General features: G+C 41.7%; 115 protein-coding genes and 1 tRNA gene (2 of these 116 cut by a window edge). 62 read left to right on the forward strand and 54 right to left on the reverse strand.

Annotation, left to right across the window (positions count from 1 at the left end; translation table 11 throughout):
• The 3 genes from FPZ42_RS12255 to FPZ42_RS12265 all read right to left on the reverse strand — a co-directional run.
• Positions 1–23, reverse strand: partial view of a chorismate mutase gene (locus FPZ42_RS12255; RefSeq protein ID WP_146271790.1) — the 5' portion only. Its footprint begins 1,105 nt before the window's first position; only the first 23 of its 1,128 coding nucleotides appear in the window; the start codon lies at positions 21–23; its stop codon lies beyond the left edge, outside the window.
• 132 nt (positions 24–155) lie between these two features.
• The gene (locus tag FPZ42_RS12260; RefSeq protein ID WP_146271792.1) at positions 156–1,055 is read right to left on the reverse strand and encodes a prephenate dehydratase; all 900 of its coding nucleotides are present in this window, start codon (positions 1,053–1,055) and stop codon (positions 156–158) included.
• Positions 1,056–1,333: 278 nt separating this feature from the next.
• On the reverse strand, positions 1,334–1,828 hold the full coding sequence (locus FPZ42_RS12265) for a hypothetical protein (protein WP_146271794.1): 495 nt from the start codon (positions 1,826–1,828) through the stop codon (positions 1,334–1,336).
• Positions 1,829–2,146: 318 nt separating this feature from the next.
• On the opposite strand from FPZ42_RS12265, the gene FPZ42_RS12270 reads away from it, so the two are divergent.
• The 17 genes from FPZ42_RS12270 to FPZ42_RS12350 all read left to right on the forward strand — a co-directional run bounded on the left by FPZ42_RS12270 (position 2,147) and on the right by FPZ42_RS12350 (position 20,983).
• Complete coding sequence (locus FPZ42_RS12270) at positions 2,147–3,436, forward strand: ABC transporter ATP-binding protein (RefSeq protein ID WP_146271796.1); 1,290 nt, start codon at positions 2,147–2,149, stop codon at positions 3,434–3,436.
• Positions 3,423–4,334 (forward strand): FkbM family methyltransferase, encoded by a 912-nt coding sequence (locus tag FPZ42_RS12275; protein ID WP_146271798.1) that lies wholly within the window; start codon positions 3,423–3,425, stop codon positions 4,332–4,334. Before FPZ42_RS12270 ends, FPZ42_RS12275 begins: the two co-directional genes overlap by 14 nt.
• The gene (locus FPZ42_RS12280; protein ID WP_146271800.1) at positions 4,324–6,108 is read left to right on the forward strand and encodes a glycosyltransferase; all 1,785 of its coding nucleotides are present in this window, start codon (positions 4,324–4,326) and stop codon (positions 6,106–6,108) included. Before FPZ42_RS12275 ends, FPZ42_RS12280 begins: the two co-directional genes overlap by 11 nt.
• Positions 6,108–7,058: a glycosyltransferase family 2 protein gene (locus tag FPZ42_RS12285; protein WP_146271802.1), complete on the forward strand. Its 951-nt coding sequence runs from the start codon at positions 6,108–6,110 to the stop codon at positions 7,056–7,058. The genes FPZ42_RS12280 and FPZ42_RS12285 overlap by 1 nt, the downstream gene beginning before the upstream one ends.
• Positions 7,058–8,212, forward strand: coding sequence for a UDP-galactopyranose mutase (glf, locus tag FPZ42_RS12290; RefSeq protein WP_146271804.1), 1,155 nt, complete (start codon positions 7,058–7,060; stop codon positions 8,210–8,212). Before FPZ42_RS12285 ends, glf begins: the two co-directional genes overlap by 1 nt.
• Before the next feature lie 64 nt (positions 8,213–8,276).
• Positions 8,277–9,353, forward strand: coding sequence for a hypothetical protein (locus tag FPZ42_RS12295; protein ID WP_146271806.1), 1,077 nt, complete (start codon positions 8,277–8,279; stop codon positions 9,351–9,353).
• Complete coding sequence (locus FPZ42_RS12300) at positions 9,344–10,561, forward strand: glycosyltransferase family 4 protein (RefSeq protein WP_261382284.1); 1,218 nt, start codon at positions 9,344–9,346, stop codon at positions 10,559–10,561. The genes FPZ42_RS12295 and FPZ42_RS12300 overlap by 10 nt, the downstream gene beginning before the upstream one ends.
• Entirely contained in the window at positions 10,558–11,490 is a 933-nt protein-coding gene (locus tag FPZ42_RS12305) for a glycosyltransferase (protein ID WP_186458755.1), read from the forward strand. Before FPZ42_RS12300 ends, FPZ42_RS12305 begins: the two co-directional genes overlap by 4 nt.
• Positions 11,483–12,487 (forward strand): acyltransferase family protein, encoded by a 1,005-nt coding sequence (locus FPZ42_RS12310; protein WP_146271812.1) that lies wholly within the window; start codon positions 11,483–11,485, stop codon positions 12,485–12,487. The genes FPZ42_RS12305 and FPZ42_RS12310 overlap by 8 nt, the downstream gene beginning before the upstream one ends.
• Complete coding sequence (locus FPZ42_RS12315; RefSeq protein ID WP_146271814.1) at positions 12,462–13,388, forward strand: glycosyl transferase; 927 nt, start codon at positions 12,462–12,464, stop codon at positions 13,386–13,388. The genes FPZ42_RS12310 and FPZ42_RS12315 overlap by 26 nt, the downstream gene beginning before the upstream one ends.
• Positions 13,370–14,347 carry a glycosyltransferase family 2 protein gene (locus FPZ42_RS12320; protein ID WP_186458756.1) on the forward strand — a complete coding sequence of 326 codons (978 nt, stop codon included), beginning with the start codon at positions 13,370–13,372 and terminating at the stop codon, positions 14,345–14,347. Before FPZ42_RS12315 ends, FPZ42_RS12320 begins: the two co-directional genes overlap by 19 nt.
• Entirely contained in the window at positions 14,344–15,375 is a 1,032-nt protein-coding gene (locus FPZ42_RS12325) for a glycosyltransferase family 4 protein (protein ID WP_146271818.1), read from the forward strand. The genes FPZ42_RS12320 and FPZ42_RS12325 overlap by 4 nt, the downstream gene beginning before the upstream one ends.
• Before the next feature lie 39 nt (positions 15,376–15,414).
• The gene (locus FPZ42_RS12330; RefSeq protein WP_146271820.1) at positions 15,415–16,599 is read left to right on the forward strand and encodes a glycosyltransferase family 4 protein; all 1,185 of its coding nucleotides are present in this window, start codon (positions 15,415–15,417) and stop codon (positions 16,597–16,599) included.
• A complete protein-coding gene (locus FPZ42_RS12335) occupies positions 16,586–17,794 on the forward strand; it encodes a glycosyltransferase family protein (protein ID WP_146271822.1) in 1,209 nt (402 codons plus the stop codon). The genes FPZ42_RS12330 and FPZ42_RS12335 overlap by 14 nt, the downstream gene beginning before the upstream one ends.
• Positions 17,791–19,089, forward strand: coding sequence for a glycosyltransferase (locus FPZ42_RS12340; RefSeq protein WP_261382285.1), 1,299 nt, complete (start codon positions 17,791–17,793; stop codon positions 19,087–19,089). Before FPZ42_RS12335 ends, FPZ42_RS12340 begins: the two co-directional genes overlap by 4 nt.
• Positions 19,086–20,255, forward strand: coding sequence for a glycosyltransferase family 4 protein (locus tag FPZ42_RS12345; RefSeq protein ID WP_186458757.1), 1,170 nt, complete (start codon positions 19,086–19,088; stop codon positions 20,253–20,255). Before FPZ42_RS12340 ends, FPZ42_RS12345 begins: the two co-directional genes overlap by 4 nt.
• A gap of 212 nt (positions 20,256–20,467) precedes the next feature.
• Positions 20,468–20,983 carry a hypothetical protein gene (locus tag FPZ42_RS12350; protein WP_146271824.1) on the forward strand — a complete coding sequence of 172 codons (516 nt, stop codon included), beginning with the start codon at positions 20,468–20,470 and terminating at the stop codon, positions 20,981–20,983.
• A gap of 652 nt (positions 20,984–21,635) precedes the next feature.
• On the opposite strand, the gene FPZ42_RS12355 is transcribed toward FPZ42_RS12350, so the two are convergent.
• Positions 21,636–21,815: a hypothetical protein gene (locus FPZ42_RS12355; protein WP_146271826.1), complete on the reverse strand. Its 180-nt coding sequence runs from the start codon at positions 21,813–21,815 to the stop codon at positions 21,636–21,638.
• A 118-nt stretch (positions 21,816–21,933) separates the two neighbouring features.
• Here FPZ42_RS12355 and FPZ42_RS12360 point away from each other — a divergent pair, with 118 nt between their 5' ends.
• Together FPZ42_RS12360 and FPZ42_RS12365 are read left to right on the forward strand one after the other, a co-directional pair.
• Positions 21,934–22,167 carry a hypothetical protein gene (locus tag FPZ42_RS12360; protein ID WP_146271828.1) on the forward strand — a complete coding sequence of 78 codons (234 nt, stop codon included), beginning with the start codon at positions 21,934–21,936 and terminating at the stop codon, positions 22,165–22,167.
• 2 nt (positions 22,168–22,169) lie between these two features.
• Positions 22,170–22,706: a lipocalin family protein gene (locus FPZ42_RS12365; RefSeq protein WP_146271830.1), complete on the forward strand. Its 537-nt coding sequence runs from the start codon at positions 22,170–22,172 to the stop codon at positions 22,704–22,706.
• 23 nt (positions 22,707–22,729) lie between these two features.
• On the opposite strand, the gene FPZ42_RS12370 is transcribed toward FPZ42_RS12365, so the two are convergent.
• From FPZ42_RS12370 to FPZ42_RS12385, 4 genes are all read right to left on the reverse strand, one after another.
• On the reverse strand, positions 22,730–24,574 hold the full coding sequence (locus FPZ42_RS12370; RefSeq protein WP_146271832.1) for a mechanosensitive ion channel family protein: 1,845 nt from the start codon (positions 24,572–24,574) through the stop codon (positions 22,730–22,732).
• A gap of 81 nt (positions 24,575–24,655) precedes the next feature.
• Entirely contained in the window at positions 24,656–26,221 is a 1,566-nt protein-coding gene (locus FPZ42_RS12375) for a DEAD/DEAH box helicase (protein ID WP_261382286.1), read from the reverse strand.
• A complete protein-coding gene (locus FPZ42_RS12380; protein WP_146271834.1) occupies positions 26,218–26,949 on the reverse strand; it encodes a DUF3891 family protein in 732 nt (243 codons plus the stop codon). Before FPZ42_RS12380 ends, FPZ42_RS12375 begins: the two co-directional genes overlap by 4 nt.
• 211 nt (positions 26,950–27,160) lie before the next feature.
• Positions 27,161–27,544 (reverse strand): hypothetical protein, encoded by a 384-nt coding sequence (locus tag FPZ42_RS12385; RefSeq protein WP_146271835.1) that lies wholly within the window; start codon positions 27,542–27,544, stop codon positions 27,161–27,163.
• 376 nt (positions 27,545–27,920) lie between these two features.
• On the opposite strand from FPZ42_RS12385, the gene FPZ42_RS12390 reads away from it, so the two are divergent.
• The 3 genes from FPZ42_RS12390 (at position 27,921) to FPZ42_RS12400 (ending at position 31,621) form a co-directional block, all read left to right on the forward strand.
• Positions 27,921–28,973, forward strand: a complete 1,053-nt coding sequence (locus FPZ42_RS12390; RefSeq protein ID WP_146271837.1) for a sensor histidine kinase — start codon at positions 27,921–27,923, stop codon at positions 28,971–28,973.
• Complete coding sequence (locus FPZ42_RS12395; RefSeq protein ID WP_146271840.1) at positions 28,970–29,722, forward strand: LytR/AlgR family response regulator transcription factor; 753 nt, start codon at positions 28,970–28,972, stop codon at positions 29,720–29,722. Before FPZ42_RS12390 ends, FPZ42_RS12395 begins: the two co-directional genes overlap by 4 nt.
• Before the next feature lie 78 nt (positions 29,723–29,800).
• Positions 29,801–31,621, forward strand: a complete 1,821-nt coding sequence (locus FPZ42_RS12400; RefSeq protein WP_146271842.1) for a DNA topoisomerase 3 — start codon at positions 29,801–29,803, stop codon at positions 31,619–31,621.
• 6 nt (positions 31,622–31,627) lie between these two features.
• On the opposite strand, the gene FPZ42_RS12405 is transcribed toward FPZ42_RS12400, so the two are convergent.
• The 6 genes from FPZ42_RS12405 to FPZ42_RS12430 all read right to left on the reverse strand — a co-directional run bounded on the left by FPZ42_RS12405 (position 31,628) and on the right by FPZ42_RS12430 (position 37,395).
• On the reverse strand, positions 31,628–32,437 hold the full coding sequence (locus FPZ42_RS12405) for a helix-turn-helix domain-containing protein (RefSeq protein ID WP_146271844.1): 810 nt from the start codon (positions 32,435–32,437) through the stop codon (positions 31,628–31,630).
• A gap of 22 nt (positions 32,438–32,459) precedes the next feature.
• Complete coding sequence (locus tag FPZ42_RS12410; protein WP_146271846.1) at positions 32,460–33,431, reverse strand: aldo/keto reductase; 972 nt, start codon at positions 33,429–33,431, stop codon at positions 32,460–32,462.
• Positions 33,432–33,598: 167 nt separating this feature from the next.
• On the reverse strand, positions 33,599–34,735 hold the full coding sequence (locus tag FPZ42_RS12415) for a TIGR03364 family FAD-dependent oxidoreductase (protein ID WP_146271848.1): 1,137 nt from the start codon (positions 34,733–34,735) through the stop codon (positions 33,599–33,601).
• The gene (locus FPZ42_RS12420; RefSeq protein WP_146271850.1) at positions 34,732–36,042 is read right to left on the reverse strand and encodes a DUF5690 family protein; all 1,311 of its coding nucleotides are present in this window, start codon (positions 36,040–36,042) and stop codon (positions 34,732–34,734) included. The genes FPZ42_RS12415 and FPZ42_RS12420 overlap by 4 nt, the downstream gene beginning before the upstream one ends.
• Positions 36,029–36,733, reverse strand: a complete 705-nt coding sequence (locus FPZ42_RS12425; RefSeq protein WP_146271852.1) for an HAD-IA family hydrolase — start codon at positions 36,731–36,733, stop codon at positions 36,029–36,031. The genes FPZ42_RS12420 and FPZ42_RS12425 overlap by 14 nt, the downstream gene beginning before the upstream one ends.
• Before the next feature lie 74 nt (positions 36,734–36,807).
• Positions 36,808–37,395, reverse strand: coding sequence for a helix-turn-helix domain-containing protein (locus FPZ42_RS12430; RefSeq protein WP_146271854.1), 588 nt, complete (start codon positions 37,393–37,395; stop codon positions 36,808–36,810).
• Between the two features lie 159 nt (positions 37,396–37,554).
• Here FPZ42_RS12430 and FPZ42_RS12435 point away from each other — a divergent pair, with 159 nt between their 5' ends.
• From FPZ42_RS12435 to FPZ42_RS12450, 4 genes are all read left to right on the forward strand, one after another.
• Positions 37,555–38,148, forward strand: coding sequence for an HD domain-containing protein (locus FPZ42_RS12435; RefSeq protein WP_146271856.1), 594 nt, complete (start codon positions 37,555–37,557; stop codon positions 38,146–38,148).
• 178 nt (positions 38,149–38,326) lie between these two features.
• Positions 38,327–41,611, forward strand: coding sequence for a SusC/RagA family TonB-linked outer membrane protein (locus FPZ42_RS12440; protein WP_146271857.1), 3,285 nt, complete (start codon positions 38,327–38,329; stop codon positions 41,609–41,611).
• An 18-nt stretch (positions 41,612–41,629) separates the two neighbouring features.
• The gene (locus tag FPZ42_RS12445; RefSeq protein WP_146271859.1) at positions 41,630–43,228 is read left to right on the forward strand and encodes a SusD/RagB family nutrient-binding outer membrane lipoprotein; all 1,599 of its coding nucleotides are present in this window, start codon (positions 41,630–41,632) and stop codon (positions 43,226–43,228) included.
• Between the two features lie 48 nt (positions 43,229–43,276).
• Positions 43,277–44,368, forward strand: coding sequence for an alkaline phosphatase family protein (locus FPZ42_RS12450; RefSeq protein ID WP_146271861.1), 1,092 nt, complete (start codon positions 43,277–43,279; stop codon positions 44,366–44,368).
• A gap of 67 nt (positions 44,369–44,435) precedes the next feature.
• Here the strand turns inward: FPZ42_RS12450 and FPZ42_RS12455 are convergent, their stop codons facing one another.
• The 7 genes from FPZ42_RS12455 to pyrE all read right to left on the reverse strand — a co-directional run bounded on the left by FPZ42_RS12455 (position 44,436) and on the right by pyrE (position 49,305).
• Complete coding sequence (locus tag FPZ42_RS12455) at positions 44,436–44,804, reverse strand: chorismate mutase (RefSeq protein WP_146271863.1); 369 nt, start codon at positions 44,802–44,804, stop codon at positions 44,436–44,438.
• A gap of 10 nt (positions 44,805–44,814) precedes the next feature.
• Positions 44,815–45,114, reverse strand: a complete 300-nt coding sequence (locus FPZ42_RS12460; protein WP_146271865.1) for a hypothetical protein — start codon at positions 45,112–45,114, stop codon at positions 44,815–44,817.
• A gap of 164 nt (positions 45,115–45,278) precedes the next feature.
• A tRNA-Lys gene (locus FPZ42_RS12465) sits at positions 45,279–45,351 on the reverse strand.
• 73 nt (positions 45,352–45,424) lie between these two features.
• On the reverse strand, positions 45,425–46,237 hold the full coding sequence (locus FPZ42_RS12470) for a carboxypeptidase-like regulatory domain-containing protein (protein WP_146271867.1): 813 nt from the start codon (positions 46,235–46,237) through the stop codon (positions 45,425–45,427).
• 31 nt (positions 46,238–46,268) lie between these two features.
• The gene (locus tag FPZ42_RS12475) at positions 46,269–47,897 is read right to left on the reverse strand and encodes an ABC-F family ATP-binding cassette domain-containing protein (RefSeq protein WP_146271868.1); all 1,629 of its coding nucleotides are present in this window, start codon (positions 47,895–47,897) and stop codon (positions 46,269–46,271) included.
• Positions 47,898–48,255: 358 nt separating this feature from the next.
• Positions 48,256–48,651, reverse strand: a complete 396-nt coding sequence (locus FPZ42_RS12480) for an SRPBCC family protein (protein ID WP_146271870.1) — start codon at positions 48,649–48,651, stop codon at positions 48,256–48,258.
• Positions 48,652–48,663: 12 nt separating this feature from the next.
• Positions 48,664–49,305, reverse strand: coding sequence for an orotate phosphoribosyltransferase (pyrE, locus tag FPZ42_RS12485; RefSeq protein WP_146271872.1), 642 nt, complete (start codon positions 49,303–49,305; stop codon positions 48,664–48,666).
• Here pyrE and FPZ42_RS12490 point away from each other — a divergent pair.
• A complete protein-coding gene (locus tag FPZ42_RS12490; protein WP_146271874.1) occupies positions 49,304–49,927 on the forward strand; it encodes an NUDIX hydrolase in 624 nt (207 codons plus the stop codon). The two genes, pyrE and FPZ42_RS12490, sit on opposite strands and share 2 nt — an antisense overlap.
• Here the strand turns inward: FPZ42_RS12490 and coaD are convergent.
• The 4 genes from coaD to FPZ42_RS12510 all read right to left on the reverse strand — a co-directional run bounded on the left by coaD (position 49,908) and on the right by FPZ42_RS12510 (position 52,463).
• Positions 49,908–50,372: a pantetheine-phosphate adenylyltransferase gene (coaD, locus tag FPZ42_RS12495; protein ID WP_146271876.1), complete on the reverse strand. Its 465-nt coding sequence runs from the start codon at positions 50,370–50,372 to the stop codon at positions 49,908–49,910. The two genes, FPZ42_RS12490 and coaD, sit on opposite strands and share 20 nt — an antisense overlap.
• A 180-nt stretch (positions 50,373–50,552) precedes the next feature.
• Positions 50,553–51,137 carry a GDP-mannose pyrophosphatase NudK gene (gene nudK, locus FPZ42_RS12500; protein WP_146271878.1) on the reverse strand — a complete coding sequence of 195 codons (585 nt, stop codon included), beginning with the start codon at positions 51,135–51,137 and terminating at the stop codon, positions 50,553–50,555.
• Complete coding sequence (gene rsmD / locus FPZ42_RS12505) at positions 51,127–51,675, reverse strand: 16S rRNA (guanine(966)-N(2))-methyltransferase RsmD (RefSeq protein WP_146271880.1); 549 nt, start codon at positions 51,673–51,675, stop codon at positions 51,127–51,129. Before rsmD ends, nudK begins: the two co-directional genes overlap by 11 nt.
• Positions 51,666–52,463, reverse strand: a complete 798-nt coding sequence (locus tag FPZ42_RS12510) for a DUF3822 family protein (protein ID WP_146271882.1) — start codon at positions 52,461–52,463, stop codon at positions 51,666–51,668. The genes rsmD and FPZ42_RS12510 overlap by 10 nt, the downstream gene beginning before the upstream one ends.
• 69 nt (positions 52,464–52,532) lie before the next feature.
• Here FPZ42_RS12510 and FPZ42_RS12515 point away from each other — a divergent pair, with 69 nt between their 5' ends.
• Positions 52,533–53,954 (forward strand): ATP-dependent DNA helicase, encoded by a 1,422-nt coding sequence (locus tag FPZ42_RS12515; RefSeq protein WP_146271884.1) that lies wholly within the window; start codon positions 52,533–52,535, stop codon positions 53,952–53,954.
• A gap of 66 nt (positions 53,955–54,020) precedes the next feature.
• Here FPZ42_RS12515 and FPZ42_RS12520 read toward each other — a convergent pair whose 3' ends face one another.
• The gene (locus FPZ42_RS12520) at positions 54,021–55,358 is read right to left on the reverse strand and encodes a sensor histidine kinase (protein ID WP_146271886.1); all 1,338 of its coding nucleotides are present in this window, start codon (positions 55,356–55,358) and stop codon (positions 54,021–54,023) included.
• Between the two features lie 177 nt (positions 55,359–55,535).
• On the opposite strand from FPZ42_RS12520, the gene clpB reads away from it, so the two are divergent.
• From clpB to FPZ42_RS12535, 3 genes are all read left to right on the forward strand, one after another.
• On the forward strand, positions 55,536–58,136 hold the full coding sequence (gene clpB, locus FPZ42_RS12525; RefSeq protein WP_146271888.1) for an ATP-dependent chaperone ClpB: 2,601 nt from the start codon (positions 55,536–55,538) through the stop codon (positions 58,134–58,136).
• Positions 58,137–58,372: 236 nt separating this feature from the next.
• Complete coding sequence (locus tag FPZ42_RS12530; RefSeq protein WP_222431578.1) at positions 58,373–59,992, forward strand: hypothetical protein; 1,620 nt, start codon at positions 58,373–58,375, stop codon at positions 59,990–59,992.
• 158 nt (positions 59,993–60,150) lie between these two features.
• A complete protein-coding gene (locus FPZ42_RS12535) occupies positions 60,151–60,498 on the forward strand; it encodes a phosphoribosylpyrophosphate synthetase (RefSeq protein ID WP_146271890.1) in 348 nt (115 codons plus the stop codon).
• 80 nt (positions 60,499–60,578) lie between these two features.
• Here FPZ42_RS12535 and FPZ42_RS12540 read toward each other — a convergent pair whose 3' ends face one another.
• Complete coding sequence (locus tag FPZ42_RS12540; protein WP_146271892.1) at positions 60,579–61,136, reverse strand: hypothetical protein; 558 nt, start codon at positions 61,134–61,136, stop codon at positions 60,579–60,581.
• A gap of 86 nt (positions 61,137–61,222) precedes the next feature.
• On the opposite strand from FPZ42_RS12540, the gene FPZ42_RS12545 reads away from it, so the two are divergent.
• The 5 genes from FPZ42_RS12545 (at position 61,223) to FPZ42_RS12565 (ending at position 66,551) form a co-directional block, all read left to right on the forward strand.
• Positions 61,223–61,528, forward strand: a complete 306-nt coding sequence (locus FPZ42_RS12545) for a DUF3175 domain-containing protein (RefSeq protein ID WP_146271894.1) — start codon at positions 61,223–61,225, stop codon at positions 61,526–61,528.
• Between the two features lie 81 nt (positions 61,529–61,609).
• The gene (locus FPZ42_RS12550; protein ID WP_146271896.1) at positions 61,610–62,890 is read left to right on the forward strand and encodes a M16 family metallopeptidase; all 1,281 of its coding nucleotides are present in this window, start codon (positions 61,610–61,612) and stop codon (positions 62,888–62,890) included.
• A gap of 40 nt (positions 62,891–62,930) precedes the next feature.
• Positions 62,931–64,214, forward strand: a complete 1,284-nt coding sequence (locus tag FPZ42_RS12555; protein ID WP_146271898.1) for a M16 family metallopeptidase — start codon at positions 62,931–62,933, stop codon at positions 64,212–64,214.
• A gap of 168 nt (positions 64,215–64,382) precedes the next feature.
• Positions 64,383–65,855, forward strand: a complete 1,473-nt coding sequence (gene guaB / locus FPZ42_RS12560; protein ID WP_146271900.1) for an IMP dehydrogenase — start codon at positions 64,383–64,385, stop codon at positions 65,853–65,855.
• A 111-nt stretch (positions 65,856–65,966) separates the two neighbouring features.
• On the forward strand, positions 65,967–66,551 hold the full coding sequence (locus FPZ42_RS12565; RefSeq protein ID WP_146271902.1) for an LOG family protein: 585 nt from the start codon (positions 65,967–65,969) through the stop codon (positions 66,549–66,551).
• A gap of 62 nt (positions 66,552–66,613) precedes the next feature.
• Here the strand turns inward: FPZ42_RS12565 and FPZ42_RS12570 are convergent, their stop codons facing one another.
• Positions 66,614–67,216: a hypothetical protein gene (locus FPZ42_RS12570; protein WP_146271904.1), complete on the reverse strand. Its 603-nt coding sequence runs from the start codon at positions 67,214–67,216 to the stop codon at positions 66,614–66,616.
• 98 nt (positions 67,217–67,314) lie between these two features.
• Between FPZ42_RS12570 and FPZ42_RS12575 the strand changes: the two genes are divergently transcribed.
• From FPZ42_RS12575 to FPZ42_RS12620, 10 genes are all read left to right on the forward strand, one after another.
• Positions 67,315–68,490 (forward strand): dipeptidase, encoded by a 1,176-nt coding sequence (locus tag FPZ42_RS12575; RefSeq protein WP_146271906.1) that lies wholly within the window; start codon positions 67,315–67,317, stop codon positions 68,488–68,490.
• Between the two features lie 102 nt (positions 68,491–68,592).
• Positions 68,593–69,549: a thioredoxin-disulfide reductase gene (gene trxB / locus FPZ42_RS12580; protein ID WP_146271908.1), complete on the forward strand. Its 957-nt coding sequence runs from the start codon at positions 68,593–68,595 to the stop codon at positions 69,547–69,549.
• Positions 69,550–69,807: 258 nt separating this feature from the next.
• Positions 69,808–72,123 (forward strand): family 20 glycosylhydrolase, encoded by a 2,316-nt coding sequence (locus tag FPZ42_RS12585; protein WP_146271910.1) that lies wholly within the window; start codon positions 69,808–69,810, stop codon positions 72,121–72,123.
• Between the two features lie 11 nt (positions 72,124–72,134).
• Positions 72,135–72,872, forward strand: a complete 738-nt coding sequence (locus tag FPZ42_RS12590) for a hypothetical protein (protein ID WP_146271912.1) — start codon at positions 72,135–72,137, stop codon at positions 72,870–72,872.
• 170 nt (positions 72,873–73,042) lie between these two features.
• Complete coding sequence (locus FPZ42_RS12595; protein WP_146271914.1) at positions 73,043–75,100, forward strand: BatA domain-containing protein; 2,058 nt, start codon at positions 73,043–73,045, stop codon at positions 75,098–75,100.
• A 21-nt stretch (positions 75,101–75,121) separates the two neighbouring features.
• Positions 75,122–76,378, forward strand: a complete 1,257-nt coding sequence (locus FPZ42_RS12600; protein ID WP_146271916.1) for a dihydroorotase — start codon at positions 75,122–75,124, stop codon at positions 76,376–76,378.
• A 12-nt stretch (positions 76,379–76,390) separates the two neighbouring features.
• Positions 76,391–77,062 (forward strand): hypothetical protein, encoded by a 672-nt coding sequence (locus tag FPZ42_RS12605; protein WP_146271918.1) that lies wholly within the window; start codon positions 76,391–76,393, stop codon positions 77,060–77,062.
• 11 nt (positions 77,063–77,073) lie between these two features.
• Positions 77,074–77,622 (forward strand): DUF4199 domain-containing protein, encoded by a 549-nt coding sequence (locus tag FPZ42_RS12610; protein ID WP_146271920.1) that lies wholly within the window; start codon positions 77,074–77,076, stop codon positions 77,620–77,622.
• A gap of 259 nt (positions 77,623–77,881) precedes the next feature.
• Positions 77,882–80,296, forward strand: a complete 2,415-nt coding sequence (locus tag FPZ42_RS12615; protein ID WP_146271922.1) for a polysaccharide biosynthesis tyrosine autokinase — start codon at positions 77,882–77,884, stop codon at positions 80,294–80,296.
• Positions 80,297–80,320: 24 nt separating this feature from the next.
• Positions 80,321–81,730 carry an exosortase Y-associated Wzy-like protein gene (locus tag FPZ42_RS12620; protein ID WP_146271924.1) on the forward strand — a complete coding sequence of 470 codons (1,410 nt, stop codon included), beginning with the start codon at positions 80,321–80,323 and terminating at the stop codon, positions 81,728–81,730.
• A gap of 43 nt (positions 81,731–81,773) precedes the next feature.
• Here the strand turns inward: FPZ42_RS12620 and FPZ42_RS12625 are convergent, their stop codons facing one another.
• Positions 81,774–82,184, reverse strand: coding sequence for a nuclear transport factor 2 family protein (locus FPZ42_RS12625; protein WP_146271926.1), 411 nt, complete (start codon positions 82,182–82,184; stop codon positions 81,774–81,776).
• A 200-nt stretch (positions 82,185–82,384) separates the two neighbouring features.
• On the opposite strand from FPZ42_RS12625, the gene FPZ42_RS12630 reads away from it, so the two are divergent.
• The 3 genes from FPZ42_RS12630 to FPZ42_RS12640 all read left to right on the forward strand — a co-directional run bounded on the left by FPZ42_RS12630 (position 82,385) and on the right by FPZ42_RS12640 (position 86,921).
• Positions 82,385–82,963, forward strand: coding sequence for a TetR/AcrR family transcriptional regulator (locus FPZ42_RS12630; protein ID WP_146271928.1), 579 nt, complete (start codon positions 82,385–82,387; stop codon positions 82,961–82,963).
• A 52-nt stretch (positions 82,964–83,015) separates the two neighbouring features.
• Positions 83,016–83,792: an SDR family oxidoreductase gene (locus tag FPZ42_RS12635; protein ID WP_146271930.1), complete on the forward strand. Its 777-nt coding sequence runs from the start codon at positions 83,016–83,018 to the stop codon at positions 83,790–83,792.
• Positions 83,793–84,458: 666 nt separating this feature from the next.
• The gene (locus tag FPZ42_RS12640) at positions 84,459–86,921 is read left to right on the forward strand and encodes a TonB-dependent receptor (protein WP_146271932.1); all 2,463 of its coding nucleotides are present in this window, start codon (positions 84,459–84,461) and stop codon (positions 86,919–86,921) included.
• Positions 86,922–87,636: 715 nt separating this feature from the next.
• Here the strand turns inward: FPZ42_RS12640 and FPZ42_RS12645 are convergent.
• Entirely contained in the window at positions 87,637–88,338 is a 702-nt protein-coding gene (locus FPZ42_RS12645) for a sterol desaturase family protein (RefSeq protein WP_146271934.1), read from the reverse strand.
• Between the two features lie 171 nt (positions 88,339–88,509).
• Between FPZ42_RS12645 and arsM the strand changes: the two genes are divergently transcribed.
• A complete protein-coding gene (gene arsM, locus FPZ42_RS12650) occupies positions 88,510–89,481 on the forward strand; it encodes an arsenosugar biosynthesis arsenite methyltransferase ArsM (protein WP_146271936.1) in 972 nt (323 codons plus the stop codon).
• A gap of 12 nt (positions 89,482–89,493) precedes the next feature.
• Entirely contained in the window at positions 89,494–90,483 is a 990-nt protein-coding gene (locus FPZ42_RS12655; RefSeq protein WP_146271938.1) for an NAD-dependent epimerase/dehydratase family protein, read from the forward strand.
• On the opposite strand, the gene FPZ42_RS12660 is transcribed toward FPZ42_RS12655, so the two are convergent.
• Positions 90,467–90,943 (reverse strand): TlpA disulfide reductase family protein, encoded by a 477-nt coding sequence (locus tag FPZ42_RS12660; RefSeq protein WP_146271940.1) that lies wholly within the window; start codon positions 90,941–90,943, stop codon positions 90,467–90,469. The two genes, FPZ42_RS12655 and FPZ42_RS12660, sit on opposite strands and share 17 nt — an antisense overlap.
• A gap of 72 nt (positions 90,944–91,015) precedes the next feature.
• Here FPZ42_RS12660 and FPZ42_RS12665 point away from each other — a divergent pair, with 72 nt between their 5' ends.
• Complete coding sequence (locus tag FPZ42_RS12665) at positions 91,016–91,708, forward strand: TIGR04283 family arsenosugar biosynthesis glycosyltransferase (RefSeq protein ID WP_146271942.1); 693 nt, start codon at positions 91,016–91,018, stop codon at positions 91,706–91,708.
• Here the strand turns inward: FPZ42_RS12665 and FPZ42_RS12670 are convergent.
• Genes FPZ42_RS12670 through FPZ42_RS12690 form a run of 5 tightly spaced genes read right to left on the reverse strand, consistent with a single transcriptional unit; the run spans position 91,705 to position 95,059 of the window.
• Positions 91,705–92,322 carry a TIGR04282 family arsenosugar biosynthesis glycosyltransferase gene (locus tag FPZ42_RS12670; RefSeq protein WP_222431579.1) on the reverse strand — a complete coding sequence of 206 codons (618 nt, stop codon included), beginning with the start codon at positions 92,320–92,322 and terminating at the stop codon, positions 91,705–91,707. The two genes, FPZ42_RS12665 and FPZ42_RS12670, sit on opposite strands and share 4 nt — an antisense overlap.
• Positions 92,319–92,981 (reverse strand): aquaporin, encoded by a 663-nt coding sequence (locus tag FPZ42_RS12675; protein ID WP_186458758.1) that lies wholly within the window; start codon positions 92,979–92,981, stop codon positions 92,319–92,321. The genes FPZ42_RS12670 and FPZ42_RS12675 overlap by 4 nt, the downstream gene beginning before the upstream one ends.
• Positions 92,982–92,992: 11 nt before the next feature.
• The gene (gene arsS, locus FPZ42_RS12680; protein ID WP_261381132.1) at positions 92,993–94,042 is read right to left on the reverse strand and encodes an arsenosugar biosynthesis radical SAM (seleno)protein ArsS; all 1,050 of its coding nucleotides are present in this window, start codon (positions 94,040–94,042) and stop codon (positions 92,993–92,995) included.
• A complete protein-coding gene (locus tag FPZ42_RS12685; RefSeq protein ID WP_146271946.1) occupies positions 94,042–94,377 on the reverse strand; it encodes an arsenosugar biosynthesis-associated peroxidase-like protein in 336 nt (111 codons plus the stop codon). Before FPZ42_RS12685 ends, arsS begins: the two co-directional genes overlap by 1 nt.
• The gene (locus tag FPZ42_RS12690) at positions 94,370–95,059 is read right to left on the reverse strand and encodes a DUF547 domain-containing protein (RefSeq protein WP_186458759.1); all 690 of its coding nucleotides are present in this window, start codon (positions 95,057–95,059) and stop codon (positions 94,370–94,372) included. Before FPZ42_RS12690 ends, FPZ42_RS12685 begins: the two co-directional genes overlap by 8 nt.
• 207 nt (positions 95,060–95,266) lie before the next feature.
• Between FPZ42_RS12690 and FPZ42_RS12695 the strand changes: the two genes are divergently transcribed.
• Genes FPZ42_RS12695 through FPZ42_RS12725 form a run of 7 tightly spaced genes read left to right on the forward strand, consistent with a single transcriptional unit; the run spans position 95,267 to position 99,684 of the window.
• A complete protein-coding gene (locus FPZ42_RS12695; RefSeq protein WP_146271950.1) occupies positions 95,267–95,596 on the forward strand; it encodes an ArsR/SmtB family transcription factor in 330 nt (109 codons plus the stop codon).
• A gap of 55 nt (positions 95,597–95,651) precedes the next feature.
• Positions 95,652–96,209, forward strand: a complete 558-nt coding sequence (locus tag FPZ42_RS12700) for a DUF6428 family protein (RefSeq protein WP_146271952.1) — start codon at positions 95,652–95,654, stop codon at positions 96,207–96,209.
• An 18-nt stretch (positions 96,210–96,227) separates the two neighbouring features.
• Positions 96,228–96,722, forward strand: a complete 495-nt coding sequence (locus tag FPZ42_RS12705) for a GNAT family N-acetyltransferase (protein ID WP_146271954.1) — start codon at positions 96,228–96,230, stop codon at positions 96,720–96,722.
• Positions 96,723–96,754: 32 nt separating this feature from the next.
• Positions 96,755–97,171, forward strand: a complete 417-nt coding sequence (locus FPZ42_RS12710) for an arsenate reductase ArsC (protein ID WP_146271956.1) — start codon at positions 96,755–96,757, stop codon at positions 97,169–97,171.
• Between the two features lie 22 nt (positions 97,172–97,193).
• Positions 97,194–98,279 carry an ACR3 family arsenite efflux transporter gene (gene arsB, locus FPZ42_RS12715; RefSeq protein ID WP_146271958.1) on the forward strand — a complete coding sequence of 362 codons (1,086 nt, stop codon included), beginning with the start codon at positions 97,194–97,196 and terminating at the stop codon, positions 98,277–98,279.
• 2 nt (positions 98,280–98,281) lie between these two features.
• Positions 98,282–99,040, forward strand: coding sequence for a metallophosphoesterase family protein (locus FPZ42_RS12720; RefSeq protein ID WP_146271960.1), 759 nt, complete (start codon positions 98,282–98,284; stop codon positions 99,038–99,040).
• Positions 99,040–99,684 (forward strand): metallophosphoesterase family protein, encoded by a 645-nt coding sequence (locus FPZ42_RS12725; RefSeq protein WP_146271962.1) that lies wholly within the window; start codon positions 99,040–99,042, stop codon positions 99,682–99,684. Before FPZ42_RS12720 ends, FPZ42_RS12725 begins: the two co-directional genes overlap by 1 nt.
• 211 nt (positions 99,685–99,895) lie before the next feature.
• Here FPZ42_RS12725 and FPZ42_RS12730 read toward each other — a convergent pair whose 3' ends face one another.
• Positions 99,896–100,813 carry a DUF5677 domain-containing protein gene (locus FPZ42_RS12730; RefSeq protein WP_146271964.1) on the reverse strand — a complete coding sequence of 306 codons (918 nt, stop codon included), beginning with the start codon at positions 100,811–100,813 and terminating at the stop codon, positions 99,896–99,898.
• Positions 100,814–100,968: 155 nt separating this feature from the next.
• On the opposite strand from FPZ42_RS12730, the gene FPZ42_RS12735 reads away from it, so the two are divergent.
• Positions 100,969–101,232: a hypothetical protein gene (locus FPZ42_RS12735; protein WP_146271966.1), complete on the forward strand. Its 264-nt coding sequence runs from the start codon at positions 100,969–100,971 to the stop codon at positions 101,230–101,232.
• A 130-nt stretch (positions 101,233–101,362) separates the two neighbouring features.
• Here FPZ42_RS12735 and FPZ42_RS12740 read toward each other — a convergent pair whose 3' ends face one another.
• The 8 genes from FPZ42_RS12740 to FPZ42_RS12765 form a co-directional block, all read right to left on the reverse strand.
• Entirely contained in the window at positions 101,363–102,430 is a 1,068-nt protein-coding gene (locus FPZ42_RS12740; RefSeq protein WP_146271968.1) for a DUF932 domain-containing protein, read from the reverse strand.
• A 4-nt stretch (positions 102,431–102,434) separates the two neighbouring features.
• On the reverse strand, positions 102,435–102,608 hold the full coding sequence (locus tag FPZ42_RS19195) for a hypothetical protein (RefSeq protein ID WP_186458760.1): 174 nt from the start codon (positions 102,606–102,608) through the stop codon (positions 102,435–102,437).
• Between the two features lie 4 nt (positions 102,609–102,612).
• The gene (locus FPZ42_RS19395; protein WP_261381133.1) at positions 102,613–102,741 is read right to left on the reverse strand and encodes a hypothetical protein; all 129 of its coding nucleotides are present in this window, start codon (positions 102,739–102,741) and stop codon (positions 102,613–102,615) included.
• A 63-nt stretch (positions 102,742–102,804) separates the two neighbouring features.
• Positions 102,805–103,422: a hypothetical protein gene (locus FPZ42_RS12745; RefSeq protein WP_146271970.1), complete on the reverse strand. Its 618-nt coding sequence runs from the start codon at positions 103,420–103,422 to the stop codon at positions 102,805–102,807.
• A gap of 542 nt (positions 103,423–103,964) precedes the next feature.
• A complete protein-coding gene (locus FPZ42_RS12750; protein WP_146271972.1) occupies positions 103,965–104,837 on the reverse strand; it encodes a hypothetical protein in 873 nt (290 codons plus the stop codon).
• Between the two features lie 19 nt (positions 104,838–104,856).
• A complete protein-coding gene (locus FPZ42_RS12755; protein ID WP_146271974.1) occupies positions 104,857–105,357 on the reverse strand; it encodes a GNAT family N-acetyltransferase in 501 nt (166 codons plus the stop codon).
• On the reverse strand, positions 105,357–105,656 hold the full coding sequence (locus FPZ42_RS12760; protein ID WP_146271976.1) for a type II toxin-antitoxin system TacA family antitoxin: 300 nt from the start codon (positions 105,654–105,656) through the stop codon (positions 105,357–105,359). The genes FPZ42_RS12755 and FPZ42_RS12760 overlap by 1 nt, the downstream gene beginning before the upstream one ends.
• Before the next feature lie 429 nt (positions 105,657–106,085).
• On the reverse strand, positions 106,086–107,561 hold the full coding sequence (locus FPZ42_RS12765; RefSeq protein WP_186458761.1) for a HEPN domain-containing protein: 1,476 nt from the start codon (positions 107,559–107,561) through the stop codon (positions 106,086–106,088).
• Between the two features lie 179 nt (positions 107,562–107,740).
• On the opposite strand from FPZ42_RS12765, the gene FPZ42_RS12770 reads away from it, so the two are divergent.
• Both FPZ42_RS12770 and FPZ42_RS12775 read left to right on the forward strand, forming a co-directional pair.
• A complete protein-coding gene (locus FPZ42_RS12770; RefSeq protein WP_146271980.1) occupies positions 107,741–108,169 on the forward strand; it encodes a helix-turn-helix transcriptional regulator in 429 nt (142 codons plus the stop codon).
• A 43-nt stretch (positions 108,170–108,212) separates the two neighbouring features.
• The gene (locus FPZ42_RS12775) at positions 108,213–108,449 is read left to right on the forward strand and encodes a hypothetical protein (RefSeq protein ID WP_146271982.1); all 237 of its coding nucleotides are present in this window, start codon (positions 108,213–108,215) and stop codon (positions 108,447–108,449) included.
• On the opposite strand, the gene FPZ42_RS12780 is transcribed toward FPZ42_RS12775, so the two are convergent.
• The 9 genes from FPZ42_RS12780 to FPZ42_RS12820 all read right to left on the reverse strand — a co-directional run.
• Positions 108,427–108,912, reverse strand: a complete 486-nt coding sequence (locus FPZ42_RS12780; protein ID WP_146271984.1) for a hypothetical protein — start codon at positions 108,910–108,912, stop codon at positions 108,427–108,429. The genes FPZ42_RS12775 and FPZ42_RS12780 overlap by 23 nt on opposite strands.
• 56 nt (positions 108,913–108,968) lie before the next feature.
• Entirely contained in the window at positions 108,969–109,739 is a 771-nt protein-coding gene (locus tag FPZ42_RS12785; protein WP_146271986.1) for a hypothetical protein, read from the reverse strand.
• Between the two features lie 35 nt (positions 109,740–109,774).
• On the reverse strand, positions 109,775–110,593 hold the full coding sequence (locus FPZ42_RS12790; RefSeq protein ID WP_146271988.1) for a DUF4138 domain-containing protein: 819 nt from the start codon (positions 110,591–110,593) through the stop codon (positions 109,775–109,777).
• Positions 110,594–110,602: 9 nt separating this feature from the next.
• The gene (gene traM, locus FPZ42_RS12795) at positions 110,603–111,847 is read right to left on the reverse strand and encodes a conjugative transposon protein TraM (protein ID WP_146271990.1); all 1,245 of its coding nucleotides are present in this window, start codon (positions 111,845–111,847) and stop codon (positions 110,603–110,605) included.
• Positions 111,832–112,188: a hypothetical protein gene (locus FPZ42_RS12800; protein ID WP_146271992.1), complete on the reverse strand. Its 357-nt coding sequence runs from the start codon at positions 112,186–112,188 to the stop codon at positions 111,832–111,834. Before FPZ42_RS12800 ends, traM begins: the two co-directional genes overlap by 16 nt.
• A 5-nt stretch (positions 112,189–112,193) precedes the next feature.
• Positions 112,194–112,808 (reverse strand): conjugative transposon protein TraK, encoded by a 615-nt coding sequence (gene traK / locus FPZ42_RS12805; protein ID WP_146271994.1) that lies wholly within the window; start codon positions 112,806–112,808, stop codon positions 112,194–112,196.
• Positions 112,809–112,832: 24 nt separating this feature from the next.
• Positions 112,833–114,035 carry a conjugative transposon protein TraJ gene (gene traJ / locus FPZ42_RS12810; RefSeq protein ID WP_146271996.1) on the reverse strand — a complete coding sequence of 401 codons (1,203 nt, stop codon included), beginning with the start codon at positions 114,033–114,035 and terminating at the stop codon, positions 112,833–112,835.
• A 10-nt stretch (positions 114,036–114,045) separates the two neighbouring features.
• Positions 114,046–114,642 carry a TerB family tellurite resistance protein gene (locus FPZ42_RS12815; protein ID WP_146272246.1) on the reverse strand — a complete coding sequence of 199 codons (597 nt, stop codon included), beginning with the start codon at positions 114,640–114,642 and terminating at the stop codon, positions 114,046–114,048.
• 61 nt (positions 114,643–114,703) lie between these two features.
• A protein-coding gene (locus FPZ42_RS12820) for a hypothetical protein (protein ID WP_146271998.1) crosses the window boundary here: on the reverse strand, positions 114,704–115,343 show its 3' portion. 53 nt of this gene lie beyond the right edge of the window; only the last 640 of its 693 coding nucleotides appear in the window; its start codon lies off the right edge, out of view — the gene reads right to left on this strand; the stop codon is at positions 114,704–114,706.

A 115,343-nucleotide genomic window follows, 5' to 3' on the forward strand; every position in this document is an offset into this window, starting at 1 on the left:
TGTATGTTTAAATTCAGTTTCATATCGTGTTTTTTAATTTTTAGTCCGGAAGTCCGCCAAGTCCGGTTGTTTTAATGTTTATATGTGTTATTAGTTTGTTAGTTCAAATTGTTGTCTTTGGGACTTTCCGACTTTCCGGAATCCCGACTAAAGACCTATGCTCTCTTCTTTACGGTTATGTATCTCTTAACGTTCTTCTCTTTTGGCTTTGGTGTACTATCCTGTTCGTACCGCTGATACTCTCCTAAGATGTTGAAGTTGTGTGTATACTTAAGGATCTGGCGAATGGCGTTATCAAATTGCTTGCTGTCTTCCCATTCAATATCAACATAAAAGTTATACTCGTTACGTTTGCCTAAAACCGGCATGCTTTGTATCTTACTCATGTTCACATTTTCCTGGCTAAAAATGTTAAGCACTTTGGCAAGCGCGCCCACCTCATTGTTTACCTGGAAACATAACGAGGCTTTATTTGCAGGGCCTTTACGCTTGTTGTTCTCATGCGTGGTCAATACCAGGAAACGGGTGAAGTTTAGCTTGTTAGACTCAATCCGGCGCTCTAATACATCCAAGCCATAAAGTTGCGCTGCAAGCGTATTCGCTATAGCAACAGTATCTGTTAGCTGCTCGTCACGGATGCGTTTTGCGCACGCAGCAGTATCATTACTTTCCACAATCTTCAGGTGCGGATATTCGTCAAAAAAATCGATACACTGACGGATCGCGATAGGGTGGGAGGTGACATATTTCACATCTTCAAACTTTACACCCGGCAAAGCCATCAGGTGTAGTTGAATGGGTACGTAAACTTCACCAACTACCGGATAGCTGTAGCTCATCATGAGCGAGTAGTTGGGCAATATGCTGCCGGCAATACTATTTTCTATCGCCATTACCACATAATCAGCCTCCTTATTTTTAAGCGCCTCAAATGTTTGCTTAAAAGAGTTGCATTCTATAGCCTCGATGTTTTCGCCAAAATATCTAAAGGCGGCTTCTTCGTGAAAGGAAGCGCGAATACCTTGTATGGCAACTCTTGGTTTATCAGTTTTCATAATGCCCAGTAAGCAAAAAGTCCCGGCTTGTTGGGCCGGGACTTTTCAGTTTTTTCTTTTATGTTTTTTGTACATATCAGTCCCGGCTCTTACTGCTAAAGTAAAAGTAGAAACCCCAGAAATATGCACGTTGTGTGTTCATTGTATTTGTTATGGCGTAAATGTACAAGTAAAAATTGTTTTGTCAATAGATAATTTTATTTTTTGGAATAAAAATCATCCGAACAAAATTTTATTGGGTAAAACAGCTGCTTTACTTATTCTGATGCTCTTAAATACTATTGCAACACTACATCCACCTCTGCCGTAAGCTTGCTCTTGGCATTTTGCTTGTCAAAAAAGCGGGCTATTACATGGTATGTTTCGCCAACTTTAAATGGCGGCGACATAGATACTGTGGCAGTTAGCGTTACTGCACCGTTAGGATCGAGGCCGTTTTTAGCAGCTTCAGACATCACATCAGGCAATGTACCCATTACTTTACCGCTTTTATCTTTAACGGTTATCTCGCAGCCGGGGTAAGCCTTGCCATCTTTTAAAGTATAGTTGCCAACACCTGTAACAACAATAGAGAAATTGGAATTTAACGGCACTTTATTATTTTCCATGCGTTTGCCGGTAGCATCAACCAAATATGCATCGTCAGCTTTAAATCCATTATAAGATAAAGATAATCCGGTTTTAATGTCCTTCTTAGTGCCAACACTGAACTGGCAGGCAGATAAGAGCAAGATAAAAATACCAAAGCTCGCTAACGATGTGATTTTTTTCATGGTAACATTCAGATTAAAAGTCGTTTAAATTTTTACTAACTGTAACTACTCTTTAATCTGATAAATGTTTGCCCTTTAGATAAGAGTTTTATGAATTTTGATTCCCTTTAAGTGAAGCTACAACAGGATTTTTGGTAGAGGATATTTTATTTTTATAAAAACCCGAATTTATAACTGTAGCAGGATTTTAAAACTATTATCTTCGCAAATCAAAGGAGTGCCCTAACTCTGAGTCTCTATTAAGAGTTGGGGATGCCTATTGTCAACTCTTCCCTGAAAAATGGGACTGAGGCGGCGAAGCTTTAAACAGACATCAGCTTGGGTTCCAAAGCGATCAAGATAGAAAATCTTTCAAAGGCGTATCAGGTAGGCGACTTCAGTAGCGGTACCATTTCCCGTGACCTTGAACGATATTGGGCATTGTTGCGCGGCAAAGAAGATCCTTTTCTGAAAATAGGAGAGACTAACGACCGTACCCAAGCGGGCGAGAGCGATATTGTGTGGAGCTTAAAGGATATTAACCTTGAAATTGAACAAGGTGATGCGGTTGGCATAATAGGAAGAAACGGTGCCGGCAAAAGTACATTGCTAAAAATCCTGAGCAGGGTTACGTCGCCAACAACCGGTAATATAAAAGTAAAAGGCCGTATTGCCAGTTTGCTTGAGGTAGGAACAGGATTCCATCCAGAACTTACAGGCCGGGAAAATATCTTTCTCAACGGTGCTATACTTGGCATGCGCAAAGCAGAAATTAAACGCAAGTTTGACGAGATTGTCAGCTTCGCCGGGATAGAGCGTTATATTGACACCCCTGTTAAACGATACTCGTCAGGAATGTATGTAAGGCTTGCATTTGCTGTTGCCGCGCATTTGGAGTCTGAAATACTCATCGTTGACGAAGTGCTGGCTGTAGGTGATGCCGAATTCCAAAAAAAATGCCTTGGCAAAATGGGAGATGTAAGCAAAGGCGAAGGTAGAACGGTACTTTTTGTTAGTCACAACATGGGGCTTATCAATCAACTTTGCGATACATCGGCCTATTTGAAAAGCGGCCAATTAGTATGCTTTGCAAAAACCAAGTCTGTAATAGATGATTATTTACTTGATAGACAAAATTTTAAAGAAAGGCTAAGCGTTTTTTTTAATGCCCAAGAGAGTGATGACAATGTTTTTTTGCATGGTTTTGAAATAATACCGCATTACCAAAACCAAAGATCTTTTGACTCGGGACGACAAATAGAATTAAAATTTACATTTCATATTAAAAACCCGATTGATGGCCTCAGACTGGGATTTGAGTTAATAAGCCGATCGACAGAACAATGCATTTTCAGGACCTTTCATGATGATAGCTTGTCAGAAAACCAAGCGTTACAAGAAGGAAAATACAGGATGATTGCTCATATACCCGCGTGCTTCTTAAACGAGGGTCAATATATCATTACGCCAACAATCGGAATACACAATATTAAATGGTTGTCATTTAGGGATCATCAGCTTTTAATAGAGATAATTAATATGACTGGTATAAATCAGCTCTATTCAGATTCCCGACCCGGATACCTTGCGATAAATTTAAAATGGGAGATTGAACATGAAAAAAATTGACGTATACATTGTTCAAAAAGTAATTAACGTTTTAGACAAATATAATCGAAGAAGAAAAAAAAACGAACTCTCTGCCTGGGACAAAAATGTTCTGAATGCTGATAAATTTGTATATCAATTGTCTAATTCTTTAAAAATAATTCTTCACAAAGATAGCTTACTTTCAAAACTCATATTTGAGGGATTTGAGCATGATGAAGAACTATTCATTAGTCGCTTCATAAAGCAGGGAGATATATTTTTTGATGTTGGTGCAAACATTGGCATGCATACATTATTTGCTGCTCACACTCTAAACGGAACAGGTAAAGTGTATGCATTTGAGCCCACTCCAGCAACAGTTAAAAGGTTACGCGAAAATGTTGCTTTAAACAAATTGGTGGATTGTGTAAATATAGAGCCTGTAGGGTTATCGAACCAAGCAGGCGAGCTTAATTTAAATTTAGCTGCTAATGGTTATGATGCGTGGAACTCGTTTGCTAATTTAAAACATATCGAAGTAAAAGACTCAATAATTGTACCCGTAGTTACTTTGGATGAATTTATTGAAAGTTATAGTATTGAGATAAGCCATATTTCTCTCATAAAAATTGATGTTGAAGGATGGGAAATAAAGGTATTTGAAGGTATGCGTCGACTATTTGATAACAATTTATTTAAAGCGACATTTCTTATCGAATTTACTGAAGAAAACATGTTTAGAGCTGGCTACAGTTGTAAAGAGTTGTATAATTATTTAGTTGATAAAGGGTATAAGTGGTATGAGTTTGACCCTCAGAGCAACAGCATTAAATTTTCTGAACTTAAAGCCTATTACCCATATCAAAATCTTATAGCAACTAAAAACCCTGAAGCTGTTAATGCACGTTTAAAAGAAGCAAAAAAAGATGGGGCATAACTACCCTAAAATTTCAATCATCACCCCCTCCTTTAATCAAGGCAAATTTCTGGAGGAAACCATACTTTCCGTGATAAACCAGGGTTATCCAAAATTAGAATTTATAATTATTGACGGGGGAAGCACAGATGCATCTGTGGACATAATAAGAAAATATAATAAATACATAAGCTTTTGGAGGAGTGAAAAAGACAACGGCCAGGCCGAGGCGATAAATAAAGGGCTGTTGAGAGCTACCGGAGATGTGGTTACGTGGCTGAATTCAGATGACTTATATGAGGACGGAACCTTACTGTTAATTGGGGAAATATTTGCGGAAAATCCCTCAGTAAATTTCATATTTGGAGACTGCTTGTTTTTCACTGAAAAAAAAAGTTATACAAATCAAATTGATTTAAAAGATTTCGAAGCGAAGCAACTTGGGCAATTCCCCTATTCCCAACCTTCATGCTTTTTCAGGAAAAAACTAATTGATGACCAAGGCTTGTTAAACGAAAAATTTCATTATTGCCTTGATGTGGATCTTTTCATACGCTTTGCACTAAACAGTCAAATGCGTTACATAAAAAAAACGTTATCTCGATTCCGCATGCACGATGACAGCAAAACTATAAATCATTGGAATAAATTTTTAGAGGAATGGATTGTAATTTACAGTAAAACGCTAAGGACTTTAAATAATAAATTACTCATAGAATGTGCCATAGATCTCGGTATTTACGATAAAGGTACCGACGTTTATAACTCGTATGAAAAGCCTTTTAACATTGATGACCAGTATAAATCTTTTTTATATTTTTTTGAAAGGCAATTTAATAGGGCTTTTCCGAGGGGTACTTTTTTTATAAGTAAGAAAAAGCTTAATGCTATCAATAAGATATTAGCTAAAATTGATAGTGCAGACATACAAAAAGAACAATTCCCGATTAAACCTGATAAATATCTACTGGGCATAGATAAAACACTTTTACATCCTGTAAATATGTTAAGGCGAACAATAAAGAAAACAAGCAGTTTTAATGTGATAAGGGATGCTATATTTAACGTAAAAGCAAAAACAAGTGCAACAGTAAAAGCTCAAATCAAAGCCCCTAAGACAATACCCATAATTATTATCAATTATAATCAGTTGCATACGGTTGAGATGCTTATTAATAGCCTTACTATCAGAGGCTATTATAATATTCATATTTTGGACAATAACTCAGACTATGAGCCATTGCTTGCGTTTTACCGTACTACGAATGCTAATGTGATCAGGCTAAATTATAATTACGGCCATATGGCTTTATGGCGCATTTCAACTGTTAATAAAAAATTTTCGGAGGGATATTATGCCGTCACTGATGCCGACATTGTTCCTGATGAAAATTGCCCGGATGATTTTATGTCTAAATTTATAGATATATTAGATCAGCATCCCGGCGTAACTAAAGCTGGCTTCGGTTTGAGAATTGATGATATACCAGAACATTATCAATTGAAACAAAAAGTAATTGACTGGGAAAGGAAATACTGGACCACAGAAATATCCCCGGGTCTTTACGACGCCGATATAGATACAACATTCGCGTTATACAGACCATATAATAATCTTATTCATAGGAATTTTTTATCAGGAATAAGGACAGCAAGCCCCTATTTGGCAAGGCATTTAAGTTGGTATCAATGTACGGATACTTTAACAAATGAGCAGTTGCACTACATTAAAACAGCAAACATTTCAAATAGTTGGTCGCTAAAACTTTCAGAGTCTAATTACCAAGATTTTTAATGCTCGTTTCTATTATTATACCCAATTACAACCATGCTGCCTTTTTAACTCAGCGTATTGAAAGTATACTCAATCAAACATATCAAAATTTCGAGATCATTTTACTTGACGACGCTTCAAAGGATGATAGCGTTGATAATATCGAAAGATATAAGGGCCACCCTAAGATAAGTAAGGTATTATTTAATAGCCAGAACAGTGGCTCTACATTTAAACAGTGGCAAAAAGGAATAAGTTTAGCACAGGGTAAATACATATGGATTGCAGAAAGTGATGATTATGCTGACCCTGAATTTCTAAAAAGGATGTTGCCGCTTTTCGAAAGCAATGAGATGGACATTGGATTGGCCTATTGTAAATCGCTTCCGGTTGACCAAAACGGTGTAGTGTACGACGAGAGCGATTGGTGGATGAAACGTGTAGACCCGATAAAATGGGAAAAAGATTTTTTTAACAAAGGTGAAAAGGAAGTTGCCGAATTTTTGTCAGTACAGTGTACCATACCCAACGCAAGCGCTGTCCTATTCGATAAACGTTGCTTTTCTCAAATTAAATGGGAAGATGTTGATTACAAAATTTGCGGGGATTGGCATATTTATGTTTCTGTCTTAAAAAAATTTGACATTGCCTATTGTTCTTCGCCGTTGAACTATCAGCGTAATCACAATCTAAACGCGAGATCCCGTTTTACTAACAGATTACTTCTGGAACAGATAAAAACTCTATCTCATATTCACAAGAATTTCTCTGTAACCAAAAGTATAGCTTATAACAAAGCACTTGACGAAAGATTGGCTTTACTTATGGCTGCGGTAAAGAACAATGCCATGTCAAAAAAAACCTTTATCAGCACAATTCTTTTAATACGGAAATTTGACCATGGTTTTCTTTCGCGTTTTATTAGGGTCTTCTATGGAAAGTTACGCGGAAAAAACTTTAACTTCAGTTAATGCATAACATTCTGGTTGTTGGCGCGGGTTTTACCGGATCAGTTATTGCGCGGGAATTGGCAGATAGCGGACATTATAATGTTTTGGTGGTTGATGAACGCAATCACATTGCGGGCAATTGTCATACTAAGCGTGATAATGAAACTAACGTTATGGAGCACGTTTATGGCCCTCATATTTTTAACACCAGCAATGAGAAGGTGTGGCAATATGTAAACAAATTTGATGAGTTTATGCCTTACACTAACAGGGTGAAGGCGGTAACAAGAGCTGGTGTGTTTTCACTACCCATAAATCTGTTAACAATTAACCAGTTATTCGGTAAAACTTTCAACCCTCGTGAGGCAGAAGAATTTGTAGCACAATTAGGGGATAAAACCATAGCAGAGCCAAGGAATTTTGAAGAACAGGCCTTAAAAATGCTTGGAAAGAAAATTTATGAAACGTTTTTTCTCGACTATACAATTAAACAATGGGGTTGCCATCCCAGAGAACTTTCTGCTGATGTTTTAAAAAGGCTGCCCATAAGGTTTAACTACGACGATAACTATTATCATACTCATTATCAGGGAATACCAAGAAACGGCTATACTAATTTGATATCAAACATTCTGGATCATCCGGCCATTACCGTTGAATTAAATACGCGTTACGAGCGGGAGTGGAATGGAAAATACCATTACATTTTTTATACAGGCGCCATTGACGCCTATTTTTCATATGCCGAAGGTAGGCTTGGCTATCGTACCATTTATTTTGAGCGTTTCATTTATAATGGAAGCGATTACCAGGGTAACCCTGTTATAAACTATTGCGACAAAAATGTGCCTTACACCAGGGTACATGAGCACAAACATTTTACCCCTTGGGAAGATCATGACAAGAGCCTTTTTTTTAAAGAATTTAGTAAAGAAACCGAAGGTGATGACATTCCTTTTTATCCTAAATCGTTACCTGCCGATAAAGCAATACTTGCCCGTTATAAGCAAAGGGCACAATCTGAGTTTAATACAACCTTTGTTGGCAGGTTGGCTACTTACCGCTATCTGGATATGCATCATGTAATTGATGAGGCATTGACCGTGGCTGAAAGCTTTATCAACTACAAAAATCCTTTGGCAAGTTTTACTCGTTTCCCGGTTAATAATGGGTAACCCAGTTTTTTGCTGGTACAGGCACAATCATGAGAACAGAAACGATCTGCTGAGATATGCTTTAATGGATTTACATATTAAAAAAAAAATAAGATATGTAGAAAGGGATATTAAACAGGCGTTAGTGGCCGGTTACAGTGAGTTTGTAACCAATGGCTCACACAGGCATATTTCTTTTCTAACGCTTAGTTATGGCAATACCTTTAAAAAAATACTGGTTGATAGCGAAGATTCCTTTATTCATTTATCTTATTTGATAAGAGAAGCAGATATTTATTTCACCGCGAGCTACAATACTGAAATACACGTACATAAAAAGTTTCCGGTAGTTTACTCCTGGCAAACTGATAACGATCTAAAGTGGTATCGGCAAAAGATCAAAACAATAATTGATGATCTGGGAGATCAATTTCACAAAATAAAACCTTTTATACCCATTGCTGCCAACTTAAGCACTAATGAAACGATACCGGCTTTAACCACTAAGATCAACAATTTAAGATATCGCATTCAAAAATTTTATGCCGGTACTAACTATTGGCTGCCTGCTTACAAGCTGTTTGAGAACCGCTACAGTCAGCTGTTGGCTTTAAGAGAAAGTACATTAAAATATGATGTTGTATTAAAAGATACGCTGTGGGGCTGGCCGTTACACCGTATAAAATTGCATAAAAAATTAGCCGATCTATCTGAAAAATATAGCATAAGCGCACATCTTAATTGGCATGAGCCTGTAATTGAGGATGGAAGCAGTACACTATTATTAAACGCAACTGATTTTCCATTTACAGTGGGTGGAGAGATAAAAGATTACGAGAGAATGCTGAGCGAAAGCAGGTTGGGGATTTTTGCAGCCGGATTCCATTGGGGTTGGCGCAATATCATGACATTTGGCTTAATGATAGGCATACCGATACTCATTGATAAGCCTCTTTTGGAGCCATATTTTGATCTTTCTGAGTTTAAAGCTTATTACAACCATGATACCGAGTGGGAAAGTATTGAAAGCATCTTAAAAGAAATAACACCCAATGAATGGGAAAAGATAAAAGAGTATAATCAGGCCGTTTATGACCGCTACTTGGCTCCCAAAGCTGTTGCGCAATATTTTTTAAACAATACAATTTCACATTGCGGTTAGGATACATTTCATTTGAACATCCTTTAGGCCAACGCGGAGGCGGTATTGGCACATATGTGGATCAAGTAGCAACTATAATGGCTCAAAGAGGGCATGATATTCATGTTTTTACTGGATTCTCAGGTACAGCTTACTCTACTAAAAGCTTAAAGAACTATGTTTTGCACTTGGTGCCCGCAAAAAGTATCGACGTTTTCAGATTAGCTGTAATACCTTTTTTTGAACAAGCAAATGATGAAAAGCCCTTTGATGCAATAGAAAGTGCTGAATATGGTGCAGATGGCATATCGATTAAGAAAAAGCACTTCAAAATACCGCTTGTGGTTAAGCTTCATACGCCCAGTTTTCTTGTAAAGCAACTCAATTTTACAAGTCCTTCTTTCACTACAAAAGCAAGATTTATAACAGGTGCTATTGTGCGGGGTAGGATGCCAAAATTGTATTGGAAAGAGCAACTTAATCATGATATAGAAAAGGAGATTTACCTTCTTGCCGATAAAGTTAGCAGCCCATCTAAAAGCTTAGCCGAAATTGTAGCCAACAAATGGGGCCATCGTGAAATTACGATTATCCCAAACCCCTATGTACCTCCGGCCGAAATACATAGCTTGAATATTTCTCAAGAAAAAGATGTTTGCAGAGTGCTGTTTTTGGGCCGGCTGGAGAAACGTAAAGGGATTTATTACTTGCTTGCCGCTATTCCTCAGATTATTGAGGTTAACCCTAATATTATATTCCATTTTGTTGGAAGCGACCAACCATCTTACAAAGATAGTTTAACTGTCAGATCGTTAATGGAGAAAAGGCTCCATGGTTATAAAAAGCACCTTAAGTTTGATGGCTTTATAGAAAACCAACAATTACATAACGTATTTTCTGAATCTGATCTTTGCATATTTCCCAGCCTTTGGGAAAACTTTCCTAATGTTTGCCTTGAGGCAATGGCAGCAGGTAGAGCAGTTATAGGCACAAACAATGGCGGTATGGCCGAGATGATAGATCATTTGAAGGACGGATATCTGATTGAACCTAATTCCCCGGCGGCTATTACTAATGCAATCTTAGCTCTTGCTGGCAACCCTTTGCTAAGGCTAAAATTAGGAACAGCCGCAAGAAAAAAAGTGCTTACAAATTATAATGCTGAGGTAATTGGTAGTATGACGGAACAATTTTATTTGCAAGTTCAGCAAAGCCCATCATTAGCTTGAAAATATCAGTTATCATTTGTACTTACAATCCTCGGTTACAATATCTTGAACAGGTATTGCTGGCATTAAGAAATCAAACTTTGGTAAATACCGAATGGGAGTTACTTATCATTGATAATAAAAGCAGTAACCAATTTACACAGGAATTGGATTTAAGTTGGCATGCTAATGCAAAAGTGATGCGAGAAGAACAAGCGGGCTTAGCACACGCGCGCCTTAAAGGTTTTAAAAACTCCATAGCAGAGCTTATTGTGTTTGTTGATGACGATAATGTTTTAGCTGACAACTACCTTGAACTCAGCTGGGATTTTTATCTAAGCAACCCCCAAGTAGGTTGTTTTGGCGGCAAATCCGTCGCTGTATTTGAAACAACACCACCAGCCTGGTTTTGGAAAACAGGTATAAGTTTGGGCTGTAAAGATGATGGTGATGAAATCTATATTTCAGATTACCGTTCAGATAATTACAAGCTTCAAAATTACCCAGACAAAGCTCCGATTGGAACGGGGATGGTAATCACCAAAAAAGCGTTTAAAGCTTACTATCTTGAGGTGTTAAACAACGCGGATAGATTAGCATTAGGGCGCAAAGGCAAGGCGCTTACTTCAGGAGAAGATAACGACATCGTGCTAACGATAATTAAAAACTATTTTGAAATTGCATACATACCAAAACTGGTAGTTAAACATTTGATACCTACAAATAGAATTTCAACAGCTTACCTCAAACAGATGGCTTATGAAAGTAACAAATCATGGATTACACTTTTGCGACATCACGGAATATGCCCTTTTAAAACGATACCGCAATGGACAGTAAGACTCAGGAAGGTGAAAGCATGGTTTAAATACAAGGTTTGGCAATCGCCGGTTAATATTATTAAATGGCATGGAGCCTGTGGCACTTTTGAAAGTTTAGCTGATGGATAAACGAAATCACTTAATAGATCTTTTGAGATTTGTCGCCGCTACCTGGGTGGCTATTTTTCATTTCAACGAACCTATTCCTTACATTGCCAACTGGTATCGCTCTTTTTTAAAAATAGGCTATGTAGGTGTTGCCATCTTTTTTGTAATAAGTGGCTATTGCGTTTACCTTTCAGCACTAAGGTCAAAAACGCCTCGCGATTTTCTGGTACGCCGTATATGCCGAATATTTCCACCATATTGGTTCAGCATACTTTTGGTGGGGCTAAGTGTGATTGTAAGTTTAATAGTCAATAAGGCAAACTCTGTGGCGGTATTGCCAAAGAATATCTCTGGAATTTTAGCTACAATTACCCTTTCGACTACTCCATTGTTTGATGTCCCGATAATGAATTGGGTTTATTGGACACTTACGTATGAAGTTGTCTTTTATTTCTTGGTGTTCATTTCAATGTTTGCTAAACATCAATACCGCATTTACAGTTATTTATTTATATCTATTTCCGGCTTCTTTTTGCCCGTACATGAAATGTGGCCACTATTTTTTGTTAAATATTGGCCTGCTTTTGCTTTGGGGGTAGCGACTTACAGGCTTTTAAATGAAAAAACACAATTATGGCAAACTGCACTTTTATTAGCCATTTCCGTGTCGGGCCTTTTCTACATTCAAATACGACCTTATGAAGCCATAACATGTATTATAACAGCTGTGTTAATTGTTAGCAACAATTTCAAACCCCTAAAAGCAAATCCGATAAGTACCTTAGGAGATTATTCTTATTCAATCTACCTTACCCATGTTCCTTTAGGGATATTTATACTTGGAGTGGTAAAACAACAATCCATCGTACAAAATAATGTCTGGGTAAACATCGTATGGGATTTAACGCTGTACGCAGTTATTGTTTGCCTGGCTAAACTCATGTTTAAATTTATCGAGCTGCCAGCGATAAGTTTTGGTAAAAAAATCACCAATGTCACCCGGAAAGCTGCTGTATAATTTATATTATCGCCCGTTAGGCTTTCTACGGAAGTTGTTTGAAGTAGGGATATTTAATTATGTTGATATCCGCCGTAGCCAAAGTAAAATGATTGCCGGATCTTTAACTATCAACGAAATTGTCAATGGTTTGGACAAAGCGACTTATGAGGTTTATTTCCTTACAGGTAAAAGGTATTGGTATCAAACTGCTTTTTGCCTGTATTCGTTGCAAAAGGTTTGCACTACAATTAGAATAACCGCTAAGTTTATTGATGATGGCTCGATAAATGAGAAGTTAAAAAAACAAATTATTAAGCAATTTCCGTCATCAATTGTTATTACTGCCGCGGATACAGAAGCTTTATTGGATGCCGGTTTGCCTTGGCAGAGCTACCCGCGTATACGTGCCAAGAGAGAGACCTATCCGCATTTGAAGAAATTAACGGATGTACATATACACTCAGGCGACTGGAAGTTAGTGCTTGATTCTGATATGCTCTTCTTTAAATATCCAAAAGAGCTGCTTGATTGGATCAATAATCCATCAAAGCCCTTTTTTCTGAAAGACCCGATAACGTCCTATCATTACTCCTTCAATTTGATGGAAGAACTTACAGGCAAGCGCATAACCCCTAACTTAAATGTGGGTGTAATTGGCTTAAATAGTAAGAAGATCAATTGGGATGCGTTGGAAAATTGGATTGCAGAATTAGAAAAAAAAGAGGGAACATCCTATCTGCTCGAGCAGGCGTTAAGCGCTATGATTGTGGCTGGTGAGGATATAATTATTGCAGACCCATCTGTGTATATGGTTATGCCCTGCGAGCAGGAAGTTAGACAGCTAACGAGTGCTTTGCACCATTACGTTGCCCAATCTAAAGAATGGTACTACAAGCTTGCATGGAAATCGATAGCTTAAACGCTCCACTTGTATCGATAATAATACCGGTTTTTAATGGGGAAAAATATATCGGAGACACCATCCGCTCGGTATTGTCACAAAGCTATCAGCAAATAGAAGTTATCGTTATAAGTGACAATTCAAAAGATGATACGGATAAAATAGTTCAGGATATCGCAAAAGGCGGCCCGGTGAGATTGATAAGAAATGAAAAAAAAGAAGGTGCCGCTGCTTCACGAAATGTAGGATACAAAAATGCCAAAGGCCAATTTATTAAATTTTTAGATGGTGATGATCTTTTAAACGATGAAGCAATTGCAGCGCAATTGAAATTGGGGTTAAAAAATCCTGATAGCATTATATCCGGAAAATGGGGTCGTTTTTATGATAACAATCTGTCTACATTTAATTTATCAATAGAAAAATGTTGGCAAACCCTTGAGCCGACTAAGTGGATTTGCACATCATGGGAAAATGGACAATCAATGACTAACCCAGGTATTTTTCTTATCCCGCGGCAATTAGTCGAAAAAGCGGGCCTTTGGGATGAAAGCTTATCATTGATTGATGATTTTGAATATTTTACAAGAACAATACTCGAAGCTAAAAGCGTTGTTTTTTGCCCTGATTCTATTTTATATTACCGCTCTGGCAATGGTAATACACTTTCAAGCGCTAAATCAGAACAGGCTTATCGATCAGCCTACAAGTCATTAAATAAGGGCATAGATAGATTCCTTAAAACTAGAACGGATCTGAAGGCGAAGCAAGTTTGTGCAAACTTATGGAAGCTTTTCATCTATGAAATATACCCACATCAACAAGATTTGGCTGCCCAAGCAAATGTTCATCTTTCGTCATTGCCAGCGCCAACGGTAAAATTCCCAACAGGCGGTTTGTCTGAATTGCTATTACCATTCTTAGGATGGAAAATAGTTAAAACGCTACAACGGATAAGATCTACACTTTTAACGTGAAAATCGCCATAACTGCCGATCCATTCATACCAGTACCACCTGAACTTTACGGTGGTATTGAACGAATAATAGATATCCTGATCGCCGAACTGGTAAATCGCGGTCACGAAGTTACCTTATTCGCTCATGAAAATTCTAATATTAATTGTAAACTGATTCCGTATAAGACAGATAAGAGCGGTTTAAAAAACCATCTATCAAACGCCTGTACCATCAATAAATACCTATTAACAAATAAGGTTGATATAGTACACAGTTTCGGCAGGTTGGCGTATTTACTGCCTTTACTACCACTGCGCATCCCCAAATTAATGAGCTACCAACGCGAACCTACTTTAAGCCAAATAAAAAAAGTTTCAACATTATCGAGATCAGGGAGCTTGAGCTTTACAGGATGCAGCAACTACATCGCAGATAAAATAGCGCCCTTAGCGCCGGCATATACCATATACAATTGTGTAGATGTTGAAAAATACGTGCCGAAATATGATACTAATGCAGATGCCCCTTTTGTTTTCTTAGGCCGTATAGAACCTATTAAGGGCCCGCACATTGCTGTTGAAATAGCACAGGCAACAGGCAAAAAACTTATACTTGCCGGAAATGTACCCACTGAGCATCGTACCTATTTTGAGACCATGATAAAACCCTTTTTGGGTGATCAAATTCAATACGTTGGCGCAGTAAATGACCTGCAAAAAAATGAACTTTTAGGGAAAGCTATGGCGTTGTTAATGCCCATACTTTGGAATGAACCTTTCGGTATCGTTATGATTGAGGCAATGGCATGCGGTACACCTGTTGTAGCATTGAACAGAGGAGCTGTGCCTGAAGTGGTAATTTCCGGGTTAACCGGTTTTATCGGAGATACAATGAATGAACTCATTAAAAAAATATCGCTTTTAAATTCAATAGACAGAAAAGCTGTAAGAGCAACAGTGGAAAATAGATTTTCTTCAGAAATTATTGCATCAAATTATCTTGATCTTTACGAGCAATTAATTGATGCATCAATCCCTCAATTATAGTGATAGAGCTATCAGTCAATGGATAGTTAATAATAACCTATGAGTAGTAAAGCGCGTGTTGTAATAACCTGTGGCACAAAATTCCATTCAGATTATGTTGCCGAACAGCTTTACAAATACGGTTTATTAGAAAAAGCTATAACCTCTCACCCAAGGTCGAGGTATGTTAATCGGACTAACATCCCGGCAGAGAAATTAAAGTTTCTTACTCCGATATTTGTATTGCCTTATTTTTTAAAGAAGGCAGGTACCGTAGGCAGGTGGCTGGCCCGAAGCATCGAGTACAGATTACCAGCTTTGTTTGACTACTACGCATCAAAAAATTTAAGGAAAGCTAACATTTCAATAACTTGGTCGTGGTCTGGCTTGCACACAATTAGGGCTATTCAAAAGGCTCAAGGTATAGCGATAGTTGAAGAATCCGGCTCTTGTAATCTCGAACAAAGCAAGCTTCTGCAAGAAGAGTACAGTATGCTTGGGTTAGAATTCCCTGATCCCACTCCGAGTTTTATTATCAATAGAGAACTGCAAGAAGTGAAACTGGCAGATTACATACTTTGCCCATCTAACTATGTTGCCGAAACATTCATTAAAAATAATCTACCAAGGGAAAAATGTGTGATTATACCGTATGGTGTTAATTTAACTTTGTTTAACCATTACCAAGAGGAGAAACCGGAGTTTTCAATTCTATTTGTGGGTACTATAGGGGTCAGAAAAGGACTTATCTATTTATTTAAAGCATTAGAGCTTATACACAAAACCCAACCTCTGAAATGTTTGCTTATAGGGACAGTTGAAGAAAGCTTTAGGCCTATTTTTGACATCTACAAGCACCTTTTCACTTACGTCGGTCGGGTTGAGCAAAAAGAACTATCTAAATATTATAACAGTGCTTCTGCTTTTGTTTTCCCCAGCCTTGACGAAGGTATGGCACTTGTGCAATTAGAGGCGATGGCTTGCGGGTTACCTCTTATTTGCACAACAAATTCTGGCGGCGATTCTATAGTACAGGAAGGGAGTGATGGATTTGTAGTGCCTATACGCGATCACATTTTGCTGGCTGAAAAGATCTCTTTTCTGTATAAGAATCCTGAGGTGCTTAAAGATATGTCGGCAAAGGCGGTTCTGAAGGCTAAAAAGTTTACCTGGGATGCCTATGGAGATAAGTTGTGTTCCTTTATAAATCAACTGTCCGCTGATATTGGTAATGGATGTGTTTGATTCATCGCCGAAAAAAATTTGTCTGATTACGCCGGGCCATATATCTACTAATCCCCGATTAGTAAAAGAAGCCATTGCTTTATCAAGTCTTGGGATGCAAGTTCATATAATTTTTACTCAATATGTTGCTTCACAAATTCCGTTTGATGAAAATATCCTAAACAGTCACCCCAACTGGACTTACGATAAACTTGACTGGACGGGAATCACTATTTCATCAAGAATAAACAGGCTACTGGGTACGCTATTGTCCTTGCTGTCACTAAGCCTGGCACTGAAAGTTAACCGCAATTTATTTTGGCAAGTTAAAAAGGCTGTAACTTCAAAAGCAGATCTCTACATAGCCCATAACCTTGGGGCCTTACCTGTTGCTGCCTATGCAGCAAAAAAAAATAGAGCGAAATGCGGTTTTGATGCCGAAGATTTTCATCGTGGCGAAACTACCGACGAGCTAAATAATGAAAAGAGGAAGTTGACCATAGCAATTGAAAATATGTTTATACCAAAGGTGGCCTATCTCACCGCTTCAAGTCCATTGATTTCAGAACGATACACTTCTTTATATAGTATGGCAGTCACCACGGTATTAAATGTATTTCCTAAAATAAGATACGCAAGTAAAAACGAGAAGTTTGACGATGTTCTGCAATTATTTTGGTTTTCACAAACCATTGGCCCGGGGCGCGGGCTTGAAGCAATAATTAAAGCCATTAATATTAGCAAAACAGCGGTTAATCTGCATTTGCTTGGACAAATTTCGCACAGCTACGCCGAAGTTCTAATTAGTAATGCCGACTTGGAATATTGTAATATTAAATTTCATAAAACCGTTTCTTCCGATGATGTGTTTAGCCTTGCCAGTAAATTTGATATTGGATTTGCAGCAGAACCTAAAGTACCTGCAAACAGGGATATCTGCCTTACTAATAAGCTTTTCACTTACCTACAAAGCGGTTTGGCTGTTTTTGCCAGTAATACTTCGGCCCAAAAAAAATTCTTTGAAGCACACAGTGGTATTGGAGAGCTGTACTCTGATGAACACCAGCTGGCAGAATTTATATCGAAATACCACAATAACCGGGAAAAATTAGCAAATGCCAAGAAGCGCTCCCTGGCGTTTAGTATTGATGAACTGAACTGGGAAATCGAGAAACGAAAATTTATTGATGTTATACAAAAAGCTCTGAACGCTTGAGACGCCTGCTGATCATAAGTCCTTATTTTCCACCCAGCAACGCTGCTGATATGCATAGGGTGAGAATGAGCCTGCCTTATTTTAAGGAGTATGGTTGGGAAGCTACAGTGGTTGCAGTAGCGCCACAATATTCAGAACAATCTAAAGATGATCTTCTGGAAAAATCTCTTCCAATTGATGTCCCAGTTCACTATGTTAAGGCTTTTGACAAAAAAATAACTGCAAAACTTGGATTAGGCAGCATTGCGATTCGTTCGCTTTATTATTATTATAAAAAGGTTAATGAGCTGTTAAGCAGAGAAAATTTTGATTTGATCTATTTTTCTACCACGCAGTTTCCGGTGTGTGTGTTGGGCGCGGTATGGAAAAAGAAGTTTGCAGTACCATACGTTATTGACTTTCAAGATCCGTGGTTTTCCACTTATTATGATGACAAACCTAAAAGTGAACGGCCACGCAAGCACTGGTTTTCACACAGGCTTAATAAGTATATTGAACCCATAGCAGTAAAAAATGCGGACGGATTGATAAGCGTATCTGCAAAGTATATTGCAGATTTAAAAGCACGATATCCGGAGGTAATAAACATCCCCACTGCTACAGTGATCTTTGGGGCAAGTGAAATCGACAGGCAAATAGCTTTTGAGAATCAGCATCGTTTTCCCCAACTTTTTGATAAACGTTTCAGAAATTTAGTTTACGTAGGCCGCGGAGGACATGATATGCACAAAGCAATTAATTTAGTTTTTGAAGCTGTAAAACAACTTTTTGTCACTTATCCTTATTATGCTAAGATACTTAAGTTGCACTTTATAGGAACAAGTTATGCACCGAAAGGTGCCGGTACTCTCACAATTGCTCCATTAGCTAAACAATATGGTTTGAGTGAAACGGTAGTGGAGATTACTGATCGTGTAGGTTATTACGAGGCTTTAGCGGCTTTAGATAATGCTGATGCGCTTTTTGTACCCGGCTCGGATGACCCAGCTTATGTAGCGTCCAAACTCTTACCTTTTTTATTCGCCAGGAAGCCTTTATTAGCAATTTTTAATTCTAATAGCCCGGCGATCGAATTACTTACTAAATTTCGAATAAAGGACACTTACATGTTTGATAAGGATAAAAACATTGAAGAGAACGTCAAGAATTTCTTAGTTAGCATGATCGAAAATGCAAATACGGTTCCCGATTATCCGGAAGATGTCACTGAAGCCTACAGCGCAAAGGCTCTCACAAAAAAACAAACTATACTGTTTGATCAAGTGATTAACCACAAAGCTAACGCAACAAGTTGATAAGATTAGCTGTAATTACTACACACCCCATACAGTATTATGCGCCGGTTTTCAAGCTCTTAAATCAGAGGCAGCAAGTAGAGATCAAGGTGTTTTATACACTCGGTAAAATAGCCAACGAAATTGACCCAGGCTTTGGCCAAAAAGTTAATTGGGACACTCCCATACTGGAAGGATATAGTTACGAATTTGTAACGAATACCTCTAAGAAACCCGGTTCTGATCATTTTAACGGAATAATAAATCCCGACTTGCTGACCAGCGTCGAAAACTTCAACCCGAGCGCCTTACTCATTTATGGTTGGTCTTACCACAGCCATCTTAAATGTCTTAGGCATTTTAAAGGAAAAGTGCCTGTTATATTTCGCGGGGATTCTACGCTACTTGATAAACAAGGCTTTTTAAAATCAATTTTGCGTCATGTCTTCCTAAAATGGGTGTATGGTCATGTTGATTATGCCTTATACAATGGCACTAACAATAAAGCTTATTTTAAAAAGTACGGTATGAAAGATAAGCAATTGATTTTTGCTCCTCACGCGATAGACAACGAAAGGTTTGCTGAACAAAGATCTGCAGAAGTTGAAGCCTTACGATCTGGTCTAAATATCCAAGAGTCTGACATACTTCTATTATTTGCCGGTAAACTTGAGCCCAAAAAGAGCCCGACGTTGCTCCTAAAGGCTTTTTCAACTCTCAATAATCCAAAAGTGCATTTGCTTTTTGTTGGTGACGGAGAGCTAAAGGAAACCATTGTTAAAGACTCATCTTCCATGAAAAATGTTCATTTCATAGGGTTTACTAACCAGGCCGATATGCCGGTTATTTATCAAAGCTGTGACCTGTTTTGTCTGCCTTCCCAGGGGCCGGGTGAAACTTGGGGACTGGCTGTAAACGAAGCGATGGCGTGTAGCAAAGCAATACTTGTGTCTGACAAAGTGGGGTGTGCTGTAGATTTGGTAGAACCCGGTTACAATGGTTTACTTTTCAAAAGCGGGGATATCAACGATCTGTCTGAAAAGCTAAAAAATCTCACGTCTTCCAAACATCTCCTTAAAACCTACGGTTCCAATTCCTCAGAACATATACAAAACTGGAACTTTTTAGAGATAGCAAAAGCAATTGAAACGGTTTGCTTTGCTGTAGGTGATAACTCACCTTCCTAACACACTTTAGTTTGTTCTTCTTTCCTGTCATCCCTTTACAGGCAGCCTTTCCCGTTTTCTCTTATTATATTTCTTAATTAGCTACTTGATATGCAACTGTTAACTGTATTCTCTAACTGTTGTTCCGCTTTCATGTAAAGAGATTTTGGCCATCCTTTGTAACTGAGGGTTAATATCCTCAAATGCATTGTTAGATAGTTAATTTAGAGAAGATGACACGCCTAAGGGTTATCAAAATAATCATTATCCTGTTATTTGCTTTGGTTTTACAACCATTCAAATCTAAGGCTCAATCAGGGCAGGGGTGTTATATAGCAAGTCTTAGTACTATATATATCAACAATATACCCTTAACTAATGTATTTTTACTTTCTGGCGCCGGCGCTACCAATTGTCCGGTTGGTTCAACGGCAGCAACTCCCGTTTATATTATCTCCGGAAATAGTAATACAGATTGCTTAGTTGTTGCTTCTGCGGGTGGGACTGTTTTGGGGAACGGCAAGTATCGAAATTACGTCACAGCCTTTTGCCCATTGGATGATTATATACCTTTATTATTTTCCATTATATGTTATACCGTAACCATAGCGGTAAAGAGAGATTCAAAAACTTATCAAACATTCACCGCTCGCAAGCAATTTTTTCTTATTAAAACTAAACTAACGATGCCGATACAACCTATAAGTACAAAAGAAAATTCATCCAACGGGACACTACATTTTGTGTAAGAGTTTGAAGCAAACGTTACTATGCCCTCATAACCTCCGTAATTCACCATAGAACCATCAGAATTAGTTTGATTATTCGTTGGTGGTACTCTATCAGCCACCCAGCAACCCACGTATGTCGGTGTATAATTGGACTGCTTGATTTGATCGCAAGGCGCGGCTCCCGGATTATAATAAACTTGTAATTTGTAACCAGCTTTATAGTAAACACGAAAAACAGCTCCATAAAAAGTGGTTTGTCCTATATATTGGGTGTAAATTGTGCTCCCTAAGTTGCAGCCGGATGTTTGAGCTTGTATTTTAGTAAAAAATAGCAATGCAAAAATTAGACAAAAAATAGGTCTCATCAGTATAACCAGTAGTTTAAATGCACAAACCTAAAAACAAAACAAATGCCCAAGGACAAATGGCATTGAGAAAGCAAGTCCTAAAAGTTGTAAATCGATGATTTACAGATGAAAATCAATATTTTTTTACTTGTAGAAGCAATGAAACTTGATAAGCAAGGGTAAAAAGCCATCAACGCAAGTTTTTCATGCAGAATAATTCCCCGGATTGGGGTGGTAATTGATGAAAAGTTACCACAGTTTCTGTGATTACTTTTCGTAAGTTGAGTAGGCTGGTTAACTCACTAAATAGAAATACTAATACCCTATTCACTTCTTTTGATCACAGCATTATCACCTTCTGCAGGTACTTCGCCTTTTTGACTGTCGTCGTCTGCCAGATTGTTGGCAATAGCGGTGCGGACATCATCCAAACCCTCAACGCCGTTAGTGGCGTTAAGTAATTGCTTTACCTGCTGCGTTGTCGCTTCAAATTGTATGGTCATACTTAATCTAAAAGCAAACTCTGAGCCAGTATATGTTAAAAAAAATCTTTGGTAAAACAATCTTGCTCAATGTTGTTGCTTATTAATAAGCTCAAATAATTTAATACCAGCAGATGCCATGGCAACAGAAATAAGCACCACTATTAAAGCAGATAACGGAGAAATGCAAACCTGCGTACTTAAAGAAAAGATCAATAACCAAAACGGAAGATTGGTTTATCGTTTTAAGAACCAGCACACAGGCGTTGAATATTTGTTAGTTAAAGAAGGTGGCAATTGGCGGTCGTTAAATACGAACACAATACCTGAGCCTGTTTTTAACGAACTGTGCAGTTTTGCCAATACGCTTTAAGGATGAAAAATCAGCTATTACTGTTGGCAGGCATTGCAGGCGCTGCTGTTATTGTTGTTAAGCTCTCTTCATGTGTTACCATCCCTCGGGGCGCTCATGCGGTTAAGCCGTTTGATCAGGAGAAGTACTTAGGTAGATGGTATGAGATCGCTCGTATGGATTTTAAATTCGAGAAAAATCTCGATCACGTAACAGCCACTTACTCGAAAAATGATGACGGCAGTATTAAAGTAGATAACCGCGGGTATAATTTTAAGGATAAAAAGTGGAAGGAAAGTATAGGAAAGGCTAAACCAGTTGGCCCGGTGAATGAAGGAAGATTGAAGGTATCATTCTTTGGACCTTTCTATGCCGGTTACAATGTTATTGAGATCGATGAAAACTATCGCTATGTTTTAATTGCCGGCAATAATCTTAAGTATCTGTGGCTGTTATCAAGAGACAAAAGTATGCCTAAGGATGTAATTATAAGGTATCTTAATAAAGCCAAAGAGCTGGGATACGACACTGAAAAACTGGTTTGGACTAAGCAAAATTAAATTTACGTGCTTTGCGTTACTGATTAATCCTTTGATTTCATTTTGCCATCCGGAATATTAATTTTTTGTCCATCGCGCAGAGCATAAAAATGAGGAGACATGATCTCGATGCCTGCTTCATGAAAAGTGTCCTGTATACATTCGTACAGTCTGGAATATATGCCTGCTTGTTTATTCGGATGTTTGGTATAAGCGTTTAATTGATAGCTTACAAAATAATCGTCAAGGCTTACCTGAAAAACAAAAGGTTCCGGTTCATTTTCAAGTAGATCTACCATCGAGGCTGCTTTTTTCAATAATTTATAAACTTCCCGCCAATCAACATCGTATCCAATCGTCACTATCGTGTGTAAGATCAAGCCTTTGTCTTTCGCTTCACTGCTGTAATTAACGGTATGGCTGTTCATTACAGTGGAATTAGGCACAGATATTATCTCGTTTTTTATGGTACGTAAGCGCGTTACCAATAACGATTTTTCTATGATATCTCCGCTAACCTCACCAATTTTTACGCGGTCACCAATTTTAAAAGCTCTCATATAAGTAAGCACTAATCCTGCTACGACATTACCTAATGCACCGGCCGAACCAAAAGTAAACAGCACACCTACAAAAACTGATACACCCTTAAAAATGGGCGAGTCTGAGCCGGGCATGTAAGGAAATATCACAATCAACATAAAGGCGAGTATCAATATCCTGATGATCTGATAGGTAGGGTTTGCCCAATCTGAATAGAACCCCGGGATCTTTAATGCACCGCGTTCTACTTCAACCTTCAAAAAATGGAAAAAACGTATAACGTACCGAAATACTACAACGAGAATAATTATGGTGATCAGGTTAGGGAGGTATGCCCAAACTGCATGCGTGATTTTCTTTAACGGATCTGTTGCGTAGCTGATAAGTGTTTCAGAAAAATTATGTGTCCACGGAAAAATCCTGAAAATCACAGGCAGTGCAACGTAAATGGTGATCAGTATCAGTATCCATTTTAAAGCAGTAAGTATATTGATCAAAACAGCAACTTCCCGTTTACTGTCAAAAAGCTCATATCTCTTAATATGTATCCCTTTGATAACCGATCCTTCGAGGCTTTTTACTTTATTTTCTAACCGATCGAACAATTTGCTTAACAGAACAACAATAACCAGCCAGGAGGCTATCACCAACATTGAAAGTGCGATCTCCTTTGTCAACGTTTCCCAACTTGTTTCGTTACGATAATCAATTACCGCTTTATTTATGACGGCCTTGTATTTATTTGCAAGCTGTACCGGTGTAGTATTGAACCATAAGGCATCTTCTTCTGTAACAGATGTTACTATAATATCCTGATATACAAGGTCAAAGGTGGTTTGTGATTTATTAAGTTGAAGGGAGTCTGGTTTAAAACCAAAATCTTCATACAGCCTGATAATACGTTCAGAAATAGCTTTTGCGCGTTCCGCAGGAGTAAAGCTTCCTTGTTTACTATAAACTATAAAGAGTGTATCCAGGAATGGCTTAACAGGGAAACCTTTTACAAAGGTTTTTAGGGAGTCTATTTGTTTTTTTTGTTTAGCCTTTCTAAGCGAATCTGCCGTACGGATCTCGGTAAGCTGTTTAAGTAATTCAGATTTTTTGAGGTTATCTGTTGATTTAAGAGAATTTAGTTCTGATTGAAGCTGAATTTTTCGCAGCGAATCTTCTTCGTGGGCAGCCTTTAATTGCTGAAGTTCAGTTGATTGCTTTTCTAATGCAACATTCCTTAACGAATCTTTGCGGCTCCGGATGGTATCTGTTTTTTGATCCTGACTAAAACTTAAAGCAGAGTAGAAAACTAAAAACGAAAGTGACAGGAAATATCTGGTAAAAGCTGCAACCATATTATCAAAACGCTTAACCCCAAAATTGTTTGGATAAGCACGCTTAGCGCCGCTGCCAAGTTTCTAAACTTAAACTTTTAATTACGCTGATAGCGCAGTTGGTTCAACGGTGTTTCTTTTTTGCATCACCTTTGTTACCATGGTTTTAAGTTTATTTTTATAATCCTGCTTTAGCCAGTCGGTATAGTTTTTAGTAACCTTGCCCAGGCACTTTGCATATTGTTTAATTCGCCAGTCAATCTCTTTCTCCAAATCATCCGTTAAAGCCAGTGCTTCGCTTACCGAGTTGCTATTTTCCATACACATAATGGCATGCTGCCTTACAGATTCTCTGATTACGGTGCTGCCTTTTTGATTGTCATCAATTGCCTGTTGATAAGCTTGCTGTATATCAAAGCTCAACTGCAAAGTGTTTGGAAATTTAGCTCTCAAGTCGGGAGATATACCGTGTGCCTCGCCGGCGGTCTGGGTATGTAAGCTTTCCGCAAAGGCTTCGGGGCGCTCAAATATCAGTTGCCAATCGAGTGGTGCCTGCCACTCGCCAAATCGGTCTGTATTGTTGCCCATATCAATAATGGAAAATGTCTTTTTATTAGGTAATCGCCTCGCTCCGCGACCGATCATCTGGTGGTAAAGGGTGATAGAGGTTGTAGCGCGATTTAGGATTACCGTTTGTACGGTTGGCTCGTCAAAACCGGTTGTAAGGATAGAAACCGATGTAAGTATAGCATTTTTGGTTTTCTTGAACCATTGCAATATCTCAGCCCGTTCCGTAAAGGATGTGTGGTTATCTAGGTGCTTTATTGCATACCCGGCATCTTCAAAATACTTGCAAACGTTACGCGAAGTAAATATACCGTTATTAAAAATGAGTGTTTTCTTGTTTTTGCTATGCGATTCGTAGGCGTGCAACAACAGTTCCAGCATAGCAGGAGAGGAGTAGAGCGCATCTGAAGTGCTTATGGTGAAATCGCCGTTAATACCTGTTGCCAACGAATTAAGCTCGACATCGTAACGCCAATTGCTTGGTTTGGCTAAAAAGCCGCCGGATATTAAGTCGTTGATGGTCTCACCAACAATCAATTCCTGGTACGTTTTATACATGGGCATATCAGCATTTGAACTGAAAGGCGTAGCCGTTACCCCAATTACCATTGCATTGGTGAATTTGCCTAAAAGCTTTTGAAAGGAATTATGGTGGGCTTCATCAATTATAACCAATCCTACAGTTGCCGGGTTAACTATGCCATCCTTAATGCGGTTCCTCAAGGTCTCCACCATTGCTACGTAACATGTTGCTGCGGTAACTTTAGGCAAGCGTTTCACCGTGCTGTTGATCGTCTTATTGTTAACGCCTAATTTTTTTAAAACGTTTGATGTCTGGTTACAAAGCTCAATGCGGTGAGTGAGCACCACTACGTTTTGTTGATAATCAGCTATAAATCGTTTTGCTATCTCTGCGAAAACTCTTGTCTTTCCGCCACCTGTGGGTAACTGGTATAACAAGCGCACTTGTTTATCTCTATGCTGGATGCGGTCAAACAGCTTATCTAAGTCGCGTTGCTGGTAAGGGTACAAGTCAGCTGCTTTGTTATTACTATTAACTTCAACTGTATTCTGGTCGTCGTTCATCAACATATCGGTCATTGGTCAAGATTTTTAAAAGTCCAGGTTTTTATAATTGGTTCGCAGTTTTGGTAGGCTGCTTTAAACTCTTCATTGTTTTTGTAAGAAAGTTGTTTTAAGGTTCTCGCCTCACAGAAAATATCGAACACGTCTTGGTGGAACGGCCAGGGAGAAACGGCCAGCGAACCATCATTGTTGGCTGTAAAAGTGTACATCTCACCATCAGGGCCTTTGCTTATCTCAATGGCGCGGCCTTCAGGCTGTATCTGGTTCTGGCATAGCAACAGCGAAAGAGCATCGCACCACTCCAAAAGTTGGTAATCATGTTCTAATTGTTCTGCGGTCAACCCAACAGTTTTTATCCATTTTTTCCGTTGCTTCTGTTGTTCGGTTATAAATTGTTTTATCTCTTTATTAGCACCGGCATCATCGCAAAGAAAATCAAGATGTCGGGAACTCATCAGGGCGATATAGGTGCTTTTGTTGTAAGCTCTTATAATGGTTTCCTGGCAGTGCTGCAGGTCCATCTTTCGCATGGCAAAGTTAAGTGGGCCACCATCTGGGGTAAGCAAGTCGGATTGCGCTAATTCTACCTGTGCGTCATCATGTTCTGCAATAGCTATAAGTGTTTCAATCCATCTGCTGGTTCTAACACTGTGTTGCCATTGCTGTGCTAAAGAAGCTGCAAGCAGCCCGTGCGCGCGTTGTGAAATAATTTCCCAGCCTTGTTCGGTGTAATTTACTATCATGCTGATGCACTTGATTTTAGGGGTATCTCATTCGGTAAAGGGAGGGGTAGTTCCTAAAAGCATCGGCTGATATATTGAAACAGTTGCCAATGTCATGCCAAAACTTGCAACTGAACATCAATCATAGTGAACTTGTAACTGCCTGATCAAAATTTCACAAACAAAAAAAGACCGGCACATAGCCGGTCTTGATCATTTATTTGAGGGGTTTTTATTCAAAAATGAAATAAGATTTTTTTCCATCCAGGTCAAGTACGCGCACCTGCTTTTCTATACTTTGTTTGCCGGTAGTTACAATCAATGTATAATCACCCAAGTCCAGGTTAGAAATGTTGAATGCTTTTGTTTCACCGGCTTTTGATGATATGGCTTTCTTAAACAGGTTGTTACCCTCACTATCATTTATCTTAACCATCGGTTCTTTCTCAAGGTTGTCAGTAACAGATACGGTAACTACCATTTTGGAGGTTAGCCCATTGATCACAACTGCTTTATCTATGTCGTTGCCGTTGGTTTTAGCAGGTGCAGCGTTTGCAAATAAAGTACCTAAACCTAATACTGAAAATAATGCTGTAATTACGATTGACTTTTTCATGATGTTATGCTTTTAAATTTTTGTTTTCTGTGATTTGTTGAACAAAGAAACATAGCAATAACGGTTCTGTAAAACGCGATAGACGAGTGTGTTACATAAGTAGATAGGAGTGCTTTTTTTCTCTTTGCAACCTTTAAATTCGGCTGGTGTGCAATGCTTTTTGATGCCCATCTATCAATTTTTACCGCCCATCTATTATTAGAGGTCTTTCGTCGATTATGATTGTCTATACGGCGGCATAATTGCTCTTTTGTTGCTGTGGTGCTGCTCTAAACATGAGATTGAGCTACACTTTAGTTGATTATGCGCCTTGGGTGAGATCGGGGCGCATTTTTTATATATATTAGTCTTTACCAATTATTAGCTTCACTATTTGATGATATCGCGCCGGTACACCAAACTATTTGTATCACCGCAGTTTTGGGTGATGGTATTTTTGCTGGCCTTTGTTTGTACGCCACTTATATACCCGGTAAAGTTTCCTGTTCAGTTTTGGGTTAAACAAGGCTTTGGTTTTGCCATTTGGAGCGGGGTGTTCTTTTTAAGCGGTCATGTGCTTGCTCCTAAAGTTATTTTTAAAGGGCAAATATTGTTATCTATCATTATCGTAATAGCCTTGATGATAGGGGTGGTTTGGTTAGATACTAAACTTGATGAAACGCTGCACCTGCAACAAGCTATGGATAAAACCTTTGGTAAAAAGCAGCATGGAGTGCCGCATTTAGGTAATTTTATTACACTGGTTGTTACATTACTTTTAATAGGTATTGGTACAATTGCCGCAGTAGTGCGTCGTTTTCAGGCAGATAAAATCAGGGAACAGGCACTGGAGCAGGAAAAGGTGATCTCAGAACTATCTTTTCTAAAAACACAGATCAACCCACATTTTTTCTTTAATGTATTAAATACCATTTACGCACTCATTGGAAGTAACAACGCCAATGCTGCCCAAGAGTCAGTTTATACACTTTCACACATGATGCGTTATGTGCTTTATGAAACCAAGCACGATCAAACCACGCTAACTAAAGAGATAGCCTTTATAAGTGATTATATCAAGCTGATGCAATTGCGCTTACTCGAGAGTGTGCAAGTCATATTTGAAAAGCCCTCAAATCCTACTGATACCAGGTTATCTCCCATGCTTTTTTTGCCTTATATTGAAAATGCATTTAAGCACGGTGTAAGCTCTCTTTATCCAAGCTACGTTTACATCGAACTTGTTCAGATAGATAAAGAGTTGATGTTTGAGATCCGCAACTCGTTATTTAACGAACAGCCGGAGGATAAGGAAGAAAGCAACGGCATTGGCTTAAAGAATACCAAACGCAGGCTCGATCTTTTATATCCCAATAGATATTCGTTGCAAATAGATAAGAACGAAGATGCCCGGGAATTTGTGGTTAAACTTAAACTTGAGTTGCAATGATCATTAAATGTATTGCAGTAGATGACGAGCCTATTGCACTCAACCTTGTAGCATCGTACATTGAGCAAACACCTTTTTTACAACTTGTGGACAAATGCACAAGCGCCATTGCTGTCCTAAGAATTCTTCAGGAAAATCCCGACATACAATTACTATTCTTAGACATCCGCATGGCCGACCTGAGCGGGATGGAGCTTGCCAAGATCATAGACCAGGGTACAAGCAGGAAAGACCGCAGGATTATATTTACAACGGCATATGACCAGTATGCCCTCGAAGGCTATAAAGTTGGCGCATTGGATTACCTTCTAAAACCATTTAATTTTGCAGATTTCTCACGGGCTGCGGCAAAGGCATTCGAATATTTTTCGATGTTTGAAGAACAGAAGATCAGCCCCGTAGTGCAAACGGCAGGTAATCAGGTAGAAAAGAACTATATCTACTTAAAAGTTGAATATCAGCTGGTAAAGGTTGACACCGATCGTATTTTATACATAGAGGGACTTAAAGATTACGTAAAAGTTTACCTCGATAACGAAGCCAAACCCATTCTTACGCTCACCAGTTTAAAAAACCTCGAGGAGAAGTTGCCCACTGATAAATTTAAAAGGCTTCATCGTTCATACATTGTTGCGCTTGATAAGGTAAAGGCCGTTACAAAAAACTCTTTGCAGGTTGCAGGCATCACTGTACATGTAAGTGAGCAGTACAGGGATGTTTTTGCAGATTTTTTGCGTGGATGGGTTTAAATTTTTCAATCATGCAGACTTAACTTTTCAACACTTGTTGCCTCAGCCTGCGCGTTTAGGTAGTTTCGGGGCTGTACTATGAAAGTAATCATTGCCGAAAAGCCGTCTGTTGCCCGCGAAATTGCCCGGGTATTTGGTGCCACCACCAAACGCGAAGGATACATTGAAGGCAAAGGTTATACCTTCACCTGGGCATTTGGTCACTTACTGCAACTGGCACCGCCGCAGGAATATGGTTATTACGGCTGGAACGTTCAAAACCTGCCCATGCTGCCCTCAAAATTCAAACTATCAGTACGCAAAACCAAAACCAGGGATGGCGTGGTTGATGATCCTGCAGCACGGAAGCAACTTGATATTATCCGGTCGTTGTTTGAGGAAGCCAGCGAAATTATTGTTGCAACGGATGCCGGGCGCGAAGGCGAGCTTATCTTCAGATACATCTATTATCATCTTAAATGTAAAAAGCCGTTTAAAAGGCTATGGATATCATCGCAAACAGATGCGGCTATTAAATACGGTTTCCGTAATCTCAAACCAGGTACGGATTATGATACCCTGTTCTATTCGGCGCATTGCCGCTCACAGTCAGACTGGTTGGTAGGCATGAATGCAACGCAGGCATTAAGCCTGGCATCGGGCAATAGGGCGGTGCTGTCATTAGGCAGGGTGCAAACCCCCACGCTGGCCATGATTTGTGCACGATACCTGGAAAACAAAAATTTTGTCCCCGAAACCTATTACCAGGTGGCGATACAACCCGATAAGGATGGTATAACCTTCAGGGCTATTTGCGACCGCAGATTTAAAACCAAGGAAGAGGCCGATGAGGTTTTGAGCAGGGTAGAAGATGTGGCATCGGGCTTCCCTGACGGTGGACTGGTTTTAAGTGTTGAAGCTAAACCACGAAAAGAACCGCCGCCGCTTTTGCACGATCTGAGTAGTTTACAGCAAGAGGCAAACAAGAAAAAAGGCTTTACTGCCGACCAAACCCTTGCCATACTTCAAAATTTATACGAAAACAAGCTGGTAACATACCCGCGTACCGGGAGCCGTTACATAGGGGATGATGTGTTTGCACAAGTTCCTGATCTGATCAGCAAATTTGAAGATCATGCCGATTTTGGGAAACAGGCCACGTTGTTGAAAGATGCTAAGCTGAGTAAACGAAGCGTAAACGCTAAAAAGGTGACCGACCACCACGCGATACTGCCTACTGGAGAACGCCCTAACCATTTAACAAACGATTCGCAAGCCGTTTATGATATGGTAGCCGGCCGTATGCTGGAGGCCTTTCACCAGGATTGTATTAAGGAGATCACCCGGATTATAATTCAAAGCGGCGAGAAATATCAAGCCAGTGGCACGGTTATAAGCATACCGGGATGGCGGGCGGTGTTTAATGATGCGGATGAGGAAAAGAAAGACGAAGAAAATGCATCGTTACCAAAAGTTACAAAAGGTGAGCGTTTGCCCATCCGCCAAAAAGCGGTTTTAGAAAAGCAAACCAAGCCGAAGCCGTTATACAACGAAGCCAGCTTGCTTAAAGCCCTGGAAACAGCAGGTAAGGATATAGATGACGAGGAATTGCGTGAGGCTATGAAAGAGAGCGGCTTAGGTACGCCGGCCACTCGCGCGGCAATAATCGAGACGCTTATTAAACGATCATACATCAGCAGGGAGAAGAAGAACCTGGTACCTACTGCAACAGGCCTTTCAGTTTACGAAGTGGTAAAGAGCCAACGCATAGCGCAGGCAGAATTGACGGGCTCATGGGAGAAACGACTGGAAGAGATAAGGGGCGGAGCATCTGTAACTGCCTTTCGCGACGAGATTAATGCCTACACGCGGGAAATAACAAGCGAACTGCTTAAAGCAACAATACCTGTTAAAGCTTAGCTTAGCTCATGCTACTTTTGTTGGTGCGCTCCCGTAATGTTTTTTATATGCATGAGAGAAATGCGAGAGGGTCTCAAACCCAAGATCAAGGTAGATTGCAGATGGCTTTTGCTGTTTGTGTTCTATGAGGTGCCTGGCCTCAGTAAGTCTGCGTTGTTGCAGCCATTGCCGCGGTGCCATACCAAAGGTTTTGCTGAAATCACGTTTAAAGCCGGCAAGGCTTCTACCGGTAAGTTCTGCAAATTTTTCTATCGGCATATTGAAATGGAAGTGCGTATTCATGAAGCTTTCCAGGTCTATCTTATGCGGTTCCGAAAAGTCGAATAAAAAGCTCCGAAGCTGCGGCATGGCGTGCAGTAAAAGCTTCACTGCTTCACGCACTTTTAAAATACCAATGTCTTTAGTCAACATTTCACTCGAGCTCTCTATGTAAGGCATGATGGACTGGAAAAACCCCTTCAGATATTCGTTAGGCGCGATGAGTAAATTTCTTTCGCCGATGTATTTCTTATCTATCTCTATCTGTTCTTCTAAAGCTATTTTTCTAAGGATATCCTCCTGCAGGGTAATGATAACGGTTTGGTAAGGCTCGTTCGGCAGCGGGCCTTTTTGTATCTCTGCCAGTTGATTCTTACCGATAAGCATCATTTGGCCTTTTTGCATGGCGAGCTTTTGATATGCGGTTTCCAGGCAAAATTGCCCGGAAACCTGCATTACCAAAGTATTGTGTTTAAAGAAACCTATCTTTTCTTTGCGCTTAGTGGCAAGGTAGGCGTAAAATATTATCCCCGGAATAATTTCGGTTGGGTTTACCATGTTTTAAATATATGAAAACAGCTTAGCGTTGCAGGTAAGTGCCACCTAAAATTGCTCCCGGCGCAAAATGAGTGTTCAACAAGGCCATCTCTTCATCGGTAAAGGTAATGGCCATAGCAGCAATATTTTCGGGCAGGCGAGATCTTCGGCTCATGCTCACCAGAGGCATAATATAATCGCCCTGGTGGTTTACCCATGCAATGGCAAGTTGGGTAGGCGTTATTCCTTTATCATTTGCCATTTGTTTCAGCAGTTCAATTTTCTCAAGATTTTTAACAAGGTTCTCACCCTGGAAACGTGAGAAATGATTTTGGTACGCATCTGCAGGAAGCGGGGCCGTCATGTTACCGGTTAGCAACCCTTCGGCGGTATTGGCAAAGGCGATTACCGCAATGCCCAACTCTTTGGCGGTTGGCAATAACTCCTTTTCCATTTCTCTGTCAGCTAAAGAATAACCGATCTCTAAAGCAGCTATCGGGTGGATGCTGTTTGCTTCGCGTAGTTGATCTGCATTAATTTCAGAAACGCCAATGTGGCGAACTTTTCCCTCCTTAACCAGATCTGCTACTGTGCCGATGATATCTGCAACGGGTACGCTACCATCCATACGTGATGGTTGGTAAAGGTCTATAGTTTCTACGCCTAAACGCACCAACGAATAATTGATGAAATTTTTGATGGCTATAGGCCTTAGGTCCATACCTAACCATTGCCCATTGTGAAATATGGCACCGAATTTTACGCTTACGAAAGCGTCTTCCCTGCGGTCTTTTATCGCCTTACCTACCAGCAATTCATTATGGCCTGCACCGTAAAAATCTCCGGTGTTTAAAAAGTTGATACCGTTATCAAGCGCAGCGTGTATGGTGGCAATGCTTTCATTTTCGTCATTTGCCTTGCCACCCCAAACTGATGACATGCGCATACAGCCTAACCCAAGTTTAGAAACCATTGGGCCGCCGCTACCTAAAGCTATTTTTTTAATTGTTGTCATGATCTTATTTGTTTTTGTTTAACAAAGATGCAGCCAATGGGTGATGCAGAATGTCTTGTACGGCTCAAATTACTTGTTCGTAAAGCTCATGTATAAAAGTATAGGCAAACAAAAAAGGAGCTGCCCTTGCGGCGCTCCTTTTAAAATTAAATCAAGTTGGTTATTCACTAAACGGAGCCAGCACGAGCCGCTATCACTTGTTCGCAAAGTCCGAAAGATAGTGTCATGCCGTTACCGCCAAGTCCATTAATGATGGTTACCCCGGGCTCTACATCTAAAATCAGTTCTGTTTTACCATTAGTGAGCTTTGCATAGATGCCGTTCCAGGTTTGTATCACCCTTGTATCCTTTAAGTTTGTAAAGGTTTTAAGGTAATCTACTATCATTTTATTTATAAATTCTTTATCGAAGGGATCATGCACCAATCCATACTCATGCGAATCGCCAACTGTAAGTTCGCCATACTGGTTTTGCGAGACCATCACATGGATGCCCCATTTCAAATATTCTGCATAATGCTCCTCATACCGTGCGCGCAGCGCGGGTAAAGAAGCAGCGGCCTGGAAGCCCGGATAGTGTACCATTGATAAGCTGCCACACAGCGACGGCCCAATGCGCCAGTTATTTGGCTGAGCCGCCATCCGCATCATTTGTAATTTACATTTAGTAATAGGAGTGGCAGCGAATATTTCCGGATAAAGCGTTTCAAACTCGGTACCACTGCAAATGAAGATCTCATCTGCCTGATAGGTTTGATTGCCCGTTTTAACCGTATTTGTTTTAACCTCACTAATGGCTGTATTCCAATGAAAGTTTACACTATGCTTTTCAGCCAGGTATGCAGCCACAGTACCTATAGCCTCGCGAGACTCGATGATCATTTCTGTACCGCTCCAAAGCGCACCTTTCAATCCATTGGTATTCACAGCCGGGGATTTTTGCAGCGCTTGTTCCGCTGTTAGCAGCGCGCAATCTCTTAAAGAGGCATTAACATCAACATATTGCTGCATTACCTGTAACTCATCATCATGATAGGCCAGGTGCAATGAGCCCACTTCATCATGCCAGATACCGGCCTCGCCACAAATCTGTTTCCAAATGCTTCGTGATAGCATGGCGCGATCAAACAATTGCCCGGTAGGTTGCCCTATTGGCCAAACCATACCAAAGTTGCGGATAGAGGCACCAACTGCCCGCTCATTACGTTCAAAAATGTCTACTTTATAGCCTCTTATAGCTAACGCCCTTGCTGTGGCTAAGCCAACTATACCAGCGCCAATTACTATAGCGGTTTTGTTGCTCATACGGTAAATAATGATAAGTTGTTTTTCTCTTTAATGCCTTTACGCGCACTTTGCATGAAATAAATAAGTGACAATGTGCCGCTAATGCCGCCAATGATGGATAATACCAATAAGCCGTCCTTAAAAAATAAATTCCAGCTAATGTGCGGGTTCCCCAGCTCTTTCAGTAACAATACGCTTATACTGCCCAGGTAGCCAATGGCATCGGCAACGTACATAATAAAACCTACGTTACTTTTGTAGTGGAAAGACGCGATCATCCTTTCAAAAAATATGGCATTGTAGGGCACATAGCCTGCGTATAGGCCAAGGCCGGCAATGGTCATCCACCAGATAGGGCTGATAACGCCGGCGTTAAAAAATATTGTTGCCAAACCTGCCAACAGGCAACCGCATATAATAAAAATATGGATAACAGCGAACGCTCTCAGGTTATTTCTGATGAGGATAAGCAGACTGATGCCCGCTAAAACTGCAACAGAGATCACCGAATCGATGCTGGCAAAAATGCCATTGTTTTTAATACCTAATCCGTGCCATATCTCAACTTCAAAGTTATCGCGGATATCACGCATCACGGTGAGTAGAACGTAAACAATAACTGTTAAAATTATACCGGGTAAAAAGCGAATTAAAAAAGCTTTGCGTTCAGCGGCGTCCATCGGTAAGCGCTCGGTACGTAAAGCCTTATCTTCCGCCGTTGGCGCCGGCATCACTTCTAAAAATAGTACAAACAATAGTAACGGGACCACGAAAAAAGCACCGGTTATAAAAGGCATGGTATATTCGCTTACGTGCATGTTGCTCATGATATTGCGGGCAACCGTTTTTACGAACCCCGAAGCAAATATTAAACTGATGGATAACACCGCAGCCATAAATTCGGTAGCCTTGCGGCCTTCCAGGTAACCGAAAACCAGGCCCCATATCATCCCCAGCGGGAAGCCGTTTATAAACAGGCAAATGATGTTATAAGGTGCCGGGATAACAGCAAAGAGGAGCAAAGCAAGCCATGAGATAGCTATGAGCATCAATATACTTTTACCCCGGCTTTTCGATCTCACCTCCGCTATAAACCTAATGCCGTAGAACTTACTAAGCATATAACCCAGCACCTGCGCTATCACCAGCCAGGCTTTGTAATCTACGTGCAGGTACTGATGCCCCGTAAACGTGCCTGCCGCAAACGCTTTTCTGAAAGCATACATGGATGTGTATGCACCAAAAGCAGCCAGCCCGGCCAAAACCGAAGTAAGCCCATAAGGCCATTTTGAAACGCGGTTGCGTAAATGGTTAAGCAATTGCATCGCTCTTTTCAGTAACTATCGCTACAACGTCTGCTATGTTATCTATGATGTGGGTAGGTTGATAGGTCTCCAGTTGTTCACGGGTAAAAGCACCTGTCGTAACCGCGATGATATATTTGCATCCTACATTTTTGCCTTCGTTGATATCAACCTCTGTGTCGCCAACTTTTGCAACTTCTGCGGGGTTAGTAACCCCTGCTTCTTTCATAATATAATGGATCATTGCAGGATCCGGCCTGCCGGCTGGCACTTCATCAGAGCATATCATGTAATCGAACAAACCGCGCTCACGCCATTTAAGATTGTTAATGATGCTATCGGCAATAATGCGCGAGAAGCCGGTGTTCAAACCAACCTTGATGCCTTGCTCGCGTAAGTAAAGCAGCGTTTCTTCTGCATTGGGCAAAGCTTCCAGATCGGTTGCATTGCGATAATGATTTACAAGGGTATCTACAAAATATTGATGAATTGCGCTTACTAACTTATCCGTTGATTTATTTGGGTCAGCCTCATGGCGTTCAAGCATGGTTCTTATAGCCAGTTTTTTTTCATAGCCCATTAAAGGTGCTATCTCATGCAATGGAACATCGTAACCATATTTTGCAAGAGACGACTTAAAAGTGTCCATCACTCCGCTTTCATCCGCCACTGTTGTGCCGGCCATATCGAATACCACAAGTTTAATAGGCATGCTAAATTGAATTTTTGTTTAGCAATATTAAACATTGTTTATTAAATATAAACTAAGCTTGTGTTAAGAATACTTTAACCGCTTGCAGTATTCTCAAAAAAGTAGATCACCAGCATGCTTGCTTTACCTTTGCCAATATTGCGGGGGGTATGTGGTATCCGGCCGTCAAAGAGCATGCTGTCACCTTCATTTAACTGATAAGTGGTATCGTTTCCGAATAAGTATTCTACGTCTCCTTTAATTATATACTTGTATTCATACGCCTCTGTCTCAACCAGGGGGCGATGCGCATTGGGTTCAAGCTCAAGTATTACGATGTCGACAGTTGAGTTTTTTATAGATTGGGTAAATATGCGCTGATAACCAAATCCTTCTGCATGCTCTTTCTCAAAACGTTCGTAATCACTTTTGCGCTTTATGATCAGGGGAAACTTTTGATCGGCATGACGGATATCTTTAAAGAACACATTGAGGTCTATATCCAAAGCTCTAACTATATCTATTAATACGATAAGTGAGGGTATGGTACGGCTGTTCTCTATTTGTGATATAAGGCCTTTACTTACATTGGCTTTGGTTGCCAGTTCTTGTACGGTGATGTTTTTTTCGCGGCGTTTTTCTTTAATACGATTGCTTATTTGTATCAGGATATCGTCTTCCATTGCTTAATTAAGGTTGTTGGAAGGCGGCAAAGTATAGATTATAAAAACATAAGTCAAGTAAAAATAAGTTTACAGATGTTAAAAAAAGTTAAGTTATATTTAATCATCTGTGGTTAATAAGCAGTTAACATGTCGTTTTTTCTTTTGTAAGATATTAAGATGGAATTAGAGAAGCTTACCCCGGAAGAAGTAGTAGAAAAAGTTTTTGCCCTGTACGAGCAACATGGTGATGAAGACTACATAGGTGAACCGGTATCGCAATTAGAACATATGGCCCAGGCGGCAGATCTCGCCAAAGCCGAAGGTTACGATGACGAGGTGGTGCTGGCTGCGTTCTTTCATGATATAGGCCACCTGTGCGCAGCAAAGGGAGAAGCAGAAAGTATGGATGGCATGGGAAACGTTGACCATGAAAAGCTGGGCGCCGATTATCTTATAGGCTTAGGTTTTTCTAAACGTATGGCTAATCTGGTGCAGGGCCACGTAATAGCTAAACGTTACCTTACTTTTAAATATCCCGATTATTACGAAAAGCTTTCCCCGGCGAGTCGTACAACATTAAATTTCCAGGGCGGCGTAATGAGTGCTCGCGAGGCCGAAGCATTTGAAGCGGATCCGGATAAGGACCTGATCATCCGCTTTAGGCATTGGGATGATGAGGCCAAAATAGAGCACATTCCTGTAACCAGCATTGATGAGCTGAAAAGGATGGCACTTAACCATCTTCAAAAGAACAAAGCTACTTTACAATAATCAGTGTTAAATTAATTGCACTTGTTTGTAATGAAACCGTTAGTAAAAATGCCCGCTCTTAACATTTAACCCCTTAAAGTTTAAAGCTTCCTTAACTTAGGCTTAGTTTAATAATAATAAACAAAGTTTAGTATTGCTGCTGGTAAAATCAAACTAACAAACAGATTTTAAAAAGCAGATGAAACAAATTTACCTTTATCTTAAAAGAGTGGCTATCGCTGTGATATGCTGCCTTTCACCCGCAATTTTGTTCGCCCAGAACAAAATTTCAGGTACAGTAACAGATGAGACCAAACAGCCCTTACCGGGCGTTAGCGTTATGTTACAAGGTACCAACCAGGGCACTACAACCGACCTTTACGGCCGCTTTATCATCAATGCCTCGAAAGGACAGGTATTGGTTTTTAAATTCTTAGGGTTTACAGAGCAACAGGTAACCATAGGAAGCACAACCAACATGATAGTTGCCCTTAAAGGCGATAGTAAAACCCTTAACGAGGTGGTAGTTACCGCCCTTGGTGTTAGCAAAGACGCCCGCAAGGTCGGTTACGCCGTGCAAACCGTAAACGGCAGCGATCTAACTTTGGCCCGCGATCCTAACCCTATAACAGGCTTAACCGGTAAGGTAGCTGGTTTATCGGTAGGTGCATCCGCCGAGTTGCTTGGCGCACCAAGCGTGAGGTTGAGAGGTAATGCTATATCACTATATGTGGTAGATGGTTTTCCCATCAACACCGACACTTACAATATCAGCCCTGATGATATAGAAACTTACACCGTGTTAAAAGGCCCGGCTGCTGCCGCGCTTTACGGCAATCGTGCTCAATATGGTGCAATTTTAATAACAACTAAAAAGGGTAATAAAAACAAAAAAGGCTTAACGGTTGATATCAACAGCTCAACCGTAATAAACACCGGATTTTTGGCTTTCCCACGTGTGCAAAAATCATACGGCGCAGGTGAAAATACGTTTTACGAATTTGTGGATGGTAAAGGTGGTGCACCGGGTGGTGTAGATGCCGACTATGACGTTTGGGGACCTTATTTTGCAGGTCAGTTAATCAAACAGTATGATAGCCCGGTTATTAACGGCGTAAGGCAAGCAACTCCTTATACCGCTCGTGGTGCTAATAATCTTGCAAATTTTTTGCGTACAGGTTACCAAACCAATAACAACGTTGCTTTAACTGCAAATGGCGATACCTATAACATCCGCCTTTCAGCATCTCAACAACACCAGAACAGCTACATTCCTGAGCAATATCTTGATATTGCTAACGCTAATATATACGCTTCGTTCAATCCAAACTCACGCTGGAAATTTGAAGGTAACGTAAACTTTAACCGCCAAACTACAGACAACTTCCCGGATGTTAGCTATGGCCCAAACAGCTTGATATACAACGTGGCTATCTGGACAGGTGCCGACTGGGATGTTAACGCACCTGATATTAAAGCTATCTGGCAGCCGGGTAAGGTAGGGGTACAATCGCAATTTGCTGAGTACACCCGTTACCACAACCCCTGGTTAATGGTTAAGGAATGGACGCGCGGCCATTACAAAAACAACACCACCGGTTATTTGTCAGCTAACTTTAAGATCAATAACAACCTGAATGCAACCCTGCGCTCACAAATTGATACTTACGGCTTGCTGCGTACAGAAAAGATGCCTTACTCTGCCCACCCATATGGTCGTGAAGGTAACATGGGCGACTATCGCGAAGATCGCCGCAACTTGTTTGATAACAACACAGAGTTAATGATCAACTACGATTATACCATTGCCAAGTTCCTTAACTTATCAGGTTTGGTTGGTGGTAACATGCGTAATTTTAGCTACAACTCAAACTGGGCTTCAACAGACTATCTGAACGTGCCGGAAGTATACTCTTTCAGCAACTCCATGAACCCTGTTCAGGCAAGCAGTTTCAGATCTGATATGCGCGTTCTGAGTGCTTATTATTCATTGGATGCAAGCTTTGGTAAATACGCTACCTTATCAAATACTTTACGTATTGATAAATCTTCAGCGTTTCAAACACCAACTACTTATTTATACCCAAGTGTATCACTAAGTACAGTTATTTCTGATTATGTGCAATTGCCTGAATTTATTAGCTATTTAAAAGCTCGTGGCTCATACTCCAACATCCGTTCTGATGCTACAGCTACAACAATAGGGCCTGCACCATTCAGTTCTATCACGGCTTTAGGTGGTAGTCCAAATACTTCTAATCCATTAATGACCAATCCACTTGGTTACGGTACTGTTTATGCGTCGCCTTACAACGGCCCATCTTACGCTTTGAACACATCGTTCACCACAGGTAAGGTGTACAACAGCCAAACTGCTGGTTACGCAACAGACTACCTTTTTCAATCAGGCATCAAAACCTCAACCCGTGTAAACTACGAGGAAGGTTTGGATATCAAATTCCTGCAAAACAGATTGGGTTTAAGTGCTACCGCCTTCCAGTATGTGGATGGTCCGCAGATCTTGGCTAATGCCATCTCAACTGCATCGGGTTACACAATTGAGTACGTTAACGCCTTAAAAACCAAAAAGACCGGTTACGAGCTTTCTTTACAAGGAACACCAATAAAAGATCTAAGCGGTTTTAGCTGGAATGTTTTGGTGAACGTATCTACATTTAAGGATAAGTATCTCGAATTACCTAAAGGACAAGATACTTACCAAACATTCTTTAGAGAAGGTGACCGTACTGATAAATTGTATGGTACCGCATTCGTAAGAACACCGCAAGGCCAGGTAATTAATGATGCTGCTGGTAAGCCTCTTATTAACCCTGTGCCACAGTATCTGGGTAATATGAATGCCAATTACGCATGGGCTGTAAACAACAGATTGCAGTACAAAAACTTCAGTATGAGCTTCCAGTTTGACGGCTCTGTAGGTGGTGTAATGGTTGATTATATGCACAACAAAACCATGCGCGGAGGTGCAAACATTGAAACCGCCGAAGGCGCTTTGGGTGCTGCCCGCTACCAGGATTGGTCAAACTACGGCAAAGCCGGTTATACCGGTAGCTATGTAGGTGAGGGTGTACAAATTTCAAATGGTGGTGTTATCAACTATAACTCAACCACGGGTGCAGTACTTAACTACGGCGATCTGCAATACAAGCAAAACGGTACCAAAACCTTTGTGCAGGATTATGTAAGTAAATATTACGGTGCAGACGAGGCTAACCTGATGAGCAAAACCTTCTCGAAACTGCGCGAGGTTACATTCGGCTTTACCTTCCCTAAACAATGGCTGCAAAAATCATTCATTCAAAAGGCATCAGTATCTGTTTATGGTCGTAACCTGCTTTATTTCTATAAAGACAAACGCTTTAAAGATGTTGACCTTGACCAGTATAACTATGCTACAAGCTTAAGTGGTTTACAATCGCCAACTGTGCGTAGTTATGGCCTTAACCTAAATGTATCATTCTAATAACTGATAGCAGTAAACATGAAAACGATATTAACGAAATATATACTGCCTGCGGCGCTGCTGCTTTCAGTAACAAGTTGTAAAAAAAGCTTTGACGAGCTTTCGCAAAATACTAACGTACCCAATAACGTACCGGCATCACTATTATTTAACGGTGTACTTACCAGCACAGCCGAGCTACCAGATGGCCAAAAAGAGATCTATAGCCAGTATTACCTGTATAACTATGATTATTACGGGAATAATCGCTATGATTTTGGATCGGGTGACGATTATTACCGGGTACTTAAGAACGTGACTGTGATGGAGAAAGCGGCTGCTGCAACCGGCGGTGCCGCCATTAATCCTTACGAAGCTTTGGGTAAATTCTTTAAAGCATACCTGTTCAGTAAAATGAGCCTGGAAATGGGTGATATCCCTATGAACGATGCTCTGAAAGGTTTAGATAATCTTGAACCAACTTACGATCCTCAAAAAACAGTTATGCTGCAATGTTTGGATTGGCTGGAAAGTGCCAACAGCGATCTGGGACAGTTAATCGCTAAACCAAGTGATTTTGGAACGGGAGAAGGTGCTACCTTAAAGAACGATATTTACTTTGGTAATGATCTTACAAAGTGGCAAAAAACCGTAAATGCACTTTATCTACGTTTACTTGTGCAGTTAAGTAACAAAACCGGCGATACTGACCTGAAAGTTATTACCCGTTTTGCTACTATTATTGCCAACCCATCAAAATATCCGTTGATGCAAAGCACTGCTGATAACATGCAGTACACCTTTGTTACGCCAACCAATTTTTATCCAATGAACCCGAACAACTTTGGGCAAAGCGGTTCACGTAAAAATATGTCATCAACATATGTAGGTTTGCTTACCTCGCTTAAAGATCCACGTGTTTATGTCACTGCGGAACCAGCACGAGATCTGGTTGACAAACAAGGTAAAAGCGCTACTGACTTTGCTTCTTTTGTAGGTGCCGACCCGGGTGAAGACCAGGGAACAATGTACAATAATGCGGGTTTGCAGAAATACTCATTCATTAATCGCAAGCACTTTTATTCAACCTACACCGGCGAGCCAAGCGTACAAATAGGCTATCCGGAGTTGATGTTTAATATTGCTGAAGGTATAAACCGTGGTTGGACAAGTGGAAATGCTGAGTCTTATTATCAAAGCGGTATCAAGGCATCTATGGCATCATACGGCATTCCTGAGGATGGTGCGTTTACGGCGTATTTCTACCGCCCGGGTTCAACAAGTGTAACTGTTGATGGTAATTATGATACTTTCCAGATACCAGTAACCTTCAACAATTATTACAGCCAAACAAGTGTAAAATACCAGGCGGGTACAGCAGGTTTAACACGCATACTTCAACAAAAGTATATAGCGTTGTTCCGCCACTCAGGTTTAGAGTCTTACTTTACGTACCGCCGTACCGGTGTGCCTAACTTTACTACAGGGCCGGGTACGGGTAACAGCTCGCGTATTGCCAAGCGCTTCCAATATCCTGAAGCTGAACGTACTGCCAATGCCGCAAATTATCAAAAAGCGTTACAGAGCCAATACGGTGGTAACGACGATATTAACGGTATTATGTGGATATTAAAATAATTTACATTTACAGGGCGGCTTAATAAACCGCCCTTTTTTATTTTCGATATGAAAAAAATGATCACCATTGCGATGCTTTTTGCCATCGCTTTCAACGTTCATGCGCAATCTCACAAAACACAAAACATCATCATTGTTACACTTGATGGCATGCGCTGGCAGGATGTTTTCCGTGGTGCTGATTCGGCCCTTATCAATTCAAAATTCACAAACGATAAAGACGAGGTGAAAAAGAAGTTTTGGGCGCCTGCCGCAGCAGAGCGTCGTAAAATGCTTTTCCCTTTTCTGTGGTCGGTTGTGAGTGAGAAAGGGCAGGTATATGGCAACCGCGATTTGGGTAATAAAGACGAAGTTGCAAACCAATATCGGTTCTCTTACCCAGGCTATAACGAGATCTTCACCGGGTTCCCTGACGTTCGCATGAACACCAATGACGCCATTGTAAACCCAAACATGAACGTGTTGGAGTTTATCAATAAACAAAAGGGATACGCCGGAAAAGTAATAGCTTTTTCTTCCTGGGAACGCTTTCCTCAGATACTGAATGTTAACCGTTCGGGCTTACCTGTTTATTCAGGCTATGCTGATCTGAAAAACGCAGATGCTAATGCCCGCTTAAAGTTTCTGAATGATCTTCAAAAAGATGTACCGCGCTATTTGGGCGATTCGACACGGTCAGACTTTATCACTTACGAGTTTACCAAAGAATATATAAAGCAATACAAACCACGTGTTGCCTACATGGCGTTTGACGAAACTGATGATATGGCGCATGAGGGTAATTACAAAGCTTACCTGGAGCGAGCAAGGCAAGAGGACGGTTTTATCAGAACCATTTGGGAAATGGTACAGGCAGATCCTTTTTATAAAGATAAAACTACACTACTTATAACCTGCGACCATGGCCGTGGCGAAATGCCGCTTGATAGCTGGAGAAACCACGGTGCTGATGTAAAAGGAGCTGAGCAAACCTGGTTTGCGGTGATAGGCCCTGATACAAAAGTTTTAGGCGAGATAAAGACACCTACAAGTACTTACCATAAACAACTGGCGCAAACCATAGCGCAATTGCTTGGACTTGATTTCAAAGCCAACGCAGGTCATGAAGTGGGCGAAGCTATTACAACTGTATTTAAATAAATCTTTAAATTAAAAGGGGAATTATCCTGATGGATGATTCCCCTTTTTTTGCCCGGCAGAGGGTGTTTTATTTTGCTTTATCTTTTATCTCATTCTCAATCCTTAGGCTTTCTTTGTGTATGGCGTTCAAAAGCTCTTTGATAAAGTCTTCTGAGAGGCCTTGAGTTTTACCGGCCGCTGTAGACCTGTTTAAAACTTCCTGGAAACGAGAAGCCTGTAGTGGAGGGATATGATTCGCCGCCTTGTATTCACCAATTTCCTTTACCAACTTCTCCCTTGTTCCAATTATCTCGATCAGCTTTTGATCAAGGGAGTCGATCTTTTTTCGGTTGATCTCCATAATGTTCGGAACTTTCGGCGGCTCTGTTTGTGCATAAGATGACATGCCCATGCATAATGACACAAAGGTTGTAGCAATAATCAGGATGTGTTTCATAAGGTATACTTTAATCGCGCGGTGAAGTATTTAGCCTGCTTTTAGAGTAAGTTTTAGATTTGGAATGGGTAATATCAACGCGATCTATTTTTAAGATGTCGCAAACAAAGTCCAATTTAATTGAATGGAGGAAATGAGCAACAATTGCTTTCTCCAGATTGCTATTGCGTTTTGAGTTGATGGATTGTTTTTCTTTTAGAAGGATCCAGATAGCAAACACCATGGCAACGGCGATCAGGAAAATAGCTAAACTCCCCCCAATGCCCGAGGGTGAAAATAACATATTTGCTTTTTCAACTGTAGATGCCATGGTATACTAAACGCACTCTTATTAAGAATGTTTTTAGTGCAACAGTTAAAATTTTGTATTTACAAGTATGATAGTTTAATTTGAGTAGCCGACAATTAGTTTCAAGGCAATTTAATTCAACAAAAAAGCCTCAGCAAAGTGCTAAGGCATTGATCAGTAACAGGTGACCCCGGAGAGATTCGAACTCTCGACCCAATGATTAAGAGTCATTTGCTCTACCAGCTGAGCTACGGAGTCGTGATTATAAGTAAATGGATGGCAAATATACTATCTGCTGACTAAATTTGCGTTAATTAAATAGGTTTAATTCTCAATATTCGGCTAACACGTTAAAGCCCAGCCCAACTATCCCTTCTTTTTCCCATGTACCCTGGCTTGTTTCGCGGGCTATGATGGCGCCGCTAAATAAACTTGCCGAAAACCAGATATTTTCAGCGCGACTTTCCTTTACCCATTCCAGGCTTACAAAGAATTTGTCTTCAACAACAATATTATAAGGATTAAGGTCAGCGGTAATCATATCCTGGCCTTTTTTGATAGTTACAAATATGTTTTGATTTTGCAATAGTTGATTGGGCAGTCCGTTTTTTATCGTGTAGAAGTTCAACCGCATCGTTACCGAATCCGTCATTAGCGTTGACGACAGCGAAGCATTAAACTGCTTTAAGTAAGTGGGGGACTTCTTGATCTTGATAATAGTGCCTATCTCGTTACCGGGCCGGCCGGTATTGAAACTGGCATTAGTATTTTTAGAGCGGGTTGTATTGCCCAATATCACCTGCTTCCATTTATGGTTGCTTACCTTTACTTCGTTTAACTGCATTGTTGCGGGCTGTAAAACAAAGTTTTTATCCCGCATATTTATTGCATCTGCTATTTTAAAAGTTAGCGGCACATAGCCCACCATTGATAGTCGTAGCGTATCGTTAGGATGATCGGAGAGATTTAGATTGAACGATCCATCTTTGCCGGTAACCGTACCTATGCTTTTCCCCATTACGCCAACATTAACGTATTGGAGCGGAGCCTGCGTTTTCCCGTCGATAACTTTACCTGTAAGCTCCTGCGCTTTAGCAAAAAATGCCGGTACGATAAGTAATACAATTAACAGTATACGTTTCATACCGGCATAGACTATGTTAATGCCACATTAGTTACACTGCGGCATACATTTCCTCACGTTGCTTTTGTACAGCCTCGCTGGTGATGTATTCGTCATAAGTCATTAACTTATCAATTATACCTGCCGGTGTTATTTCTATAATGCGGTTAGCAACGGTTTGCACCAATTCATGATCTCGAGATGTGAAGATGATGTTACCACGGAAATCTTTCATACCGTTGTTTAGCGCGGTGATAGATTCCAGGTCGAGGTGGTTGGTAGGTTCATCCAACAAAAGCATGTTTGCGCTTTGCAGCATCATGCGGCTGAACATACAACGCATTTTTTCACCACCTGATAAAACGCTGGCTTTTTTTAATACCTCTTCGCCACTGAACAACATACGGCCTAAGAAGCCACGGATAAACTGGTCATCTTTTTCGCCCGGTGAGTACTCGCGCAACCAGTCGATGAGGTTATCATCTTTACCTTTAAAGTATTCGGCAGTATCTGTCGGTATATCAGCAATATTTACTGTAACACCCCATTTAAAGTTACCTGTGTAATCAGTATCACGGCCGGTTAAAACATCATAAAAAGCAGTTGTGGCTAAGCTGTTTTCAGATAGCACGGCTATCTTATCGCCTTTGGCTGCCATAAAGCTGATGTTAGAGAACAGCACTTCGCCATTTAGCGTTTTACCCAAATTTTCCGTTTGTAATACCTGGTCGCCAATTTCACGGCCCTGGTTATTAAAGATAATGCCGGGGTATTTACGGTTTGATGGTTGTATCTCGTCAAGATTTATCTTGTCCAAAGCTTTCTTACGGCTGGTGGCCTGTTTAGATTTTGAAGCATTTGCGCTAAAGCGGCGGATGAATTCCTGTAGCTCCTTAACCTTATCTTCAGCCTTTTTGTTCTGCTCGGCACGTTGCTTTAACGCCAACTGGCTCGATTCGTACCAGAACGAATAGTTACCGGTGTAAATGATCATCTTACCAAAGTCAATATCTACCACGTGGGTACACACGGTATCCAAAAAGTGCCTGTCGTGAGATACCACCAGTACAATCGCCTCATACGATGCAAGGAAATCCTCTAACCAGGTAATCGTATTAATGTCAAGGTCGTTGGTAGGCTCATCCAGTATCAGGATATCCGGTTTGCCAAATAGCGCTTGTGCTAACAGCACGCGAACCTTTTGTGTATTATCAAGGTCTTTAACCTGTTTATAGTGATTGTCTTCTTTAATGCCCAGGTTGCTCAATAGGGTAGCAGCGTTGTTCTCGGCGTTCCAGCCGTCCATCTCGGCAAAAAGATTTTCCAGTTCGCCTGCTCGTTCGCCGTCAGCATCGTTAAAATCTTCTTTCAGATAGATGGCATCTTTTTCTTTCATTACGGCGTACATTTCCTTATGGCCCATCATCACCGTCTCAATAACCGTAAAGTCGTCAAAAGCGTAATGGTTTTGGCTTAATACGGCCATACGCTCGCCGGGGGTGAAACTTACCGAACCGCTGGTAGGATCTACCTCCCCAGAAAGTATTTTAAGGAACGTTGATTTGCCTGCACCATTTGCACCAATAATACCATAGCAGTTGCCTTGGGTAAATTTAAGGTTTACATCCTCAAACAAAATGCGTTTACCGAAACGAAGAGATAAATTTGATACCGTGATCATGCTGCGTTACAATTTGCCGCAAAGTTACGGTAAATTGTTTATTTAATTAAGTGCGCTGAATGATTTTGAGGTTATAGAAACTGATGGGAATTTAATCTACACGCATTACACAAGGTTGAGTATAAGCTTCTACGTTTTTTTAATTTTTATTTAAAAAAGTTTGTTTGATTACGAAAAAACGTATATTTATGGAAACGGTATAACTATTGAACAGGTTAATCCGTAAAACAATTGAGTCACTTAAAACCCCCCTTTATTATTATGGCTATTGTAGTAACCAGTCTGTTCATCGTAAATGCGTTAGTGGCGGCCAATCACATTAAAAACGGCAGCAGAAACGAAATTTAATCCCTTACGGCTAACTTAGTAACCGAACTAAGTTAGCCGTTTCTTCTTCAGCTAACTTCTTTAAAGGCCCGCTTGCCAGCATCTTCATCATTATGTTAAGATCAGCTGTAATGACGAAATTTACCTCTGTTGCATTCCCGGCAGAATTTAACTCCCACTTTAAGTCGAGATTGAAAGGCGGTTTTTCCGCAGGTACTATCCCTATCAAAGTATAAGCTACGCGCTCTTCAATTTTTAACGATAATTTGGTTATGTTTTGAACATTGAAACTGGCAACATCTACCGTAGATTCCCAATCAGTAATGCTATCGGGCATCAGTTGCCTGTGGTTGTTCATGTCTGCTAAAAAAGCATAAACAATATCGGCAGATTTACTAATTGTAACTGCACTTTCAAATACGCTCATAATTATAGATAGTTATTGTCCCCAGGTAGATGGTTCTTCGCGCCATTTTTTAAGCATATCTACATCGGCTGATGAAATATATTGCTTCTCTTCAGCGTATTTTATCAAAGCGTTATAGTTTGATAGGGTAAAGTACGGGCATTTGGCATTTTTAAAATTCTCGTCAGCAACGTCAAATCCGTAGCTGAATATTGCAGCGAGTCCGGCAACGGTGTAACCAGCTTCCCGCAAAGCATCAACTGCTTGCAAACTGCTTTTACCTGTGGAGATAAGGTCTTCTATTACCACCACTCGCTGACCAGGTGTTATCTCACCTTCAATAAGGTTGCCGCGGCCATGTTCTTTAGCTTTTGCCCGCACGTAAATAAATGGTAAGCCTAACTCTTGTGCAACCAATGCGCCTTGTGGTATACCGGCAGTTGCCACACCAGCAATAGCATCAACAGAACCGAAAACCTCTTGTATGGCCGAAGATAATTTCTGCCTGATGTAGGTACGTATGGTTGGATAAGATAGGGTTACCCTGTTATCGCAATAGATGGGTGATTTCCAGCCCGAAGCCCATGTAAAAGGATTAGTAGGTTGTAATTTTATTGCTTTAATTTGCAGCAAAAATTCGGCGACCTGCTGTTGGGTCTCGCTATTGGTAAACATGGCTCAAAAATACAGAATTTATATTAACGAAAAAGTGGTTTTGCTTACTGCTAAAACACCTGATCCGAGTTTGGGTTATCAAGCAATTGATGCTGAGCACTTTGATCTTAAAATAGTTTATCACTGGGCTTTGAAGCAGAAAAATAACCTTTTTTACGTGCTTTGCACTGATGCAAAAGCTTTCTTAAAACAGGTTATTAAAAGCAATTTCTTAATTGAGGCAGCGGGTGGCCTGGTTACCAATAAACATGGCGAACACCTGTTTATTTACCGTAATGATAAATGGGACCTGCCGAAAGGTAAAATAGAAAAGAAAGAGAAAACGAAGATTGCTGCTGTGCGCGAGGTTGAAGAGGAGTGCGGCATCAAAGTAAACAAGCTCGAGAAAAAGATCTGTAAAACCTACCATACTTACATCTACAAGAATGAAGTGGTGCTGAAGAAAACTCATTGGTTTAAAATGCGCTACAAGGGCAAGGAAAAACTTGTTCCGCAAATTGAAGAGGGTATTACTGATGTTCGATGGTTTTCTAATAGAGAAGTGCCTGCCATTACCAATAACACATTCCCATCAATAATTGATGTATTAGTGAAAGAAAAGCTTATTGCAGAAAAGGTATAGCCTCTTTAGGTATAAACTGCGAAACATCACCGTTGTAACGGATGATCTCGCGTACAATGCTTGAGCTGATTGATGAATAACCTGGCTTGCTTACAATGAATATACTTTCAATTTCCGGCTCAAGCGCATGATTCATTTGCGCAATAGCCTTTTCATATTCAAAATCGCTTACCGTGCGTATGCCGCGTATCATGTAATCAGCGTTTATACTTCGGCAAAAATCAACAGTAAGCCCTTCATAGGCAATGATATGTATGCGCTCGTCATACGCAAAAACAGCCCTCAGCATTTCTTCGCGTTTACTAACGGGCAATAAGCCTTGCTTGCTGCTGTTTACCCCAACACCTATATAAAATTTATCAAAAAGGTTTACCGACCGTTTAACAATGTCAACGTGCGCTTTGGTAACAGGATCAAACGAACCCGGGAACAGGGCTATTTTCATATCAGTAGCATTGTTGCTCATCAAAAATAGGGAAATATTGTAATCAATAATGTGAATGAATAAAATTCCCTCCCATGGGAGGGGTGCGATGGATTGTGTAGTAGCAGGGAGGGGTGATCATCGCTTTTAGAAACCCCTCCCTACACCCTCCCCGGGAGGAATCGCACGTGCCCGTTACTTTTAGCTTACCAACCCATTTATCTGCGCATATTGTAGCAGCATTATCGTCTTCGCATCTTTTATCTCACCGGTTTTCACCATCTCAAGCGCTTTGCTAAACTCAAGTTCTAACACCTCTATACTCTCGGTTTCATCTGCCAAACCGCCACCATCACTTATTTTCATGTCTTTGCTATACTCGGCTACAAAAAAGTAAAGTATCTCAGTGACCGAGCCGGGCGACATGTACGCCTCAAACACTTTTTGCAACTGTGTTATCTTGTAACCGGTCTCTTCTTCGGTTTCCTTACGAATGCAATCTTTAGGGTTATGCTCGTCTAATAAGCCAGCGCAGGCTTCAATGAGGTAACCATCCTCGTTACCATTCAAATAAGTAGGCAACCTAAACTGTTTGGTTAAGATCACCGTGCCCTCTGCTCTGTTGTACAAAAGTATTACTGCACCATTGCCACGGTCATAAGCTTCACGTTGTTGGGCTTGCCACTCGCCATCCCTGCCTAAAAGTTCGTAAGTGGCCTTGCGTAAAGTGTACCAATTGTCTGATAACACGGTGGTCTGCAGATTTCTTACGTGGTTATTGCTCATCGGTAGGATGCTTAAAAAATGAAAAAGAAGAATGCCCGTATTTTCTTTGCTCTACAAAAGCCGGATGATTGGCCAGGTTTTGCATGCTTTGGTGTTCCACTATCAGCACACCATCAGGTTTTAACAGGTTGCGATCAAAAACTATTTTAGAAATCGTGGGGATCTTATCCAGGTCGTAAGGGGGGTCGGCAAATATGAGGTCATATTGCTCGGTTTCCATTGCCAAGTATTTAAAAACATCAGTCTTAAAGGTTTCTATCTGCGTAAGCCCATGCTGGCGCGCAGCGTCTTTTAAATAACCTACGCAGTGCATACTTCTATCTACTGATATGACTTTCTCGGCATATCGCGAAGCAAATTCCATAGAGATATTGCCCGTGCCGCTAAAAAGATCAAGCACGGTAATGCCTTCAAATTCTATTTGATTTTGCAGGATGTTGAAGAGCGCTTCTTTAGCAAGATCAGTAGTGGGGCGTACTGGTAAATTCTTTGGTGGATTAAGCCGCAGGCCTTTCAGTCTTCCTCCAATTATACGCATAGCAACAGGGCGGCTATAGCTAACAACTTGTGCGATTGTATATCGTAAGGTGCATCCAGTATGGTGATGCTGCTTAGCCTTACCTGTCCGAAAAAGTCTTTCAGGTAATTAAAATAACCGTCGGTGTCGTTTATTTCACCGCTTAGCACAAGGCGCATGTCTTTTGGCTCAAGCTGTAATTCTTTTGCAACAAGGGCGCAAAAGTAGGCCAGCTCTTCGTGGTTTTTTATACTGAAGGTATTGTTGAAGCGTAGTTTGTTGTACTTGTAATTTACTATCGATACTTTATCATGCCCGATGTTCAAGTACAAATTACTGCTTGTTGGGTAGTCGTTAGGTATGGCTTTAATAAAGCCGGCATCTTTATGAAAAACATATTGGTTATCCAGGTCTTTCACAGCATAAGTTAACGTTTCGTCAGCCTTATAAATGATTACGTTATCATCATCCAGCAGTTGTGAGAAAACCTTTTCGTTGTCTTTTACATCCAGCAAGCGCGCTATCTCGTTAACCCTGCCCGGTTCGTAAAGCGATTTTGGCAGCAACGTAGCAGCTTCAGCATCAAGGCCAATGAGCACCTCTTTGTAATTAGCGGTCAGTATATCGCGCAGTTGATCAGGATCACGCAGCTCGTCTGTGTTAAAATTTTCGCCCCAAGCTAACAGCTGTTTGCCATGCACAATGGCATAACTAAAACTGTTCACTTCAACTTGTAGGAGCAGGGTATAGCTATGCGCCTGGTTAAGGCTAAGATCGTTGCTGGTATAAAGGGTTTTATTCTCGCTCATGCAGTTAAAGCAAAAGTAATATTTTTTATCAATTACCTACATTAACATAGTTATTGGCATTTTTGTGCTATGGACGGTACCGAACACATCAGCAAAAGCTTTCCGCACCAGCCTACGGCACAGCAGCAGGAGCTTTTTTACAAGCTGCATCATTTTTTGGCAACCGACGATGGCGACGAATGCTTCATTTTGCGCGGCTATGCAGGTACGGGTAAAACCACTATTGTTGGTGCGTTGGTAAAAGCTTTGCCCAAATATAATTTCCGCTCGGTTTTGCTGGCACCAACAGGCCGGGCAGCCAAAGTGATAACCAACTACAGCGGCCGTAAAGCATTTACCATTCACAAACGTATTTATAGGAAAAAATCAGCCTTAAACGTTGACGAGGCTTTTGCACTGGCAGAGAATATGAGCGCCAATACGTTGTTTATTGTTGATGAGGCCTCCATGATATCTAATGAACACAATAGCGGTAATCGTGAGACGCTATTGCGCGATCTGGTGAATTATGTTTATAACACCAAAAATTGCAAATTAATACTTGTTGGCGATACCGCCCAGTTGCCGCCGGTTGGTACAATAGACAGCCCTGCGCTGGATTATAAATTGATGAAAGATTCCTTTGGGTTAGAAGTGCATACTTATGAACTTACCGATGTACTTCGCCAGCAAAAGGAATCGGGCATATTACATAATGTAACCAACGTGCGCAACATCATCAGGCAGGGTAAGGAAGTGATGCCGCGCATTGTTACCAAAGGCTACAAAGATGTTTACCGCATGCGTGGTGATATGCTGGAGGAAGGGCTTAATTATGCTTATAACAAATATGGTAACGATGATACGCTGATCATTTGCAGGAGCAATAAAAACGCTAACTTATACAACAAACAGATCCGGGGCCGCATACTTTACCGCGAAGAAGAACTCACAGGCGGCGACCAACTGATGATCGTACGTAATAACTATTTTTGGCTAAAAGATCAGGAAGACAGCAGCACCGGATTTATTGCCAACGGCGATATAGCCCGGGTAAAAAAAGTGCGACGCTTTGAGGAAATGTATGGCTTTCGCTTTGCAGATGTTCAATTGGAGTTTATAGATTATGCCGAAGACCCCATATTAGATTGCAAGGTGCTTTTAGATACCCTTTACTCAGAAGCCTCGGCGCTATTGGCTGATGACCAACGCCGCTTTTACGAGGAGGCTATGAAAGACTATGACCATATTCCTAACAAGCGCGACAAGTATAATGAGTTGAAATTGAATCCTTATTATAATGCTTTGCAAGTGAAATTTGGTTACGCTATTACCTGCCACAAAGCGCAAGGCGGCCAATGGGGGGCCGTGTTTGTAGATCAGGGTTATCTTACCGAAGAAATGGTAAATACAGATTTTCTTCGCTGGTTTTATACCGCCTGTACTCGTGCAACAAATGAATTATATCTGGTAAATTTTAACGAAAAGTTCTTTACAGATAGTGGTTCATGAGGTGTTTATGGTTCATAGATAATAGTTCATGGCAGCTACTAAGAACCATGATATATTAACGATAAGCTACTGTGCTTCCGGCAAAGTTATCGTAAATATACTTCCTTCGCCTTCTTTGCTTTGTACGGTTATGGTTCCGTTGTGGCTGTTTACAATATCGCGCACAATGCTCAATCCAATACCGGTTGATTGCTCGCCGCGCAAGCCGGTACGACCTGCGCCTGAAAAACGTTCAAATATTTTTGGGAGCATATCTTTAGGTATACCCGTTCCATAATCTTTAACCTGAATAACCAGATTCCGCTTATCGCGGTTAAGATACACCTCCACCTTGTCGCTAGCTTTAGAGAATTTAAGCGCATTGCTGATCAGATTATCCATTACACGCGGGAATTTCTCATGGTTCAGCATTGCAAGGGCCGATTTTACGTTGCTTATCAACAGCACGTTCTCTTTGCCACCCTGCTGTATCTTCCAGGTGCTTACAATGTCCTGTAAGCATTTATTAATATCAGTGCGTTGCAATTTCTCTGTTGATAGCCCCGCATTCTCGTTGCGGGCAGCATCCAGCAGGTCGTCAATAATAGTACGCGCTTTTATGCACGATTCGCGCATCATGTTCAGGTTATCTTCAGTATCCTCGTCAATATCATCAAGCGCCATCATCATGGTTAACGATTCAACGGCAGCGATAGGGTTACGCAGGTCATGCGCAACTGTGCCCAAAACCTGATTTTTAAAAGCGTTAGCTTTTTCTATCTGTGTTTTTTGCTCGCGGATCTCCACTATCTGGCCATAGTAGCTTGCTTTGTAGCTAAAGAAGTAGCGCGATGTGAGGTAAAATCCGGCTAACAAAATGGCCGATATCATTTGGTTGTAAACCATTTCTGTAGGGCTTACCTGCGCATGGTAGCACATAATGGTAAACAGCAGCTCAATCCCTATTAGTAAAACAATGGTTTCGTAATACTCAAAGGTAAATAGCATACTAACAACGCTCAAGGCAATGAGGTAAAGGGTTAAACTATTGCTTGGGTCTGATGTGGAGATAAAACTCGAGTACATTCCGCAGAGAACAATATAGATAGCGAAGACGAAAACGAAGAGCTCCATAAAGCTTGTGCTCCGTTTGGTTTTGCGCATTTCTGAAACGAGTAAGTGCGCAAACAGGTAAAAAAAAGGCGTTATCCCAATAAATAGCCAATTTATAAAGTTAAACTCCGGGAAATTCTGTGCTTTGGTAAGGCTCTCCGGAAACAAGTGATATAGTATCCTGATGATAACATTGAGTGATAGAAAAATGAAGCTGGCCGTACGTACGCTTTGCAAATTTTGATACGTGTAATAATTGCGATAGGGTTCGCGGTACTTAGGGGCAAGCTTGGCAAAAAAATGTGTTTCCAAAGTTAATAGTCAGGGTTTGCCAAAGTTATTAAAATGCAGGTTCCATAACAAATAGGTTTGATTGAAATAGTCAGTCGGGTTGACAATTTGTCTTGCTAATTTTAAATTAAATGCCAAATATTCAGGTTTTGCTTAGTAAACCTGCAATGGCAATAAATTTGAGTATAACTTATCGCTATGAATTTTAACAACTTTACCATAAAAGCCCAGGAAGCGGTACAAAAAGCTTCCGAAATTGCAGCCGGCAATCAGCAACAAGCTATTGAGCCGGCCCATTTACTTAAGGGGTTGCTTTTGGTTGATGAAAACGTTATCACCTACCTGTTAAAAAAACTTAATGTAAACCTTAACAGGCTTAACGAAACCCTTGACGAGCAAATAGCGTCGTTCCCTAAAGTGAGCGGCAGTAACATATACCTGTCGGCAAATGCAAACAGTGCCTTACAGAAAGCACAATCATACCTGAAAGAATTTAAGGATGAGTTTGTATCTGTTGAACATATTTTACTTGGCATCTTATCCGGCAGTGATAAAGCAGCCGGTGCCCTTAAAGATGCAGGCGTAAATGAAAAAGATCTTAAAAAAGCGATTGTAAGCCTTCGCGGTGATAACAAGGTAACCGACCAGAACGCAGAAGCTACTTATAATGCTTTAAATAAATATGCCCGTAACCTTAACGAGTATGCCGAGAGTGGCAAGCTGGACCCGGTTATTGGCCGTGATGAAGAGATTCGACGTGTGATACAGATCCTGTCGCGCAGAACAAAGAATAACCCTATACTGGTGGGTGAGCCCGGCGTTGGTAAAACTGCTATTGCCGAAGGTATTGCCTTCCGTATCATTAAAGGTGACGTACCTGAGAGTTTGAAAAGCAAAACAGTGTACTCTTTAGATATGGGTGCATTGGTAGCGGGTGCCAAATATAAAGGTGAGTTTGAAGAGCGCCTTAAAGCGGTTATCAAAGAAGTTGTGCAAAGCGACGGCGATATTATCTTGTTTATCGACGAGATACATACCCTTGTTGGTGCCGGTGGCGGCGAAGGTGCTATGGACGCCGCAAACATTCTTAAACCTGCACTGGCAAGAGGGGAGTTACGTTCGATAGGTGCAACCACACTTAACGAATATCAAAAATATATTGAAAAGGATAAAGCTCTTGAACGCCGTTTTCAAAAGGTGATGGTTGATGAGCCGGATACGGCTGACGCCATATCAATTTTGCGCGGACTGAAAGAGCGTTATGAGGCACACCACAAGGTGCGTATTAAAGATGAAGCTATCATAGCTGCAGTTGAAATGTCGCAGCGCTACATATCAGACCGTTTTTTGCCGGATAAGGCTATCGACTTGATGGACGAAGCTGCTTCAAAATTGCGTTTAGAAATGGATTCGGTACCTGAAGCGGTTGATGAACTGGAACGCCGCATTATGCAACTGGAGATAGAACGCGAGGCGATCAAACGTGAGAAAGATGATCATAAGGTAAAAGAATTAAGCGAAGAGATCGCTAACCTTTCCTCACAACGCGATTCGTTACGTGCCAAGTGGCAGGGCGAAAAAGATATTGTTGACGGTATAAATCAAAAGGTTGAGCAGATAGAAAACTACAAGCTGGAAGCCGAACAGGCAGAACGTGCAGGTGATTATGGTAAAGTAGCCGAATTACGCTACGGTACAATTGTACAGGCGCAAAAAGAAGTTGAAGAACTTAAAGCCGCCTTGCAGGAAAACCAGGACGATAGCCGCATGCTGAAAGAGGAAGTTACTGCTGATGACATTGCGGGTGTGGTATCACGCTGGACAGGTATCCCGGTTAGTAAAATGGTACAAAGCGAGCGCGAAAAATTGTTAAGTCTGGAAGATGAGCTTCACAAACGCGTAGCAGGGCAGGAAGAAGCTATTGAGGCCATCAGCGATGCCATCCGCCGCAGCCGTGCCGGTTTGCAGGATAAACGTAAACCAATTGGTTCATTCATCTTCCTGGGTACTACCGGCGTTGGTAAAACAGAATTGGCAAAAGCTTTAGCCGAGTACCTGTTTAATGATGAGAACTCCATGGTACGTATAGACATGAGTGAGTACCAGGAACGTCATGCCGTATCCAGGTTGATAGGTGCGCCTCCGGGCTATGTAGGCTATGATGAAGGCGGACAATTGACCGAAGCGGTTCGTCGTAAACCTTATAGTGTGGTGCTGTTGGATGAGATAGAGAAGGCACATCCTGATGTGTTCAACATATTGCTGCAGGTTTTAGATGACGGACATTTAACAGATAATAAAGGCCGGGTGGTAAACTTTAAGAACACCATCATCATCATGACCTCTAACATCGGTTCAAACATCATCCAGGAGAACTTCCAGGATTTTGAGGACAGCGATAAAGAAGCGGTGATAGCGAAAACCAAGAACGAGTTGTTTAACCTTTTGAGGCAAACTATCCGTCCGGAATTTTTAAACAGGATAGACGAGATCATCATGTTTACACCGCTAAGCCGTGATGAGATAGGGGATATTGTGAAACTTCAATTCAAACAGGTTCAACACACATTGGCCGAAATGGGTGTAACTATCGAGGCAACCGACGAAGCTTTAGACTGGCTGGCCCAATTAGGTTACGATCCGCAATTTGGTGCGCGCCCATTGAAGCGTGTGATACAAAAACGGATACTGAACGAATTATCAAAACAGATACTTGCAGGTAAGGTGGATAGGGACAGTAAGATAAAACTTGATATGTTTGATAACAACTTTGTTTTTATGAATGCGAATGAAGAATAAGTGCTGAGCGATAGCAGACCGGACGTTACACGGCTATGTGATTGATTGATGAATTTGCCGGTCTGCCATTCATAAACACAATTTAAAGAAAGAGCTGCCTTAGGGCGGCTTTTTTTGTTTATCTATGAAATGGGTCAAATAAGTTAATAATAACTTAATCTTTAAGAAATCACTTTATGCAACTTAAGCAGGAGCTTTAAACGTATAATTAAACATTTACTAATTAAACTCCTTTTATGAAACATTTCGACAAAATTACAATTAATGCGCTGGCATTAATGACCGCCAGTTTTATGGCTGCCGGATGCCAAAAAGCTACCGAGCAGGCAGGTATTAAAGCCGCAACGACACAAGCAGCCACCGCAAGAACGCTTAAGGTTGAGGCAGTATCGCTAACCCAGGGCTTTGAGGTTGGCTCAACCAGCCCTAAAACAGCTTATGACGTATCGCCCACAGGTTCTTCATCAGGCGATAATGTAACCCTATCAGGTAATACCTGGAATTTATATGATGCATTGATAGGTAACCTTTCAGCCGATCAGCGAAATGGCTCATGGTCGGCACGTATCCGTAATACGGGTAAGATCACCATGCTTTATGATGTTACAACCGGTATCAGCAGTGTAACGGTAAAAAGTGCTACATACAGCGGTGATGCAGCCAGTTCATGGGGCCTGTTCTACTCAACCAATGCCGGCAGTTCATGGACACAGGCGGGCTCTGCGGTAACCACAACTTCAACGCTGCAAACGCAAACCTTCACTTTTTCAGTGAGCGGCACCGTACGTATCGAGATCCGTAAACTGAGCGGTGGCAGCAGCCGAATCAATATCGACGATATCACCATTAACGATAATGGCAGCACCGGCGGTGGCGGCAGTGGTACCGTTATTACCGGTAAGAAATTCCTGTTTGATGCCAGCCATCTTGAAAATGCAGGTAGTGCAGACTGGCAGATAGATGCCGATGGTACTGAAAACGTTGCCTCATACACAGGTGGCACAACCGTTGAGCTAAAGGCGCAGCGTTATCCAACGCCGTCTTACACAGGTATTACCTCATCAACATCAGAAACTTACTGGACCGGCGGCATGTCTGCATGGGCAGTAGAACTGGTGAAAAAAGGCGAACTGGTAGAAACACTCCCGGTAGGTACAGCACTAACCTACGGTAATTCATCAAATCCACAGGATCTAAGCAATTACGATGTTTATGTAGTTGTTGAGCCTAACCGTTTATTTAGTGCGTCTGAAAAAACTGCCATCATGAATTTCGTATCAAATGGCGGTGGCTTGGTCATGGTGGCAGACCACACCGCTGCTACAACTGCCGGTACCGATGCTAACGGCTACAATCCATCAGACCGCGATGGAGATGGCTATGATTCTCCACGTGTTTGGAACGACCTGATGACCAATAACGGCATTAACAATAACAACCCATTTGGCTTCACTGTGAACTATGTTGACATCAGCGAAAAACCATCAAGCAACGTTTACACGGGTACCAATGCTAACGCAGCGAAAGTATTAAACGGTGCTGCGGGTACTGCTTCAAAGCTGGCCTTTTACAACGGTTCTACAGCAACGCTTACACCATCTAACAATGCCAATGTGCAAGGCCTCTTCTGGAGAACAAGTTCAACAAATGGTGGTAACACAGGTGTAATGGCTTTGCTGTCAACATACGGTAGCGGTCGTATATTCTTTATCGGCGATAGCTCACCATCTGATGATGGTACCGGCGATCCTAACGATAATTTATTTAACGGCTGGTCTGGCGATTCACCTTCGGGTTTCACTTCGCATCCGGCGTTGCATCTAAACGCTTCGCTATGGGCTGCAAAGGCACAATAAAATACACAAGTTTCTGAAGTGTAGCAGGGTAGCGCAATGCACCCTGCTATTTTATTTGATCAATAATCTTGTTACGATAAATAACACTGCCGGCTGAAACAACCATGATGTTTTTTGAGTTAATAATATTACATCATTATCACATAAACGCTACAATCATGAAAAATTTCGAAACATTAGTGGATGCCACTAACGACCTTACTAAAAGAGGTTATACGCAAAATTTAAGCCTTGAAGGCGACACTATCGACGACAAGTCCCAAGATATACACATGACCGCCGACGATTTTGAGATAGATGAGTTCTATCGTTTTGAAGGCCAAAGCAACCCGGACGATATGTCTATTGTTTACGGCATCAGTTCCGCTAAATACGGCATCAAAGGTATCCTGGTTAATGCTTATGGTACCTACGCTAACGATAGTTCATCGGCCATAGCAGCCAAGCTGCACCACCAACAGGTGAGTACTAACCTGCATGGTTCAGACAGACCGTCGAATAACTAAAGTTTTTTAAGTCAAAATTCAAAAGTAAAAAGTCAAAATTTGGGCTTCACAAATTGCGAAGCGTTTTAAATTTTGACTTTTTACTTTTGAATTAAAGCTAAAAGCTTTTTTCCTCTTGCTTGTATTGCTGCAGTTCCGTCGCGCATTAAAAATTGCAGTTGGTTAGCTAATTCCTCTTTTATCCAATCATATCGTATACTTAGATTAAACAAAACCTTCGCGGCAGTAGCTTTAACCGCCACTTTCACATTGGGATCTATCAACCAGTCGAAGCATTTTTCGACTACTGGTTCTAAATTTATGGCTTCCAATTGCTCGCGTATGTTAACAGGAGCGGTATCACGGGTAAGCAACATCAGCACTCGTGCAAAGTGTCTTTCGCAACTTGGGTTTGTAACATCTGGCACTCGCGATAAAATGTAGCCAATATTGGCAGCATACTTTTCGGGCTGTAAATGAAAAACGCTATCCAGCAGCCAACATGCCCTAAAGCCTATTTGGTGATTATGATGAAAGGTAACATCAACCAATTGGTTGATGTCGAAATTCTCCCCCATAACCTTAATAGAAAGATTTTCTATGAATTTCGCTCCGCGAATATTGGAAAGTTCTTTAATAAGTGACTCTTTGGTTAACATCTAAATAACATTGGTTAACATCTAAATAACATTAACAAAAACTTTATTTACGCTATCAAACTTACTTAAATATAAACCAGAAAATTATGCCGGTTAAGGGTAAGCACAAGAGGAACACACACAGGTGGTCGGCAAAGGTTACCGCTGCCAGTGATGCACTTGATCTGAAGGAAAATATCTTTAAAACCAAAGATCCTGAGAAGATCGCTGAATCATTAAAAGACTCTGCTGAGGAGAGCCATAAGCGAAAAGCTTCACCTTTTCAGAGTGCCATGTCATTGCTTAACTTTTATATTAACCGGGCGGGTAAAAACCTTACCAAATCGCAGAAGCGCCCGCTGGAGCAGGCGAAAAATAAATTGCGTAAATTATACGGTAGGCCCAATAAGTAATAACTCAACTGAAAAACTTACATAGTATGTATAGTACCGCTTACTAAAAATTATACATTTGCTAACCACTATTTAATATACATGGTTAAATTCAATCGCTTTACACTTGATAATGGCCTGCGCGTTATTGTCCATGAAGATCATACAACCCCAATGGCGGTGCTTAACATCCTATATGATGTAGGTGCCCGCGACGAAGATGCTGAACGTACCGGTTTCGCCCACCTATTTGAGCATTTGATGTTCGGCGGATCTGTAAATATTCCAAATTATGATGGTCCGTTGCAACGCGTAGGGGGCGAGAATAATGCCTTTACCAGCAACGATATTACCAACTATTATATCACCCTGCCATCAGCAAACATTGAAACTGCGTTTTGGCTGGAGAGCGACCGTATGCTTAGTCTTGCCTTTAGCGAAAAGAGTCTGGAGGTGCAGCGCAACGTGGTGATAGAAGAGTTTAAGCAACGTTACCTTAACCAGCCTTACGGCGATGTTTGGTTAAAACTTCGCCCGCTGGTTTATAAAACACATGCTTATCGTTGGGCAACTATCGGGCAAACCATTAAACACATTGAGGATGCCAGGATAGAAGATGTAAAGGCATTCTTTAAAAAGCATTACAATCCGCAGAATGCTATAATGGTTGTAGGTGGAGATGTAACTACTGAGCAGGTAAAAGAATTGGCCGAAAAATGGTTTGGTAATATCCCTGCAGGTGAAAAGTACGTACGTAACCTGCCTCAGGAACCTGCACAGCACGAAGCCCGCCGCGAAACTACAACCGGCAAAGTGCCGCTTAATGATATTTACATTGCCTTCCAGATGTGTAGCCGGGCAGATGCCGCTTATTATCCGGCAGAATTGATCTCGGACATTCTTTCCCGCGGAAATTCGTCGCGCTTATACAAAAGCTTGATAAAAGAGAAACAATTATTCAGCGAGGTGCATGCTTACATTACGGGCAGTGTTGATAAAGGCATGTTTGTGTTACAAGGCAAGCCGCTACAAGGTGTAAGTATGGAGGATGCGGAAGCCGCGCTTTGGGCCGAACTGGAAAAGATAAAGACAGAAGATGTGCCATTGGATGAGTTGACCAAGGTGCAGAACAAAACCGAATCTACCATGGTGTTCTCAGAAATGTCTTTATTGGATAAGGCCATGAACCTGGCTTATTACGAGTTGTTAGGCGATGCCAACGAATTTAACTACGAAACCGCTAAGTTTTTAGCTGTAACGCCATCGCAGATAAAAGAACAGGCGTTAAATATCTTCCGTAAGGAAAACTCATCAACGCTGATCTACCTTGCAGAACAGGGGAACAGCGTAAACGAACCCGAACTATCCGAAGCCGAAAATTGATCTTAAGAGCGGCCCGTAAAGGCTGCATAAATGTTACTAAATGACTGGACTTGACAGAATAACACCGCCACAATTTAATGGCGTTGAAAATATAAACCTTATTCACCCGGAGCGTAAAGAACTTGATAACGGCGCCAAAATGTTCATCTTCAATTCAGGAGAGCAGGAACTGGTACGTATCGAGTTTATTTTCAGCAATCTGCGTTTTGATCCAGCTAAGCCGCTTTTGAATGTGGCTGTGAACACCATGCTTAATGATGGCACCACTACCATGACTGCTGCACAAATTGCCGATAAGATAGACTTTTACGGCGCGTTCCTGCAGTTTGATTATGGTTCTGATAGTTCACAGGTTACGCTTTACACCCTTACCAAACATCTTAATGCCACATTACCAGTGGTTAAAGAAGTAATAACCGATTCAATTTTCCCGGAAAAGGAATTGGCTACTTACAAACGTAACCAGCAACAAAAATTACAGGTAAGCTTGCAGAAGAATGATTTTGTTGCCCGCCGCTTATTCAACCAGGCTATTTTTGGAGATACCATTTACGGTATTGCTGCGCAGGCAGAGGATTTTCAGTCACTCAACAGGGAGGATATGCTGCAACATTTTAAGCAGATGTATCAGCCAGGTAATTGCACCATCATTATAGCCGGGAAGGCAGGTGCGGAGGTAATTGCCGCCGTAACCAATACCTTTGAAGACGACTGGAATAATCAAACATCAAAAGGCGACACCACGCAGCCCGAAGTAAAATCGGCAAGCGAGCATTTTATCTACAAAGAAAAAGCTGACGCTTTGCAATCTGCCATACGGGTAGGTACACCTTTTGTAAAAAAGTCTCACCCTGATTTTGCAGGGTTACAAGTATTGAATACAGTTTTAGGGGGATATTTTGGATCACGGTTGATGAGCAATATCCGAGAGGATAAGGGCTACACTTACGGTATCGGATCAGGGATGGCATCGTTTAAAAATGCCGGTTCATTCTTCATTGCCTCCGAGGTTGGGGCAGATGTTTGCAAAGCTGCGCTAACAGAAGTAGAGAAGGAGATCAATCTTTTAAAAACAGAGGTGATCCCGGACGAAGAACTTTCGCTTGTCCGCAACTTTATGCTGGGTTCGCTATTAGGCAGCCTGGAGAACGTAATGTCCCATGCTGATAAGTTCAAGAACATTTATTTTTCTGGCCTGGATTACGATTACTATGACCGCTACGCTGAAACTGTAAAGAATATAACCGCCGCCGAGTTAAAAGCTTTGGCTAACAAGTACTACGATTTTGAAAACTTTTATAAAGTTGTGGTAGGCAAATATTAGGAGCTACGCAGATTTTAGATGTGCAGGTGTGCAAATGAATGTCATAGACGTTTAATTTTCCACCAACAATCTGCACATTTGAAATCTGCACATCAAATCTATTTGCATATTTGCACCCTTGAACGTATCTTTGCCCGGCAAATAATAACTCCAATATAATTATTTGCTATGCAGTTAGACCCATCTAAATTTGTCGCCGAAGGATTAACTTACGACGACGTATTGTTACTCCCCGCATACTCTGAAGTTTTACCACGCGAAGTTGACACGAGTTCTTTTTTAACTAAAAAGATCCGCTTAAATATCCCAATTATTTCGGCTGCGATGGATACGGTTACCGAGGCTGGTTTGGCTATTGCCATTGCGCAGGCGGGCGGTATAGGCATGCTGCATAAAAACATGACCATAGAAGCACAAGCTGATGAGGTACGCAAGGTAAAGCGTTCTGAAAGCGGCATGATACAGGAACCAGTAACACTATCAGAAGAGGCCTTATTGTCTGATGCAGTTAATATCATGCGCGAGTACGGCATAGGTGGTATCCCGGTCGTTTCAGCAGATAGTAAACTAAAAGGTATCATTACTAACCGCGATCTTCGTTTTCAGAAAGACCTTACCGTACCTGTGAGCCAGGTAATGACCAAAAATAATTTGATCATAGCTCCGGAAGGTACAACTCTTGAGGATGCAGCTGCTATTCTGCAGGATAATAAGATTGAAAAACTGCCAGTTGTTAATAAAGACGGTAAGCTGGTTGGTTTAATTACTTATAAGGACATCCAAAAAGTTAAAATATTCCCTAACGCTTGTAAAGATGAGTTTGGTCGTTTGCGTGTTGGCGCCGCCGTTGGTGTTGCTGCCGATAACATTGACCGTGTTACTGCCCTTGTAAAAGCAGGTGTTGATGTAATTACCGTAGATACAGCTCATGGCCATTCAAAAGGAGTTATTGATATGGTTAAGGCGGTTAAAAAACTTTATCCTGATCTGCAGGTCATAGCAGGTAACATAGCAACCGGCGATGCAGCCAAAGCCCTTGCCGAAGCTGGAGCCGATGCCGTTAAGGTAGGTATTGGTCCCGGTTCTATCTGTACTACCCGCATTATTGCAGGTGTAGGCGTACCACAATTATACGCCGTTTATGAATGTGCTAAAGCCCTTGAAGGTACCGGCATCCCGGTTATTGCTGATGGTGGAATCAAACAAACCGGTGATATGGTTAAAGCCATAGCTGCGGGTGCAAGTACCATTATGGCAGGTTCGTTGTTTGCAGGTGTTGAAGAATCGCCGGGTGAAACCATTATTTACGAAGGCCGTAAATTTAAATCGTACCGGGGTATGGGTTCTATCGAGGCAATGGCCAAAGGTTCAAAAGACCGTTATTTCCAGGACGAGACTGATGTGGTCACCAAACTGGTACCGGAGGGTATTGTAGGTAGGGTGCCGTTCAAAGGCAACATGGCCGAGGTTGTTTATCAATACATTGGTGGCCTGCGTGCAGGTATGCACTATTGCGGCGCTGCAACTATCGAGGATCTGCAAAAAGCCCGTTTTGTTCGTATCACTGCTGCCGGCATGCGCGAAAGCCATCCGCACGATATCACGATAACTAAAGAAGCACCGAATTATACCTCAAGATAAGGTATTAGAGGTTGGAGATTAGAGATTAGATTTGTGAAATTCTAAACTCTGATCTCCAAATTCTAAATACAAAAGCCCTAATCTCCAATTAACTAATCTCTAATCAACTAAATGCATAGCATTACTATTTTCTGCGGTGCCAATTACAACGGCGATCCTCAACTTAAGCAAGCTATAGAAACCCTGGCTGACGTTTTTGTAGCAAAGAACATCAAATTGGTTTATGGTGGCGGCAAAGTAGGGGTAATGGGCTTAATTGCTGATGCGATGCTTAGCAGAGGTGGTGAAGTGATTGGTGTTATCCCGCAGTTTTTGATGGATAAGGAAGTCGGGCATATGGGAATCACAGAACTGCATGTGGTTGATAATATGCATCAGCGAAAGCAGATGATGAATGATCTTTGCGACGGCATCATCATGCTGCCGGGAGGTTTTGGTACGCTCGAAGAATTTTTTGAAGTGCTTACCTGGCTGCAGCTGGGCTTACACAACAACCCGGTAGGGGTGCTTAACATTAGCGGTTTCTACGACAATCTGCTGAAGCAAATGGATGTGATGGTTGAGCAGCGGTTTTTGAAACCGGCCAACCGCAAACTGGTACTTACGTCTGCCGACCCTGTAGAACTGGTAAGCCTTATGGAAAATATCGAACTCAAACCCGATGAGGTTTGGTTTAAAGATAAAGATCTGACGTAGATGAACTTTGGATTACTGAATTATAGATGATTCGATAATTCAGTAATTAAATAACTCAACAATTAAATACTTGCTGGTCTAACATACATTCTTATTCTATGAGTGGGGCTGATGGTTACAATGCCGCTGGTTACTTCTTTGTTAGATAATACGATATACATCTCTACCTCAGTTCCGTTTTTGGTAAAAACATCTTTCCTTTTAAACTTTCCTGCTTCAATTAACGAGGTGTCATCAAGTGAGCCTGTGGTTTGTGGCTTGCCATAAGTGTCGCCCACTTGCTTAAGCAGCTCTTTGTATTTGGTAATGTAGTTATTGAGCACAGATATAGGCTGCGTAGTTGAATGATGATCGGATGTGAAATTGCTGTCATCCCACTCATACATTACGTTATTGATGGTCGAATCTTTCGCGTTAGGGAAATAGTAAACCCATAAATTAGGCACCGTAGCTTCCTGGCGCTCAAACACTACAGGATCTGCAATACCCGGCGGGTTCATATAAGTAGATGATGGCGTAACAAGTTTACTGTTAGATGCTATTTCGCGGTTGCGTATCTCGCTTATATGTTTGTCTTTAAAATCGAAAATAAGTTGTGCAACTGCAGTTTCGCAGCAAATAGCTATAAATAAAAGTATGGCAACAGCCTTTCTTAAATACTTCATAATAAAATAGGTACAGAGCGAAATTGGAGCCGCCCTAATTGGTTATTGCTAAAGTAAGTAAATTAGCCGAATTAACTGCCAATTGTTTAACTTACACTATGAAATACTACCTTTTGGTTGTGATATTGTTTTCACAGATCAGCGTTTTCGCACAAAATTCAAATCAGTTACATCAAAAAGCAAATCTTATTGATACCCATAATGATGCTATATCAAATGAACTGATAACAGGAGTTGATCTGGGCAAACTGCAGCCCAACGGCAACTTTGACCTGGTTCGTGCTAAGCGTGGCGGCTTAAGGGGTCAGGTATTCTCTATATGGTGCGGCGACCAGTACGGCAACGGTACAGCTTTTAGGTTTGCTAACAGGGAGATAGATTCGCTCGACGCTTTAATTAAACGCTATCCCGCCAAGATAAAACTGGTGCGCACAGCTGCTGATCTGCAACAGACCGTACGGCAAGGTAAGCTTGCAGCGATGATAGGCGTGGAGGGTGGTCACATGATAGAAGACAGGCTGGATTATATCGATAGCCTTGCAAAGCGTGGCATGATCTATCTGACCCTTACCTGGAATAACAGCACCTCATGGGCTACATCTGCCCGGGATGAAGTGTTGCACGGCGACACTTTGAAACATAAGGGACTTACCGATTTTGGCAAGCAGGTAGTGAAAAAGCTGAACAAGCTTGGCGTAATGATAGACCTTTCTCATCCTGGTGAGCAAACATTTAATGATGTAATGTCCCTTACAACAAAACCCGTTATTGCATCGCATAGCTGCGCTTACGCACTGGCTCCCCATCGTCGTAATTTAAAGGACTACCAATTAAAGGCAATAGCCAAAAATGGTGGTGTTGTCTTTATCAATTTTTATAGCGGCTTTTTAGATAGCACTTACGATGCCAGGCACGAGCTTTACCTGGCAAAGCATAAACCGCAACTGGATTCGCTTATAAAAATTTATAACGATTATGACCTTGCCAGCATTCGCTTAAATGCTATCAATAAAGCAGAGGCCGATCAGCTTAGGCCGCCTTTGAGCCTGCTTATTAAACACATCGATTACATGGTGAAGTTAATCGGTGCGGACCATGTTGGCATAGGATCTGATTTTGATGGTGCAGAGTCTTATCCGTTAGGGTTAGACAGTGTTACCGATTACCCGAAGCTTACTGCAGAGTTGATCAAACTTGGTTATAGCAAACAGGATGTAGATCAGATATTAGGAGGTAATTTCATTAGGGTACTAAAAGCAAATAAGGGTAGCTAAAGCATTATCAACAACCACCGTTTAACGTTAATAAGTTTTACGGCGTACTGACTGTGCTTTTTTTAGTTTTTGTTAACTTCGCATCTCAATACAAAGAAATAAATGTCACAAGATACTGAACACGTAAAATGTTTGATCATTGGCTCGGGCCCTGCTGGGTACACTGCAGCTATTTATGCATCGCGCGCCGATCTTAAGCCGGTAATGTATACCGGTATGCTGGCTGGCGGGCAGCTTACCCAAACCACCGAGGTAGAAAACTTCCCGGGCTATCCCGATGGCGTTTTAGGCCCGGAGATGATGGAAGATTTCCGTAAGCAGGCTGAGCGCTTGGGTACTGACATCCGCTTCGGGTACGTTAGCGCTGTTGATTTTTCATCTTTACCACACAAGGTTACTGTTGATGAAAGCAAAACCATTTTAGCTGATACGGTTATTATTTCTACCGGTGCATCTGCAAAATGGTTGGGTTTGGAGTCTGAGCAAAAATACAGTGGCTTTGGTGTTTCGGCTTGCGCGGTGTGCGATGGTTTTTTCTTTAAAGGGCAGGACGTAGCCATAGTTGGCGCGGGAGACACTGCGGCAGAGGAAGCTACTTACCTGGCTAAAATGTGCCGCAAGGTTTACATGATCGTTCGTCGCGAAGAGTTTCGTGCATCAAAAGCGATGGTTCACCGCGTGTTGAATACGCCGAATGTAGAAGTACTTTACAATACCGAGACCATTGAGATAATGGGAGATGGAACCGCAGTAAACGCAGTTAAAGTTTGCAATAACCAAACACAGCAAGAAACCATTTTGGATGTTACCGGCTTTTTTGTGGCTATCGGTCATAAACCTAATACAGATATTTTCCGCGGAACTATCAATATGGATGAGACCGGTTACATCATAACCCGTCCCGGCTCAACAGAAACAAATATTGAGGGCGTATTTTGCTGTGGCGATGCACAGGATCATATCTATCGCCAGGCAGTAACTGCCGCAGGTACAGGTTGTATGGCCGCCATTGATGCAGAGCGTTACCTGGCTGCTAAAGAGCATGTTGTAACGGCGTAGTTAGTGATTAGAGATTGGTGATCAGAGATTAGGTTGGAAAAAAAATCTAAATACTAATCTCTAAATCCTAAATAGGCAGGGAATTAACCACTAAACACCAAACTCTGATTTCTCTTCCTAAAAAACTTTAAAAAGGCTGGTTCTTAATAACGAACCGGCTTTTTTGTTTCTATTCAGGTAATTTTTGTGTGATATTGACGCATTATTTTCAAATAATGTTAAATTCACAGCTCATTTATTCACCTGAAGTAATACATCATGCATAAAAAGCTAACTGCTTTATTGTTCTCCTGCCTCTTGATATCGTCTGTTAAAGTTAACGCCCAGGATACCGATCCTTATGCGGGTATCATCCCGGCACCGGTATCTGTCAAAAAAGCTCCTGGTGAGTTTGTTCTTAGTCAGGAAACTATGATACAGGCAGATACTCCTGACAATAAAGCAGTTCAGTTTTTTTCAAAATACATGGCCGATAACATGGCCTACAACAAGCAGGCGGCCGCGCGAAACGCACGTGTAAGCACTACAAGTATTGTTTTTACTGCGGCAGGTACAGAGAATTTGCCCGCTGAAGGTTACCGCTTAACCATTACACCAAACCAGGTTACTGTTGCAGGTAAAGGTGCAGGCCTTTTTTATGGTGTGCAAACGCTTATTCAATTGATGCCGCTTGAACATGGCGGAACTGCCAAACTACCTGCTGTAACCATTGAAGATTATCCCCGTTTTGGCTACCGTGGAATGATGTTAGATGTGTGCCGCCACTTTTTTAATGTGGAGTTTGTGAAGCGTTACATCGATCTGATGGCGGCTTATAAACTCAATCGTTTCCACTGGCATTTAACAGACGACCAGGGATGGCGTATCGAGATCAAAAAATATCCGAGGCTAACATCAGTAGGAAGCTTTAGGAAAGAAAGCGTGATAGGTAATTACAAAGACCGCCAGCCGCTGCAGTATGATGGCGTGCCGGTATCAGGTTATTATACGCAGGATCAGATCCGTGATGTGGTAAAATATGCAGCCGACCGTTATATTACAGTGGTGCCTGAGATTGAAATGCCCGGCCATGCCCTGGCAGCGCTTGCCGCTTACCCGGAACTAAGCTGTAACCCAAATTTGAAATATGAGGTGAGTGGTAAATGGGGCGTGTTTAATAATATCTTTTGTCCGTCAGAAAAAACGTTTGGCTTTTTACAGGATGTGTTGACCGAGGTGATGGAACTGTTCCCGAGCAAATATATCCACATTGGTGGCGACGAAGCACCGAAAGAAGTTTGGAAGCAATCTAAATTTTGCCAGGACCTTATCAAACGCCTCAACCTGAAAAACGAACATGGTCTGCAAAGCTACTTTGTGCAGCGTATGGAAAAGTTTGTAAACAGTAAAGGCCGCAGCATCATTGGTTGGGACGAGATATTGGAAGGCGGCTTAGCGCCTAACGCAACCGTAATGAGTTGGAGAGGCGAGGAGGGTGGTATTGAGGCTGCCAAACAAAACCACGATGTGATCATGACGCCGAGCAGTCAGGGTTTATATTTCGACCATACTCAGGGTAAACTTAACCAGGAGCCGGTTGGCATTGGTGGCAACGCACCTATTCAGAAAACTTATGCTTATAACCCGACGCCGGCAGCACTAACGCCTGACCAGCAAAAGTATATCAAAGGCGTGCAAGCCAACTTATGGACGGAGTATATTACAACCGAAAATAAGGTGGAATATATGGTGCTGCCGCGCATGTTGGCACTGTCTGAAGTTGCCTGGAGCCCGTTGGCTAATAAAAACTTTAAGGACTTCTACGAAACCCGCCTGCCCGATCATTTGGCATGGTTCGACAAGAATGGCTATAACTTCCGTGTACCACCGGCCATCGGCGCGGCTGATACGGTAATGATAGCGCCAACTATGACTGTGAATCTTAAATCGCCGGTTAAGGGTGCCAAAATTTATTACACCATTGACGGTTACACACCCCGCGAAACGGAATTACTTTACACCGGCCCGATAACATATCAGGTGCCGTTGAACGAATATCGCGATCTGAAAACTATTGTGGTAACTCCGGCTGGCCGCCGTAGCAGCATTACTGCCGCCAAGGTATTTAACAAGCGCCCGCTTCCACCTGTTGCTTACAACGGCAATACGCCTGGTATGAAATATCAGGTATCTGAAGGTACTTATATCAATACCACCCAGATAAACCCGGCGGCTGTAATTGATACCGGTGTAGCAAAAAGCTTTAGCACCGCACTAAGTGCCTTCAAAAAATCGTTTGACAAGTATGGCGTAATATTTACCGGTTACCTGCGAACAGATGTTGATGGCGTTTACAGTTTTTCAACAGCATCATCAAACGGTTCGATATTGATGGTAGATGAGATACCTATTGTTGATAATGATGGTCGCACAGGTTTAATTGAGCAGCAGGGTGCTATTCCGTTGCAGAGAGGTTACCACAAAATCACTATTAAGTATGTGGATGCCAATACATCGGGCAGTGGCTTACGTGTTTACATGACCATACCCGGTAAGCCTAAAGGTGAAATTTCGCCGGATATGATGTATAATTAATAGCCGAAATAATGTTAAAAGGTAGATACTCACTTGTAGTTGCTGCTTTGGCGTTACTTGCCGCATGCAGTAGTAATGATAAAAAGCCGGTTAAGGCCAGCGCACCTCCCAAGCCCGCTTTGATGGCGCCCTTCAGGTATCATAAGGCAATAGAGGTATCGCCGGGGCAAACTTATGATGTGGTAAGCTGGGGCCGGGGCTCAACCGATGCCGGTGCGTTTGCTATACTCCATTCAGATTCTGCAGCTATCAAATACACAACCACCACCGGCGACCTCGACGGCAGCATTACCGACGTTTTTAACGCCGATATGGACAACGACGGCAATCCCGAGATATTGATACAGGCTAAAGCAAAAGATACGGTAAGCTACGCACGCATCTACGCTTTTGAATTTAATAACAGCGGTGCCAATAAGTTAGATTTTCCTAAGCTCACCAACTCGCAGCGTAGGGGCTATCGCGGAGGTGATAATTTCTATATCAAGGAAGGTAAGCTGATCCGAGAGTTTCCTATTTATAGTAGTAACGATTCTTTAGCCAAAACTACAGGCGCAACCCGCCAGTTAGAATATAGCCTGCGCAGCAATAGCTTTTCGGTTAAACAGTTAAGTAAAGACTCGACAGATGTTGTGCCAACCGCTGTTCAACAAACAAAAAAATCAGATCAGACTTCAAAGCAATCGGTATCAAGATCGAGCAAGAAAAAACGTTCTGAAAGCCGCAGGGGGAGAAGAAGGCGTAATTAAGAGCTTAAATGCTTAGCGGCAGGAGATTCCTTGCTAACAGAGATCAAAATTGCTCAAGCGTGAACGACACTCAATGGTAAGCACATAATAAGAGCTAATTGAAGCTTAAGTAAACCCTTGCCCATATCAAATTATTAGCACCTCTGCCTATTAATTTGCACATTTGCTTAATGCGCTTTTTGTATCCTGCCTTTTTATTTGCATTGCTGTCGCTGGTTATACCGGTAGCAATCCATTTATTCAATTTTAGGCGGTACAAAAAGGTGTACTTTAGTAATGTACAGTTTTTAAAAGAAGTGCAGCTGCAACAGGCCAGCAGGCGTAACCTGCGTGAGCGGCTGATCTTAGCATCACGTTTATTGGCATTGCTTTTCCTGGTTTTTGCTTTTGCAAGGCCATACTTTCCAGGCAGGGACGCAGCCCTGGTGGGAAAACAGCAAGCCGTCAGCATATTTGTTGATAACAGCTACAGTATGCAGGCAATCAATAAGGAAGGCCCGCTGTTTGATCAGGCTAAGCAACGCGCCAAACAGATATCAGCAGCTTTTTCTATTAACGACAGATTTCAAATTCTTACCCATGATTTTGAAGGCAAGCACCAGCGACTGCTCAGTCGCAGCGAGTTTAATGATGCTGTTGATGCTGTAAAGCCAAGCGCTCAAAGCCGCACATTTTTGCAGGTGGTAGCAAGGCAGCAAAACCTATTAAATCTTCACAGTAATGACGTAAAAAGAATCTTTATTGTTTCTGATTTTCATAAGAATATGGCCGAAGCAGATAAACAGATCACTTCAAATATCCCTGTTGATCTGGTAGAGCTTAAGCCGACATCAATGCCCAACGTTGCGGTTGATACCGCCTGGTTGCTCAGCGCGACCCATCGCCCCGGTGAGGGTGAAAAAATGGTTGTAAGGCTCCATAACTATGCTGATAAGGCTGCCGAAAAAGTTCCGTTGAAACTCAAGATAAACGGCATACAAAAAGCCATTGGCAGTTTTACCATCAAGGCACGATCGTCGCAAACAGACACACTTTCGTTTTCAGGTTTACAGAAAGGCTGGCAACGCGGTGAGATAGAGTTGCAGCATAACCCCATCACCTTTGATAACCAATTTTACTTTTCATTCAAGGTGAGTGATGAGTTGCGGATATTGTTGATAAACGGCGGTATGCCAAATAAATACCTAACCGCAGTTTTTGGGAGTGACAGTTTTTTTAAACCAACCCAGGTAGGGGATGGCAATGTCGATTACGCACAGCTCAGTAGTTATCCTTTGGTTGTGCTCAGCGATATAAAGTCAATATCTGCCGGTTTGGTTCAGCAATTGCAAAACTACGTGCGTAAAGGAGGCTCACTGATTGTTTTTCCGTCTGCAGATGCCGATATAAATAGCTACCGGTCGCTTTTGCAACCTATTGGTGCCAGCTATACCGATAAATTGGTAAATGAGCCTACCAAGGTCGTAAGTATCGATCTGCAAAGTGCAGTTTTCAAAAGCATCTTTGAAGCCTTGCCTCAAAACCCAGACCTGCCAAAGGTTAGCAAATACTATCAATTAGTAGCTGGTGCGAAGCGAGCTGAACATTTGATGAAATTACAAACAGGAACTGACCTCTTAGCGCAAACAACCGTTAGCAAGGGCAAGGTAACTGTTGCTGCTGTTCCACTAAGCGAAGATTTTAGCAGCTTGCCTGTACATGCGCTGTTTGTGCCGGTAATGCTGCATGCTGCCTTGCTAAGCGGCCATGATATGCCACTTTTTTACACCATTGGCAGCAATGAGGTCATGGAGACCGTTCCTTTACAATCAACAGAAAAATCGCTACTTAGGCTGGTAAAAGGTAGGGATATCATTATCCCGGATGTGCGCCAGCAAGAGGGAAGCACTATATTATTTGCGCCATCAGAACTGCTTTCGCCTGGCATTTTCGAGTTAAGGAAGCAGGATAGCCTTGCCGCTGTACTGGCGTTCAACGATAACAGGAGCGAATCTGACTTGAGTTATTTTTCGCCGCAGGAACTTGAACAAATGTTTCCGGCAAAGACGGAACTGCTTAACGGCAATAAACTCAATGCAAATAATATCGGCAGTGCTGCAAATTCGGGGCTGCAATTATGGAAACTTTGTATAATTTTGGCGCTGATATTTTTAGCTATTGAGATATTACTGGTACGATACTTTAAAGTATCAAAAAGCCAAATCGCGGAGCTGGAAAATATCAACTAACCTCACCATAAAACAGCGCTAATGAATTTACTCATTAAATCCGCCACTGTTGTTGATCCCGCTTCGCCTTTTCATAACCAGGTTACCGATATTTTGATCAGGAACGGGAAAATTGAAAAGATAGGTTCATCGCTTAGTGATGATAACGCCGAGGTTTTTGAAGCTGCAAACGGTTATGTTTCTCCGGGTTTTTTTGATCTGAATTGTAACGTTGGTGAATTGGGATTAGAAACCAAAGAAGATTTGCAAACCGGTACAGCCGCAGCCGCTGCTGGAGGATTTACAGGTTTGGCGTTGATGCCTAACACTCAGCCCCCCGTACATTCAAAGGCCGAAGTCGAGTATCTGCTTAACCGCGCAAAAGGTAAGCTGGTAGATATTTATCCTTTGGGTACAATATCGCACAAACGGGAAGGTAAGGATATGGCCGAGATGTATGATATGTTCCAGAGTGGCGCCAAGGCCTTTACAGATGGTAACCGCCCTGTGCAGGATGCCGGCTTAATGGAGCGTGCAATGCTGTACGTACAAAATTTTGGCGCTAAAGTAATCTCTTATCCCGAGGATACGTCCATCGCAGGTAAGGCAAAAGTTAACGAAGGTGTAGTAAGTACCGTATTAGGTATGAAGGGCATACCCGCACTTGCTGAGGAGCTGATGATTGCCCGCGACCTATACCTTGCCGAAGATACCGGTTCTGCTATCCATTTTACTACCATATCTACTGCACATGCCGTAGACCTGATACGCCAGGCTAAACAAAAGGGTGTTAATGTTACGTGCGATGTTGCTGTGCATAACCTTGTTTTAACCGACGAGGCTTTGATGGGCTTTGATAGCCAATATAAAGTTAAACCACCGTTGCGTACGCAGGCAGACGTAGATGCACTTATTGCCGGCCTAAAAGACGGCACCATTGATGCCGTTGTAACCCAGCACACCCCGCACGAGATAGAATTTAAAGATGTTGAGTTTGAAGTGGCCGAATTTGGCGTTATTGCTTTGCAAACAGCTTTGCCTTTGCTTTTAAAAGCCGGTTTGAGTGCAGGACTTATCGCGCAAAAACTTGCCGTAAACCCGCGCCAAATATTAAATGTTGATGCGGCCACTGTAACAGAAGGTGCCAATGCCAATCTAACGGTTTTTAACGTTGATACAGAGTGGGAGTACAGCCGCGCGGCAAATCTGTCTAAAAGTTTTAACTCACCATTTTTAGGTCAGAACTTAAAGGGTAAAGTGTTGTTAAGCATTAACAACAATCAAATAGCAAAATTTTAAAACCTCCAACAAATGACCGATCAAAAAGTGAGCAATGCCATAAACGCTGCATTGCAGGCATTTACCAAGTATAGCGATACCAATGCAGTTGCATTAAAACCTGATTTTGAAGCTGTTTTTTCTTCTGATGCAGACTTTATGACCAAGGTTGACCTGCTTGACAATCTATTCAACGATAACCCGCAGGTAGAAGAACTCAGGGAAGTGTTCTTTGATCTGCTGATGATCAACTTCTTTAGTGAAGATGTTAAAAAGCTTGAGGACGATTATCTGGAGACCCCGGAATGGGAGGACATTGAAGAGCAAACTCTTGACAGGGGCACAGAACTACTTAACCTGTTATTGTATTTGAACGAATGCTCAGACGAAGGCCTTGAGCCGGAACTGGAAGATTATCTGAAAGAGTTTTTATTGGTTGACGAAGACGAGTTTCAGGATGAGCACCGTATTTATGAACCGGTAATAGCACATCAGATATTGGTTGAAAGCCCGGTAAGCGAAGTGAACAAGATAGCTGCCACCGTGCCTGATGATTCTGAAGTAAAAGAATTGTTTTACCCAATGATCACCTTCTTCCAAAATCCTGAACCAAGCGAGGAAGAAAAAGAAGAGATAGCCGATAATGCCGTTAACCAGCCGTTTGATATGGCAGTTTTAGAAATACTGGTTAGCTTTAATAATTAAATCGTAAATAAATGGACACCTTTGCACCTAATCCTACCAAGATCGCTTCAAAGTGGGCAATTATCTATGTTGTCGTGACAATTGTAATTACTTATACGTTTCAATTTTTAAACTTAGATCAAAATTCGCCTATTAAATATGTTATCTATCTGCCGTTTATTGCATTTTGTTTTTTAACAGAGAAAGAATTTAAAGATCGATTAGGTGGGTTTGTTACATTTGGTAAAGCATTTAGTGCAGGATTTAGATACGCTTTGTTTACCGGTATTTTATATTCGCTATTTCTTTTTATTTATTTAAAGGTACTTAATCCTACGATAATGCAGACGCTGATTGATACACAAGAAGCGGCATTAGCGAACAAAGGTCAGTCTCAACAAGCTATCGATAAATCAAATCGAATTATGACCGCATATGGTCCAGTATTATTTGCTGTAGGTTCTGCCATAAGTACCACAATATTTGGCTGTATAGTTAGCCTTGTAAGTGCAGCTATATTGAAGCGCGAACCATCCGTTTATGATATGCCGGATGAACAAAAGATAGATCCAACAGTTTAACAGCATCAATGATTTTGAAAAGCCGCTTATTAAGCGGCTTTTTTGTTGTTAAGAAAATTTGTGATTCAGATCATTACTTAACTACAGCGCTAATTCAATCTTTATTGGTTAACTACGTCGCAACTGTTTTGATTGATTTTGAAGTAAGGAGAAAATTGAAAGGTCACATAGTCATCTCTATTGATAAAGAATAATAGAAACGCCGTTTTTTCGCTCTGTTTGCATTAATCTTGTTATTTTAGATGCTCTTGATCAATAAATGGAAAATCATTCTACAGAGATAAAGCGGTCTATAAGCCAAACCATAGATTTCTACAAAATTTACAGGGTATTTTTAAGCCGCTGGTATTGGATATTGTTTTGTGTGATGTTTGCTGTCGGTATTGCAAAGTTGCGCCTTTTGTATACAAAACCTATTTATATGAGCTCCGGCTCGTTAAAATTACAAGATGCTGCACAGGGCGTTAACACAAGCGCCGCATCTCCGTCGCAAACCTTTAGTTATACGGATAAGATACAGGCCGAGAGTTATACAATACGGTCAAACCAGGTTATCCTTGATGCCATATCTAAACTGAATTATAAAATTTCTTACTACATAGTTGGGCGTATTAACCTTACCGAACTCTATCCGAGTGTACCTTTTAAAATTGAGATCATCCGTCAGGATTCTTCTAACTTTAGTAGGGAACAATACCAGGTTGAGGATGTAGACGGCTCATCGTTTACCTTAAGTAACCCTAATAATTTAAAGAAGGACGGCAAAAAATATCGCTATGGAGAAGTGTTATCTATGGGGAATATGGAGTTTAAGATAGTAACTCCGATACCTGAAAGGGGAACCTATCGTTTTAATTTTAATGCTAAAGAAGATTTTGTTGGCCGCATTTTAGGTGGTTTAAATGTAAGTGAGGCGGCAAAGTTTACGAACGTAATGAGTTTATCTCAAACAGATGGCAATGCAACTTTTGCAGCTGATCTGCTGAATGAGATAATGAAATCATACATAAAGTATGATCTGATACAGCGAAGGATGTCTGCCAATCAAACTGCCGAGTTCATCGATAACCAAATGGCGTTTATTGACCAGGCTACCAGCAAATCCGGTAATAGTTTAGCCAGTTACAAATCAAGCAACAATATTACTGATATCAGTAGTGCATCCGCTGATGTGGTTGCGAAGCTATCTGATTATGAAAAGCAAAAGGCGGTGCTTAAGCTCCAATTGCTTGGTATAGAGAGACTTGCTCAACAGTTGGTTTCCAATTATAATAAGGCTGATATCAACCTCGATCTTGAAGGAGATTTTGACCCTATGCTAACCGGCCTAATAACGCAGTTAAATAAGTTATTCGCCAACCGGGAAGACATGTCAGCACAGTACAACGGTAATTCTGCGCCGATGAAATCTTTGGATAATCAAATCACAAAGATCAAAGATGCGATCAAGAATAATGTTTTCTCGCTAAAGAACAGGAAGGTCGCCGAGTTGGAATATATTGATAAACAAATAGCTACTATTAATGAAAGCATTAAACGAATACCCAAAAAGGAGCAGCAATTTGTTAAACTGAATGCAAATTTTGAGGTAAACAATAAGGTACGGTCGTTTTTATCGGAAAAGAAATTAGAGGCCGAGATGAATGCTGCAGCTGTTGTTCCAAGTGCGTCAATTGTAAATCCTGCTTACGTTAACAACTTTTCCATAGCGGCGGATTCTGGCAGGACCTACACTTACGCTATTTTATTGGGCTTAGGAGCTGGTATCGGCTTAATATTATTGGTGAGGTTTTTAAATCCGTACATCTATGATAAAGAGACTGTTGAAGCGCTAACCCAAACACCGATCATTGGGGTGATAAGAGAGTTTCCATCCTATATCGATAAAAGTAATACCCAGGCGCTTTCTCTGGCAAAACCCAAGTCCGTATTTGCCGAATCGGTGAGATCTGTACGTACAAATCTCAGCTTTATGGCAAGTCATAAGCAAAGTAAAATCATTTGCATCACATCTGAGATATCAGGAGAGGGAAAGTCGTTTGTGACTATAAACCTGGCAAGTACCTTGGCGTTGATTGATAAAAAGATATTATTGATAGCGGGAGATTTAAGACGCTCAAGGCTTCATCACGCTTTTGGAATAGAAAATAAAAAGGGTTTAAGTACTTATTTGTCTGATCAAAACACACTTGAAGAAATTACTGTTCATGACAAGACGCATAAGATAGATTTTATTCCTTCAGGGCCTGTTCCCCCCAATCCATCGGAGTTACTGCATACCAAGAAAATGAAAGATCTGCTCGTCCAACTTACAGCATCTTATGATTACATATTGGTAGATACGGCACCGGTTGGTCTTGTTTCTGACGCCATCCCGCTTATAAGAGAATCAGACATTAATCTTTTCATTATCAGATCAGGTACATCGCAACTCAGGGCTGCCAACATCCCGGAAAGACTTTCGAGAGAGTACGGTTTAAGCAACATGGCAATTATTCTCAATGCTTTTGGTAACGACGCTTTGCATTCCAACTATTATACAACAGATTACAGCAAAGGCAGCGGCAACGAAACATACTATTATTCTGACTACTCAGGTTACGCGTCATCCGGATATTATGACGAAGAGCCAAAAAAATGGTGGCAATTCTGGAAAAGCGGCAAAAATGACTGATCATACTAATTGGAGTTTAAGATCATGATCAAGAATAGTCCGTTTCGTTATCTCGTCTTATATATTCCGTATATTATATCGTTGCTATTCAGATCAGATGCACATGTATCATATTTAATTGCCTGGCTGGGTTCTTTTTTAATTTTCTTTATCTCGTACAACGGATTTCTAAAACCGTTACCAACAGATATGCCGCCATTGCAGCAATTGATGCGGCCCATTTTTTTAATGCAGATAATATTTGCAGGGTACATGAGTTGTACATCTATTTTTTACTACGTTAGCTTACTGGGTTACAAGTACTTTGATTATATCGGTAAAGACTTCGGGATAGATGGATCGGTTTATGATACCATTGCCCAATGCCAGCGTTACTATGTATTAGGGCATGCGGCACTGGTGCACGGTATTTTTATGGCTGTTAAATATCCGGTGGAGAAACGGTATACAGCCTATGCGCCATCAATCAGCAATTTGCTATTGGGTATGGCGGTTATCTCTCTTCCCTTAGGTTTGTTTTTTGCAAAAGTTAATTTTTTAAGTCAATTCAGCGTTCAGTTCACAGGGTTAAGTTTTGTTGCAGGTACGGTTGGTTTGGCGTTCTCTATTCGCGAAAAGAAAAAAGGTAATTACTATTTCGCACTTGCTTTATTTATCATCAACCTTATAAGCACCTTATCATCTGGTTTTAAAGAACCGGTGATCATTAGCGTGTTACTGCTTGGCATTTATCTTTTACCGATTTTTGGTAAAAAGATAATTCCAATTTTTACGGTTTTGTTATTAGCACTTTTTTTTATACTTCCAACGTTTATAGGGAATTTCAGGAAAATGGCAGGCAGTGGGGTGGACTTGGTAACTGCGCGCGACGAAAGTATAAATGCCGTACTCCAAAGCGGGCGCGAAGGCTTGCTGGAAGATAATTGGGCTTTTTTAACAGATAGAATATCTGAAATTAAAATGTTTACCCAATACGTTAGCAACACGCCATACTTTACACCATTTTATGGATTCAAAATAACTACAGATGCTGCGAAAATGGTGATCCCCAGGTTTTTGTGGCCCAATAAACCAAATGTAGAAACCCTGGTGATGGACCGTGTATACCGTGCACAGGTAACAAGCGTTAACTCTGCTGTATCTGCTAAACCGGCCTACATAGTTGACTGTTATCTTTCTTATGGAGCTATAGGTGTTTGGATCGGCTTGTTCCTTTACGGCTTTACGGCCCAGAAAATATCTCAAAAGGCCGAACAATTATTTGGCGGATACTTTCTGGGTTCTGCAGTAATTTTTGCAGGACTGTTTCAGATATTCTGGAGAGGTAACTGCCTTGAGTTTATGTTCAATAGCGTTTTCTGGAGTTATGTGACTATGTTGATCATCTTTAGGTTTTTCCGTGCCCGAAATATTTTAGAGATAGACACGCATTAAGTTGAAGGAATTTTTGAGTGCCATATTAGTTTAAAAGCCTTCGTTACAATCTACGATCTTCTTCCCGGATAGGCACATCATTTATGCTGGCGTATCGTTTTTGCATAAGGCCGTTTTCGTCAAATTCCCAGTTCTCGTTGCCGTAAGCACGAAACCATTGGCCTTCATTGTTGTGATACTCGTACTCAAAACGTACCGCGATCCTGTTATCTGTATAAGCCCAAAGCTCTTTTTTTAGTTTATACTGGTGCTCATTTTCCCACTTTGTGGTCAAGAATTTTACGATTGCTTCCCGTCCGTTTAAAAAGGTCGACCTGTTGCGCCACTCGCTATCTACCGTATAAGCTTTAGAGACCTTTTCAGGGTCCTGCGTATTCCAGGCATCTTCTGCCATTTGCACTTTTTGTACTGCTTTTTCATAGGTAAAAGGTGGCAGTGGGAATTTTTGTTCCATGGTTGTTAATAGTTAATATTATTACATCAAAGGTAATGCAGCACTTTATTAACCTATGGCATTTTTTACGGTGTTTGCGGTGTGTTTCATAGAATTTGATATCAGAGCTTGTTGATAGTACAGCAAGGTTGGAAGCTTGCCAATCGAAAATGACGTAAATCTGAAACACTTGTTTCGGATTTACCTACCTTTGTATCGCAATGGCCAGGAATGTAGAATTTGACGAAGCAGCAGCTATACAGAAAGCGATGGAAGTTTTCTGGAAGAAGGGCTATAACGCTACTTCTCTGCGCGACCTGACCGATGCCATGAAGATCAATAGCAGCAGTTTGTACAACACCATTGGCGATAAGCAGGAGTTATTCGTTCGATGTGTACAACACTACACTGACATCAGGAAAGAGGATTGGGACAAACGCTTGTCAAGTGAAAGATCTCCTTTAGCTATTTTAAAAGACTACATTCACGAAGCGGTGAATATTATCATTAATTGTGAAGACAGTTGCATGGCTGTGAAAAGCGCATTTGAGGTAGCAACAAATGATGAACGTGTGAAGAAAATATTGGCGGCAGATGACCAGCGGTCTTATCAATTTTTACACAACCTTATTAAAAAGGCGATGGATAAAGGGGAGATAAGGGACGACGAAGACCCCGCTTTACTCGCCGATTATTTTAACAGTATCTGGACCGGCTGGTACGAATCATTCATCCTTCACGGCGACCCCATAAAAATCAAACGAATGGCAGAATATTTTATTAAACAATTGACTAAATAAATTTTTTTATTCATTTCTGAAACAATTGTTTCAGAATATTTAACAGCAAAAGATGGAATTACAAGATTTGAAAGGAAAACGAGCATTAGTTACAGGTGGTACTAAAGGTATCGGAAAAGCAATTGCAGATGAATTAGCAGGAGCAGGGGCCACGGTTATAGTCAGCGCCAGAACAAAGCCTGATGATATAACTCATCATTTTATAGCGGCCGACCTTACCAAGGCAGATCAGGTATCGGCTCTTGCAAAAGAAATAGCAGATACGTTTGGCGGCATTGACATTTTGATCAATAACGTTGGTGGGCTTACTACTCCCGGCGGTGGCCATAGCACGCTTACTGATGAGCTTTGGCAGCAGGAACTGGATCTGAACCTTATATCGGCCATCAGGCTCGACAGGATCTTACTGCCGCAAATGATCGAGAAAAAAAGCGGCGTTATCATTCACATTTCATCTGTAGCCGGCAAACAAGCATTGTGGAATTTAAATATGGCTTATGCAGTGTCTAAAGCCGCGCTTAACAGCTATAGCAAGGCGTTGTCTACTGAACTTGCCGAAAAGGGGGTTCGAGTACTTACGGTTGCACCCGGGCCTGTTAGAACAGAACCGATGGTGAAATTTATAAACGATTATGCAACTTCTGCAGGTGTAACTCCGGAAGAAGGCATGAAACAACTGATGGCACAAACCGGTGGTATCCCGATGGGCCGGATGGCAGAGCCGGAAGAGGTTGCAAATCTTGTACACTTCCTGGTGTCTCCATCTGCAGTTTATCTTACAGGAACCATCTACGCAATTGATGGTGGCTCTTTACCAGTGATCAATTAACATTCAATATAATTAAATAACGAGGCTTTACTTATAAAGCCTCGTTGTTTTTGAATTGGAACTAAAACGGGTGACTGTTCTCCGATGTTACAACCCTATCGTTGGAGAATTTTTTTATTCTTAGGCAGAGCGAAGTCAAATTAAAAACCTTTAAATCAATGATTAAGGGCTTTTAAACATAAACTGCGAAGTCCTCTGTGTCATTTAGCATGTAATCTATACTTTTAAGCCGGCAAATTAGAAAAGGATTAGATATTGCAACAATGCTGCAATTGTGTGTGCCAACTTAATACTTTTACCAACGTTTTGAAACTGCGGAAAGTAAACACCATTTGCATTGCAATTCTACTCGCCTGGGCGTTTCTTGCCGGGCAGATAACCGTTTCGTTTCACCACCACCATCCTGTAAAGCAAGAAAGAGCTTCTAAAGAACATTCTGGCCCGGAGAAATCAAGGTGCAGTATTTGCCAGTTCAATTTCCATCCGCCGCTTCCTGCGGCATCTGCTTGTCAAACGGTAATTCTTGACGTTAAACATTACAGTTACCTTGTTAGCAACTTAGCACTTAGCTATCATACAACAGTTCATATTCTGTGTGGAAGGGCGCCGCCTGTTTCGGCTTGACGTTTATCAGATAATTAAATTTCAAACCCATACTTCATAAATATGAAAACCAAAATACTTTTCAGCTTTTTGCTGTTGATGCTGCCTGCATTTTTGTTCGCTTCATCTGTTATCACCCCACTCGATGGAAAGGTAACGGACGCTAAAACAGGCGAAGCCATACCTGGCGCAGTTATCCGTATTCCTGACCTAAGGATCGTCACTATAAGTGATAAGAACGGCGTTTACCACTTTAATAATCTTCCCAGGGGGACTTATCTTGTTCAGGTGAGTTCGCTTGGATACAGGGCCATTGCCGAAAGCGTAAACCTATCGGTTGCAAGTAACCATAATTTCCAGTTGCAGGCCTCAGCGGTAGAAGTAAACGAGGTTGTTATCACAGGTGTTAGCAAAGCCACCGAGATCAAACGTAACCCGGTACCTATGGTTGCTATTGGCAAAAGTTTCCTTGATCAGCGCGCTGCCTCCAACAATGTGATCGATGAAATTGCCAATTTACCCGGCATTAGCGCAGTTACAACCGGGCCTAATATATCGAAGCCCTTTATACATGGCCTCGGCTACAATCGTGTGGTAACCCTGCAAGATGGCATAAGACAAGAAGGCCAGCAATGGGGCGACGAGCACGGTATAGAAGTCGACCAAAACACAATAGATCGCGTAGAGATCATCAAAGGCCCGGCCAGCCTAACATACGGATCAGATGCGATAGGTGGTGTAGTGAATTTGCTGACACCTCAGCCCGTAGCTGAAGGTACTATTAAAGGTGCCGTTACTAATAGCTACGGAACTAACAATGGCTTGTGGAACAATTCCGTCAATCTGTTTGGTAATAACAAAGGTTTGGTATGGGGAACGGTACTATCCAGTAAAGTGGCGAAAGATTACCAGAACCCACACGACGGAAGGGTATATGCGACCGGATTTAAAGAAAAAGACGTACACCTGATGCTGGGTGTCAACAAATCCTGGGGTTATTCTTATTTCCACGCCACCTTGTTTGACGATCAACAGGACATTCCGGATGGCAGCCGTGACTCTATCACCCGGAAATTTACCAAACAAATAACAGATGCAGATACTTACCGGCCTATTGTTTCCGATAAAGAGCTCAATTCCTACGATATACCTGTACTGCATCAGCGTGTGCAGCTTTACCGTGTTTACAATAACAGCAATTTTGTTATCGGTCCCGGAAACCTGATCGTAAACCTGGGTTATCAATACAGTCATCGCAGAGAATATACACACCCGCAGGATGCAGATATCCCGGGTTTAAACCTGCAGTTGAACAGCTACACCTATGACGTAAAATACAATTACCCTTTAGGAAACGGTTATGATGCTACTTTGGGTGTTAATGGTATGTACCAGGACAACAAACTGGGGAGCAATAGCACTGATTTTCCCATCCCGGCTTATCACCAATTCGATATTGGGCCATTCCTGGTAGCGCGGAAAACTTTTGGCAAATTAGATTTAGCCGGTGGCGTACGTTATGACAGCCGGTCATTTACCGGCCAGGCAGCTTACATAGATACAACCAAAGCTTATTTCCCGCAACTTTATACGGGTGCAAACCCCACAAATGCTAACAACGTTACCCAGCAATTTTCTGCGCTAAGCAAAACTTTTTCTGGTGCTACCGGTAGCTTCGGTGCAACATATAATTTTTCTCATGCTTTCGCAGTAAAAGCAAACATAGCCCGTGGTTTCCGTGCGCCAAGCATAGCCGAACTTTCTGCGAATGGTCCAGACCCTGGCTCACAGATATATCATATCGGTAACAGCGATTTCAAACCGGAATTCAGCCTTCAGGAAGATTTTGGAGCATTTTTGACACTGCCTTACGTATCTGCAAGCATGGAAATTTACAACAACCGGATATCTAATTACATATTTCAGGAGCAGGAACTGAATGCAGACGGAAGCCCGGTAATTACCCAGGGATACAACACTTTTACTTACGTACAAACCAAAGCAAAGATCCAAGGCGCTGAATTTAATTTGGACATTCACCCGGTATCCTGGTTGCATTTCGCAAACGCTTTGACACTTACCTATGGGCAAAATTTAGGTAACGGATCTGCTGTTCCCGACAGTTTGAAATACCTGCCATTCATTCCGCCATTGCACACTCATTCAGAGCTTAGGGGAAGTTTTGCAAAAGGGTACAAGTCACTCCGTAATCTGTTTGCCTTTGTGGGTTTTGATCATTTTAATGCGCAGGACCGTTTTTTTGCGGCGTACGGTACAGAGACCTATACGGCAGGGTACAACTTATTAAGTGCCGGTTTGGGAGGAAGCCTGTATAACTCAAAGGGCAGAAATGTAATGAGTTTGTTTGTTGAAGGTACCAACCTCGCCAATGTAAGTTATCAATCTAACATGAGCAGGCTGAAATATTTTGACAATGCCACGGTGCCGACAGGCGTGCAGCCGGGTATTTTCAACATGGGCCGAAACATCACTTTTAAGTTGGTTATCCCTGTTGATTTTAAATAGAATTTTTATCGGGTAAAGCTTGGTCACCTTCAACGGTGATCCAGGCTTTATTGTTATTATGAACCTGGAGAATGGCTCAGCGGAGACCTGGTCGTAAAAGAAGGTTGTACAAGACCAAGCGTATCAAGTTTGATCCATCAGGCCTTGCGGTGAGCAAACGGATGGCGGCAAGATGGATAAGGAGACAGAAACAGAAAAAAGTAAACCAAGTACGTAGCAGGTTTAGATATTTATCAAATGCTTTTCTGATAGCAACTGCTTTGATATAAATTCTTGTAGTGATTAATCATTGTTTCAGAAAATAATTGATAGTATAATGTTCATTAAAAGACTTTGAAATTTAAAGGTGTTCAATCAGTGGCGAATCACTGATACAAGTGCATATCATTTATAATTTGATTCCGTAACCGAAGTTAACAAAAAAAAACAGCAGGCTTGCAGACAACGAGATTGCAATGAGCCAGAAAGGATAATTAATAAAAAAGCCCTTAAATCATCGATTTAAGAGCTTTTAACATGTAGAAACGTTCTACTCAGTGCGCCCACCTGGGCTCGAACCTATTTCCTTAAATCATTGATTTACAATGATTTGCTTTAGTTGCCGTTGTTTAAGGTAGTTACATAGGTAACACGCCCTATTGACTATACAAATATACGATTTTGCTCACTTTAAACATAAAATTGATGCTACTATCGAAAATTAAAAACCAAAATTTTATAAGCCAAATTTGATTTCTGAAGTAGGTGCTTTGGTATAGCTTTTAAATAACCGGTCCCAAAAAGGGAAAATCGAACCATAGTTAGAATTGGTTTCGGAGATTATTTTAGAATGATGTATCCGGTGCATTAATGGGCTTACTATCAATCTTCTTAGCTTATAGTCCAACTTCGTGTTGATACAGATATTCGAATGAACGAGCAATACAACCGGGAAAAACAAAATGCCATATGCTATCAATCCCGTAACTGTAATGCCCATCAACACCAGAAAGACCGCCTTTGCTAATATTGAAAAAAATAATTCTACCGTATGGAATCGGACTGCCGTTGTTGAATTCATACTTTCATCCTCATGATGAAATTTGTGAAATTTCCAGAGCAATGGTATTTTATGGTTGATCCGATGCCACCAATAAACGAAAAAATCGATTAAGAAAATTTGCATAAGCACTGATAGTAATGCAGGAATGTTTGAAAAAGGAACAAGGCCTAAATGCTGTCCCGCAGCGTAATTCATAAGCTTCTGCAAACCATAGCCGCTAATAAACGAAAATATTAAATTGATGATACCAATGGCGATATTGATAAGATCATGTCTCTTCTTTAAAATTCCTTTTTGTTCCGGAAAAATATGCTCCGCAATGTAAGTTAATACAAAGAGCAGACCTATTGCTAATGGCTGTAATACATTATTCATGGCGTGGAACTTACCGTTAAGTGATAGAGGTCTGTTTCAAGAATTTCTTTCCCTATTAAATTACGATGAAATTCTGATATTAGGATTTAATAACCAAAAAACATTTTTTATTCGATAAACTCAAAAGCTATCTGCCGTCAAATAACGTATATTTTCTATAACCAAATAACTATGGATAATTATCTTGAAGAAACTGTAAATGTATATCGCGATGCGGCTTTAAAGCCCGATGTTGGCCTTTGCTGTACGACCACCCCCTTAAATTCGTTCCCGGGATTGAAAATACCCAAGATCATGCAGGAAATGAATTATGGCTGTGGCTCGATTGTAAGTGCTAATGACCTGGCTAATGAACCAAAGATTCTTTACGTAGGTGTTGGAGGTGGTATGGAACTGTTGCAGTTTTCTTATTTCAACAGAAACCCACAGGGTGTGATCGGTGTGGATATTGTTGAGGAAATGCTGGAAAGCTGCGCTGCCAATCTGATCGAAGCTGAACAGTTGAACCCTTGGTTCAAGAAAGAATTTATTGATCTGCGCAAAGGTTCGGCACTTCACTTGCCAGTTGGAGACAATTCCATCGATGTAGCAGGGCAAAATTGCCTGTTTAATATTTTTAAGGAAAACGATTTAAAACAAGCCTTAACCGAAATATACCGCGTATTAAAGCCCGGCGGACGTTTGGTGATGTCTGATCCGGTTTGCGAACAGCCGATGAACGAGGCCCTACGCAGTGATGACAGGTTAAGAGCCTTATGCCTGACCGGCTCCCTATCATTAAGTGATTATATTAAAAGTATCACCGATATTGGCTTCGGTACTATTGAGATAAGGGCTAAAAGGCCTTACCGTATTTTGGCTCCCGGACAATATCCTACGGACGAGTTACTTTATATTGAGAGCGTAGAAGTTTGCGCTATTAAAGACCCTATGCCTGCTGACGGCCCATGCGTGTTCACCGGCAAAGCCGCTATTTATTATGGCGAAAAGGAATATTTCGATGATGAAAAAGGACATATTCTAATGCCTAATCAACCTTTGGCAGTGTGCGACAAAACGGCGGGAAACCTGGCAGCGTTAAATCGTGAAGACATTTTTATATCAAACTCTACCTGGTTTTATGACGGCGGTGGTTGTTGCTAATTTAAACTGATAATGAAGATATTTATCACAGGTGCTACTGGTTATATCGGACAGAAACTGGCTTCACGGCTGGCTGCCGACGGGCACACTATACATGCCCTGGTACGTGATAAGGAGAAAGGCAGGTCGTTGTTGAAGGACCCCAATATAACGCTATTTGCGGGTGACATTTTAAATCCGCCATCCCTGTTAACTGCCATGAAGGGTTGCCAACAGGTTTACCATCTCGCTGCGTTGGCCTCCGTATGGCATAAAGACCCGCAAAGCTTCCACATGATCAATGTGAGCGGGCTGCGAAATGTTTTGGACGTTTGCCTGGCATCAGGCATCAAAGACGTTTTATTCACCTCAACTGCCGGAGTTGTAGGAGATTCCGTAGATGGCAATCCAGTGTGTGAAGGCACGAACGCTAACCCAAAACTGGAAACCCTATATGAGCAAAGCAAGGTACAAGCCGAAATGCTTTTGAAAAGCTATATACCCAAAGGTATCAGGGGTGTGATTGTTAATCCCAGCAGGGTTTATGGCCCAGGCATATTAACCGAAAGTAATGGCTTTACCCGTTTGATGAAGATGTATATTAACGGACAATGGAAGATCAAACCCTGCAACGGCAAAAGTATCGGCAATTACGTTTACATAGATGATACGATAAACGGGCTGATAGCCGCGATGGAAAAAGCAAAACCCGGTGAGCGATATTTATTGGGTGGCGTTAACGCTTCATACAATGACTTTTTCAGCCTGGTAGATGAATTAACCGGGGTAAAAAGAAAAATGTACAATGTTCCTTTGCCGGTGATGCTTTTTCTCTCTCGCGTACAAGTGGTGATGGCTCAATTATTTGGAAAACAACCAATGATCACACCCCCATTTGTACGCAAATACAACAAACACTGGATCGTCAGCTCTCAAAAAGCAGAACAGGAAATAGGCTATACGATAATGCCCTTACGTGAAGGAGTAAGCAAAACGCTCGACTGGCTTAATCAGCCTGTTTAACAGCCGTAGCCAATTCATCGTAAGTATAAGCCCCTTCGTGAAACCATTTTTTGCCGTTCTTTACAATTAGGGTTCCTGGTAATGCGCCGGACCAGTCAGGGCTTATTTTTTCATTATATGAATTTGGTGCTTCGTTCAGCAGGTAAATTTCGCCGGTTAATTGATGCGTTTTAACAAAGGGTTGCACGCCGCTTTCCAGTTTAGATTTCGAGTCTGTGCTGATTAGGATCACTTTAACAGGCTTGCCCTTTACCGATGCCTTAAATTTTTCAAACTCGGGCAGTTCTTTTACGCATGGTTTGCACCATGTTGCCCAAAAGTTGACCACGTAAGTGGTGTCTTTCCCCTGTTTCATGCGGCTTTCTAATTGGGAAACCGAAATGAGTTTAACCTGTTGGGCTTTTAAACTTACTGATAATAGCAAGCTAAAGGCAATCGTATAGGAAATTTTATTTGTCATGACTTTAATTAACTTTAACGGGCACTGATTGATATACGTACATTTTAACCAATTAGATGCGTAAATTAAACGATGAATATAAGCATTATCATTCCTGTTTTCAATGAAGCTGAACATATCGGCAAACTGGTGGATTACCTAACGCGCTTTGGTAAAGGTATTTTGGCAGAGATCATAGTTGTCGATGGCGGCAGCAGTGATCATACTTTGTTAGTGGCAAATAGTTCCGGCGCAAAAGGCGTTATCAGCCCTCAAAAAGGCCGTGCAACACAAATGAATTTTGGCGCTTCACTGGCTAATGGGGACTTGCTTTACTTCGTTCACGCAGACACCTTACCGCCAGAGACTTACGTAACAGACATTACGAACGCCATAAAAGCCGGATATGATCTGGGCAGGTATCTTTCTACTTATGATAGCAAAAGCTGGCTGCTCAAGTTAAATGCTATGCTGAGCCGACTGGATACGTTCGGCGGTATGGGTGGCGATCAAACATTGTTCATCACTAAAGATCTGTTTCAACAGACTGGCGGTTTTGACGGGACCATGAAAATTATGGAAGAATTTGAGTTTTGCGCCCGCGCTCGCAAGCAGGGTAATTACAAAATTATCAAGAAGCCCGTATTGATTTCCGCGCGAAAGTATGATACCAATGGCTGGCTTACGGTTCAAAAAGCTAACTACACTATCGTCAAAATGTATCAAAATGGAGCAAGCCAGGAAAGCATGGTATCAAAATATAAAGAAATGCTAAACTACCGTTAAATGCTTATTCCGTTCAATTCCAGATCGGCAGTTTCGTCAACATCATGCAATTTTTCAAGTAAGCTATGGTTTAGTTTCAATTGGCTTATTGTCGAAATCGTCTGGGTAGCGACCTGAGCCGTACTCCAGTCCTTATCCGTGAACAATTCAGGAATGTAATGGTTGCAACCCAATAGATAATAGCCGCCATCAAAAGTAGGCCCAACAACCACATCGTGATCATTCAGCGCGTCTATCCCTTTCTTTAATGTGTATGTTTGTAACTGGTAGCAATCGCTGCCGATGATCATTACCCGTTTAAAACCTTGTTCAAACAATTCTTTAAAAGCGTTGGACATCCTTGCGCCTAAGTCCTCTCCAAACTGCTGCCTTTTCGTATAGCCGGGGAAAGTCCAGATATCGTGTTCGATAACCTGATCTGTGTAATATATAAATTTCCGGCAGTTTAATGGAATCGTGATCTGCCGGGTATGGCCTAATAATAAATTGTAAACAGACAACGCTTTTTCATTTCCTATCCCTTTTGCCAAACGGGTTTTAACTTTTCCTAACTCCGGGTGTCTGACAAATATAATTAGTGCTGTCCTCATTACGTTGTTAAAATCGGTAATCATGCTGTCGTTTTAAGTTCGGTGGGTTGTTTAAAAAAATAACGCCAGCATAACACAGCGAGTGCGGCTCCTGAAACGGGCGCTAATATATAAATCCATAAGGTGCTTAAATTCCCAGTGATTAGCGCAGGGCCAAAAGAACGGGCAGGATTCATAGATGCGCCGCAAATAGGCCCCGCGAAAAGCGCCTCGAACAAAACCACACCGCCAATGGCAAGTCCTGCAAACATACCCTGCTCTTTACTTCCTGTGGCTACGTTGATAATTACCAGCATTAGAATCAAGGTAAGTATGAGTTCCAAAATAAAAGACTGTGCATTTGAGCCGGAAGGCACGGTCCAGCCCAGATCTTTATTATGTGGGAAAAGAAATTTCAAGGTTAAACTGGCAAATGTTGCCCCCGTAAGCTGACTAATAATATAAGGAATAAGACATTTAGCCGGAAAGCGTTTGGCCAGCGTAAACGCAATGCTTACCGCCGGGTTCATATGCGCACCCGAAACGCTACCTAATGCGTAGATCATGCTCATTACAACCAGGCCAAAGGTAACTGCAACTCCTAAATGCGTGATAGTATGTACCTGTTCATCAATAACGACCGCACCTGTGCCGCAAAAGACCATAATATATGTGCCTATGAACTCGGCCAGGTATTTTTTCATTCGGTCAATATTTATTCGGCGACTGCACCTCCACAACTCGAACCTGCCCCCGCCGTACAACCGTAGCAGTGTTGTTTCAAAATGATCTCACGGTTTTGTAATAATCTCAAATCAAAATCTGCGAGGTGCTGTGACGTGGCAGGGGTAACTTTCAAGTCAAGCATCTGATTAAAATCACAGTCATATAAAAAGCCATCCCAGCCTACCGAAATGGTATTGCGGCACATCACATTGGCTACTGCCGCGGGATTAAATGCCGCAATAAGCTTATCCATGTATTTATCGTAATTACTGGTCGTCAACAAGTAATCCAGATACCTGCTGATGGGCATATTGGTTATGGCAAAAAGGCTATTGAAACTAATGTTGTATTTTTTCATCAGTTCGAACTTATACTCTTTTTCAAGCGCATCCTGCGATGGTGGCAGAAAGGCACCTGCCGGGTTATAAACCAAATTTAGGGTTAGCCCGGTATCAGCCATGCCGTACCCAACCGCATTCAGCATCTGAAGTGCTTTAATGGAATCTTCAAAAACGCCGTCGCCGCGTTGCTTATCCGTCCTGTCTTGCGTGAAACTGGGTAAAGAGGAAACTACTTCTATCCGGTGCAGTTTGAAAAATTCAGGCAAGTCATGAAAACGCTTATTCGCTAAGATGATCGTCAGGTTACACCGCACAATGATATGCTTCCCTAATGCTTTGATCTGCTCCACAAACCACCTGAAATCAGGATTTAATTCGGGGGCGCCGCCTGTAAGGTCAACAATTTTAATACGCGAATTAGCTAACACATTTAAACAAAGTTGCATCGTCTCCCGCGTCATGATTTCCTTGCGGTCTGGCCCGGCATCCACATGGCAGTGCTTGCATACCTGGTTACACATCTTACCCATGTTCACCTGGAAAATATCTACACCACCGGCTAACAGTGGGAACATACCGGTTGCAGCAACTTTATCTTTGAACGAAGTATGCTTATGCGTGGGGCTATGTTCCAGAATATCCAGCTGATAAGAACTATTAGCTAATGGGTTTTGCAGGACTTTTAAGGATTTGATCATTACATGCTGATTTCTTTCACTTTGTTCATCATCTGTACACCGTGTACCAGTACTGCGCCTCCCTTAATGGCCGAGGCTACATGCACCGCTTCCATCATTTGCGCTTCGCTAAAACCCTTCTCATAGGCATCGCTGCTGTAAGAGTCAATACAATAGGGACATTGAACGGCATGGGCTACCGCCAAAGCGATCAACGATTTTTCTTTAGCAGTTAATGCGCCGTCTTTAAATACTTCCCCATAATAGGAAAAGAATTTGTCGGCCATTTCTTTCTGATAATCCCCTATATTTCCAAATTTGCCGAGGTCTTCAGCGTTGTAATAATGATCAGCCATTGTTTTCAGATTTGTAATTATTCAAATATAAACTCCAGTCGTACTTTTTAAAATGGATTCTTGGTTTAGTTCCTTCCGGGATGATCTTATTATTGATTAAAATCTCCAGCATACCTTTTTTTCCGCCAAAATCATGACGGAACCAGCCCATCAATGCAGGCACCTCCACGGTATTAGCCGATTTACTATAAGTTACCTCGCCCTTTAAATAGGTTTTAACCGCGACGTTCAGTTGTTTGTCAATTTGTTCCGGCTCATAAAAAGCGATGGGCGGACAGCTTTTAGCCCCACAATTTAAAGCGAAATGAATGCGGTAATCCAGTTTTGCTACCCGAAACTTTTTTTCAAAACCCGAAGGGAAAAGTTTACCCAGGTAGCCCTCGCTCCATTTTACTTTGCTATGGCGTAATATCCCATGCTCGATCAGGTCAAGGCTCAATTCCTGACCGGCGATATAGATTTGTTTACTGGAAAAAAAAGAACCGCGCGTTTTATACTGATCAGGATCCTTCTTTAAGATTACTTGTGTAAAACCGTTATACAGGTTTAACCAAAATGCCAGTTTTTTATGGTCATTATCCAACTGCTCCGCTAAAATATTTGGATCTGAGTTTTTTAAAGTATCAATAAATGCTGCGGTACTATCTCCTGTTTTGGCAGCATATAGAAAATTTTGTGACATCTTGATATAATCTGTGGCTTTAACTTTTTGGGTTTGCGCACTGACCGATACCCCAGTAAAAACAAAAAACAAGATTAAAGTATATCTTAACGAGAGTTTCAAACGCATATATAAATTACGTAATAAATTGTCATAAAGGTTTAAGAAACTGAAATAAGATTTAATTTGGATATATAACTTATTAATCGTAATATTGCAATATTAAGTATGGGCTTAACAAAAACAGAAATATTCACCGAAGAACAGAACAGGTTGGCTGTGATGCTGAAGGCTATAGCGCACCCTGCACGTATCGCCATTCTTCAACATATTATTAGTGCAAATGCTTGTATCTGCGGTGACTTGGTAGATGAGTTGGGATTAGCCCAACCAACCATCTCACAGCATTTGAAGGAATTAAAAAATGCTGGGCTGATTCAAGGCACCATAGAGGGTGTAAGTATTTGCTATTGTATTGAGCCTAAAGCATGGACGTTGCTACAAGATCAGCTTAACAACTTTTTCAACCTTTATAAAGTTCCAACATCCTGTTGTTAAAAAAATTTATACTTAATCATCGCAATATTGCAATAAACAATTTAATATCCGAATTATGGAAACTTTAAAATGGCAATCCTTCAAAGAACAATTACAGGCTAGTCCAACATTAGACCTGCAATTTCAATATGCAGAAAACACATGGGTAGAAGCCTCTTACCATATCACTGAAATTAAACAAGCTCCGATTACCTCTGTCGATTGTGGCGGTGTCATGAATGCCTGGACTGAAGTGATCGTCCAATTATGGGTTCCGGAGGAAGAACATCAATTACGGTCAATGAAAGTGCGCAAGGCATTGTCTATAGTAGACCTCGTAGAGAAAGCGCTTCCGCTTAACCCTAATGCCATAGTAAAGATTGAATTTGGAAACGCGCAGTTTGATACTCGTCAGATGCTGCCAAAAGAATTAAGAATAGACGGTGAAAATTTGATCGTGGATCTCCGTCCGGATGCGGTTCAATGCAAGGCGATCACTCGTGGCGGAAGTTGTGGCACTAACGAAAAAGGAGAAGAGTGCTGCACGCCTGCCGTGGAAGTGAAACCGAAAATTCAGCTGAAAAATTTGGTTGCTGAAGCACCAAGTTGCGCTCCTGGCTCTGGTTGTTGCTAACTTAATCAGGATGTAACGATGAACATTATTGCCTTACAACCTGCGTATTGGCCGGATGTTAGAAAAATTTATTTGGAGGGCATCGCTACCGGTCAGGCGACCTTTCAAACTGAAGCTCCTGAATGGGAAGACTGGAACAAAAGCCATTTAGCTGACCTGCGTTTTATAGCTATAACCGACGCGGGTAAAGTAGCTGGGTGGGTTGCATTATCCCCTGTATCCAATCGTTGCGTTTATGCCGGAGTTGCAGAAGTCAGCATTTACGTGAGCGAAACTTTTCGCGGGCAAAAGGTTGGCCAGGCACTTTTACAACACCTGATCATAGAAAGTGAGAAGGCGAACCTGTGGACGCTGCAAGCCGGTATATTTCCTGAGAATGAGGCGAGCGTTAAGCTTCACGAGAAACTGGGATTCCGCATTATCGGATATCGTGAAAGGGTCGCAAAGCAGTATGGCGTGTGGCGGGACGTATACATCCTTGAAAAAAGGAGTAATTCAGTTGGAATTGATTAAAAACCGCAAGAAAAGACAATTCAATTTATAAAATGAAGAATATACTAGTTCTATGTACGGGAAACAGTTGCCGTAGCCAGATTGCTGAAGGTTACCTCCGTCAATTCGCAGGTGACCGAGCGACGATCTACAGCGCCGGTATCGAAACCCACGGCGTGAATCCTAAAGCCATTGCCGTAATGGCTGAAGATCACATTGATATCTCTAAACACACTTCCAATCATATTGACGAGTATAATGCCATACGGTTTGATCACGTAATCACGGTATGTGACAATGCTAACGAAGCCTGCCCGTTTTTTCCCGGCAAGGTGGAGCGGTATCATGAGAATTTTCCTGATCCGGCCAAAACCACGGGGACACCAGAAGCAGTCATGAACGAGTTTCGCCGGGTGCGAGAGCTGATCAAGTTCTATGCAAAGAACTTCGCTCAACAACATTTGAACTAAATATCAACCATAAACAAAACTTATGAGTGCAAACGATTGCGCACCGGCGCATGATAGAAAGCGATTAGGCTTTATCGACCGTTACCTGACATTATGGATCTTCCTGGCGATGGCTATCGGCGTGGCCCTGGGTTATTATATTCCTTCGACCGCTACCTTTATAAACTCTTTTTCAAATGGCACGACAAATATCCCGTTAGCTATCGGCTTGATATTAATGATGTACCCGCCGCTGGCTAAAGTAAAATATGAGAATATGGGCGAAGTGTTCCGCAATACCAGGGTATTGAGCGCCTCGCTGGTGCTCAACTGGATTATCGGGCCTATACTGATGTTCATCCTGGCAATTACCTTGCTGCGTGACCACCCGGATTATATGGTCGGATTGATACTGATCGGTCTTGCCCGCTGTATTGCGATGGTGGTGGTTTGGAATGAACTAGCTGAAGGCAACCGCGAATATGCAGCCGGACTAATTGCCCTGAACAGCATCTTCCAGGTATTATTATACAGTGTTTATGCTTATGTGTTTATTACTTTCCTGCCGCCCTTGTTCGGCATGAAAGGATTGGCGGTCAATATTACCATCGGGGAGATTGCCAAATCTGTGGGTATCTATTTAGGCATCCCATTCGCCGCAGGTGTCATCAGCCGCTATGCGCTCATTAAACTGAAGGGCGAAACATGGTTCAATACCAAATACGTGCCTTTCATTTCGCCCATTACGCTCATCGCGCTGCTGTTTACCATCATAGTCATGTTCAGTCTGAAAGGCAACCTAATCGTACAGATACCCTTTGACGTGGTACGTATCGCGATACCATTGGTGATCTATTTTACCATCATGTTTATTGCCAGCTTCTTTATCGGTAAGTCATTTGGTGCGGACTATTCACGCAGCACCTCAATCGCCTTTACTGCTACCGGTAATAACTTTGAACTGGCCATTGCAGTCGCTATCGGGGTATTCGGCATCAATTCCGGTGAAGCCTTTGCCGGGGTGATCGGCCCGCTGGTGGAAGTGCCTGCGCTGATCGCGCTGGTCAATCTCGCTTTTTGGTTCCGCAAAAAATATTACGCTAATAAAACTACCGTACCAACTACCTGAATATGAAAATCGCCTTATTCTCTGATATCCACGCCAACCTGCCTGCATTGGAAGCTTTCTTTGCCGATGTGGAAACCCGTAACCCTGATGCCATCTATTGCCTCGGCGACCTGGTAGGCTATAACATCTGGCCGAATGAAGTGATCGATGAGATTCGAAAACGCGGCATTCCCTGCATTACCGGTAACTATGACTTTGGTATTGGCCGTCATAGCGACGATTGCGGCTGCGCTTATAAGACCGATGAAGAAAAAGCGATGGGTAAAATATCCATCAGCTATACCAATGAGATCATAAAAGATGAGCAGCGGGCTTACCTGAGGACCTTACCGGCACATATCCGCCTGGAATACCAATTAAACAACGATAAGTTAAATGTGCTGTTGGTCCATGGCAGCCCGCGCAAGGTGAATGAGTACCTGTTTGAGGATAGGGAAGAAAAAAGTATGCTGCGCATCATGGAACAAGCGGATGCAGATGTATTATGTTTTGGCCATACGCACCAGCCGTATCACCGTGTGCTGTCTGCGAATGAGCAGTTCTACCATGCCATCAATATTGGTTCAGTCGGTAAACCAAAAGACAAAGACCCAAGAGGCGGTTATGTGTTGTTGCACATTGCAGAGAATAGTTCTAAAACCGATAAGGACAGCATCAAAGCAGAGTTTATCCGTTTTGATTATAACATTGAAAAGGCGGCTAAAGCCGTTGAAGACAGCCCGCTGCCGAATGAATACGCAAACATGTTAAGGAACGGCTGATGAGAATAGCACTTTTTTCCGATGTACACGCCAACTTGCCTGCCTTTGAGGCGTTGCTGGCTAGTTTGGACGAACAAAAGCCAGCTGTGGTGTATTGCCTGGGCGACCTAATCGGCTATAATATTTGGCCGAATGAGATCATTGCCGAAATTCGAAAACGCGGTATCGCGACGCTGAAAGGCAACCATGATGAAAAGACCAAAGGCTATGCTTACGAACTGGTGACGGCCGACAACCGAGCTTATCTCGATACCTTACCTGCGCACATCCGCTTGGAATATGCCGATTTTCAGATCCTGCTGGTACACGGCAGCCCGCGCAAGATCGACGAATACGTGTTGGAAGAAATGCCCGAATATGAGGTCATCCAAATGATGGATGCTGCTAAAGCCGATATCCTTTGTGTGGCTCACTCACATTTGCCCTATCACCGCAACTTCAGCGATAAGCAGGTGATCAACACCGGTTCTGTCGGTAAGCCCAAAGACGGCGACCCGCGTGGCGGTTATGTTATACTAAACGTTGGAACTGATATTACAGTAGATTTTATCCGCTTTAATTACGATATTGAAAAGGCGGCCAATGCAATTATTGACAGTCCGTTGCCTGATGAACTAGCAGAAAGAATAATAAAAGCTTATTAGCCTTTTTAAATGTCGTAAAGATCAAAAGCGAAAAACAAAAGTGAATTTTTGCCCATCACTATTAGGACAAGGAATATTGCCAAAAGACTGCGGCATAATGAAGCTATGGAATTCTCGCTTCACCCTCCGGGATTTATTCCGTTTCCTTTTGGATTTGCTGGGCAAATACAATTGCTTTCTTTTTCTCTTTTTTCTTTTAAAATTTTCTGCCCTACATATTTAGTTTACCAAAAACCCTTTTGATTTCAGAGTCGTTGGCCACATCTCTATCAGGGTTTTGCTTAGCCAATTCCGTAAGAAAATTTATAAATAAGTTGCTTGGCCGTTTCATATTCAATTCCTCAAATGTGACGAGTTCAGGATAGAATGCGTCAGCAAGCAGAATTTTTTTGATTTGCTTAAATTCCTTTAAAATATCTTCTTTAAACTTCATCTGCTTTTTAAAGGAATCACAGAATTCTAATAATAAATACGCAGCGTAAAATTTATTGAATTGATCATAGTATTTATGGAAATTGTGGGTAGAGAAGACTGTGGGTCCGTCTTTTTTATACCAACCCATTCGTAAAAGTATGTTCGGACTAAAATGAACCATCCGGGAAGTTGCATGATATAAGAAATCATACAGATGTTTTAATTGTGCATCTATGGCCATGTGCTCTACACTTGGGAACAGCCTTTCTTTATTCAAACCATTATTCTTCATAAGATTTTTCAGTTCAGCCTCACGGGTCTCAATTAATGTGTCTAAATCTTTAAATAAGGGGAATTGCTGAAAGGGAACCGCCTTATCCAGAAAAGATTTTTGAGCAAGCATCGAATGAAGCAAGAGGTAAAACATATAGCTCTCAATTAGCTGTTCTTTATCATAGGAAAAGTTCTTACCGATAAACTTTAGGGTGATCAGATCTTCACATAAGCCACGAAGAAAAGGCGAGTGAAAAAAACTGTTCTTAGCAGACCTGTTTTTATATAGAAACAAATTAAACTCCAACGCCTTGGCAAATGAAGCTATAAGCACAGATTGGTAAACATTGGTCTTCAAGTCAAGGGAAGGGACAGAATTATAATTCTTAAAATGCTTCTGAATAATCAGTAAATGGTTTTTTATTAACGTGTTGTCATTCATAGCTCAGCGGTTAAAGGTTGCATAAAAATAATAAAAGTCCCACAGCACTCGCTGCGTGGGACTTTCAACCTAAACCTTATCACAATTAGCCGTAAGTTCGGCTAAGATTGTGGCAAGCTAACAAAAAATCCGATCTTAGCGTAAAACCTATACGTATGGCTCCAACAATATACTCAGTCTTCTATCATTCTCCAGACGGCTTTCTTGTATGCCGTACGGACTTTGATAATCTTGAAGAAGCAGAAAACTTCCTGCAAACTAAGCTCTTCATTTTCGACGGTGCTGAATTCCACTTTATGTTGAAAGATGGAAGATTTCTGGTTAAGGGTGAGCCCAGGGAGCGAACAGAGAAATTTTATGCGGAGTCCATGCGGTATGCCGTAGAAATTCCTGCAAAGGAGATCAACAAATCATCATAAATCCCCGCCCCCTGTTTTCACCATAATCATCAACAATCAGGAAACAGGGGGCGTCCTCAAACGGGCGGGCGATAGCCCGCCGTCCGGCAATTTTTAAAAACAAGGGGGATCGCTCCCCCTTACCCTTCACTTAGTTGTAATTTAAAGCTTCACCGCCATGAGTTGCAAATTCCTTGCACAAATTAAATGCAACCTGCGCCCTTTGTTTAGCCGTGCCGTCCATGATGGACTTAAATTTTGCTTCGTCGTTTTTGAAGCTGCGTACGTTTTGAAAGTAACCAGTCACGGCATTGTACGCGCCAAACACTGTTCCTGCGGTCGTCTCGATCTGCTGGGTCGGGCTGCCTAAAGCATACTCATAAACGCTGTCTACCATATTCGTGTAATGGGTAGAAAGCTGGTCCAATTTGCCTACGGCCAAGTTTTCTACTACTTCCTTGTTGGGTGCCATAGCGATCTGTATCAGCTTTTTCAGTTCCCTGTCAGTAATGCGGACTTTTGCCCACTGGTTAAACAAGCCTTCCATTTCGTGGCTTAATTCTCTACTTATACCCATAAGCGTATGCGCTTGCTTCAACCGCTCAGCTGCGGAGGCGGTATGCCGTATCTTAATTGCTCCTGAATGATTACGCATGGCTGCATTAAGCGTGTTGTTACATACAATCCTGATTGGCGTAAATGCTGCCGTTATACTACCTAAACCGTCGTGCGAAGTGGTTAGAAACAAATACTGCTCTATCCAGTCCTTAACGCCAACACGAATATAGTCGGGTAACTTGGCGGTAATAAAAACCCGTTCGCCGTTGCCTAATGCACCTGCCGTTTCATAAAGGATGCCCTCGCCACCGCCGACAATCGCGTCAAAAAACGAAAACGCATCACGGTTTTGCACGACTTCATAGTCATTGCCGACTACGCCTAAAACCTGCTCCGTGTCTGCCCGTACGGTAGCAAAGAAATTAGGTACTTCTACTTCGGGTATCAAAATATCGTCGCTGCCCTCACCCAAATGGTTGGCAGTATCATAAGTAAACAAAGGGCGTTTTTCTACGATATAGTCCAAACCTGCATGCTGTATTGCTTCGCTGCTGGTCGGGTAGCGGTCAATGATCTGCCCTAAACCGTGCCAGGCCTTTTCCTTTACACTCATAAAACTGTGTTTGCCTGTTTTTTGATTGAAATTGATCTGATGTGCCATAGCTTTAATTTTTAGGAGTTCGTGTATTCATGGGTATGATCTCGGTACGCAGCACCTGTACATTGTCGGTGCTGGTAATTGCAACGTCGCTGTTTTGCAGTTCTGCAATAGCGTCGTGTATGTTAGGGTGCGTGGTTTGTATGGCCACTTTCACCAGTATGAAAATTTTGTCTTCCATCGCCTTAATATTGATAGGTGTTCAAAAAGTCGCTGAATTCCATTTGAAACTGTGCGGGGTTCTCCTGCGCCAGCTGCTCGGCGTAACCTTCCCAAAATAGCTGGTCGGTCAGTTCTATAAATTGCTCGTACATGGGAGTTGCTGTTTTGATGAAACTTAAAATTGCCCCCAGCTAAAAGCCGGGAGCAATACCTGTTCAGGCGTTCGGAAAGACAATGTTAGCCTCGATATCGGCCAGTTTTTCGTGGCAAGCATCAAAAATAAATTGCGCTACCATGCGGATCAGGTTCGGCGTATTGGTCACGAATTCACGGCGTTTATCATCCTGAATAATGAGTTTGCAGCCTTGGTACGGGTTGCTTTCCAGTTCGTCGTTCTCTTCCTGTAGTTGCACTTCAAAATCTTCTAAGGTCTTGATACGTGCTATCAGGGCTAAACGCTGGATAGATAAGCGGTGCAGATCGTTTACTGATTTTAAGGTTTGTTCTAAATTCAGCGCAAACTTTTTAGCTTCAAACTTTACTTCCTCGGACTTAACGGGTTCGGCCTGTGCATCGGCTTTCACTTCTTCGGTGGCAGGTAAGTTTGCAGGCTTAACGGGTTGGTGATCCACTGTAGCGGTGCTATCGGTCTTAACCTCGGCAGGCGCACCTTCTGTAACCTGCGAGCCCTGGGCGGGTTTTTCATCGGTTGTGTTTCCATCTTGTTTAGCTTCTTTGCCGGTGAGGCTCGGGCGGTTTTGAGTTCTGTTCGCTTCGTTTGCTTTTGCTGCTGCACCTTGTACACCGTTCGCATTTTTTTCTGCTGTTTTCATCTTAAAAGATTTTAAAGGGTTAAAAAATTTGTTTTTCATTTCCCTCTTTTCCCGAAGACTTCCCTTAAAAAGCTATTTTTCCAAAAGAAAAAACGGTAAAAAAGAAAGTCAAAAGAGCGGTCGTGAGCCAGAGCGGGAGAACTATAAGTCCCGGAGGGTGGCCGAAGCAAAGCGGAGGACATTATGCGTTCGTACGTGAAGGCTGACCGAGATTGACGCCGCTTTTGTCCGTTTTCGTTGGAAAATAGCAGCTAAAAGAAGTCCCTTAAATCGAATCAGCAAGGGCAGGAATGCAGGCAAGCGAAGCTTTTCCCGGCGAAGCGTAACGGAGCGGGTAAACGAGTGAAGTCCGGAATGATGTGCTTGCAGAACTTAGCCTGTCAAAACATATTAGCGGATGCTTTTGCAGCGCAGCAAAAATGCAGGAGCGGAATTTTAAGCAATGGAGATTGGAGGAGTGAACCTGTCAGGGATTGCAACGGCATCCTTTTCATGGAAAAGATATAGTGAAAAGCCTGGCCGAAGGGACAGCCAACAAGCTTTCAATTGAGTGCGTTTTGAAGCAATTGATAAGTAAAGCTGCCGTCCTCGGTTTTAGCTATCTCTATCTGATTTAGAAATTTCATCATCTCTAAATAGCCTTGGTTACACAACTCCAATTGTTCTTTTAGGTAAGGCAGCCAGTATGTGCGTTCCCGATCTAACGCAACCATAGCCTGGTCATCCTCGCGATGCGCGTTTAAAAACTTCATGACATAATTACTATCATAACCAGCATGGTGCACGAAGAACTTTCGGTGTTTGTTAAACTGAGGATATATGTTTTCTTGAAAATTCCATAGCCATTGATAATGCGCTGAAGCTTCCAGTTGCGGAAAATGAGCATGTATATACTGTAATGGCGAATGAAAGTAAATTTGGCCGCGTTTCTCGATCAGCAGTTCTGGAAAAAAGCTGGTAATATAGTCAGCGATACGCTGCCAAAATTTATATAAGGATTCAAATGCAACCGGTAGCTCCCTGTTGAAACGGGCATCTTCCAGTTTCTGATCATAATGATAAAACTTCTTCCCATCTATATAACTATACGAGTGCTCAAACACGGTGATATATGGTGTATATAGATAAAGCGTTCCTAGCCGGTATTTCAGATCAGCAGTTGCGGAAAATAATTCCATCTGCATTTGATTCGGGTTTTTCACTTCACGATCCAAATGCAAGTGGTCATAGACTTCAATTTGCCGGTCATATAAACCGGACTTTGCAGCCATCACTACAGCGTCGGTGTTGATAGCAATAACATTTTCGCCCTGATAGGTATAATTATTGTCTGTCAAGCACTGGAGATCATGCGCTCTGTATAAACTGAATAATTCCTCATTATACGCTTGTATAATGTCTCGCTGTTTACTCATAAAAAATCCAATACCAGGTTTACTCTGCAAACAGCGCAGCTATGGTATGCATGGTCAGAAACATTTTGCCTGAGTCCAGTTTAACAAAATCATATTTTAAATAAAAGGCTTCCGCTTCTGCGTCAAGCGGATCAACGATCACAGCCATTGCCCCGACGTGAGTTAAAGAGACATTATAACATTTCTTTAACGCATCAATTAAAAGGTATTCTCCAAGGCGTTGCCCTTTATAGTTTTGATCCAATGCCAGCCTTCCTAATAATATCGCAGGGAGGTTATGGTAAGAAGGCGGCATTTTCTTCTGCACTTGTTCCGGCACCAGCTCGCGTGGTATGCTCGTACTTGATAGCGTATAGTAGCCGATGATGCGGTCGCCATCCAGCATCACAGACACCGTACTCAAACGTCGTTTGATGTCCTGGCTTGCCTGTTTGTGCAAGTAATTATCCAGCATTTCCTTGCCGCAGGTAAACTCTTTTTTATTAAGTCCTGAATGCAGCGGTTCAATAGGATAATTCATTAAACTTCCGTTGACTGATTATTGAATTCACGGTAGCGCTCAGCAGCCTGCTGTAAGCGTTTGCCTGGCTTCGGCGGATTCATGATCGCCTCGAAAAAAACATTCTTGTCCCTTTCTGTAGCCAAAACTGCTTCGTGCTGTTCCACAATAAATTTTGCCTTTTCCTGAACAGTAGACACCACAAAATCGGTAAGCGTACGGTAACCGCCCAATTTAGCTGCCCGTTCAAATAATGATTTTTGGTCTGTTGTCAGTTTGGTATCGAACCTTGTCTTATCAGCTTTGATCACTCGTTCCATAATATTGCCTTTCTAAACAAATATACGGAAAAATTCCGTACAAAATAAAAACTTGCAATAATCAATCCAGTGCTAATTAACATTCGACGATTCAGCTGTTAACGAGAAGGTGGCTGCTTCTTTATCTTAGTGGTACGGGTGCTTTCAAGTCGTAAGGCTTGTTTTCGCATATCTTTCGAGAAAAAATTTAGGTCGACTGGTTCTAATCTTCATAGCTAACCGGTTCATCTCTGCAAATGACACGTTGTAATTCATTGTTACATCTATTATAGCAAACAAGATAATTAATTAATACACATTAGCTATACATTGATAGTGCAGTGATGTAAATTGATCAAGCAGCGTCCTTGCCATCTAATCTCAGGAAACGTCATTGCATATCATAGCAGCAAGCAGGGCGGCCTGAGAAACTCAAGCCGCCTGCCGCTACTACTGGCCGGTACTTAGTGGAGCGGATTTTTCTTTAATAAACTGCTGATAAATTTGCTCAATCTTAGCTATCAGCAGTTCAACTTTATCTTTTAAGCGCTTTACAGATTTTTCATCGGGATTAAACTGGCTTTTATATCGTGCTTCCGAATATCCTGATTGCAGCAAATTAAATAGCTGAACGCCTTCCGTCGTGTCTAACTGCAAAACCCGCTTAATTTCTTCGGTAAACAACAACGTTATCCTGATCTTTCTCGACAAATTATGCACAGATAAGCGGTAACCTAATACAGCCCTAATAATAGCAATCAAACTGCTTTCAGCAGCCTGGTGAAGGGAAAAAAGAGCTAGAGAAAAATTGTTGTCTTCAATGTAGCGAAGAGCGCCTTTCATGAACGCTTTGCCTTGAACACCCCATCTGTTCCAGTCGTGCTCGGCTCTTTCCAGCCACACACTATTATCAATGGAATGCGCACCTGTTAGCTCAACATCAGGAGCTTTATAAACATTAATACTTTTAAAGAGTGTGTTGTGCCAAAAACGCTTATCGTTTGCCAACGCATCTTTGGCACTGGCCAGTTTATGTACAAAGGTAAAAACGGATGCCAGGTGACGACAGCCATCCTCAATTTTGTTGGCAATCTCGTGTTCAGGCGTTTTCTCCTTGTCGTCTATCAGTATTAATAAGTAATACGTAAATGGATTGGGATGTGTACCCATCAGGTAGATCATGCGAACTGATGGTATACGCTCAACAATCAGGTTCTTTACTTCCTCAACACCTGACTTTTCAGCTTGATTTAATACCGGATCAAGGTCTTTTAATGGTGCTATTTTATCATTAATGCTTTCTGTTTCCGACGCATTCCGCTTTCTGCCCCAACCTTTATGCGTAATCGTTTCTTCCGTCTCACGCTGGTGGATGAGCCATGCTGCGGAATAAAGTTTACGTATATTATCATATACATCAATGATCTCCCCAGCAATGAGTGTTTCGTCAGCAGCACTTTTATACAGCGCGCTGTGCAGCCATTCGTGCAAGTAGTCGCGGTAATCCTGCGGGCTGATCTTTTTGAAACATTTCTTTATTGCCTTATAGGGGTTAGCCAGTTCCTTCGCGGGAAGATTCTTTGGAAAATATACCCAGTCCTTTTTTTCCTGTTCGATCTGCTCTTCGGTCACGTCCTGCAAGCGTGGCCACCTGTCGAAGTTTTTGAGTAGTAATAAATGCAAGGCTTCGATCAGCTCAACGGTCTGGTCATAAATGAACAATATGTGTCCGGGGCCATGCCGGTCTTTGTAAAACTTGTCATTTAATACATAGTACCGCCATTCTTTCAGATCTTCCCGGTGATCCTTCGGCCATCCCGAACTGAAAAAATCAATGACTACTTTCAAAGGGTTCATGATCTCGCTAAAGCGCAGATGTTTGGGGTACTGTTCCCAGGGTGCAATGTTGCCTAAATACATGGTCATGATCGTAATGCCGCATTGTTGCCAGCAAGACAAAAAACCGGATGAGGCCATTTCTAACCTATTCTACAGCTTTCTAACCAAGTCGCAAGACAGCATAATTTATGCTTGTTTAAGTGCCTAAAAACAGGTAACTTGAAACTTCAAAAATTTCTACATTTGCTTAAACAACCCTTTTCAGCATGAGCTCAACTACCGATTCGATAAAAAACATTCACCAAGGCCGAAATGTGAAGCGGTTTCGCGAAATGCTTGGTTTAAAGCAGGAGGCATTAGCTTTAGCCTTAGGGGATGATTGGAGCCAAAAAAGAGTGTCCTTATTGGAGGCTAAAGAATTGATTGAGGAAGATCTACTCGCCCAGGTAGCTGCCATACTTAAAGTTCCGGTTGAAGCCATCAAAAACTTAGATGAAGATAAAGCTGTTAATATCATAGCTAACACTTTCACCGACTTTAAAGATAATGCTTCAGCAATTAATAACAATTGCGCGCTCAATTTCAACCCAATTGAAAAATGGCTTGAGGTAATCGAAGAAAATAAAAAGCTTTATGAGCGCTTATTAGCAAGCGAACAGGAAAAGGTAGAAATACTTAAGGGCAAAATTGAATGATAACATTATGACAGCACAGCAAGTCAAACCTTACCGCGAAAGAATGTTCAGTCTCGTAGCCGACCCTGAACTAAAGGCCATGGAAATCAGGTATGAACCCTATCTCGATCTTCACGCTATCGAAGACGTATTAGAAGGCTGTGATATTGTGCAAGCAGGTCCGGGAGAACTTATTACAGGAAAGCTCATATGGAAAGAGGGATACGACCTCCCTTTGGAACTGAAGCGTGACATCATCAATTTATACAATAAGCATTTTATTGACCAGGAGGCGAATTAAGGTCGAACAATGTTCGCCAGGTATCATCTACAGGTCTTTCAACTTTTGCAAAAAGCCTGTCATCCCATAAGTGCAGTTCTTCGTTAATGAAGCGATAAAGTTTCCTGATACCGACTTCATTACTGGTGAAAACATGGGTAATGCCCATTTTTTCCAAATAGTCATCCCAAAAGCCGTCTGAACTAAGGGGTTCAATATATACGTCATCATCAATATCCTGGTCGAAGGCAAAGCGAAATCCGGAAACCTGCGGCTGATCATTACGGTCGTTAGGATCATTCAGAATGGTTGTTAGTCGAAAATGCATGGCAGGGTAATGTCCAACACTGTACATGATCTCCGTTTTCTGCAATGTGCGGGCATTTAGTTCTAACACGCCATAAGTAAGCATTTCAATCAGTTTCAGCCACTGCTCGTCTGATACGTTTAATAACACGTTTTGGGCCTCATCTAATGTTTTCATGGAATCGCACTTAAAGTTAAGTAGCAACAGGCCAAAGAGGCCTGTTGCCTAATTTGTTAAACACTCATTTTGCTCTTACGCGACTGCTTTTTTTTTGGCGATTCCTCCTGCGACTGTGAAGGAGATTTTAAGCTTTTCGCCGTTTTCGTACCGGTTCCTAACAGTTCTTCGCGTTTGATCTTTTTCATCTGATGGTCAAACAGGTCCACAGTTTTAAACTGCGGGTTCGCTGCGATAAAATATTTTTTATTACCGTCCGCATGAGCGACAGTGATTTGCTGAGCATTGCCTTTTTTCAAAGATCGAAACAGATCGTCTTTTAATTTAGGGTCTTCCAACTCCTTAATACCTTTGCCTGCGATCACTTTTTCTATGTCATACCCATAGTTTTCGTGGTAGTGCTTGATCTTTTTGTTGCCGCTGTCTGTTAAATTCTGGTCATCCAGCGTAAGCCAGGCCTGATACTTCTGATTTTCAAGATTGGTGAGCTGCTTATGTACAGAACGTCCCTCCATTAAGTTGAAAGCCTCTTTAGCGGTCACACCATTACCTTTGTTGATGTAAAAGGTTTGGCTGACATCTTTTTCAGGATCGTTTTCATGGCGGATGTTCGCATCATATTTGTTAAAAAAATACATATCCTGATTATCACCTGCCTTAAAGTGCAGCGTGTAATCAACTGTTTTCTGATTGAACTCGTGGCTTAAGCCTAACTTGAATTCCGGCGTTTTTGCTTCGATCTCCCGGTCAAGTTCGGCATTTAGTTTTTCCCCAAAGCCTAAGTTCAAAAGGCTCTTTTTTAAGAATTCTGCATTTTGTGTATTCATGACTGAATGAATTAAATGAATAAATGGATGAATTATCAATTAGCTGCCAGCGTTTGTGGCGTGTACCTTGGTGCAGGAAGTACCTTGATATCGTCTAAGTCGTCTTGTTTAATTTGCAGGTAGAGATGCCGGTTACCTGATCGTTCATAGACTTCAACGAACAGCGCCTCGTCATTGGAAAGAGAAAAGCGCTTAAAGGCGAATACTTTGGCGACTTCCTGATCTTTTGATATGACTGTGCGGCTGCGAAAGGTGCTATAGAGTGGTACGATCTCCTGTTCGTGCGTCGCCGTCCGGTCTACCGTTTTACGGTCACGGATATAAAAACGTACAAAATCGATCCCATAAGGCAGATTCGAACGGTTTCGAAGGTCCAATCGGAGATAGATGCGACCGGCAGCAAGAGATATTTTATTGATCCATGCTTTTACACCGCCAGTTTTTTCATGCGTGGCAATATCAGCGCGCTTGCCTGAAGCTAATTGCTGCGCAATGACTTGTTCTTCCCGTTCGGGACGGTTGTTAGGCACTGATCCTGCAAATACAGTTCCATAAGCTATACGGCGACCGGCTCTTCCATAAGAATAGGCGACAGGAATTTTATAGATTCTTTTGGTAGCTTCCTCCTGAATACTTAATGTTTGGGGTCGAATATGGGCGGACAACGCTTTGATCGTTACAATACCGTTACCTTTATCAATAACCACAAAATCACTATTCGGGTTATTGATGATTTTTACTGTTGCAGGGAAGAACAATGCAGTAGCTTTGTCCCGACTTATATAAGCCGTATCCTGTGCAAATGATTGTTTTACCGCCAGCACAAGAATTAATAACATTTTGAACGTTTTCATAACACCTCCTTAGTTATCACGATCATTATTGTCTTTCAGCAAAACCTCGTAACCTGCTTTGACTTTGATCTTGATCTGTTTTACTTTCTTTCCAAATAGTCCTTTGGCTGCCTCTATACCGGCACCAGCGGCTTGTGCGCCTAATGACTGGTCCATCGTCATGAGCTGCATTGAACTTACCGCGTTGCTCACACCGTTCTTTGCTGCATCCCGGCTGATGGAACCCGGAACATATAAGCCTTCCAGACCATCTAAATCATATACCGTCAGTGCTACAGGCAGTATGTTATTCAGATAGCGGATGCTTGATATTTTGATATCCAGACGTTCGTTATTTAAAGCGCAAGTGCCATAAACAAAGCTGCCTTTCGGTATCATTTTGCCTTTTACATAAATGCCGTCGACCAAACGCAGCTTGACGACCGCTCCGCTGACCAACGTTTGGTCCTCGTGAATAACCGCCTGAATGGTGTTACCTTCCGCATTCGGGCGGTCAGCTGATCGGTTACTGGCATAACTTACAGTTGAACCATCGCCGTAGTCATCACCGTCATCATTTGCGGCAGTTACTGCATAAACCCGATTGCGGTTCTTCAATGATCTGGCACGCAGCACCTGGTCTGCGTTTCCCGGATTTTGGATATCATTGATCTGCTGGAGCATCCGGCTCAGCTGCTTCATTTCCGGGTCTTCTCCACTGCCGCTGTTCATCGCCGCCATCATCATTTGTAGTCTCTTGACTTCTGTACCTGAATTCACCTGCGGTTCATATCCGCTTGTTTGTACAGGCGTAGAAGGTTGATTGAGCTGGCGATCGATCTGGGCTAACTTGGCCTGGATCTTAGCTTCGTTAGGATTGCTTGTGGTCAGGTTTGCTGACAAGGAGGAAGAGGATCCTGCTGCGCTTTCTGTCGCCGACTGTTCGCCGAAACCCATAGCGCTAATGAAGTTTTTACTTACTCCTTCAGTTTCAGTGGTTCTTGCATTTGAATCCTTCAGGGTAGTTTGATAAACACCCATTTTATCCTGATCGGATTCATTTTTAAACTGTGCCTGGGGTAAGGTAGTGTTTAAACCCTTCACGGTTGCCTGAACACTACCAGGGTAGTTACTATTTCGTCCGCCACCTAATGCCCAAAAGGCCATTGTCAGAAAAGGAAAGATCAGAACAGGGATCATGATTAAGAATTTGCGCTCCTTCAGAAATTCAGGAGCGTGTACGGGCATATTGCCTTTTTTTAGTGTTGCTTCCATGGTTTAATGATTTTATTTGAAGAATCTGTTAATGGTATATCCACGTTTTCGGGCCTGTTGATATCGGATGCCATGCCGATATGGGTTGCAGGCTTGTAGGTTTGGTGTATAGCTGGAATAGGATAAGTGCCTGCAAATAGTCCCGCGATCAACACAACTGCTGCTAACAATCCAAAGAAGATAAACAGGAATTTCTGCTTGCGGACGCTGTAAGCATTGAACTGCTTTGAACATCCTGCTGCCAATCTTGCCTGAGCATTTAGGATCAGCTTGGATAGATATTTTGCTATTTGATCAGTCATAGCATGTGAATGACCATTATGGTTGCCGGCTGTTTTCATGATGGTTAATGTTGAATTGTCGTATCGCGGTTCGCAACAGTTTCCCAATGCTGAATCAGGAAACCATGTGGATTATTGTCAGATCTTGACACATTACGCAGATAACCTTGTGTGATCAGACTGCGGTTGACCGTAGAAGTAGCCCTGATCAGTTTCTGCGTCGCGAAACATTTAAAGTAATACGGATATTGATTAATATCCAATTGTATACTGTCTACCACGACCTGCTGGCTGATATTACCGGAAATCAGGTTGTTATAATAACTTTTTTCCTTGAGGTCGTTATACTGATTACGGGCACTTTCGTCAGCCAGGTATAATGCTTTCCCGATATTGGCGTTGATCACCTTTTCGTCAGGGTCAAGGGTAAAAAAGTAATGATGAAACATCTTGATATGATCTCTGGCCTCAACGGGTATGTTGTCCTTTCTGTCTGCTGCAAAAGCTTCCATCGCCTTACCATTGGCTAGAATGTAAATGTGCCTGCTGGCCAGATCTGCGGCCTGATAACTCTTATAGAGTGCAAAGCAGGAAATGATTGTACAGGCGGCTATCAGAAAATAACTGAATAGCTTTACATGCCGAAAGGCGGTCTCGATATTTTTAAGATGAGTAAACATGGCATTCGGTATTTGAGTGAAAGTTTATTGACCAGTAATTCTGGCTGCCTGATGATTAGATGGCTGCGATTTATTTTCCTGACCGGCACTGTTCCAGCCAGTCATAAAGTCCCCCGGCGCATTACTCAGATTCACTGTGCCGTTCACCAATCGTTCGCCGGTCTGGGAACCAGCGGCCATCGTCGTATTGGAACTGCTGATGACCAGCGCATTCACCTTCTGCAAAAGCCCATGTCCACCACCCGCATTAACGATATAATTAGCGACACTTGGCACAGTGAAATAACCGATGATCCCAATGATTAGGAAGATGAGGTAAGCGGTATCTGTCGAACTGAAGAAAGTGTCACCGGCAGATTTAACCTGAGAAATATCGAGCTTTAGCATATTTTCCTGGACTTTGCCAATGATTGCGCCGAATATGTTGGCTACGGGCAACCACAGAAAAACGTTTATATACTTTGCCAGCCAAACCGTGAGTGTACTTTGAAAGCCATCAAATACGGCCAGGCCAAAAACAATCGGCCCCAGTATGGCCAGGATGATCAGGTAGAAGGTTCGTATCGTATTAATACATAGTGCCGCAGCTTGATAGAGTACCTGTAATACCTCGGACATCCATTGCTTCACCGTATTCCGAAAGTTATAGGATGCTTTCGCCATCGCAAACTTCATGTCGTTACCTACGCTTGCTAAAACACCTTCGTTGGCACCGGTAGGATCGTCAGGGTGAGTATATTTATACCACTTATCCCGGTCGCCGTCTCCATCGGTCCCGACATACATTTGCCAAGTGTCGGTTTTTTCAACGGCTTCCTGTTTGGCTTTTAGTAAAGCCGCTATCGCAGCATCTGAATTCTGCACCATGCCGCCAGTAGCATTAACGGTTGGCTGCATGATACCATTAATAATCGCGATGACCGTGGGAAACAATAAGATCGCCAGTCCAAGGGCAAATGGCCGCATTAGCGGGTAAAAATCGATGGGCTCTGCTGATGCGATCTGCCGCCAGACCCGGCTTCCGATGTACCACAGCGCACCAAAGCCTGCGATGGCACGGCCCACACCGATCAAATCGCTGCACATGGGAAGCATGTCATTATAGACATTATTCAAGGTACCCTGCAAACCTTCGATATTTTCTGCAAGCCCCTCGGCGTGGGAAAGTAAAGGGAAAAAGATCCCCGTCACCGCAATTAATGCGGTTAAAAAAACTGTCTTTTTCATAAAAACTGATTTAGTGATCTATACCGTAAAGCTTTTTTAAGCTGATTGCATCCCCGGTCTCCTTCGTTCGTTGAAGGCTAAGCAAAATGCCATTGCGGTTGAAGTATCTAAGAAACTGAAGTTTATCGGTTGAACTTGCATATATGCGGTCAATCGCCCTGATCCGCTCGTCATCCGACATTCTTAATTTAGAGGCTGTCAATATGTTGGTCAGTTCGTTGATATTATCCAGGCTCTGCTTGACCAGTTGGCTGTAGACTTTACCCATGTAATCCAGTTCGCCACCAGAAAATGAGCCGCTTTGTCTGAACTTGGAATAAGCTTTTTTGTATTCACTGAGCAAACTCGCCTGCTGGGACATGATCTCGGCAACTCTGCCATAATTCTTGACAGCCGGATTAATTTGTAATAAGCCGTTCAAATACACATCGTGTAAATTAAAGTTGCCCTGCGATAATGACGAGATCGTGCTGTAACCCTTTTGATAGATTTGATAACCGGTTTTCATATCGGTCAGAATGCTTTTAAGCTGCGTTAGCTTCTCTATATTCAGCAACAGCTGCTGTAATTCTTGTCCCTGTGCTTTAGCTAAATAAACCTGCACCATAAAGGAGATAAGAATGCCAAACGACCATATTACTTTGATGCGCCTTTTCATATTTTGATGATTATCGTATGCCAAATATGTACTTGCTGTAGCTTAAGTTTTTCGTCTCTTGTTGCTTTTGAACACCGTATAATTTTACCCGCCCGGAAAAGTCCGCAGCAAACCGATAGTTGCTTTGCATAGTCAGATGAATGGTATTTAACCTGCTGATCCGCTCATCATCGCTCATTTCCAATTTTCCATTAGTCAGCAGCACTTGCAGGGCTGATATCTGTTCGTCACAATCCGATAGAAGGGTGCCTTTTACTTTACCTACGTACTGCTTTTCGTTTACGGATAGATAGCTGACTTTATCCAATTCACTGATAGACCGTAAAATATCCCTCTGCCAGGTTATTATATCATTTACCTGCGGGTTGTTCTTTACAGCCGGATTGACCGCTTTCAATTTGTCGTAATAAGTGGAATGCAAGTTAAATTCCTCTTTCAGCGATCCAGTGATATAGCCCAGGCCACCATTCGCGATCTTGTAGCCCTGTTTTAAATAGCCGGAGTAAACCTGCAATGCTGCTATCTGCTGTAGCAAATATTTTTTTTGCGTTTTCTTCTGCGAGAACCATTCGGCGAATGTTTGCGCATGAGCGTCAGATACCAACATCGTTGCCGCCGCGGTCATGATTGCGTAACCAAGCAACGCTTTG

The organism is Mucilaginibacter achroorhodeus (assembly GCF_007846095.1).
Taxonomy (GTDB): Bacteria; Bacteroidota; Bacteroidia; order Sphingobacteriales; family Sphingobacteriaceae; genus Mucilaginibacter; species Mucilaginibacter achroorhodeus.

Coding starts and splice junctions, on each gene's coding strand:
- FPZ42_RS12330 (WP_146271820.1), top strand. CDS start 15,415: ATGAGTAGTAAAGCGCGTGTTGTAATAACCTGTGGCACAAAATTCCAT.
- FPZ42_RS12420 (WP_146271850.1), bottom strand. CDS start 36,042: ATGCAATTGCTTAACCATTTACGCAACCGCGTTTCAAAATGGCCTTAT.
- traJ (WP_146271996.1), bottom strand. CDS start 114,035: ATGAAAAAGACAGTTTTTTTAACCGCATTAATTGCGGTGACGGGGATC.
- FPZ42_RS12380 (WP_146271834.1), bottom strand. CDS start 26,949: ATGATAGTAAATTACACCGAACAAGGCTGGGAAATTATTTCACAACGC.
- FPZ42_RS12740 (WP_146271968.1), bottom strand. CDS start 102,430: ATGGCACATCAGATCAATTTCAATCAAAAAACAGGCAAACACAGTTTT.
- FPZ42_RS12655 (WP_146271938.1), top strand. CDS start 89,494: ATGAAGATATTTATCACAGGTGCTACTGGTTATATCGGACAGAAACTG.
- FPZ42_RS12350 (WP_146271824.1), top strand. CDS start 20,468: ATGACACGCCTAAGGGTTATCAAAATAATCATTATCCTGTTATTTGCT.
- FPZ42_RS12800 (WP_146271992.1), bottom strand. CDS start 112,188: ATGAAAACAGCCGGCAACCATAATGGTCATTCACATGCTATGACTGAT.
- FPZ42_RS12415 (WP_146271848.1), bottom strand. CDS start 34,735: ATGAGCAACAAAACCGCTATAGTAATTGGCGCTGGTATAGTTGGCTTA.
- FPZ42_RS12450 (WP_146271861.1), top strand. CDS start 43,277: ATGAAAAAAATGATCACCATTGCGATGCTTTTTGCCATCGCTTTCAAC.
- FPZ42_RS12320 (WP_186458756.1), top strand. CDS start 13,370: ATGGAAATCGATAGCTTAAACGCTCCACTTGTATCGATAATAATACCG.
- FPZ42_RS12545 (WP_146271894.1), top strand. CDS start 61,223: ATGCCGGTTAAGGGTAAGCACAAGAGGAACACACACAGGTGGTCGGCA.
- FPZ42_RS12685 (WP_146271946.1), bottom strand. CDS start 94,377: ATGGCTGATCATTATTACAACGCTGAAGACCTCGGCAAATTTGGAAAT.
- FPZ42_RS12280 (WP_146271800.1), top strand. CDS start 4,324: ATGGGGCATAACTACCCTAAAATTTCAATCATCACCCCCTCCTTTAAT.
- FPZ42_RS12615 (WP_146271922.1), top strand. CDS start 77,882: ATGGAAAATCATTCTACAGAGATAAAGCGGTCTATAAGCCAAACCATA.
- FPZ42_RS12435 (WP_146271856.1), top strand. CDS start 37,555: ATGGAATTAGAGAAGCTTACCCCGGAAGAAGTAGTAGAAAAAGTTTTT.
- FPZ42_RS12690 (WP_186458759.1), bottom strand. CDS start 95,059: ATGTCACAAAATTTTCTATATGCTGCCAAAACAGGAGATAGTACCGCA.
- FPZ42_RS12370 (WP_146271832.1), bottom strand. CDS start 24,574: ATGGTTGCAGCTTTTACCAGATATTTCCTGTCACTTTCGTTTTTAGTT.
- traK (WP_146271994.1), bottom strand. CDS start 112,808: ATGTTTACTCATCTTAAAAATATCGAGACCGCCTTTCGGCATGTAAAG.
- FPZ42_RS12385 (WP_146271835.1), bottom strand. CDS start 27,544: ATGAAAAAGTCAATCGTAATTACAGCATTATTTTCAGTATTAGGTTTA.
- FPZ42_RS12565 (WP_146271902.1), top strand. CDS start 65,967: ATGCATAGCATTACTATTTTCTGCGGTGCCAATTACAACGGCGATCCT.
- FPZ42_RS12760 (WP_146271976.1), bottom strand. CDS start 105,656: ATGGAACGAGTGATCAAAGCTGATAAGACAAGGTTCGATACCAAACTG.
- FPZ42_RS12445 (WP_146271859.1), top strand. CDS start 41,630: ATGAAAACGATATTAACGAAATATATACTGCCTGCGGCGCTGCTGCTT.
- FPZ42_RS12665 (WP_146271942.1), top strand. CDS start 91,016: ATGAATATAAGCATTATCATTCCTGTTTTCAATGAAGCTGAACATATC.
- FPZ42_RS12540 (WP_146271892.1), bottom strand. CDS start 61,136: ATGTTAACCAAAGAGTCACTTATTAAAGAACTTTCCAATATTCGCGGA.
- FPZ42_RS12490 (WP_146271874.1), top strand. CDS start 49,304: ATGGCTCAAAAATACAGAATTTATATTAACGAAAAAGTGGTTTTGCTT.
- FPZ42_RS12265 (WP_146271794.1), bottom strand. CDS start 1,828: ATGAAAAAAATCACATCGTTAGCGAGCTTTGGTATTTTTATCTTGCTC.
- FPZ42_RS12555 (WP_146271898.1), top strand. CDS start 62,931: ATGACTGGACTTGACAGAATAACACCGCCACAATTTAATGGCGTTGAA.
- FPZ42_RS12285 (WP_146271802.1), top strand. CDS start 6,108: ATGCTCGTTTCTATTATTATACCCAATTACAACCATGCTGCCTTTTTA.
- FPZ42_RS12790 (WP_146271988.1), bottom strand. CDS start 110,593: ATGAAAACGTTCAAAATGTTATTAATTCTTGTGCTGGCGGTAAAACAA.
- traM (WP_146271990.1), bottom strand. CDS start 111,847: ATGGAAGCAACACTAAAAAAAGGCAATATGCCCGTACACGCTCCTGAA.
- FPZ42_RS12675 (WP_186458758.1), bottom strand. CDS start 92,981: ATGAAAAAATACCTGGCCGAGTTCATAGGCACATATATTATGGTCTTT.
- FPZ42_RS12575 (WP_146271906.1), top strand. CDS start 67,315: ATGAAATACTACCTTTTGGTTGTGATATTGTTTTCACAGATCAGCGTT.
- FPZ42_RS12630 (WP_146271928.1), top strand. CDS start 82,385: ATGGCCAGGAATGTAGAATTTGACGAAGCAGCAGCTATACAGAAAGCG.
- nudK (WP_146271878.1), bottom strand. CDS start 51,137: ATGAGCAATAACCACGTAAGAAATCTGCAGACCACCGTGTTATCAGAC.
- FPZ42_RS12410 (WP_146271846.1), bottom strand. CDS start 33,431: ATGACAACAATTAAAAAAATAGCTTTAGGTAGCGGCGGCCCAATGGTT.
- FPZ42_RS12470 (WP_146271867.1), bottom strand. CDS start 46,237: ATGAAACGTATACTGTTAATTGTATTACTTATCGTACCGGCATTTTTT.
- FPZ42_RS12700 (WP_146271952.1), top strand. CDS start 95,652: ATGGAAACTTTAAAATGGCAATCCTTCAAAGAACAATTACAGGCTAGT.
- FPZ42_RS19395 (WP_261381133.1), bottom strand. CDS start 102,741: ATGTACGAGCAATTTATAGAACTGACCGACCAGCTATTTTGGGAAGGT.
- FPZ42_RS12725 (WP_146271962.1), top strand. CDS start 99,040: ATGAGAATAGCACTTTTTTCCGATGTACACGCCAACTTGCCTGCCTTT.
- FPZ42_RS12770 (WP_146271980.1), top strand. CDS start 107,741: ATGAGCTCAACTACCGATTCGATAAAAAACATTCACCAAGGCCGAAAT.
- FPZ42_RS12400 (WP_146271842.1), top strand. CDS start 29,801: ATGAAAGTAATCATTGCCGAAAAGCCGTCTGTTGCCCGCGAAATTGCC.
- FPZ42_RS12425 (WP_146271852.1), bottom strand. CDS start 36,733: ATGCCTATTAAACTTGTGGTATTCGATATGGCCGGCACAACAGTGGCG.
- FPZ42_RS12550 (WP_146271896.1), top strand. CDS start 61,610: ATGGTTAAATTCAATCGCTTTACACTTGATAATGGCCTGCGCGTTATT.
- FPZ42_RS12570 (WP_146271904.1), bottom strand. CDS start 67,216: ATGAAGTATTTAAGAAAGGCTGTTGCCATACTTTTATTTATAGCTATT.
- clpB (WP_146271888.1), top strand. CDS start 55,536: ATGAATTTTAACAACTTTACCATAAAAGCCCAGGAAGCGGTACAAAAA.
- FPZ42_RS12775 (WP_146271982.1), top strand. CDS start 108,213: ATGTTCAGTCTCGTAGCCGACCCTGAACTAAAGGCCATGGAAATCAGG.
- FPZ42_RS12440 (WP_146271857.1), top strand. CDS start 38,327: ATGAAACAAATTTACCTTTATCTTAAAAGAGTGGCTATCGCTGTGATA.
- FPZ42_RS12730 (WP_146271964.1), bottom strand. CDS start 100,813: ATGAATGACAACACGTTAATAAAAAACCATTTACTGATTATTCAGAAG.
- arsS (WP_261381132.1), bottom strand. CDS start 94,042: ATGATCAAATCCTTAAAAGTCCTGCAAAACCCATTAGCTAATAGTTCT.
- FPZ42_RS12595 (WP_146271914.1), top strand. CDS start 73,043: ATGCGCTTTTTGTATCCTGCCTTTTTATTTGCATTGCTGTCGCTGGTT.
- FPZ42_RS12335 (WP_146271822.1), top strand. CDS start 16,586: ATGGATGTGTTTGATTCATCGCCGAAAAAAATTTGTCTGATTACGCCG.
- FPZ42_RS12785 (WP_146271986.1), bottom strand. CDS start 109,739: ATGAATACACAAAATGCAGAATTCTTAAAAAAGAGCCTTTTGAACTTA.
- pyrE (WP_146271872.1), bottom strand. CDS start 49,305: ATGTTTACCAATAGCGAGACCCAACAGCAGGTCGCCGAATTTTTGCTG.
- FPZ42_RS12515 (WP_146271884.1), top strand. CDS start 52,533: ATGGACGGTACCGAACACATCAGCAAAAGCTTTCCGCACCAGCCTACG.
- coaD (WP_146271876.1), bottom strand. CDS start 50,372: ATGAAAATAGCCCTGTTCCCGGGTTCGTTTGATCCTGTTACCAAAGCG.
- FPZ42_RS12390 (WP_146271837.1), top strand. CDS start 27,921: ATGATATCGCGCCGGTACACCAAACTATTTGTATCACCGCAGTTTTGG.
- arsB (WP_146271958.1), top strand. CDS start 97,194: ATGAGTGCAAACGATTGCGCACCGGCGCATGATAGAAAGCGATTAGGC.
- FPZ42_RS12315 (WP_146271814.1), top strand. CDS start 12,462: ATGTCACCCGGAAAGCTGCTGTATAATTTATATTATCGCCCGTTAGGC.
- FPZ42_RS12585 (WP_146271910.1), top strand. CDS start 69,808: ATGCATAAAAAGCTAACTGCTTTATTGTTCTCCTGCCTCTTGATATCG.
- FPZ42_RS12670 (WP_222431579.1), bottom strand. CDS start 92,322: ATGATTACCGATTTTAACAACGTAATGAGGACAGCACTAATTATATTT.
- FPZ42_RS12405 (WP_146271844.1), bottom strand. CDS start 32,437: ATGGTAAACCCAACCGAAATTATTCCGGGGATAATATTTTACGCCTAC.
- FPZ42_RS12765 (WP_186458761.1), bottom strand. CDS start 107,561: ATGACCATGTATTTAGGCAACATTGCACCCTGGGAACAGTACCCCAAA.
- FPZ42_RS12635 (WP_146271930.1), top strand. CDS start 83,016: ATGGAATTACAAGATTTGAAAGGAAAACGAGCATTAGTTACAGGTGGT.
- FPZ42_RS12360 (WP_146271828.1), top strand. CDS start 21,934: ATGGCAACAGAAATAAGCACCACTATTAAAGCAGATAACGGAGAAATG.
- FPZ42_RS12460 (WP_146271865.1), bottom strand. CDS start 45,114: ATGGCATCTACAGTTGAAAAAGCAAATATGTTATTTTCACCCTCGGGC.
- FPZ42_RS12590 (WP_146271912.1), top strand. CDS start 72,135: ATGTTAAAAGGTAGATACTCACTTGTAGTTGCTGCTTTGGCGTTACTT.
- FPZ42_RS12365 (WP_146271830.1), top strand. CDS start 22,170: ATGAAAAATCAGCTATTACTGTTGGCAGGCATTGCAGGCGCTGCTGTT.
- FPZ42_RS12755 (WP_146271974.1), bottom strand. CDS start 105,357: ATGAATTATCCTATTGAACCGCTGCATTCAGGACTTAATAAAAAAGAG.
- FPZ42_RS12430 (WP_146271854.1), bottom strand. CDS start 37,395: ATGGAAGACGATATCCTGATACAAATAAGCAATCGTATTAAAGAAAAA.
- FPZ42_RS12610 (WP_146271920.1), top strand. CDS start 77,074: ATGGACACCTTTGCACCTAATCCTACCAAGATCGCTTCAAAGTGGGCA.
- FPZ42_RS12640 (WP_146271932.1), top strand. CDS start 84,459: ATGAAAACCAAAATACTTTTCAGCTTTTTGCTGTTGATGCTGCCTGCA.
- trxB (WP_146271908.1), top strand. CDS start 68,593: ATGTCACAAGATACTGAACACGTAAAATGTTTGATCATTGGCTCGGGC.
- FPZ42_RS12375 (WP_261382286.1), bottom strand. CDS start 26,221: ATGACCGATATGTTGATGAACGACGACCAGAATACAGTTGAAGTTAAT.
- FPZ42_RS12710 (WP_146271956.1), top strand. CDS start 96,755: ATGAAGAATATACTAGTTCTATGTACGGGAAACAGTTGCCGTAGCCAG.
- guaB (WP_146271900.1), top strand. CDS start 64,383: ATGCAGTTAGACCCATCTAAATTTGTCGCCGAAGGATTAACTTACGAC.
- FPZ42_RS12530 (WP_222431578.1), top strand. CDS start 58,373: ATGAAACATTTCGACAAAATTACAATTAATGCGCTGGCATTAATGACC.
- FPZ42_RS12695 (WP_146271950.1), top strand. CDS start 95,267: ATGGGCTTAACAAAAACAGAAATATTCACCGAAGAACAGAACAGGTTG.
- FPZ42_RS12480 (WP_146271870.1), bottom strand. CDS start 48,651: ATGAGCGTATTTGAAAGTGCAGTTACAATTAGTAAATCTGCCGATATT.
- glf (WP_146271804.1), top strand. CDS start 7,058: ATGCATAACATTCTGGTTGTTGGCGCGGGTTTTACCGGATCAGTTATT.
- FPZ42_RS12395 (WP_146271840.1), top strand. CDS start 28,970: ATGATCATTAAATGTATTGCAGTAGATGACGAGCCTATTGCACTCAAC.
- FPZ42_RS12705 (WP_146271954.1), top strand. CDS start 96,228: ATGAACATTATTGCCTTACAACCTGCGTATTGGCCGGATGTTAGAAAA.
- FPZ42_RS12600 (WP_146271916.1), top strand. CDS start 75,122: ATGAATTTACTCATTAAATCCGCCACTGTTGTTGATCCCGCTTCGCCT.
- FPZ42_RS12780 (WP_146271984.1), bottom strand. CDS start 108,912: ATGAAAACATTAGATGAGGCCCAAAACGTGTTATTAAACGTATCAGAC.
- FPZ42_RS12745 (WP_146271970.1), bottom strand. CDS start 103,422: ATGAAAACAGCAGAAAAAAATGCGAACGGTGTACAAGGTGCAGCAGCA.
- FPZ42_RS12535 (WP_146271890.1), top strand. CDS start 60,151: ATGAAAAATTTCGAAACATTAGTGGATGCCACTAACGACCTTACTAAA.
- FPZ42_RS12295 (WP_146271806.1), top strand. CDS start 8,277: ATGGATTTACATATTAAAAAAAAAATAAGATATGTAGAAAGGGATATT.
- FPZ42_RS12645 (WP_146271934.1), bottom strand. CDS start 88,338: ATGAATAATGTATTACAGCCATTAGCAATAGGTCTGCTCTTTGTATTA.
- FPZ42_RS12275 (WP_146271798.1), top strand. CDS start 3,423: ATGAAAAAAATTGACGTATACATTGTTCAAAAAGTAATTAACGTTTTA.
- FPZ42_RS12355 (WP_146271826.1), bottom strand. CDS start 21,815: ATGACCATACAATTTGAAGCGACAACGCAGCAGGTAAAGCAATTACTT.
- FPZ42_RS12455 (WP_146271863.1), bottom strand. CDS start 44,804: ATGAAACACATCCTGATTATTGCTACAACCTTTGTGTCATTATGCATG.
- FPZ42_RS12660 (WP_146271940.1), bottom strand. CDS start 90,943: ATGACAAATAAAATTTCCTATACGATTGCCTTTAGCTTGCTATTATCA.
- FPZ42_RS12260 (WP_146271792.1), bottom strand. CDS start 1,055: ATGAAAACTGATAAACCAAGAGTTGCCATACAAGGTATTCGCGCTTCC.
- FPZ42_RS12720 (WP_146271960.1), top strand. CDS start 98,282: ATGAAAATCGCCTTATTCTCTGATATCCACGCCAACCTGCCTGCATTG.
- rsmD (WP_146271880.1), bottom strand. CDS start 51,675: ATGCGTATAATTGGAGGAAGACTGAAAGGCCTGCGGCTTAATCCACCA.
- FPZ42_RS12620 (WP_146271924.1), top strand. CDS start 80,321: ATGATCAAGAATAGTCCGTTTCGTTATCTCGTCTTATATATTCCGTAT.
- FPZ42_RS12750 (WP_146271972.1), bottom strand. CDS start 104,837: ATGAGTAAACAGCGAGACATTATACAAGCGTATAATGAGGAATTATTC.
- FPZ42_RS12625 (WP_146271926.1), bottom strand. CDS start 82,184: ATGGAACAAAAATTCCCACTGCCACCTTTTACCTATGAAAAAGCAGTA.
- FPZ42_RS12475 (WP_146271868.1), bottom strand. CDS start 47,897: ATGATCACGGTATCAAATTTATCTCTTCGTTTCGGTAAACGCATTTTG.
- FPZ42_RS19195 (WP_186458760.1), bottom strand. CDS start 102,608: ATGGAAGACAAAATTTTCATACTGGTGAAAGTGGCCATACAAACCACG.
- FPZ42_RS12815 (WP_146272246.1), bottom strand. CDS start 114,642: ATGGTGCAGGTTTATTTAGCTAAAGCACAGGGACAAGAATTACAGCAG.
- FPZ42_RS12310 (WP_146271812.1), top strand. CDS start 11,483: ATGGATAAACGAAATCACTTAATAGATCTTTTGAGATTTGTCGCCGCT.
- arsM (WP_146271936.1), top strand. CDS start 88,510: ATGGATAATTATCTTGAAGAAACTGTAAATGTATATCGCGATGCGGCT.
- FPZ42_RS12735 (WP_146271966.1), top strand. CDS start 100,969: ATGGCTCCAACAATATACTCAGTCTTCTATCATTCTCCAGACGGCTTT.
- FPZ42_RS12605 (WP_146271918.1), top strand. CDS start 76,391: ATGACCGATCAAAAAGTGAGCAATGCCATAAACGCTGCATTGCAGGCA.
- FPZ42_RS12510 (WP_146271882.1), bottom strand. CDS start 52,463: ATGAGCGAGAATAAAACCCTTTATACCAGCAACGATCTTAGCCTTAAC.